This window comes from Paraburkholderia franconis, assembly GCF_009362735.1.
GTDB classification, from domain to species: domain Bacteria; phylum Pseudomonadota; class Gammaproteobacteria; order Burkholderiales; family Burkholderiaceae; genus Paraburkholderia; species Paraburkholderia franconis.
In genome coordinates this window covers 57,672-172,015 of record NZ_WHNP01000001.1, presented here as the reverse complement: position 1 = coordinate 172,015, position 114,344 = coordinate 57,672, and the positions used below count along the sequence as shown (strand labels likewise).

Here is a 114,344-nt window from a genome sequence, read left to right as displayed (position 1 = left end):
GCGGTGTTCCCGAAGCCACTCACGACCTTTCCCGAGCCGGCTCACCCGTCTCCCCGAACCCCATCACTGCACGATCCCGCGAAATCTCACCACCCCTCCTGTAAAGCTTCACCCAATCGCGCGCAGCGCCTTATCCTATAAGGCTTTCGTCGAGCGTTAACGTCTTTAACTAAGGTTCAAAGGTGTTTACTTTTATTACTCTCAACGCGTGCCCCGCGAGTTCTTGAACAGAACGCAACACCCGCTACCACCCACGCGCTCCGTGAAACAGTGCCAAAACGTCGGGCAATCGACTAAAATGCCGTCCTAACAATGACTTACCGACTACTCTTCGATTTGTTTCACGAAGAGGCTCGCCGAATCCGGTTCGCTACGACGAATTTCGAAGATATGGAGCCTCCGTTGCAGGAAAAACGCACGCCGAGCGAAATTCGTAACAAACACTACGTAAATTGTTATGATTTGTCGACTTCTGCGACCTTGAGGCAGCCATGAATCTGGACGAAGAACGCCAGGCCATCCGAAAAGAACTCGACACGCTTCGCGCGAATGGTGCGCGTCGTCAGGAATTGTCGCTTCACGCGTGCAAGCGGCTGTTTTTCGACCTCGGCATCCGCCCATCGATGGCCGCCGTGCGCGAGCTTACGCAAACGGGCAGCGCTAGCGACATACCAAAGGACATCGATAGCTTCTGGGAACGCATCCGCTCAGCATCGCGCGTACGAATCGGCGGCGGCGCCATTCCAAAGGCGCTCGAGGAGCGCGCGGGCGAGCTGCTTGGCGCGTTATTCGAAGACGCATTGGCGCATGCAAGGGCCTCGCTCGATGAAGAACGTCAGGAACTGAGAACGTTACTCGCGACCGCCGAGCGAGACTCGCATGAAGGCAAGATCCGACGCGAAGTTTCCCAAGAAGCCATTCAGCGCAGCGAAGCCCGTGCCGACGCTGCGTGGGAACGCGTACGCGTGCTTGAGAGTCAACTCGCCGCAGCCAATACCAACGGATCAGCTTATCAAGAAGGGCTGAAAGCGTCCGTTCGCCGGCTCGAAGCCGAAAACGAGTCGTTACACCGACGCCTGGACGTCGAGCAATCGGCGAATGCAGGATTGCGCGACCGTCTCGACACCCTGCAGGCAGAAATGCGCCAAAACACCGAGCACTATGCGCAACAGATCAAGGACGCGGTGGCGGAAGCCGAACGCCGCGTCAAGCCGATGCTTGTCGAACTCGACTCGTTGCGCACGATGGCCGCGACCTATCAGGCGGGTGTGCGCGATGCGAGCCGAAAGGAATTCGACTTCATTCAGCAACTCGCGGCCGCGAAAGCTCGGGGCGATCGGCTTGACGCTCAGTTGCGCGAACAGTCTGAGGAACTCGACCTCTTGACGCGCCAGATGGCTGCGTTGCGAGCTCAGCAGGGCATCAGCCCCGCCATTGCGGAATTGCTGTGTCAGCTGGCGGGCGCGGGAAGGTTGAGTGCCCGTGAACTCGAGTCGATCGGCACTGCCATCGACGGGCACGTCACAATCCCGCACCGTTGTCCGAAATGCGCTGAAGCTGAACCCGAACTGTCTCAGGTCGACGGTCGTTATGAGCTGCTTTGTCCCGAATGCGAGCATTCATCGGGGACGGGTAGCTCGCGGCTGACGGCCGTGACGCGCTTCATGTCGCCGGCACAAAGCGCTTCCTTGACCTGATCGGCTCGCTTTCAGCGCTCCCAAGGCGATCAAGGTGAGTTTTTGCGGGGCCGTCAAGGTGAAGGTTTACGGGATACGTCTAACCGCCGTCCCGCATGTCGTCGGCATTCGCAGGAGCTACGGCGGACGCTGCGAGCTGTCTTTCTTCGTCGAATTTCTGCTGTTCAGCCCAGTTTTTCCACGCGCGATGCAGCCGATTCGCGGATACGGCTTGGGCGAATCCTAGCCATTGCCCGACGACCTCTACTTCCACCCCACTTTCGAACAGGTCCGCTGCGAATGAGTTTCGCAGCGTGTGCGGGCTTGCGCGAGCCTCCCGCGAATGGCCGATTCCCGAAGCTTCCGTCAACGCGTCGACGGCTCGTAGCATGGTCGCCTTGTGCATCGGTCGCCCGGATGGCGATGCCGGGAAAACCAGATCGCCCGGCAATTCCGCCTGCTTACGTTCTTCGAGCCACGTGTTGAGGATCGACACGGCGAACGGCGCCAGGCGCGTCCGGCGCGTAAAAAGCGGGTTCGCCGCTTCGATCACGATCCACTGTGAGCCGGCCGTCACACAACCAAGCGGAAGTGTCCGCGCTTCGCCTGTCTTGATTCCGCCGCCGAGAAATACGGCGATCAGCGCGCGATCCCGACGCTCGCGCCAGCGTTGCGCCGGTGAAAGATGCGCGACGGGCGAAGAAAGATGCGCGATCAATGCCGACCGTTCCGCGCTCGTGAGAAATCCGGTCGGCTCGTTGTCGCGCGCGTTGCGCCATTCCGCTTCGCCATCCTGTGCAATGAAGCGCGCCGGGTTCGTGGATGCGAGCTCGATTTCGCGCACATGATCGAGCACACGTTCGATCAACCGCAAATAGCGGGCGCGCTGTGGTTTGCGTATAGAGAGTCCCGCAACGAATTCGGCAATCGAGCGCATGTCGACCGTCACAAGGTTTTTGTGCCGAGCCTGCAGCCATTCGAGGAAAAGTCCCCACTGCGCACGATAGACCTCCGCCGACGAATGGCGGAAATTCTGACTAGCGAGCCAGGCATCGAATGCGGTGCGCGGGTCGACGAGCCAGTCTCGACGTTGCTGATCGAACAGGTCCGTTGCCTCGGGCGATGGGCCGACGGAGCCAACGGGATCGGTTGAGGTCATAGTCTGTGCTTCCGTTAGTTGCGTGAAGCGATTGTAGTCGGTGACTTTACGCGCATAAACTCCCGGCACGGCCCCTCCTGACGTCGCAAAGTCGAAGCCGAATGCCCTTCACCCTCCCCAAGGCCGCCGGACACTTCCACTCGCCGCTCGCTGCGTCAGCATCTCGCCCTTCGACTTCTGCGCTTCGTCGTATGCCGCAACGGCAAACGCAAACACAGCCGGCAGCGCATTCGACTGCCCAAAGTCGACGGGATCATCCGTCTCTGGGAATTGAAAATCGGTTGGCCGTTGGAACAGCGCGAGCATGAACGGATCGTGCCGGCTGGCAAAACCGAGATCGGCGAGCGCTTCCGCTTCGACGGCATGCAGAAGACGCCAGGTAAGCGGCACCTGCTGCACGATGTAACGCCCAGCGATATGCCGGACGATATGCTCGAGGTCGCGCGCGGCCGTCTTGAAGCGCAGCGCCGCCAGATCCTGTTCTTGGTTGATGTTCATTTCTTCGGCTCCGTCAGTCGCGTATACTGTACAAACATACAGTATCGACCGCAACCGGCGTATTGCCGAAGAACGGGTCGTGCAGGTTTAACCGTGGATCACGACCAGCAAAGCCTTCGCCTCGCCCTTACCGGCGTTGCGAATCGCGTGCGGTTCGTCGGCGACGTAGCGCGCCGTATCTGCGGCCTTCAGACGTTTTGTCGTTCCCGCCGCGTCGATATCGATGACGCCGTGCAAAACCGTAAGATGTTCGCGCGTACCGGGCTCGTGAGCGCTCGACACCAATGCGCCGCCCGCCTGGAGCGTCAATTCATACCATTCGAACTTGCCCGCCAGCTCGATCGGCCCCCACACGCGCAACTGATATCTGGCGTCGTGGCCGCTCAGCGTCGGAATGTCATGCGGACCGGATACCGCGATCGGCTCCGGCGCTTTTTGCGGCGCGAATAGCGAATCCAGACTGACGCCGAGTGCATTCGTCAGCCGCCACGCGACGGCGATCGTCGGATTCGCCTTGTCGCGTTCGATTTCCGACAACATCGATTTCGACACGCCCGCTGCGCGCGACAGATCGTCGAGCGTCATCTTGCGTTCGCTGCGCAATCGTTGAATCTGCTCGCCGACGCGCGGCGGTGCCGCAGCCGTTTGCGCCGCGTTGACGGCTGTACCCGACGCCCCCCGGCGCATTCCCGAACTTGCCATTTCCAGACCTATCGTTTAGAGTTGTTCGACATATCGAACTTTAGTTCGGAAAAACGAAAATTTCCGATAAAAACCGATTGCCGACTATAACAGGCCGCCGCGTTGCCGCACATCGTGCGTTGGCGTAGCGTTGAAAAGCCGGCCATTCAAGGAGCCGTTTCATGCGTGACCCTTTCCTCGCGCATCTGCGCAAGACGCTCGACCAGATCCGCGCCGATGGTTTTCATAAGACCGAACGCGTGATTGCGAGCCCGCAATCGTCGGGCATTCGTCTCGACAACGGCGCCGATGTGCTGAACTTCTGCGCGAACAATTATCTTGGCCTCGCGAACGATGCGCGCCTGATCGCTGCCGCGAAAGAAGGGCTCGACGAGGACGGCTTCGGCATGGCGTCGGTGCGTTTCATTTGCGGCACGCAGACGGTTCACAAGGAACTCGAACGTGCGTTGTCCGCGTTCCTGAAGACGGACGACTGCATCCTCTACTCAAGCTGCTTCGATGCAAACGGCGGCCTGTTCGAAACGCTGCTCGACGACAACGACGCAATCATCAGCGACGAACTGAATCACGCGAGCATCATCGATGGCGTGCGGCTTTCGAAAGCGAAGCGCTACCGCTACAAGAACAACGATCTCATGGATCTCGAAGCGAGGCTGCGCGAAGCCGACGCGGCGGGCGCGCGCTTCAAGCTGATCGCGACAGACGGCGTCTTTTCGATGGACGGCATCATCGCCGACCTCGCAGGCATTTGCGATCTCGCGGACCGCTACGGCGCGCTCGTGATGGTCGACGATTCGCACGCCGTCGGCTTTATCGGAGAACACGGACGCGGCACGCCCGAGCATTGCGGCGTGATCGATCGCATCGACATCATCACGGGCACGCTGGGCAAAGCGTTGGGCGGCGCATCGGGTGGCTACGTCGCGGCGCGTCAGGAAATCGTCGATCTGCTGCGGCAGCGTTCGCGTCCGTATCTGTTTTCGAACACGCTCACGCCGAGCATCGCGGCCGCATCGCTGAAAGTGCTCGAACTGCTCGCGAGCGACGAAGGCAGGCAGTTGCGAGAACGCGTCCGTGAAAACGGCGCGCATTTTCGTCAGGCGATGAGCGCGCACGGCTTTACGCTCGTGCCGGGCGAACACCCGATCATTCCCGTGATGCTCGGCGACGCGCAACTCGCATCGAACATGGCCGATGCGCTGCTGAAAGAAGGCGTGTACGTGATCGGCTTTTCGTATCCCGTTGTGCCGAAAGGCCGCGCGCGCATTCGCACGCAGATGAGTGCCGCGCACACGGCGGAACAGATCGATCGTACCGTCGACGCGTTTGCGCGCGTAGGCCGTTCGCTTGGCGTGATCTGAAACGGGACATCAATAGCAATGAAAGCACTCGCAAAACTCGAACGCGCTCCGGGCCTCACATTGACCCGCGTGAAGAAGCCTGAAGTGGGTCACAACGATGTGATGATCCGCATCACCCGCACCGCGATTTGCGGCACCGACATCCACATCTGGAAGTGGGACGACTGGGCACAGAAAACGATTCCTGTGCCGATGCATGTCGGTCACGAGTACGTCGGCGAAATCGTCGAAATGGGCCAGGAAGTGCGCGGCTTTTCGATCGGCGATCGCGTCTCGGGCGAAGGACATATCACATGCGGCTTCTGTCGCAACTGTCGCGCGGGGCGCCGGCATCTGTGCCGCAACACGGTCGGCGTCGGTGTGAATCGCGAGGGCGCGTTTGCCGAATATCTCGTGATTCCCGCGTTCAACGCATTCAAGATTCCGCCTGAAATCTCCGACGATCTCGCCGCGATCTTCGATCCGTTCGGCAACGCGACACATACGGCGCTCTCGTTCAATCTCGTCGGCGAAGACGTGCTGATCACGGGCGCGGGACCGATCGGCATCATGGCCGTGGCGATCGCGAAGCATGTCGGCGCGCGCAACGTCGTGATCACCGACATCAACGATTACCGGCTCGACCTCGCGCGCAAGATGGGCGCGACGCGCGCAGTGAACGTGTCGCGCGAATCGCTGCGCGACGTGATGAGTGATCTGCGCATGACGGAAGGCTTTGACGTCGGCCTTGAAATGTCGGGCGTGCCGAGCGCGTTCACGTCGATGCTCGAAGCGATGAACCATGGCGGCAAGATTGCACTGCTCGGCATTCCGCCTGCGCAAACGGCGATCGACTGGACACAGGTCATCTTTAAAGGCCTCGAAATCAAGGGCATTTATGGCCGCGAGATGTTCGAGACCTGGTACAAGATGGTCGCGATGCTGCAAAGCGGACTCGATCTCTCGCCGATTCTCACGCATCGCTTTGCCGTCGACGATTACGAAGAAGCCTTCGCGACGATGCTGTCCGGCGAAAGCGGAAAAGTCATCCTCGACTGGACGGCATGATGAGCGCGCGCGCTCAGCTTGCGGGCGGACGCGCAGCCTCCGTCTGAATGACGACGTGAATATCATCGCCCACGGCGGGATACCACGTCGTCAGACCAAACTTCGAACGGCTGAACCGGCCGTCCGCCGAAAAGCCGAGCGTATCGGCTTTCGTCAGCGGATCGCGTCCGTAGCCGTTGAATGTCACATCGAGCGTGACCGGCTGCGTCACGCCGCGTATCGTCAGATCGCCCGTCAGCTTGCCGCGCGCATCGCCCGTGCGTTCGAAACGCGTGCTGACAAAACGGATCTGCGGATTGCGCTCGACATCGAGCATGTCCGGACCCTTCACCATCTTGTCCAGTAGCGCGACGTGCGTATCGATGCTCGCCGCTTCGATCGTCACCGTCACCTGGCTCTTGTCGAGCCCGCCTTCCTTCCAGTCGAGCTGACCCGCCACGCGATCGAACCGCATCGTGAAGCGCGTGTATTTGAGGTGGTCGACATCGAACGTGATGCTCGTGTGATGTGGATCGAGGTTGTACTGGCCGACGGGCACGCGCGCTTCCGTCGCCGTGACGGTATGCGTGACGACCTGCAGCGGCGTACACGCGCCCAACGTCGCGGCAAAGATAGCGGAAAACGCAGCGGCACAGAGAGGGCCACGCAAGGCCGCAAGCGCAGGACGGCGAAAAACGATGCTCATGACACTCATCCTTTTGAACGATTACCCGACACGATAATGCAAGCCGCGCGAACGCGCCGATAGCGGGCTGGACAACGCGCAGCGCACAAAAACTTGACGAGGGAGAATGATCGTTCTACCCTTCACGCATGACTACCTCCGATGACATCACCGCGAGCGCGCGCGAACGGCTGCTCGACGCAACGGAAGCCCTGATCTACGCGGGCGGCATTCACGCAACGGGTGTCGATGCGATCGTCCGGCAGTCGGGCACCGCGCGCAAAAGCTTCTACACGCACTTCGAATCGAAAGATGCGCTGGTGGCGGCTGCGCTCGAAAGGCGCGACGAACGCTGGATGACGTGGTTCAGCGAAAGCACGCTGCGCCGTGGCAAGTATCCGCGTGCGCGTCTGCTCGCGATGTTCGACGTATTGCGCGAATGGTTTGCGTCGGAATCGTTTCATGGCTGCGCGTTTCTCAATGCGTCGGGCGAGATCGCATCGCCTGACGATCCGATTCGCGTCGTCGCACGCGAGCACAAGGAGCGTCTGCTCGAATTCGTGCGCACGCAATGCGATGAATACGTTGCGTCGACAGGCGGCGACGGCCGGCGCGCGGCGCGACTGTCGCGTCAATGGCTGATCCTGATCGACGGCGCGATTGGCGTCGCGCTCGTGAGCGGCGACCCCGATGCGGCACTCGATGCGCGCGCGGCCGCCATGCATCTGCTCGATGCCGCAAGTGAAAGCACCCGTTCGCCGAACGGGCGAAGGTCCACCTGACGCAGTTCAACGAGGAAACATCATGGCCGAAATCGAAAGACGTCCGCCCGTTCCGCCGTTCACGCGCGAGACGGCCATCCAGAAAGTACGCGCCGCAGAAGACGCATGGAATACGCGCGAGCCGGAACGCGTGTCGCTCGCTTACACGCTGCAAAGCAAATGGCGCAACCGCTCGGAGTTCCCGACAGGGCGTGCCGAGATCGTTACGTTCTTGCAGCGCAAGTGGGCGAGGGAGCTCGACTACCGGCTGATCAAGGAACTGTGGGCGTTCACCGATAACCGCATCGCCGTGCGCTTCGCCTATGAGTGGCACGACGATTCGGGCAACTGGTTCCGTTCATATGGCAACGAGAACTGGGAGTTCGACGAGAACGGACTGATGGCTTATCGGCACGCGAGCATCAACGACAAGCCGATCCGCGAAGAAGAACGGCTGTATCGCTGGCCGCTCGGCCGTCGTCCGGACGATCATCCGGGGCTGTCGGATCTCGGCCTTTAAACCTTACGCATGTTGTCCGGGTGATTGCGCGTTCAACGCATTCACCTGGCTGTCATCGTTCTTTCGCTATCGTTGCCGTCTGCGGGCGCGTTGTCGTTCCGAGTGCGCACTCCACATCGAGATCATGGTCGTGGGGTACAGTGCGCGACTGGAAAGCAATTCGACACTCATTGCGACCTCGATGACGCCGGCGCACGTCCGGTTGCGGAGAACACATGTCGTTTGGAAAGATCAAGAACAAGATACGGCGTGCATGCGTGGCGGGTGTGATAGCAGGCATCGGTTTGATGGGGACATCGGGCGCGCGTGCAGCCGACTGGTGCAGCGGAGGCCTGTGGGTCGATGCGATGCTCGCCTCGTATCACATCAACCCGGACCCGGGCACGCACTTCGAACAGTTCAATCCAGGACTCGGCGTCGAATGCTGGCTCAACGGGCAATGGGCGCTGACGGGGGGCGGGTTTCGCAATTCGTTGAGCCGTCCGTCATGGTACGGCGGCGCCGTCTGGGCACCTGAGTTCGTGCACTGGGGCGTTATCCGCCTGGCTGCGATCGGCGGCGTCATCTCCGGCTACAACTATGGCAGCTGGGGCCTCGGCCACGATCACACGATCGGTCCTGTCATTGCGCCCATCGTGATGGTCGAATACAAACGCGTCGGCGCGAACTTCATCGTCGTTCCGCCGATTCCTTCCGACCGCCTCCCGTTCACGATCGGCTTTCAGGTGAAGATGAAGTTCTGAGCGTGCTTCTCTGAACGCGCGACTTGCGCGTTCGCGCGACTGAGGTGAGGCTTTACGGGACCAGCGCAGATGGTGATCGACAGACGCAACACGCGATTCACCTCAAGCGCAAAAACAACGCTAAAACAAGGGGTAAACCGTTCGGCACGCGTGCGCGAGCACACACAAAAAAAGTTGCGCATCGCTCCAAAGGTGAGCTTTTGCGGGGATCGAATCGCAAGGCGCCATACTCCCGAAAGCTCTCACCTTTGCGACACAACCGTGCGCGATCCACACACGCGACGATCACCGCAAGCGTGCCATCGCCCGTCATAATCGCAGGCAACGTGACCGATCGCATTAGCGAAGAGCGTCTATGAACGATTCGAAACTCGACTGGAGCGACGTGAGAATCTTCCTCGCGGTCGCTCGTTGCGGCACGCTGGGCGCGGCTGCGCGCCAACTCGGACAGACGCAGCCGACGATGGGCCGCCGCTTGCGCGCGCTCGAAGAAGCCGTCGGCCACACGCTCTTTCAACGCACGGCCGATGGCTTCGTGCTCACCGACGAAGGCCACGCCGTGCTCGTCTACGCCGAGCGCATGGAACAAGAAGCGCACGCGTTCATGCGATCGCTCGCGGGCAGCGAGCAGCAACTGTCGGGCGGACTGCGCGTCTCGTCATCGGACTGGTACGGCATTCATGTGCTCACGCCTGTGTTCGCGGCGTTTCTTGCGCGCCATCCGCAGATGTCGATCGAACTGATCACCGATTCGCGCCGCTACAACCTCGCGCGCCGCGAAGCCGATCTGGTGTTTCGCATCACGCCGTTCGACGAACCCGACATCATCCAGCGCAAGCTGATGCATATGGATTACGCGCTCTACGGACGCATGGATCTCGTCGCGCCCGTGCGCGGCGACGGCAAGGGCCAGTCGCTGATCACAATGGATACCGCGTTCGGCGAATTGCCCGACGTCGCGTGGATCAGGCAGATGCTGCCGAACGCGCACGTCGCCTACGCGAGCAACAACCGCGGCGCGCAGGCGCGCATGTGTGCCGAAGGGGGCGGCTTCGCAGTGCTGCCGTGTCCGCTCGGCGGCAACACGCCGGGCCTGCGCCGCATCGATCTCGGCGAAGCGCCGCCGGGCCGCGATGTATGGCTCGGCTATCATCGCGACCTGAAGCGTCTTGCACGTCTGCGTGCGCTGCTCGATCTCGTGATCGAACGGCTCGCGAACGTGTGAGCCGTCAGCGGCCCATCAATCCAACCATCAATCGATTTCGACGACAATCTTGCCACGCGCGGTGCGCTGCGTGATCGCATCGTATGCACGTTCGGCGGAGGCAAGATCGAAGCGGCGCGGATCAAGACGCGACGTGAGCTTGCCTTGCCCGGCAAGGCGCGACGCTTGCGCGAGCATCTCGCCATGATGCGCGCGATGCTTGCCCGTGAGCAGCGGATAAAGCGTGAACACGCCCGAGTACGTCGCCTCGCGAAACGACAGCGGCGCGAGCGCATGCGAGCCCCAGCCGAGCGCGCTCACCACATGGCCGAAATGCCTGACGGCTGCAAACGATGCATCGAGCGCCGCACCGCCGACGGTATCGACGACGAGATCGAATCCTTCGCCGTTCGTCAGTTCGTCGACGTACTGTTCGACGCTGCGCGCCGCGTAGTCGATCGGCGTCGCGCCGAATCGCGCGACGACATCGTGATCGCGCGCGCTTGCCGTCGCAAAGACGCGAGCGCCGAGCGCATGCGCAAGCTGCACCGACACATGCCCGACGCCGCCCGCTCCGCCTTGCACGAGCACGGTCTGACCCGCCCGCAGATGCGCGCGGTCGACGATGCCCGAGTACGACGTGATGAACGCGAGCGGCAACGCGGCGGCTTCGCGCATCGACAGACTGGATGGCTTGTGGGCGAGCAGTTGCGCATCGACGGCTGCGTATTGCGCGAGCGAACCCTGGATGCCGCCGACGCCGCCCGTCATTCCGTACACCTCGTCGCCCGTCTTGAACGCAGTCACGTCCGCGCCGACCGCGACGACCACGCCCGCGAGATCGATGCCGAGCACGAGCGGCAACGGATGGCACGCATGCGCTGCATTGCCCGCGCGGATCTTCGTATCGAGCGGATTCAGACCGCTTGCGTTGATCCGCACCAGCACCTGGCCGCGCGCGGGCTCGGGGATGGGCAGCGTCACTCGTTCGAGCGGACCGTTGTACTGGTTGAGCACGAGGGCTTGCATGGACATGATGGGCTCCTGCCGTTAGATGAATGTTGCTGACGCGAGACATCATCGGCCAACCCGGAACCCTGGTAAATCAACGATTTAGCACGACGGCCAAACGGAAATGCACGACGTCGAAAGACTGCGCGCGTTGCATCGGCACTCGCCGGCTCCTTACCTGGGTCTGCGAATGGAACGCAAGTCCGATGAAGCGCATGCCGTTAAGGTGAGAAGATTCGGGAGTGAGCCGAAAGCGCTTCGAGCACGCACCGATGCCAATCCCAACCCCTTGTTCCATAAGGCTTTGCGGACAGCATCACGAGCGCGTTGAAGCGCGCCGAGCGGCGATAGGTGAGAGTTTGCGGGACTAACGAAAAGTGACGCCGGCAAACTCACGCCGGCTCACCTTCGCTTCATTGCGCATTACATCAGACAAGACCGCTGACGTTTCTACCGTCGCGATGCGACAGCACATCGGCGAGCCGTTCCATCGACACAGGCTTTGTCAGGTGATAGTCGAAGCCTGCCGCGAGCGCGCGCGACTTGTCCGACTCCGACGAGTAGCCCGTCAGTGCGATCAGGAACATATGCGCGAGCTCCCGGTTCGAGCGGATCGTGCGCGCCACTTCGAAGCCGTCCATCTCCGGCATGCCGATATCGATGATGCCGACTTCCGGCATCTCTTTCGCCGCGACCCGCACCGCTTCGCGTCCGCCGCGCGCGACGATCACGTCGTGGCCTTCGAGTTCGAGCAGCAGGTGCAGCGCGTCGAGCGCATCGGCATTGTCGTCGACGAGCAGAATGCGGCTCGGCGCGGTGCTCGTCACAATCGGCAGATCCGGTGCGAGTCCGGGCTCGCGATCGAGAATCGGCAGACGCAGCGACACGATCGTCCCGCGCCCGACGCCCAGGCTGTCGAGAGCAATCGTGCCGTCGTGCAGTTCGACGAGCCGCTTCGCGACCGCGAGCCCGATGCCGAGGCCGCCTTCGGAGCGGCGCATGCTCAACGGCGATTGCGCGAACAGTTCGAACACATGCGCGAGCGCGTCGGCACTCATGCCGACGCCGTTGTCCTCGATGACGATCGACACGATGCCGCCGCGTTCGGGATCGATGACCGGGCTATCCGTATCGACCTGCACGCGCAGCCGCAGCGTGCCGCCCGCAGGCGTGTACTTCGCGGCGTTCGACAGCAGATTGCCGACCACCTGGCTGAGCCGCACATGATCGGCGCGCACATAAACGGGCTCGTCGAGTCCTTCGATCACGAGTCGATGCTTGCGCGCGTCGATGTGATGCTTGAGCGCCGTCACCGCGTCATACACGATCTCGTTCAGCGACGTGCGGCTGTACTTGATCGCGAGCTTGCCGTGGCGCAGCCGCGCGGCATCGAGCAGATCGTCGACGAGCGTGCGCAGCTGACGCATCTGCCGCTGCGCGATTGCGAGCACTTCGTTAGCGGGCTTCTCGCCCGCGCACAGCACCTTGAGCGCGGCGATCGAGCTGTCGATGGGCGCCATCGGATTGCGCAGCTCGTGGCCGAGCATCGCGATGAATTCGTCGCGCCGGCTCGCTGCATCTTCGAGCGCGCGTCGCGCCTGTTGCGCGGCGGCCGCTTCCGCTTCGGCCGCCTGTTGCGCATCGAGCAGCGTCAGGGCCGCGCCCGCGAGCACGGCGAGATTGCCGAGCAGACGCACGTCCTCGCGATCGAACCGATGGTCGTCGTGCGAGGCAACCCAGATCGCGCCCAGCTGTTTCGAGTCGGCGCTGCGTGCGGGAATCGGCGTAATGATGCCTTCCGTCATCGTCGCGCCGGCTTCGCCCAGGCTCGTGAAGTACCGCTGCGGATCGACGAAGAGCTGCGGCGCGCCGAGTTGCAGCGTCATGCCGCAAGGGCATTCGGCCCACGCCGTCGTCTGGCCTTCGAGGCCCGCGCAAGCCCCCGCGACCGCACGCCAGCGGAATACGGCATCGCCTTCGCTCGTCGTTTCGAGCAGGCTGATGCCGGCGCTGCCCGCGCGGCACGATGCGAGCGCGGCATCGGCGATGGCTTGCAGCAGCGTGTCGCGGCGTCCCGTCTGCGCGCCTGCAACCGTGACCAGCGTTCGTACTTCTGCGGCATGGTCGGGCGCGCGCGCGGGGCGTTCGCTGAGGTCGCCGGTACGCAGTACGCCCGCGCGGCGGGCGCTTTCGATGCCGTCGCTCATGGTGCTGGAAGAGTAATGGTTAGCGACGGTCAGATCCACTCGTCGGGGTCCGTAGCCGGCGTCGATACGCTCGTGTGAAGTGGCCGGCGAGCCGGCAAAACGCCGGCCCGACCGTTACCGAAGTATAGGCGTTGCGCCCACACAGGTGCCCGGATTTCGTGGGGTTGGCAACGTTTGACGCCGACTGGCTCCATGCAGGAGGATGAGGCTTCACCTGATGGAGGACACGATGAGTCACGAGTCCCAGCAGCAAATCCATGAAGGCGGTTGCGCATGCGGCGCAGTGCGGTTTCGCGCTGTGGGCGCGCCGATACGGGTCGGGATGTGTCATTGCATGACATGTCGGCGCGTACACGGATCGGCGTTCGGTTCGTATGCGATTTTCCGCCGTGACGCCGTCGCATTTACGGGCAGCACGCGCGAATGGCGAAGCTCCGAGCAGGGGCGGCGTCACTTCTGCCCGGCGTGCGGATCGGTCGCGTTCATGATGTACGCGGATCGCGACGAAATTGACGTGCCGCTTGGCGCGTTCGACGAGACGGGCCTGTTCGAGCCGGCCTACGAACTTTGGTGCATTCGCAAGGAGCCGTGGCTGCCGCGCGGCGTGCGTCCGGAGTACGACGCGGAGCGTACGCGGTAGCGCTCGCGTTTCGCGTTTCGCGTAAGAGATAAGAAAGCTGGAAGGCGCTGGAAAGAGTGCTGGAAAGAAAAAAGCGCCGCCGGCTGGGCTCGCTCGCCGAAGCCGTCGGCGCGTCGCGCGGGCCGATCGCTCCGCCCGCGTCTCGAGCAAACGATGCGAGCCTACTTCTCGCTCTTCTTCGGAATCTTCGCGCCGGACTTGCGCGCCTGATTCAGCGCAATCGCGACGGACTGCTTCTGCGATTTGCCCGCCTTCTTTTCCGTCTTGATGTTGTGCGAGACGGTTTCCTTCGATGTGCCTCTCTTCAGTGGCATGGCGTTCTCCTTTCGGTCGATGCGGCAAACGCGCAGCCGTTTCGCTGCGACTTCACACGTATTCGAGCATGCATCGTTCCCGGCAGGCGCGTGCGCCGCTCGCGCTGGCGATCGCGCATTACATATGAACGTGCATGGGAATCTGCGCATCCGGTGCCGCCGCAAGCGCAGCCGCAAAGCCAGTCGCAAGCGCCGTCGAGACGCACCGCCGACAAAGCGGAACGTGGATTGCTGAACGTTTCCGGACAGGTTAGACGAAGGAGCATGTCGTGAACACGGTTTCCATTGCAGGTGGCGCGGCGGCGGCAATCTTTGCCGGTGCGCCCGTCGCCGCGCCGGTGGTCGCGCCCGTCGCCGCGCCGGTGGTCGAGTACGCGCAGACAGACTCGCATCCCGCGACGCAGAGCGACAAATCGATGTCGACGCCAGGCGTCACTTCCGGCGAACTGAAGACGCCGCAGCCCCAGCAGTCGTCGACGCCCGGCATGACGGGTGCGGCCGCATCCGATACGGGCGTTCCCAATCCGGGCCGCGCCCGCGGCGATCAGCGCTTGCCGGGCATCGGCAAGCCGGGCGGCGGCGCCAATGTGCATTGATGCCGACAGCGCATCGACGCCGCGAGCAGCAGTACAGCATGAACCGACCCGCAATGTGCGCGCCCCGCACTTGTCACGCGAGGTCACGCGAGACATTGCGCCATTTCAACCGATATGCCGGCAACAACCCGAGACCGGCATTCAACCTGGAGTTGCAAGATGACAAGGCCACGGATGATTTTCCCGAAAGCACGCGATACTGTGGCCTCGAAACCCGAGTCGCCGGACGATTATCAGATCTACGCCACCTACCGCCGCACGACGGAAGGGTCGTACATGGGGCAGTTGAAGGTCGTGCGCAAAACCGACGGGCGGCTGCTGTTCCCTTTTGCGGGCGCGCCCGATATCGGGCCGTTCATCGACGGCGATCAGGCGCGCGAGGCCGCGCAGCGCCACGGCGAAACGGTCGTGAGGTCGGACCTCGACAACCCCGAGCCTTGACGCCATTCGTGCTGGCGAGCGGGCGCTTCGACATCTCGCCGATCAGAAAAACGGCCGCTGCCGCGCGTGTCGTTTCGCCGGCAGCCGTTCGCGTTCGGTGCCTATAATCGCGCGACGATTTCAATGCGTCGTGCTGCACGGCGCGCGGACAACGGAGAGACGCGATGAAGCGGAATAGCGCAATGGTGATCGGCGTGGGCGCCGAACTCGGTCTGGGCGCGGCGCTGTGCAGGAAGATCGCGGCGAACGGATACCACGTGATCGTCGCGGGCCGCACGCAGGCGAAGCTCGATGCCGTGACGAAACACATCGCGAGCCGCGGCGAATCGGCGGAATCGTTCATGATGGACGGCGCATCGGAAGCCGACGTCATGCGTCTGTTCGACAAGGCCATGTCGCCGCCCGACGATATCGACGTGCCTTCGCTCATCGTCTACAACGTCGGCAATAACCGCTACGTGCCGTTTCGCGACCTGACGCAACAGCAGATGGAGGACTTTCTTCGCTCGGGTCCCGTCGGCGGCTTTCTGGTTGGACGCGAGGCAGCGCGGCGGCTCGCGCCGCTCGGACGCGGCACGGTGATCTTCACGGGCGCATCGGCAAGTCTGCGCGGCAAGCCCGGTTTCGCACACTTCGCGGCGGCAAAAGCAGGGCTGCGGATGGTCGCGCAAAGCATGGCGCGCGAGTTCGGACCGCTCGGGCTGCATGTCGCGCATGTGGTGATCGACGGCGGCATCGACGGCGAGCGTCTGCGCAGCGCACGTCCGCAGGTGGCGAACGAGCGCGGCGAGAACGGGCTGCTGAATGTCGATGCGATCGCCGAGGCGTACTGGCAGATCCATCTTCAGCACCCGTCCGCGTGGACGCACGAGATCGATCTGCGGCCGTTCAAGGAGCCGTTCTAAGCGTTTGAACGCATGCGCTGAGCTTGACGCTAACCTGCACCCATGCGGCTTTGGTCGACGAACGTTTCCGTCGCGTCGTCGATCTTGCGGCCCTTGCGTCCCGTCGGGCCGTGCACGTAAAGCACCTTGACGTTGCTTTGTTCGGGCGTCTGCGCGGGCGGCGGCGTCATCTCGTAGCGCACTTCGCGCGCATGGTCGCGCAGTTGCAGATTCGGATTGAACACCGAGTTGAAGCGCCACAGCATCCGCACGAAATTCGTTTGTCCGCGTATCAGCAGCGAAGCCGCTTCACCCGCGGCACGATAGAGCGCGCCCCAGCCGAGATGCTTGCGATTGAGCACCTGCTGCGTGCGCACCAGTTCGCCGTAGAACTCGGGTAGCGGCAGCTTTGTCGGCAGCACGGCGTGCTGGATGTCGTAGAGCCGGTAATCGAGGCTCGTCAGACGGCGCTGTTCGCGCAGCCAGATTTCCGTGCCCGGATACGGCGTGTTCACGCTGATGTTCACGATCTCCGGAATCTCCAGACACCATTGCCGGATCGTCTCGAACCGCTCGTGGTCCCAGTCGGGATCGGCGATCAGATTGACCGCGACCGTGATGCCGAGCGAGCGCGCAAACCGGAGCGCTTCAAAATTCCTGTCGACGTCGATGCGCTTGCGAAACGCCTTGAGCCCTTCGGCATCGACCGCTTCGAGGCCGATGAACATGTATTGCAGACCGAGCCCGCGCCAACGCTCGAAGACTTCCTTGTTGCGCAAGAGCACGTCGCCGCGCGTCTCCAGATAGTATTTCTTGCGGATGCCGCGCCGTTCCACTTCGCGCGCGATCGCCATGCCGTGATCCGCATGCACGAACGCAACATCGTCGACGATGAACACACCCGGCTCGCGGATCGACGCCAGTTCGTCGGCCACGACTTCCGGGCTGCGCGAACGATAGCTGCGGCCATAGAACGTCCACGCGCTGCAGAACGTGCAATCCCACGGACAGCCGCGCGCAAACTCGATCGATGCGCACGGGTCGAGCACGCCGATGAAATACTTGCGCCGGTGCCGCAGCAGATCGCGCGCCGGGCGAATGTGATCGAGGCTTTCCGTGAAGCCGGGCGGCGGTCCTTCGCCTTCGCGCGTGACGACGCCCGGAATCCGCAAGAGATCGTCCTTGCGCGCAACGGCATCGAGCAGCTCGACGACCTTCGCTTCGCCTTCGCCCTTCAGCACGCAATCGATCGCGCCGTCCGCGTGCCTGAGCATGTCCTTCGCCGTGAACGACGCGCTATGCCCGCCGACGAACACGAAGCACGCCGGCTGCTGCGCCTTGACGGCTTTCGACAGATCGACGATCTCGGGAATGTTGGCGAGATAGTTGGCGGAAAAGCAGACCACGTCGGGACGCCACGTGCGCATCAGCTTGTACAGATCGCGATGCGTTTCGACCTGCAGGTCGATCAGGCGGATATCGTGTCCGGCTTCGCGTATCACGGCTGCGACGGTTTCGAGTCCGAGCGGTTCGAGCCGCAGATACACGCGCGTGTACATCAGGCCACTTGGGTGAACAGCGAGCACCTTCATGAGATCTCCCTGGCGAAGGCGCGCCGCGAGCTATCGCGTGACGTGCCGTGCTGTCGTGCTGGTATCCCTGGCATGGGTCGACTGCCGAGCCTGTGCGTCCTGCCGGACCTCACCGCGAAGGCTCCATCCGATTCTACTGTTCATCGCTTCAGGCTGCTCGCAAGCGGGCGCGTTGGCTTGAAGGTGAGGGTTTTCGGGAGCGCGTGACACATGTTGCATCGCTGGCGCGTCGGCGATGCAGCACGCGCATCGCCGGGTCGTGTGCTCATTGCGCCGGATGCCGCCAGTCGTCCCACACGTCGCGCGCGCGTTGCGCGATACGCTTCCACGGTGGATCGGCGAACAGGATGAGCGCGCCGAGCGCGAGGCATCCGCAGACGAGGAACGTTCCGCGATAGCCAAGGCCCGCGACGAGCACACCCGACAGCACGCCCGACAGAATCGAGCCGACCCGCGACGCGTTGAAGAACAACGCCGTGGCCGCGCCCGGCGAGCGCGGCATCAAATCCTGCATGTACGTCATGCCGAGACACGACGTGACGGCCACGACGAACGCATTGAACGCCTGCATCGGAATCAGCACGTTGACCGTGCCCGCTGCCGCGACGGCAATGAAATACACGACATGCACGGCCGCGCAGGCCGCGAGCCAGTTCAGCTTGTTGAGCGTGGAGCCGCGCGCGCCGAGCGCGAGCATCATCGGAATTTCGAGGAACGCGCCGAGGCCGAGCATGATCGACACGTCGAGCCGCGTGCCCTTCAAGCCGTGCACGACATAAAGCGGCAGCACGATCATCGTCGCGTTGGCGGCGAGACCGATCAAGGTCAGCGCGACGATGGAGCGCCAGATTTGCCGCCGCGTGCCGGGCGCGTGGGGCGGCGAGGGCGGAGGCGCTTCGGCGGGCTCGGGCGTCGTCACTTCGAGCGACGAGGCGGGGTCGCCCGCGTAGTGGGTCGGCGCGCTGTGCGGATCGCCTGCGGGCGATTCGCGCATGCGCCATACGATCGCGCCGCATGCGGCGAAGGACGCGGCGGCGAACAGAAAGAGCCCATAGAAGCCCGCGCCCGCGAGCACGAGCGCGCCCACGGACGGACCGAACACCCACGCCATCGACAGCACCGTGCGCAGCGTCGCCAGCGCAAACGCGCGCTCCGCTTCGTCGCGCACGGGCAGCGCGGCGCGTGCGAACGAGAACACCAGCGACATCGACGAGCCGCCCGCGCCGAGAAACGCGACGCCGATAGCGAGCAGCGCTGCATAGTTGCGCACGAAACAAAGCAGCAGAAAGCCGAGCGATGCGGCGATCAACGCCGCGAGCAGCAACCCGCGATGATGTCCATGCCTGTCGGACCACTTGCCGGCCCACGCGCTTGCGATGACGCCGCTCGCTGCGATCAGCGTCATGAACAGACCCAGCTTCAACGGCGTCATGCCCGCCTGCTCGACGCCGAACAGCGACAGATACGGCGCGGTGAACGACATCGCGATGCCCAGCATCAGCGTCGCGCTGGCAAGCGGCATGAAGGAATGGATGCGCGTGAGTCGGCCGAAGCGGGAGTTCATCGAGGGCGCGTGTTCGAACTGTGGGATGCGCGCGCGAGCGGGAACGCGGCAAGGAAGAGGCATTGTCGAACGCGAGCGCTTCACGTGCAACGCCCGTTTCGTCATGTTGTGTCATGTTGTGCAAAGAATGCGCGTGGCATTCGAGAGGAGGCGAGAGTCCGTGTTGGCGTCAAGGGCAAGCGAGGCGCAATGACACGATGGCCTTAGACTGACCGGCTCGTTTTTACCGACATGGTTTGACCGATGCCTAATCTCAAAGACGCAATCGAATCGTACGTATACGCGAAGGACGGCAATCGCCCGCACCTTCTGACGGATGCGTTCGCACACGATGCATCGCTTGCGATGACCGTGAAGACAGCGGCCATCGCGTTTCCGCAGCAGGCGCAGGGACGCGATGCGATTGCATCGGTGCTGGTCATCGATTTCGCGCAGAAGTACGAGAACGTTTATACGTTCTGCGTCGGCGCGATGCCCGTCGAGGGGCACCGCGAGTTTTCATGCGACTGGCTCGTCTGCATGACGGAAAAGGGAACGGGCGCGGCGCGCATCGGTTACGGCCGCTACGACTGGACGGGCGATTCGCAAGCGCGATGTTTGACACGGCTGCACATCACGATCGAAGAGATGGCGACGTTGCCAAAAGCATCCGCCGATAGCCTGTTGCGCTGGGCGAGCCGCTTGCCGTATCCGTGGTGCGCGCGCGAGTCGCTGAAAGCAGACGCGCCCGACATCGACATCGTCCAGCGCGTTCTCATGCAACTGGCCCGCTAGCGAACCAGCTGATCGCCTTCGAGCACAGCGTGCGCGCCATACGTCCATGCATGATTGCGTGAGCCGTGGCCGAACGGAAAGCCCGCGTAGATGGGCACGTCATACGGCTTGAGCAGATCGACGAGCATGTCGTGCAACGTGAAGTCCGCATTGTCGGGCAGCGGGCAGCGGATGAAATCGCCGAGCACGAACGCGCGCGCGCCATCGAACACGCCCGCTTCGCGCAACTGCATCATGCTTCGGTCGATGCGATAGGCGAACTCGGTCACGTCTTCGAGCAGCACGATCGCGCCGTCGCAGCGCGCCTGCCATTGCGTCCCCGCAAGACTGGCGAGCACGGTGATGTTGCCGCCCGCAAGAAGGCCTTCGACGCGCGGCGTGCCCGAACCGTGCAGACGTTGCAGCGGAACAGGCGCGGCGCGTTCCTCGCGCAGCTCGGCGAGCATGCTGTCGCGCGACGCGTCGTCGTGTTTCGTCGCGAGCCCGTTCAAGGTCGGACCGTGGATGACGCGCACATTGGGCATCCCATGCAGCGCGCCGAACAGCGCGGTCGCGTCCGAAAAGCCCACGACCGTCTTCGCGCAGGGCACTTCCGGCGGCAACGCGTGCAGGCAATAGACGCTGCCATAACCGCCGCGCGCGATCCACACGATATCGACGGATGGATCGGTCAACGCGCCGTGCAGATCGGCGGCGCGGTCTTCGTGCTTGCCTGCGTGATAGCGATAGCGGTCCCGCACATGCGCGCCGACCTGCACGCGCAGGCCCCAGCTTTCGAGCAGCGCGATGCTGTGCTCGACGTGCTCCATGTCGGGCACGCCCGCAGGCGCGACGACGGCGACGGTCTTGCCGGCGAGCTTCATGCGCCCGCCTTCTTCGCGAGCAGCGCGGCCGTGTCGGGCGCGCCCATGCGGCTCGCGGCGTCGGCGGGCGAGACGCCGTTCGCGTTGCGCGCGTTCGGATCGGCGCCATGCGCGAGCAGCAGTTCGACCATCTCAGTGCGATTGAACATCGCGGCGATCATCAGCGCCGTGCGCCCATCCGGCGACGCGCCTTCGACGTCCGCGCCATGCGCGAGCAAGGTCTCGACGACATCCTTGAAACCCTTGAACGCCGCGCCCGCGATGGGCGTCTGTCCGTTGTCGTTGCGCAGGTCCGGGTCAGCGCCGCGTTCGAGCAGCACGCGCACGGCATCGGCGTGACCGTGATAGGCGGCGAGCATCACGAGGCTGTCGCCTTTCTCGTTGCGCAGATTCGGCGGCGCGCCTTTCTCGATGACGGCGGCCAGCGTGTTCGCTTCGCCGCGGCGCGCGCAGTCGAATATTTCGCGCGCTACTTCGAGCAGATCGGGATCGATGTTTTCGGGGCTGCGTTTGTCGTCTGTCATGAAGCCTCTCCACTGTCGATGGGAGTTGGCGCTTTAGCACTCACTCCCTTCCCATGCAGTTTCTCTGCGGTCGACGGGAGTTGGCGCTTTAGCGTTTCCTCCTGTCTCATGCAGTTTTTCCGCGGTCGACGGGAGTTGGCTTCTTTAGCGCTTGCTCCCGTTCCATACAAGACGGTTGCAGTGATGGTGCGGCCACTCGCGCGGCGCGTCGGTAACAGCAGAGGATACAGGCAATGTGCGCTTGCCGCTGTCGATGCGCTCCGACCCCAACGGTGAGAAGGTTCGGGAGCAGGGAGCCGTCGTCGTCAGGCCTGCTTGCGCAGCGTCGGCTCGGCGCCGCCGTTCGCGATGATGCGGTCGAGGCGGGCGCTCGCATCCGTGAGCGCGCTGAGCGGTGCGCGCTGCAATTGCGCGTCGTAAGTGCTGACGATGTGCGCGAGCAGCTCGATGTGCGCTTCGTCGAGACGCCATTCGTCCGTCGCGCGGCCGTGGTCGAACGTGGCCGCCATCGCCTGATCGGCGGTTCGCAGCTGGTCGTACGTCATCGCGCCGTAGCCGAGATCACACAGAAAGCCGGTGAGCAGCATCGTCTGCGTGAGTGTCTGCGCGGCGCTCATGCTGCCCGCGCCGCGCCGCAGCGCGTCGAGCGCGATGTGGACGGGCAGGATCAGCTCGGCGGCCATGCCGCGCGGGATCGGCAGCAGCAATGCCTTCGCCTGCCGCGCGCGCGCCGCCTGGTTGCCGCCGGGAAACGGAATCGTCTTGGCCATGTCGCCTGCGAGTAGTGGGAATGCTCTCGCGATAACGGCGCGCGGCGGAAAAGATTAAGGGCTGTGCTCGCAAATTCGCAAACGTTTGTCGAAGATCGACTTCCCGCTGCGGCCGCGTCGCGCTAAAGGTGCTTGTAATAAAAGGTCGTTCCGCAGAAAGATCCATCCGGCATCAACGCGTATTTCGGCACCTCGCCGACCCGCTGCCAGCCCGCGCGCGCATACAGGCGCTCGGCGTCGCCGCCCGTCACCGTGTCGAGCACGAGCACGGTCTTGCTTTCGTCGCGGGCCACGGCGTCGGCGGCCGCCATCAGCTGCTGCGCGACGCCGCGCCGGCGCGCGCGGTGCACGAGCATCTTCGCGACGTCGGCGCGATGCGGCTGGTTGTCCGGCTGCGCGAGCACCAGTTGCACCGTGCCGACGATGCGTCCGTCGCTGTCCTCTGCGATGAGCAGCGCGCGCTCGCCGCGCTCGACATCGCCTGCGATCATTTGCCAGAACGCGACGGCCCGCTCGCGCGTCAAAGGCTGCATGAAGCTGACGGATGCGCCGCCGTCGACGCAATCGATCAGCACATCGGCCAGATCGTCGATGCATTGCGCCGCCTCATGCGCGGCCACGCGCCGCACGCGGATTGCTTGCGTCATGCACTTCTCCTCACAGGTGGACGAGGCGCCATCGACAGCGCCACAAGATAGCGCGCCGGCTTGCGCGTCGGATTGCGGAACACGGTCGGGCAATCGAGGCGCATCGCCACGCAGTCGCCCGCTTCGAGCCGCCAGTGCTCGTCGCCGGCCGCGATCTCCATCGCGCCTTCGATCAGCCAGATCTGCTGGTGAATCTCGGTGTCGCGCGCGCCCGTCTCGTAGGCGACGCGCTGGCCGGCGGGGAAGTGAACCTCCACTAACTGGATCGGCGAAGGCAGGGCCGGCGACAGCGTGCGGCGCGTGTAGCCGGATGCGGGATCGGTCCACACGGTCTGCGTGGCCGCGCGCGCGAGCGGCGACGGCGGCTCGGCGGGCGTCACGCGGGCCTCGAAAAGCGACGCCAGCGTGACGCCGAGCGCGGTCGTGAGCTTGTCGAGCACGGCGGCCGTCGGGCTGCTCTGTGCGCGCTCGATCAGCGATATGTTCGAGCGGCTCACGCCGCTTGCTTCCGCGAGCGCTTCGAGCGACAGGCCGTGCGCATCGCGCAGTTCACGCACTCGACGCGCAATCAGAGTGTTGATATCCATGCTATCCAGCATACTGGATCAAAAATCCAGCATGCTGGAGAGCGCGCGCTTTCGTCATGGCCGTATGGGAAAGTGCAAACGGCTTCGTGCACAATGCCCGGACGCCTCGATTCCTGAACCCAGCGAATTCCAAACGATCAGCCAGCAATGAGCCGTCGCCGCGCCGTCACAAGCCAGTTCTCGGGAAAATCAATCGGTCGGACCGTCGGGGTCGCCGCGCTCGCGCTGGCGGGCCTCGTCGTCGCGCTGCTGTGCGCGGCGCTGCTCGGCGGCTGGCTGCTGCTGCGCGGCAGTCTCGCGCAACTGGATGGAACGCAGCGCGCGCCGTTGCTGTCGGCGAATGTGACGGTCGAGCGCGACGCGCTCGGCGTGCCGACGATACACGGCGTGTCGCGCGCCGATGTCGCGTATGCAACCGGCTTCCTGCACGCGCAGGACCGCTTCTTTCAGATGGACCTGCTCAGGCGCGTCGCGGCGGGCGAGCTGTCCGCGCTGATCGGCCCGGATGCGCTCGATCTCGACAGGCGCAACCGCGTGCATCGTTTTCGGGCCCGCGCGCACGCGATCGTCGAGGCGCTGCCCGCCGACCAGCGGCACATCGTCGAGCGCTATACGGCGGGCGTCAATGCCGGGCTCGCCGCGCTGTCGTCGCGGCCGTTCGAGTACTGGATGCTGCGCACGCAGCCCGAAGCGTGGCGGCCCGAAGATTCGCTGCTGGTCGTCTACGCGATGTACTTCGATCTGCAATCGTTCGAGACGCGGCGCATTCTCGCGCGCGCCGTGTTGCGCGAGCGAGTGCCCTCCGATCTGTACGCGTTCCTGCTGCCCTCTGCGAGCCATTGGGACGCGCCGCTCGATAGCGCGTCGACGCCGCCCGTCGAGCCCACGCGTATTCCCGCGACGCGCCCGGACTGGCTATCCGCGACGAAGCCCGTGAGCGCCGCCAGAGACACGAGAGACACGAGAGACACGAGAGACACGAGAGACACGAGAGACACGAGAGACACGAGAGACACGAGAGACACGAGAGACACGAGAGACACGACCGACGGGCGCGACGACGGGCGCGACGACGCGGGCGCGAACGAGTCGGCTGTGGGCAGCAACGGCTGGGTCGTCGACGGCGCGCACAGCGCGCATGGCGGTGCGATCCTTGCGAGCGACATGCATCTCGGACTGTCGCTGCCGAACATCTGGTATCGCGTGTCGCTGACGTGGCCCGCGGAGGACGGCCAGCCGATGCATGCGCTGACGGGCGTGAGCCTGCCGGGCACGCCGCTCGTGATCGCGGGCAGCAGCGGCAAGATCGCGTGGGGCTTCACGAACAGCTACGGGCGCTACATCGATCTGATCGAGCTGCATCGCAATCCCGCCGACCCGCTGCAGTACCGCGCGCCCGATGGCGCATGGGCGCGTGCGGACGTCCATCACGAGATCATCCGCGTGAAGGGCGGCGCGAGCGTCGACTTGCCCGTGATCGAGACGCGCTGGGGGCCGCAGGTCGACGTCGGCGCACGCGCGTATGCGCTGCGCTGGGTCGCGCATGACCGGGAGGCCGTGAACCTGAATCTGCAACGGCTCGAAGACGCAAAGACGATCGACGAAGCGTTGCACGTCGCGCAAACGAGCGGCATCCCGACACAAAACATCATGGTTGCCGACTCGCGCGGCAACATCGGCTGGACGCTCGCGGGTCCGCTGCCGCAACGCGACGCGAGCGACGCGCAAAGCGGTCCCGACAGCGACACGCCATACGATTCGGCGACGTACAACGGCTGGCAGCATTATCTGCCGCCCGCGTCGTATCCGAAGCGGATCGATCCGCCGCTCGGCCGCTTGTGGACGGCGAACAATCGCGTGCTGATGTCGGGCGAAGCGGCGCTGATCGGCGATGCGGGCGCGGACCTGGGCGCGCGCGCGTCGCAGATACGCGACGATCTGCTCGCGGCGCCGAGTCCCGACGAGCGCGCGATGCTGTCGATCCAGACCGACGACCGCGCGCAATGGATCGACGTGTGGCGGCGCGTCGCGCTCGAAGCGCTCGACGCCAGCGCGCTCGCGGGCCATCCGCAGCGTCTCGCGTTCCGGCAGCAACTGCTCGCGTGGAATGGCCGCGCGGATGCCGATGCCGTCGGCTACCGGCTCACGCGTGGCTTCTTCTTTTCGCTGTACGACGCATGGTTCGGCAGGCTCGACGCCGATCTCGCAGGGGCGATGCCGGGCGGTGGCGGCGGCAATGCGCCGCTCGGATTGCGCGTCGCGAGTTCGCGCTACGAAGCCGTGATGGAGACGCTCGCCGAGCATCACGCATGGGTGCCCGATGGTTTTATCGACTGGCGCACGTTCATGCTCGACCGGATCGATCATGCGATCGCGCAGTTGCCCGCGGATGTCGCGATCGACGATGCGCGCTGGGGCGAACGCAACCGCGCCGCGATCGAGCACCCGTTCGCGCGTATCGTGCCCGCGTGGCTGCCGTGGGTGCGCGGCTGGCTCGGCGCGCCGCATGATCCGCTGCCCGGCGACATCAACATGCCGCGCGTGCAGACCCCGAAATTCGGTGCATCGGAGCGGATGATCGTGTCGCCGGGGCGCGAGCAGACCGGCATCTTCGAGATGCCGGGCGGACAGTCGGGCAATCCGCTGTCGCCCTACTTCCTCGCGGGTCACGAGGCGTGGGTGCGCGGCGCGAAGACATCGTTTCTGCCGGGGCCGCCCGTGCATCGGCTGACGCTCGGCCGTGCCGGACAATGATCGCTATATTGATGCTTTTCGTGGAGTGACCGTATGGAGAAGGAACGCAGCAGCGATCTCGTCGCGGTGCGCGATCTGTTGCGTCAGTTCGTCGGCGAGCGCGACTGGTCGCGCTTTCATTCGCCGAAGAATCTGGCGACGGCGTTGAGCGTCGAAGCGAGTGAATTGCTGGAGCCGTTTCAATGGCTGGAGTCGGGCGAAAGGAGCGAACTCGCTGACGACAAGCTCACCTCGATCCGTCACGAGATGGCCGATGTGCTCGCGTACCTCGTGATGCTCGCCGATCGTCTCGATGTCGATCTGTATGCGGCCGTGCTGGAGAAGATCGAGCTGAATCGCGCGAAGTATCCAGCGCACAAGGTGCGTGGCGATTCGCGCAAGTACTCCGAGTACGACTAGCTTCCGCTCGACGTCTTCCGCGAAGAAAAGGGGCAAAGCCGCTTGAGGTGAGGAAATACGGGAGCCTCTGACAATTGCCGCAACGGTGAGCCTGCTCGATGCCGATGCGCTCACGAATGCGCTTGTGGTGAGGCTATTCGGGAGCCGCGCGATGGTGAGTTGCGCTGCAATCCGCACGGCACTGTCGCTAAAGGTGAGGCTTTTCGGGACGTGGGCGCGCAGTGCGGAACGGCTAGCCGGTGATGATCAGCAGCGCGCCCGTGACGGTCAGCGCGCCGCACCAGAGCCAGTCGAAATTGATCCAGCCACGCCGCAGCATGCCGAGCCCCAGGTACTGATAGGCCGCGAGCGCAATCGCGCCCGCCGTCGCGAGCGTGACGACGGTGTGCACGGCCGTGACCTGGCCGACCGATTCGAGCGAGCTGCCGACAGGCATCCCTGCACCGCATAACGGCAACAGCGCGGGCAGCAGCATCAGGCCCGCGCCGTGCATCGTCGCCATGGCCGCCGACCACAGCGCCAGCCCGACGAAGCCCGCCGTCATGCCGATGCGCACGCGCTGCCGGTGTCCGTAGAAATGGTGATACGCGGCCCACGCGATCAGCAGCGCGCCCATGAAGATGCGCAAGTGTTCGGTGTGCGTGAAGAACCCGAGCGCGACGGCCGACGTGGTCACGAACATCACGGAAGCCGCATGCCCGAGCGCGAGTGGCGGCAACGCCATCAGCAGCGCCTTGCGGCTGCCGTGCTGAAGCCCGAGCGCGGCGGCGAAGAGCCACCCCATCGCGGGATTCACGCCATGGAAAATCCCGCTGCCGATCACGGTTGCCCATACGCCGTTCATCGCGCCCGCCTTTCGCTGCCGCCTGCGCTCACGGATAGCAATACGAATCCGACGACGCATCGCCGCCTTCGAGCCGTATCTGATGCGGACGATGCGACTTCGGCCAGTCGACGAAGAAGTCGTCCGCGACCGTGAGTCCGCCATTCTTGTCCGCATTCAGCCTCACCATCCAGCCGTCGATGCCTTCCGTGTAGAACTGCTCGTCGATCGCGCCGTACAGCGAGTTCGTGAAGTACACGCGGCTGCCGTCGCGGCTCACTTCGACCATCTGCGGACCGCCGTTCAGCGGACGTCCGTCCGCGCCCGGATGCGTCGCGCGCGCGGCAATGCCGCCGATGCGCACCGTGCCCGTCAGTTCGGGCCTCATCGGATCGGAGACGTCGTATTGCTTCAGGTCGCCCGTGCCCCAGCACGACACGTACAGGAAGCGGTCGTCGAGCGACAGCGCAATATCGGTGACGAGCGGCGGCACCGCGCCGAAGCCTTTGAGCAGCGGCGGAAGCTGCGAAGCATCGGCGGGTTCGGCGGGTATCTCGATGACCTTGCGCGCGGCCCATTGATCGCCGTCGCGATACCACGTCCAGATCGACGCCGACAGGTCCTTCAGGCTGATTACCGAATTGACGAAGCCATAGGCCTTGGTTGGATCGTGCGCGGGGCGCAGTTCGAACACCAACTGGTTCTCCGCGCCGAAGTCGACGACCTGCTTGTGCTTGCGCGTATTCATGTCCCAGAAGTGCAGGCGATGCCCGTACTGGCCGCCGAGCAGCACTTCCGGCACGAGGCCGTTTTCGAAGGTCGCGGGCAGGCCCCATTCGCTCGTCACGACGGTGTCGTAGCCGAGATGCCACCAGCCGTCGTACGAGAGCCGCTGCGGGCCGCGATCGATTTCCCATTGACCGCGAATGTCGAACGTTTCGTGGTCCATCAGAAAGATGCCGCCGGGCGCTTCGCCCTGCGCGTTCGCGAGCGCAACCACGTAGATGCCGGCCGGCCCGCAGTGCACTGTATGAGGCCGCGTATAGCCCGCTTTTTCCGCGACTTCGGCGGGTTCGAGCACGCGCACGATCTGCGGATTCCGCTTGTCGGGCTTCGTGTCGAGGATGTGGATGCGCGACGAGCGCAGCCCAGGCACGACGAGATAGCGGCGCTCCGTATGCGGATGCGGTGCGTTCGGGCACAGGCACGAACTGCACGCGTTCCAGCCGAAGTGATGCAGCTCGTCGCCCGTGTTCGGCATCGGCACGCTGCTGACGATGCGGCCGTAGTCCGCCGAGTCGGGATCGACATCGACGACGGCGAGCTCGTCGGGCGTTTCGCGCGACGGATCGAAGCTTGCCACATACGCGACGGTTTCCTTCGGCGCGCTGCCCGCCAGGCGTGCGGAAGGATAGAAGGTCGGATCGGGTTTCCAGGTCGCCATATCTCAGTCTCCGAAGGATGTTGCGATGCGGCACGCGGTGCACGCGCGCCAGCTATCCGGCTACGAAAGCGGCGCGCATGTATGAGGTTTTCACTGTAGGCAATTTAAAGGCAGAGCGTAGGCTCATTCGCCTTCGGAACGGTTTATGTGCGTGCGTCGGTAGCACGACGACCGCGATTGCAGCGGATCGGACGCGATTGCGGCGTTCACGCATGCGTACGCCCCGCGCAGATTAAAATAATGCGATTACTCCGTCTTTTCTCGCCGCATCCAGTAGCAATCGATCATGCGTTCATGGCGCCTCGACCGTCCCGTTTCGCAAGGGCAGCTGGATCTCAGCCGCGCGACGGGGCTCGTGTCGTCGATCGGCAGCGACGACTCGAATGCGCTTGCCGCCGAGGTGCTGAAGCTGCTCGGCGATATCGCGGCGATTTCGCAGTGCACGATCTTCGCGTACGAGTTCGGCAACCGGCCGCGCACGGTGTCGGTGGCCGATCATCGCGGCGGGCGCTTTCTGCGCGATGTTGCCGATACTTACGCGCGCCATTTCTACGCGCTCGACGGCAACCAGAAGATCGTCTCGTCGGCGCGCAACGACAGGCCCGGCTCGACGCTCGTGCTGCATCAGCAGACGAGCGACGACATTCTCAACGAAGCCTACCGGGCCGCCTGCTATCAGCAGCCGAACGTGTCGGACCGCGTGTCGCTGCTCGTGCAGCCGACACCCGATATCTGGCTGTCGGTGAACCTGTATCGCGACCGCCGCTTCGGCAATTACCATGCGCGCGAGATCGCGTTGATCGAAGCGATGGCGCCGCTGATCGCGCACGCGGCGAAGCATCACTACGCGATCTGCGGGCAGCGCGACATGGCGATCTCGCACCTGATGCTGGCGCGCGTACGCGGCCTCTGTCCCGAGCTGTCGAAGCGCGAGCTCGACGTGCTGACGGGCGTGCTCGAAGGGCGCACCGCGCAGGAAATCGGCGACACGATGGGCATCAAGGCGACGAGCGTCGTCACGTATCAGAAGCGCGCGTTCCGGCGGCTCGGCATTTCGAGCCAGCGGCAGCTCTTCGCGCTGTGCGTCGGGCCGGGCAAGGTCTGACGTTTTCCGCTCGCGTTTCCACCGGCTTGTTTTCGATTCGTCGCGGATTGTCGGGGAATCGGCGGTTCGACCCGGAGCGGACTTTCGTATTCCTCGTTTGCGGGCATTCGGGTCATCAATAGCGTATCCGACGCGTTCCAGTTGATCGCGGTAAAAAGGCCGCCTAGTGCGCTGTGCACTTGCGGTCCTGCCGGTCATCGGAAAAGAGGCAACCGGGGGCGGAAATACTGGCTGCATCGTTGCTCACAGGTCGTCCTGTACCAGCGAATCACGATGGCCTACGCTTAACAGACGAACCTGCGAGGCGATCAGGTTCGACCCGCTGACGTACACGGGAGAACGAGATATGAAGAGGCAACGCTGGCTGGCGCATGCAGCAGTTCTTGTGTGCGGCATGGGTGCTGCGGCGGGCCATGCCGCCGATGCCGTCAACATTCCCTTGCGAGCATCCGCGCAGAATGCAGGTCAGACGGGAAGTGTCTCGCTCGCGTCGCAGGGAAGCGAGACGTCTCTGCTATTCATCATCAGTGGTGTGTCGCGGACGACGACGCGTCCTCTGCGCGTCTACACATTTATCTATGAAGGATCGTGTGCAAGCCACGCGGACAAGCCCGCCTACTCGATGAACCAAACCCTCAGACCCGTCAACGATACGCCGGCCGGCCCGTGGCGTTTTTCGAGGAGCGCTCCCATTGCGTACGACAGGCTTGTCGGGGGGAACTATGCGTTTGTGGTTCGAGCGGGCCCTTGGGATGGAGGGATGGATCTTTTCTGTGGTGAGATCGGGACATCAAGTCACGCACTCGGAATGTGAATCGTGGGATGTGCACGTGACGGATGACTTTTCGTCGATCTACGCCTACGGCGCACGTCCGTTCCTGGCCGACCGCGCCCCAACTGCTGCGCGCCCTCAAAAATCCGCGAAAGACCCTATTTCCGCTGACCTATCCGCGTTTTCCCCAGGCCCGCGCGGGGCGTGAGATGTACCCAAATTGAGGACAGGCGGCGCAACGCCGCGCTCCATACTGCGACGCATCGCCACGTGTCGCCAATCGTCGAATAGCGGTCCGTTGAAGCGATTGCATCGGGCCGTTGGTGTCCGAGATAGCGTGACCATCGGAGACATCAGTATGGAATCCACCTCGCGAGCCGGTGCATTGGATGCAACGCCGGCAACCCACGCGCAGCAAGCGCAGCCACAGTCTGTGATTGCCAAGGTATCGCGGCATCTGCTGTGGTTCCTGTTCGTGCTGTTCTTCTTCTCGTTCCTCGACCGCATCAACATCGGCTTCGCCGGCCTGACGATGATGAAGGACCTGGGGCTCACCAGCACGCAGTTCGGCCTCGCGACGACGCTCTTCTATGTCGCGTATATCGCGTGCGGCATTCCGAGCAACGTCGTGCTTGCGCGCGTCGGCGCGCGTCGATGGATCGGCACGATCATGATCGCGTGGGGACTCGCATCGACGGCGACAATGTTCGCGACGAGCCCCGGCACGCTGTACGTGTTGCGCGTGCTGGTCGGCGTGACGGAAGCGGGCTTCCTGCCGGGCATTCTGCTGTATCTGACCTACTGGTTTCCCGCCGCGTATCGTGCGCGCGCCAACGCGCTCTTCATGATCGCGATGCCCGTGACGGCCGCCGTCGGCTCGGCGCTGTCGGGCTTCATCCTCGGACTGGACGGCACGTTCGGACTGAAAGGCTGGCAGTGGCTCTTTCTCGTCGAAGGCCAGCCGTCGGCGATTCTCGGTCTCGTGGTCTACGCGTATCTGCACGACAGCCCGCAAGACGCGCGCTGGCTCGACGCGGAAGAAAAGCGCACGCTCGCAGCGACGCTCGCCGCCGAGCACCAGAACGACCCGACCGTGCCCGCGCAATCGGGTCACGAGAAAAGCATCGTCAGTGAACTGCTGTCGCCGGCCGTCGTGAAGTTTGCGATTGCCTACTTCTGCCTCGTGAATACGCTCGCGATGGTCGCCGTGTGGACGCCGCTCATCGTGAAGAGCTTCAGCGCCGATGCGAGCAATCGCACGATCGGCCTGCTCGCGGCGATTCCGCAGGTGTGCACGATCATCGCGATGATCTGGTGGGGCCGCCGTTCGGACCGCAAGCAGGAACGCAAGTGGCACCTGATGCTGCCGATGCTGTTCTCCGCCGCCGGCTGGCTGTGCACGGCCTGGTCGCCGAATCCGGCGCTGCGCATGCTCGGCGTGTGCCTCGCGTCGGCGGGTTCGTATACGGCGATGTCGATCTTCTGGACGACGCCCGACCATGCACTGAGCTTCCGCGCGCGGGCCATCGGCATTGCCGTCATCAACGCGACGGGCAACATCAGCTCGGCGTTGAATCCGCTCGTGGTCGGCTGGCTGAAGGATGCGACGCGCAGCTTCTCGGCGGGGCTGCTGTATTCGGCGGTGCTGCTCGTGATCGGTGCGATCGTCGTGATGCTGTTGCCGATGGACAAACGTGAAGCGCCGCGCACGCGTGCCGCATGAAGGTATTGAATCTGGAGCATCAAATGAACAAGGAATTCAAACCCTATCCGTTCACCGCGAAGCAATACAAGGCGCGTGTGCCCGAACTGAAGCAGGGCGTGGACGCGAAGCGTCATGCCGTGACGATCGTCGGCGGCGGGCCCGTTGGCCTCGCCGTCGCGCTGGGTCTTGCGAACCATGGTGTGCCATCGGTGCTGATCGAAGCGGACGATTCCGTCTGCTACGGCAGCCGCGCGATCTGCATTTCGCGTCGCAGCCTGGAGATCATCGAGCGGCTCGGCGCCGTCGAAGGCTTTCTGAAGACGGGCTTGCCGTGGACGGGCGGACGCAGCTTCTACCGCGACACGGAAGTGCTGCACTTCACGATGCCGCAGGACGAAAACCAGAAGCTGCCGCCGATGGTCAACCTCGCGCAATATCACATCGAACAGTTCCTGCTCGACGCCGCGGAAAAGCGTGCCGATCTGATCGACATCCGCTGGCAGACGCGCGTGAAGGCAATCGATGCGCGCGACGACGGCGCCACGCTGCAACTCACGACCGCCGATGGCGATTACGCGCTCGACACCGATTGGGTCGTCGCGTGCGACGGCGGGCGCAGCACGATCCGCGAAGCACTCGGACTGCAATTGCAGGGCACGAGCTACGAAGGGCGCTATGTGATCGTCGATATCGAACTCGACAGCGAGCGTCCGACGGAACGCCTCGCTTACTTCGATCCGTCGTCGAATCCGGGTTCGACCGTGCTCGTGCACAAGCAGCCCGACAACGTGTGGCGCATCGACTATCAGTTGCGCGACGGCGAGGACGCCGAGCAGGCCGTGAAGCCTGAAAACGTGATGCCGCGCGTGCAAAGCCTGCTCGACATGATGGGCGAGAAGGGCGCATGGGCGCCGATCTGGATCACGATCTACAAGGCCAATGCGTTGACGCTCGAACGTTACCGGCACAACCGCGTGATGTTCGCGGGCGATGCCGCGCATCTCGTGCCGATCTTCGGCGTGCGCGGCGCGAACTCGGGTATCGACGATGCCGACAACATCGCGTGGAAGCTCGCATTCGTCGTGAAGGGACTCGCATCGCCGGCGTTGCTCGACAGCTATTCCGACGAACGCGTCGCCGCGACGCACGAAAATCTCAGCTACGGCACGAAGAGCACTGAGTTCATGGCGCCGCCTTCGTTCGCGTTCGATCTGATGCGCAGGGCCGTGCTGAGTCTTGCCGTCAGGCATCCGGCCGTGCGGTCGCTGATCAATCCGCGGCAGACGTCGGCGATTACGTATGCTCAGTCGCCGCTGAATGTCGCCGATGCCGATGCGTTCGTCGCGGGCCCGGTGCCGGGCGCGGTGCTGTCCGAGTATCCCGTGACGATCGCGGAAGGCGGCCAGGCGCGCGAGGCGCATCTGACCGATCTCGTCAGCCCGCGTTTCACTGCGCTGTGCTTTAGCGACGAAGGCGATGTGCCTGCCGGATTAACCGAGCTTGCCGAAACGATGCGCGAACGCGGTGTGCCGTTCAGGATCGTGCCGTTGAGCGCGCGCCTGCATCCCGAGACGAACGGCGTGCACGCGTGGGACCACACGGGCCGTCTGTTCGAGCGTTACGACGCGAAGCCGGGCACCGTGTATCTGGTGCGTCCCGACGGCCACGTGCTGGGCCGCTGGCGCAATGCGCGCGCCGCCGAAATCGAAGCGGCGATCACGCGCGCGCTGTCCTGATCAACTGACTGAAAAATGGAGAACGCGATGACCGATGCAGAACTCGATATCGTCTATACGCGGCTGTGCAAGACGATGACGCAACTGGGCGAGGCGCATGCGCCGCTGTTTCTCGCGCGTTTTGCGCTGCTGGCGATCCAGAAGGTCGACGATCCGGATGTGTCGCTGAGCCTGATCGATGCGGCGAGCGAAGGGATGGGAGATTAACGGCCGGCCCCGTTTTTGAGATCTTGAGCGGGGCCTCTTCAATACAATCGTGCCCGGATGTTTCCCCCAGTTCGGGGGCCATCCAGATCATTGGCAGTCCGGAAACACCAGGAGCACGATTGAATGAAAGAAGTAGAAGCAACCGCGATTCAACGAGCGCAAGCCGCGCACGGCAATAACGAATAGCATGGCCAGGGGAATACTGGCTGCGGCTTTTATCTGGGTGATCGGCGTGGAGATCGTGGCCTGGTGGTGCATCGACGTGAGCGCGCTCGGTGGCGAGGCGTTCTGGCCGGACGTCGTTTGGGGCGTAACGCCTGTTTCGATTCTTGCAGGCATATTGGTCGGCCGCACGGGAAGTCGTGGGCGGCTGGACAGGCGCACGGATAACTGAATCGTGTCGGCGAAGCGTTACGCTGCGGCATCGAATGCCGGCCGCACGCCTCCTACTCCGGCTCGCCTTCCTCGCCTTTCGCCAGTTCGCTGATCAGCGCATCGACGGCCACGTACAGATCGTCGACGATCTGCGCACCGACCTGCCTTTCCAACGCGCGATATTCGGCCTCCAGAAGCGGCGCCATCCGTTCGACGATCTCCGCGCTCTGCGCCGTCAGCGACACGCGCACGCGCCGCTGATCGTCTTCGAAACGCTCTTTCGTCACGTGTCCGAGGTCTTCCATGCGCGCCAGCACGCCGGCGAGACTCGGGCTCGAAATCGTGCAGAGCGCGCACAGCTGACGTGGCTCCAGCGGGCCGTTTTCGTGCAGCGCGCGAATGATGCGCCACTGCTGCTCGGTGAGCCCCTGCGCCGTCAGCAGCGGACGAAAGCGCGCCATCATGAGTTCGCGCGCGCGCAACAGCAGCATCGGCAGATTGCGATGCATCGGGCGCGGCGTGGGAGTGCGGGACCGGGTCATGAGTGTCGACGTCGAAGCGAGAAAAAGCGATTCGCTAGGATATAAGTAAAACGGCACGCACGGCAGTGGCACAAACCGGCTTTGAGATCTCCAACGCTTTTTTGACGCTGGCTACAATCGTTGGGCCGGATGTCTCGCGACGTCGACGGAAGTCGGGCTGTGCGATGCGAAAGCGCCAAACCGCAAGCGGCCCAGGAAATACCCTTGGATATCTATCCCCGACCATTCGGTCGGTTTATTCTACGAAACTTCGCTGTTTATCCCGGATAGTGGGGGCATTGTGTTCGTCCATCACCAGTTCTTCGACGATGCCGATCAGCACGCGGCCGCGCTGCGGGGCTGGGATCAGCGTTACGACCAGATCGGCCCGGGCGCGTTTCGCAGCGCCGTGAAGCAGATCGAGCTGAACGGCGTGCACCTCTTTCACGAGTCCGCCAATTTGCGCGTCGTGCAGCGCGGATACTTGCCGCCTGATCAGATGACCTTTGGCGTTCCGCTCACGGGCGCGGGCTCGTTCACGTTCGGCGGCGCGCGCATCGATCGCGGCGCATTCGTGATGGCGCCGGGCGGCGAGCCATTCGAGTTTCATTCGCCCGATGAGATGTCGCTGGTCGGCGTTGTGATCGGCTCGGACATGCTGCAAGGCATCGCCGACTGCGCGGGTGTCGATCTGACCGATGCTCTCTTTCGACGCACCGTCGTCGATATTCCAAACGCGGCCTGCGCACGCGCGGGCTTGCAGATCGCGGCGCTGCTCGAAAGCGTGCTCGCGCAGCCCGACGCATTCGCCGACGACGCGCGCGCACAGCACGCGCTGCGCAGCCGCGTCGGCGAGGTGCTCGTCGATCTGCTCGCGTATCACGTACCTGCATCGACGAACCGGCTCACGCACGCGTGCCAGTCCGATATCGTGCGGCGCATTCACGACTTCGTGATCGAGCATCCCGAAGAGCCCTTCGACATTCAAAGCCTCTGCACGCAGTTGCGCGTGAGCCGGCGCACGGTGCAGAACAGCTTCCAGGCCGTCGTGCAGACCAATCCGTTGACGTATGTGCGTTCGCTGCGTCTGTCGCAGGTGCGGCGTCTGCTGCTCGATACGCGGCAGGCCGACCTGTCCGTCAGCGATGCAGCTGCGCAATGGGGGTTCGTGCACCTCGGGCATTTCGCCAATGCGTACAAGGCGCAGTTCGGCGAATTGCCTTCGCAGACGGCGCGGCGATCGTCGCGCGTACTCGTTGCGCGATGACGTTGGACCGTTCCTGTTCGGGCCTGCCGTCGTTGCCGTCGCTGGACCCGCTGGAAGAGAAGATTCTGGAACTGGTCGCGCGCGCGGGTCAGAGCAAGGAGCGCCTGTCCGTGCGCGACATGATGGCGAGGAGCGAACTGGGCTCGCACGCGACGCTGCATGCGCGGCTCAAGGCGATGCGCGACAAGGGCTGGATCATGCTCACGGATACGGAAGACTCGCGTCGCAAGCAGATCGGACACAGGCGGCGCTCAAGCATTTCGACAAGCTGTCGGAGTGTCTCGTGAAGGCGGCGAAGAGCCGTTAGCTAGCCGCTAAACTCGTCGACAGCCATTGACGCGAAGTGGTCGCGCGAAACGCGATGCGTCGTACGAAAAAAGGAATCCGCGCTCGCACGAACGCGGATTCAAACGCACGCTTGAGCGGAGACTGCAAGCGGCTTGATCGTCAACAGACCTTGACGAGGAGAGAGCGGTCTTTCGCGCTTACGATGCCCGCCCGCGCTTACCCGTGGTTATGCGCCGGATTGCGGCACGCGCCGACCTGTACGTTCGAGTCGTTCCACGCCGAGCCCAGGATGATGCTGCAGAAGTTCAGGCGCTTGTATTCCGGGTCCTTCAGCGCGAGCACATCGGCTTTCACGTTGCCGAACGTCGTCAGCGGCTTGTGCTTCGTGCCGTTCGCGAACGCTTCGATGATGTTCTCCTTGAAGCTCTCGCCGCGCGGATGTGCGGCCACGACCAGCTTGCGGTCCTCGGACGAGAACTCGTCATACGCGAGACCCAGCACGTCCATCTCGACGCCCGCTGTCACCAGCGCGACCACGGGCTTCTTGTACTGCGGAATGCCTGGCGTCGTATGCAGCGCAATCGCGTCCCACACCATGTCGATGTCGTTTTCGTCGATGCCATAGCCTTGCAGGAAATTGCGCGCGGTGTTCGCGCCGTCGACTTCGAAGCGATCGTGCTTGCTGCTGTACTTCTCCGTCAGGCCCATGTCATGAAACATCGCGCCGATGTACAGCAGCTCCGGGTCGTACTTCAGTTGCTTGCGCTCGCCCGTCAGCGCGCCGAACAGGAACACGCGACGCGAATGGTGGTAGAGCAGATCGGTTTCGGTGTCGCGCACGAGCTGCGTCGCTTCGCGCGCCAGCTTGCTGTCGGGGATCTTGATGCCTGCGATGATTTCGCTCATTTCGGGTTCTCCTGAACGTGTTCGGCGGTGGCCGTTCGCTTTGCCGATGCGAGCGAGCGGCGTGTGACCCAAGTGTAGGGAGAGCCCTTGCGCGCGGCAAAAGCATTGATACGCGCGATGCTGCCAACCGCGCGCGGTTTTCTGCCAACGTCCGCCAATGGCGCTTCAGGTGAGGATTTTCGGGAGCTTCGCAGCGCTTTCGAAGCGGATCACGCGTGCCTGTTTCGCGCGCGCACGGTGCGCGTGTAAGACGCGATCATCGTCGCGAGTTCCTGCGCGGCGGGCGTGAGCGGCGCGGCGGCGCGTTGCAGCACGCACACCTGCTGCTCGCCTGCGCGCTCGCGCACGTCGATCGTCGTCAGCACGCGCGCAAACGGCCCGCGCTTCGTGACCACCGATGCCTCCGGCGACAGGCAATCCGTTTCGCTCACGAGATGCAGCGACTCGAACAGCCCTTCGACCGTCGCGACGATTTTCGGCGGCTTCAGCCGATGGTTCCTGAACAGATCGTTGAGCCGATGTGATTGCGGATCGTCGGTGAGATTGGGCGAGCGCGTCGCAATCCATGCGCAGTCCGCAAGTTCGGCAAGCGACTTCCCGTGCGCCTTCGGATGACCGCGCCGGCACACGACGACAGGACCGCACGCGTGCAGCTTCGTGACGGAGAGATCGGTCGTGCCGGTGTGCTTCGACACCAGCGCGATCGCGAAATCGAGCGTGCCCTCGCGCATCCACGAGATCATCATGCGCGACGTCCCCGTTCGCATGTGACGTCGACGCGCGGGAAGCGTTCGCGGAACTCCGTCAGTACAGGCGCGCCCGCGTCGATCAGCGGCTCGGTCGTCATGCCGAACGTCACCTGTCCCGTGTACTCGCCGCGAAGTTGCTGCGCTTCGTGTTCGGCGCGCGCGCATTCGCCGAGGATCGTTGTCGAGCGTTGCAGCGAAACGCACAGCCTGCTGTGGTGGCACTTGCAGCAGCAGATGCCCGCAGGCAAGCCTGTGCCGACAGGCACGGTCGCGGTGACGATCGAATGCCGGGGGCAGCGCGACGTGTCATACGAAGTCGCGCAACGGGACGCGGATGCCCTCGTCGACTATCTGACGTATCGCAAGGCCATCGAGGGCAACGCGAAGCCGCTGCCCCAACTGCCAATGCCCGCGACACCGCTGGCGGGCAGCGAGCAGTTCTATGCGCCCGTGAGCGGCATCCTCGTGCATCGGGCGAATATCGGCGACATGATGCGCGTCGGCGATCCGCTGTTCGACATCGTCGATCCGTTGACGGACGAGACCACGACCCTCACCAGCCACACGGAGGGCGTGTTCTACATGCGCCGGGCGATCCGTTTCGTGACGGCGGGCGCGCCGCTTGGCCGCGTGATGGGCACGCGGCCTTTCCGGACGGGCGTGCTGCTCGGCGCATGAAGTTGCCGGGCGAAGTTGCCGGGTGAAGTTGCCGAATCCTCGGGCGCGAGTTTAGGCGCATAAACTCGCCGTGCGAGGCACGAGGCACGCGGCACGCGGCACGAGGCACGAGGCGCACGAGGCACGAGGCACGAGGCACGAGGCATGCGGCACGAGCCTCTAACCGCGCCGCATGCCGCAGCACTGCATCAAGCCACGTTGAACCGCGCAGCCGGCGCGCTACGCGACAGGTTCGGCCCGAGTGCCGCGCGGGCCGATTCGAACGCCTGCCAGTCGGCGTAATCGGGCAGCGACGGAATCGTCGCCAGCTCGCCGCGATCGAAGCCGACGAGCGACGCATCCACCATCTGTTCCGCCGACATCACGATGCCTTGCTCTTCGAGCATCCCGATGGGCACGCCCGCGACATCGAAGAACTCGGTGCGCGTCGCGCCCGGCATCACGGCCTGCACTTTGATGCCCTTGCTCGCCAGTTCGTGATGCAGCGACTGCGTGAACGCGAGCACGAACGCCTTCGTGCCGCCATAGACGCCGTTCAGGATTTCCGGCGCAATCGCCACGATCGACGCGATGTTGATGATGTTGCCGCCGCCGCGCGCGACGAACGCGGGCGCGATCGCGTAGGTGAGCCGCGTCAGCGCGACGACGTTCAGCTTGATCATCGATTCCATCGTATCGACGTCCGCATCCAGCAGCGGCGCGGCCGCGCCAAAGCCCGCGTTGTTCACCAGCGTCGTGATGCTTGCGTCTGTGCGCAGCAGGTTCTCGACGCGACGGATGTCGGCGTCGTCGTTGAGGTCGGCGGTGACGATTTCGACCGAGCGGCCCGTTTCGTTCGTGATGCGCTTGGCCAGCTGTTCGAGACGCGTGCGGTTGCGGGCGACGACGATCAGATCGTAGCCGCGGCGCGCGAGGCGATCCGCGTACACGGCGCCGATGCCCGACGAGGCGCCCGTGACGACGGCCGTGCCGAGGCTTGGGTTCAAAGAATTCGGGTTCGAAGAATTCGACATAACAATGCTCCTGAGGATGGGGAAGCAGATTCGACGTCGCGTCGGCTGCATGTCCGCAAGATTAGGTGCATACTCACATGGCCTCAATGTCATAGATGCCACTTTTTAGGACATCGCTGGAGTCAAGCCATGCTGCGCGTCGGAATCGTTCTGTTCCCCGGTTTTCAGGTGATGAATCTGGGCATGACGACGGTGTTCGAGTTCACCAACCGCGAGATGAGCGAGCCGTTGTACGAGTTCGTGCTGCTCTCCGAGCGCGGCGGGCCGGTGCGCTGCTCGTCGGGCTTTACGGTGACGACCGAGCCTTTCGACGACAGCCGCTTCGACACGATTCTGATCGTCGGCGACAACGACCTGCTGCCATCAACGCCGTCGCTGATCGAGTTCCTGAAGCGCGCGGCGCCGTCCGCGCGGCGCGTCGCGGCGGCGTGCACGGGCGCGTTCCATCTCGCCGAAGCCGGGCTGCTCGATGGACGGCGCGCCACGACGCACTGGTTTTACGCGGACGACCTGCGCAAGCGTTACCCCGCGGTGAAAGTCGAAGAGGACCGCATCTTCATCATCGACAACGACGTGTGGACGTCGGCGGGCATGACGGCGTGCTTCGACCTCGCGCTCGCGTTCGTCGAAAAGGACGCAGGCGTGGAGCTCGCGCGCCATGTCGCGCGCAAGCTGGTGCTGTATCACCGGCGCGCGGGCGGGCAATCGCAGTTCTCCGCGCTGCTCGAACTGGAGCCGAAGTCCGATCGCATCCAGACGGCGCTCTCGTACGCGCGGCGCAATCTGCACACGCCGCTTTCCGTCGAGCAGCTCGCGGATGCCGCGCATCTGAGCCCGCGCCAGTTCACGCGCGCATTCAGGGAGGAGACGGGGCAGACGCCGGCGAAAGCGGTCGAGCGCTTGCGCGTCGAGGCGGCGCGCCTGATGCTCGAGACGGGACGGCACGGCGTCGATGTGGTCGCGCGCGACACGGGCTTCGGCGACCGCGAGCGCATGCGCCGGGCGTTCTTGCGTGCGTACGGCCAGCCGCCGCAGGCGATTCAACGGATGACGCGGGGGATCGAGTGATGTCCCGCCACCACTTCATCGACACTCACGCGCGCCGCTGCGCAACAACAGCCCGCGGCGCGCGCGTTCCAGCCGTTCAGATCATCAGCTTCGAGACCTTGGTGCCCGCGAGCGACACGTCGGCCATCAGCCCCGAGTTCGTCATCACGATGGCTTCGACGGGCGCGGTCGCCGTCGATGTATCGATTGCGCCGTTCGCGCCCACCTTGATCAGCGCCACCGATGCGTCCGCGCCCGCAGACCAGCCCTTCGAGTTCTGGAACTTGTCCAGCGCGTCCTGCGTCATGAACAGGAAGATGATCGCCTTCGACTGCGCGCCCGCCGTGAGGCCGAACGATCCGGAGACCGTGCTGTAGTAGCCCGCCGTGCTGCCGCCGACACGCAGCGCACCCTCGCCATACTGCCCGCCGACGACGAACCCGACCTGAAGCACGGAAGGAAACACGAGCACGCCGCGCGCCTTCGCCACCAGTTCGCGCGAGCCCTGCACGCTGGTATAGAGCTTCGCCATCGTGCCGTCGACGCTCGCATCGATCGACTGGCGCTTGGACATGTCCGTAGCGGCCGATTCCCCGCTACTCGTGGTGGTGCTGCAACCCGACAGCAACAGACCGCCGTACGCGAGGGCAGCAACACTTGCTGTTACGAAGTGTCTTCTTTGCATTGTCGTTCTCCGTGTATGAAGCGTTGAGGGAAATGCACATCTGCGCGCGCGATTTCATGCAACACGCGACACGCGACACGTCGCGCATCGCGGCATGCGTTCGCGATCACGCGCGGTCCTCCCGATCTCAAGCGCTCGACCCTCGTAGCATTGGCATGACGATCGGGAACAGTAGATCGAAGTGGTCCTTCAGCGAAGGATGTTCGGGTGCGTAGACGTACAGAAACCCGACAGCCGCGCTGCTTCAACCAATATCAGAAATGCGCGGAAGTTGCGAAAAACAGTCGCCTGAATAGCACCAAAGAGACCCGTGACACTGGGCGATTCTTCATGAGGTAACGCCAGTGTGTCGCGAGGCGAAACGCCATGCGTGATCGTTTCCTTGGGCGAGCCATCGGAAACAAAAATTGCCGCGTGACAGCGGCGATTTTCGATTCGGACCTATGCAGCGAAGGGGCGCTTGCGGCTATTGCGGCGACGCGGCTACGCCCGATGCCGGCGACGCTGCAATCGAGGGTGTGCTGTCGAGTGCCGTCGTTTCGTGCGTGGGCATCATCGGGACGGTGGGGACGAGGGGTGTCGGCGGGGCGATGGGAGCCGCAACCGGCGCTGCGGGTGTTGCAGGTATTGTCGGCGTTGCCGGTGTTGCCGACGTTGCGGGTGCCGCCGCTGGCGCTTGCGCCGCAGGCATGATGACAGGCGCCGCGTTGCCGCCCAGCGTCGCGGGCATCGGCGTGACGACGAGCGCGGGCGGAGCGGGGGGCATCGGCAGCGGCGTGGCGCTGATGGTATCGCCGGGCACGGGCGAACTGCGCACTACGTTGGCAAGATAGTGGCCGACGAGATCGAAGAAGCCGTTATAGAACTTGCCCGACTGGATCGTCTCGCTGGAGATTTTCACCATCGCGTCGCTGTTCGAGCGGATAGGCAGCGACAGCGAGCCGAGCACGCTCAGCCCGACGCTCGCCGACGTATCGCTCTTCTTCAGCGCATAGCCGTTCTGCACTGCGTTCGCATAGACGATGCTGCTGTTCGTCGCATCGTCGCCAGCCGTGCAGACGATGTGAAATTCGACGGTGAAATGCGAGTCGCTGGCGGGCTGGAAATTTTTGGTCGCGTCGACGGTATCGGGGCGCGCGAGCGTCGTCATGTAGCCCTGGCTCAGCAGCGCGCGGCGCGCGCCTTCGCAGGCTTCCGTGCTTCCCACCTCGAACGTGCGTGTATAGGGGCTTGCGCTGCTGTTGACGAAATCTTCCTGAAGCTTCGCTTTGGGCGGCGTCGAACACGCGGCGAGCAAGGCAAGCGCGGGCAGGGTCAGAGCGAGAGCGACTCGGGACAGGCGGCTGAACATATGGCGAAAAAAGCGGACTACGAGACATCGGACGGCAAGCATTGTAGTGCGGTTTCAGCCACGCCGTTATTACGGACAGCGATGGTCGTACGAGACGCAACACATGCCGCCGCATGTGCCGACTGACGCCGCAACGCATGTAAAACGCGGCGCGGACGCCCGCCCGCGCTGCACAAGGCCGCAAGCGAGGCCGTAAGCGAGGCCGTAAGCGAGGCCGTAAGCGAGGCCACAAGCGAGGCCGCAAGCAAGGCCGCAAGCAAGGCCGCAAGCCGTTCGCCGGTGCATGACCAAACATTTCGAAAGCCGCGCAGCGCGCGCGGGCACGATGCGCTCGCGCAGCGTTCAACGCACCCAGCTTTGCGCGACGCGCGGCAGGTTCAGCGAAAACACCGTGCCGATGAATTCATCCGACTTGCCCGTCACCTTGTCCGCCATGCATGTGCACGATCTTGTGGACGATGTGCAGCCCGATCCCAAGCCCCTCGCGCGACCGTTCGCCAGCGCCGTTCGAGCCGAATGCCTCGAACAGATGCGGCAGCACGCCGGCGGAAATCACGCCGCGATTGCTGATCGTCAGCTTGATCCAGTTCGGCGCTTCGCCGTCGACGTCGACGACAATCGCGCTGTCCTGCTCGCCGTGATGCAACGCGTTGCTGATCAGATTCGAAATGGCCTGCCACAGCAGATCGGTGTCCCAGCTTCCCGTCGAATTGCCGCGCGCGTTCAGCGTGATCTGGGCGGCGCGCTCGTGCGTCGCGAACTCCTCGATCACGCCCCGGCACAGCGCCGTCAGGTCGGCCGTGCGGGGCTGAAGCTGCATGCGTCCGCCTTGCAGGCGCGCGAGATTGAGCAGCTGATGCACCATCCGCGACATCCGCATCGAGCTGGTCTTGATGCGGCCCGCGACCGTGGCGGACTGCTCGTCGGGCGCATTGCGCACCAGATATTCCGCCGACGCGAGCACCGTGCCCAGTGGCGTGCGCAGATCGTGGCCGAGCACGGCCATCAGCATTTCGTTGGCTTCGGGCAACTGGCGCGTAGTCAGCAGCTGATCGGCGAGCTGCCGCTTGTGCTGCTCCAGCTGCACGAATACGTCGACCTTCGATTGCAGGATGCGAGGATCGAATGGCTTGTGCAGGAAATCGACGGCGCCCGCTTCATAGCCGCGGAACGTGCGCGATGCGTCTTCGGCCGTGGCCGTCAGGAAGATGATGGGCACGTGCGACGTGCGCGGGCTGCCGCGCATCAGCGATGCCAGTTCGAAGCCGTTCATGCCGGGCAAGCCGACGTCGAGCAGCACGGCCGTGGGCTGCATGTCGCGCACCAGCGCGAGGCCCGTCGTCCCGTCGGCGGCGTGCACGAAATCGAAGTCGAGCTCGTGCGTGAGGTCGCGCAGGATTTCCGCGAACGCAATGTCGTCTTCGATCACGAGTATCAGGCGGTTTTCGTGGCGGCGGTTCGCGCGGTCGTCGGCGATCGTCTGCGGCGCGTTGTTAATCGACGCGTTGATGGGCGTGTTGATCGGCGCCGGTGGCTCCACGCGCTGATGCACGGGCCTCGCGACGGGCGAGGGCGGAAGTCTCACGCAGAGAAATACGAGAGAAATACGAGAGAAATACGAGAGAAATACGAGAGAAATACGTGCCGGAGTTGAACACGGCAACGAAGAGAGATGGCGATGCGATTCGCGACGGCGTTGCACCGCGCGCGCAATCGCGAGGCCGCACGCGCAAAGCATCGCGCGCGGCTCTGTGAACTGAATGACGATTACTGGCTTGCGCCTTGCCCGATGCCCGCCTTTTTTTGCGCGTTTTGCAAATCCTGCGGGTAATTCGGATCGTTATGGGACGGCTTATAACCCGCGTCCTCGAGCTTCTTCAGTTCTGCGTTGCGCTTCGCGCGCGCTTCCTTGCTCGCCTGTTTGCGCTGCGCCTTGGTCGGCTTCGCGGCTGACGCTGCTGCGCCTGCCGTGTCCGTGCTGCCCGAGGCGTCCGTGTTTTGGGCGAACGCAGGCGCGGCCGCGCCGACTCCCAGCGAGGCCGAGGCGAAGAGGACAATCAGTTTTCTCGCGATGTGCATTGCTTTCTCCTGTGCCATGGAAGGTGGTTGCTGTTCTCACGTCGGACGACACGCCGATCCGGCCGGTCCAATGTATCCGACACGCAGGGATCGCGCCTGGAAGGGGGCCGCGATCGTCCCGGTAGAATCGGGCGGATCTGTTGCTGTTTGTGCGGACACCATCCAAAACGAAAGGAGACCCGATGTCCATTGCTGCCACCGTCTATCGCGGCGCCATCGTCGAGAACACGCATGCCGCGCATGTTGCCGTCGTCGATACGGCGGGACGGCTGCTGGCTTCGTGCGGCGACCCGTCGCGCGTCACGCTGGTGAGGTCGGCGGCCAAGCCGGCTCAGGCGCTGGCCGTCGTCGAAACGGGCGCGCTCGAACGCTTCGGCTTCGACGAAGCGGACCTCGCGCTGATGTGCGGCTCGCATAACAGCGAAGAGCGGCACATCGAACGTGCGCGCGGCATGCTCGCGAAGGCGCAGGCCACCGAGGCCGATCTGCGTTGCGGCGGCCACCCGCCCATTTCGGATGACGTCTACCGCGAATGGATCAGGCGCGACTTCGTGCCGGGCCCCGTGTGCAGCAACTGCTCGGGCAAGCACGCGGGCATGCTGGCGGGCGCGCGGGCGATCGGCGCGGCGCTCGCCGACTACCACCTCGCCGGACATCCGTTGCAGCAGCGCGTAAAGCGCACGGTCGCGCAAGCGTGCGATTTGCCCGACGACGGCGTGCAATGGGCCATCGACGGCTGCAATCTGCCGACGCCCGCCTTCGCGCTCGACCGCCTCGCGCGTCTCTACATGAAGCTCGCGCGTGCGGCCGACGCGCAGACGCAGTCGGGTTCACGCGAAGACGAGGCGCTCGCCCGCATCTATCGCGCGATGACGTCGCATCCGGAGATGGTCGCGGGCGAGGGGCGGTTCTGCACGGCGCTGATGCGCGCGTACAAGGGCGCACTGGTCGGCAAGTTCGGCGCCGACGCGAGCTATGCGATCGGCGTGAGGGCTTCGGCGCAGACGGTGAAACTCGGCGCGAAGGGCGCGCTGGGCATCGCCGTGAAGGTGGAGGACGGCAACTCGACGATTCTCTATGCGATCGTCGCGCAACTGCTGATGCAACTGGGTATCGGCGATGAAGCGCAGCATCGCGCGCTCGATCCGTTTCGCCTGCGAACCATGCGCAATACGGTCGGCCTCGAAACGGGCCGCGTCGAAGTGGCGCTGCCGCTCAGCACGGCCCGCTAGAACCGGCTCGACCCAGCTAAGACCCGTCAGAGCCCGCCTGATTCGAGGGCGAGTCGTTATCGTCGGGGGCGTCGAACATCGCCTGGCACTGCGGCGACAGCTTGGCGTAGTGGGCCTTCATGCACGCTTCGATCTTCTGCTTGTTCGGGATGTGGATCGCGCAGAACTTGATCGCGTCGTGCTTGCAGGCCCTGGTCTGTTCGTCGCGCGTGGCGGCCATCCCGACGTTCGCCGCCGCCACGCATGCAACAAGGAAGACTTGTGATTTCAGCTTCATTGCCGTGGTCCGTGTCGAGGTGAATGCGCGTGTTGCTTCTGTGGTCACGCCTCTTGTCGTTCGGTTTGAGGGTGGCCGTTGGCGCTGCTCCCGTTCGATTCGAGTAATGCAGCGCTGCTCGCGTTCGATTCGAGTAAAGCAGCCGTCCCGATGACGTTCAAGCAAAAAATGAACCCAACCCCCATTGGTAATACGCGTAACGATATGAGCCGATCGACATGACGCGTGCCGCGCAGACATCGTTGAAGCAGAGGGTGGCGCGTGTCCCCCATGCTATGCTTGCATGGCCCATACGGAGCGATCGCGCGAGCCCGGTCGATGGCGCGCCGCAACGGGATCGATCCGGCTATCCGCATACGCACGGTCAAAACAAATAGATCATGGACTACCGGCATCTTCAGAAACGCAAAAGCCTGCATGCGCGGATCGTGCAGGAGCTCGGCATCGAGATCGTCAGCGGCCGGCTGCTGCCGGGCGAACGGTTGCCCGCCGAGGCGACGCTCTGCGAAAAATACGGCGTGAGCCGTCCCGTGCTGCGCGAAGCGACGCGCGTGCTCGTGGCAAAGGGCCTCGTGATTTCGAAGCCGCGCGTGGGCAGCGTCGTGCGGCCGCGCGAAGAGTGGCACATGCTCGACCCCGACGTGCTCTACTGGACGCTCAACAGCATCCCCGAAGGTGAGTTCTTTCTGTCGCTGATGACGGTGCGCCGCATCATCGAACCGGCGGCGGCCGCGCTCGCCGCAACGGCGGCAACCGACGAAGACCTCGCGCGCATCGGCTGCGCATATGAGCGCATGGAACGCGCGCAAACCGCCGGCGATCTGCTCGAGCCGGACCTCGAGTTTCATCGCGCGATCATGGCTGCGACGCACAACGACATGCTCGGCTATATCGGCAACATGATGTCGCTGGCGTTGTCCGAGTCGATCAAGCTGACGAGCCGCCACCCCGACACATACGCGCTGTCGCTGCCGCGCCATAAAGCGATTCTCACCGCGATCCAGAATCGCGATCCGCTCGCCGCGCGTCAGGCAAGTCTCGTGCAGCTCGAAAACGCGCGCGCCGACGCCGATACGATTCTCGGCATCGACACGCAGACATCGGCGCGTACTGCGTGACGTGAGCCGCGCAGCCGCGCCATGTCGTTTGTTGCGTCGAGCTCAGTGCGAATGCGCGGGCACGTCAGCGCCGCGGCAACCCACCAGAAAGTCGAAATCGCAGCCCTGATCGGCTTGCAGCACGTGCTCGACGTAGAGGTTGCGATAGCCGCTTGCATCGGCGGGATTGCGTTGCTGCGCTGCCTTCCAGTTCGATAGACGCTCGCCCAGTTCCTTCTCGTCGATATCGACATGCAGGCGGCCCGCGTCGCAGTCCAGATCGATCCAGTCGCCATCGCGCACGACGGCAAGCGGCCCGCCCGCGCGCGCTTCGGGCGCCACGTGCAGCACCACGGTGCCGTATGCGGTGCCGCTCATGCGCGCATCTGATACGCGCACCATGTCCGTCACGCCTTGTGCGAGCAGCTTCGGCGGCAGTCCCATGTTGCCGACTTCAGCCATCCCCGGATAGCCTTTCGGACCGCAGTTCTTCATCACCAGCACCGAGTCGGGCGTCACGTCGAGTTCGGGATCGGCGATGCGCTTCTTGTAGTCGTCGAAATTCTCGAACACGACGGCGCGGCCGCGATGCCTGAGCAGCGCAGGCGTCGCCGCCGACGGCTTGAGCACTGCGCCATTCGGTGCGAGATTACCGCGCAGCACGCACAGGCCGCCGTCTTCGCGCAGCGGCTTGTTCAAAGGCCGGATCACTTCGTCGTTGTAGATCGGCGCGTCGACGCAGTTTTCCCATAGCGTCTTGCCGTTGGCCGTGAGCGCGTCCGGATGCGGCAGCAGGCCCGCTTCGCCCAGACGCCGCAGCACGGCGGGCAGGCCGCCTGCGTAATAGAACTCCTCCATCAGAAAGCGGCCAGACGGCTGCAGATCGACGAGCGTCGGCGTGCCGCGTCCGATGCGCGTCCAGTCGTCGAGTTCGAGGTTCACACCGATGCGCCCCGCGATCGCCTTCAGATGAATCGCCGCATTCGTCGAGCCGCCAATCGCCGCGTTCACGCGGATCGCGTTTTCGAAGGCCTCGCGCGTCAGCAGCTTCGAGAGCCGCAGGTCCTGCAACGCCATCTCGACGATGCGCGTGCCCGACAGATGCGCAAGCACATAGCGGCGTGAATCGACGGCGGGAATGGCCGCGTTGTGCGGCAGCGTGACGCCCAGCGCCTCGGCCATGCAGGCCATCGTCGATGCCGTGCCCATCGTGTTGCAGGTGCCCGCCGATCGCGACATGCCCGCTTCCGCCGACATGAACTCGTGGATCGAGATCTTGCCCGCCTTCACCTGTTCGCTCAGTTGCCACACGACCGTGCCCGAGCCGATGTCGCGCCCTTCATGCTTGCCGTTGAGCATCGGACCGCCGCTCACGACGATCGCGGGCACGTCGCAACTTGCGGCGCCCATCAGCACCGCGGGCGTGGTCTTGTCGCAACCGGCGAGCAGCACGACGGCATCGATCGGATTGCCGCGTATCGCTTCCTCGACGTCCATGCTCGCGAGATTGCGCGTGAACATCGCGGTGGGCCGCAGGTTCGACTCGCCGTTGGAGAACACGGGGAATTCAACGGGAAAGCCGCCCGCTTCATAGACGCCGCGCTTCACGTGCCCGGCGAGCTTGCGGAAATGTGCGTTGCACGGCGTCAGTTCGGACCACGTATTGCAGATGCCGATGATCGGCTTGCCGGCGAATTCGTGATCGGGGATGCCCTGGTTCTTCATCCAGCTTCGGTACATGAAGCCGTTCTTGTCGGCGGTGCCGAACCAGGCAGCGGAGCGCAGTTTGCGGGGTTGGTCGGTCATGATGTCTCGTCCAATCGTTCTTATATAGTAAGGTTATATGGCTTGTTTGGGACGGCGTCCAATCGTGAATGCAAGCTGATTTTCGAAAAGCACCGATCACGACCGGATGCTGCGATGCATATAGCCTGGCTGATTCGGGGGCGGGCACGCGCGCTGCGACTTCGTGCGCGAAACGAATGGGCTTGCGTTACGCTGGGTCCGCTGACAACACACGGACAATCCGCTACTCCCTCGAAGCTCCATCGCCCACACTATGAACACCCAACTTTCCATCGGCATCGTCGGCGTCGGCAAGATTGCGCGCGACCAGCATCTGCCCGCTATCGCCGCGCTCGACGGCTTCGAGCTCGTTGCGTGTGCGAGCCGAAATGCGCAGGTCGACGGCGTGCGCAACTACAAGACCATCGACGAGATGCTCGCCAACGAGCCGCAACTCGATGCCGTGTCGCTGTGCGCGACGCCGCAGGTGCGCTTCGATCAGGCGCGCGCCGCGCTGGCCGCGGGCAAGCACGTGATGCTCGAAAAGCCGCCGGGCGCGAGCGTGCATGAAGTGGAGGTGTTGCGTTCGATGGCGCGCGCCGCGGGCCGCACGCTGTTCGCGACATGGCACTCGCGCTACGCGCCCGCCGTGGAGGCGGCGCGCGAATGGCTCGCGGCGCGCACGCTGCAATCGGTGCAGGTGCGCTGGAAGGAAGACGTGCGCCGCTGGCATCCGGGCCAGGCCTGGATCTGGACGCCGGGCGGACTCGGTGTGTTCGATCCGGGCATCAACGCGCTGTCGATCATCACGCACATGCTGCCGCGCGAAGTCGTGTTGCGCGCCGCGACGCTATCGGTGCCCGCAAACGTGCAGACGCCGATTGCCGCCGAACTCGATTGCATCGACGAGACAGGCGTACCCGTGCGCGCCGAATTCGACTGGCGTCATGGCCCCGTCGAGCAATGGGAAATCGAAGTGACGACGACGGACGGCGTGCTGCATCTGAGCGAAGGCGGCAAGAAGCTCGCGATTGCGGGCAAGCCGATGGACGTCGGAGCGGAGCGCGAATATCCGTCGCTGTATGAGCGGTTCCATTGGCTCATCACGCACAGCGAACACGATGTCGACGTGCGTCCGCTGCGGCTCGTGGCCGATGCATTCCTGCTTGGCCGTCGTCAGGAGGTCGAGGCGTTTTACGACTAGCGTCGGCGAAAGGCGCGTTTGCGCTGGCCTGATTTCAGCACTGATTTCAGCACCGATTTCAGCACTGATATCAGCGCAACATGAACGACATCGCCGACAGACAGTTCAGCGTGCGCACCGCGTGCTCGACGGATGGCGTCGGAAAGCGCAGTGTGACGCCGTCCACGCGTTCCAGCGACGGCATCTGACCGAACAGGTCTGCGAGCGCAGTGGATTGCACGCGCAGTTCGATATCGACGGGCCGGGGCGTTGCGCGTTGCAAGGCGTCGCGGCCTGCGTGGCTCGTGGCGACGTCCGTCGCTGCTTGCCTGATCGCGGCGCATGCACGTTCCGGCGTCAGCGTCGAGCCGCTTGCGTAACCCGTCGCGTGCTTCGTGATCACGAACGTCGCTTCGGGAAACAACGGCTTCGTTTCTTCTGCGAACACATCGTCGCCGGAAAGCAGCACGACGCGTGCGCCGTACTCGCTTGCCAGCGCGCCATAAAGTCCCGCTTCGCCCACATCGCGTCCGTTCATCTTCACGTGCGTGAATGCAAAGCTGTTGATCGTGTGCGCGAGCATGCCGCGGCTTTGCGCCATCGCGTGATAGCCGATCATGAACACAAGCTGCGGATCGTATTCGAGGCCCGCCATCATGCCGAGCGTGCGCGGCTTGCCGAGTATCACGTTCGCGCGCGCATCCAGCATGTCGGGCAGCAGATTGCGAAAGCCGCCGTGCGAATCGTTGACCCACACGTGCGTGGCGCCGCCCGCGAACGCGCCTTCGATCGCCGCGTTGGCTTCGAGCGTCATCCAGCGGCGGGCGCGCTCGTATTCGCTGTTGCCCGCGCGCGTCTGCTCGGGATTGACGACGCCTGCGACGCCTTCTATATCGACGGAGATCAGGACTTTCATGCGCTGCGTTGTTCGAGGCGTTGTTCGAGATCGGGCACTGCATCACGCAGCGACAGACGTGTGTGGCCGTCGCGACCCGTGACCGACGTGGCGGACCATAGCGCATCGACGATCGCCTGCTCGACGCTATCCGCGCACGCATGGAACAGCGGATCGAGGCGCGCATCGTTGAGCAGCGGCGGCGTCGAGACGAAATCGCCGTCATGCGCAACGGTCCAGGCCGTCGAGAACGCGAGCGCGATGTCGCCGCTGCCGTGTCCATAGGCCGAGCCCGTGCGCGCGAGACCGGCGGCGGCGCGCATCGAAAGACGCTTGAGCTGGCGCGCGTCGAGTGGCGCATCGGTGGCGGCGATCATGATGATCGAGCCTTGCTCGGGTTTCGAAACGGCTGCATGTGCTGCCTGCGTGCGCTGTGCGGGCGCGAGTTCGCGGCCAATAGGCACGCCGTCGACGGTCAACATCGGCAGACGGCCGAAGTTCGCGAGCACCAACGCGCCGACGGTGAAACCGCGGCCCGCCACGCTGACCACGCGCGACGAAGAACCGATCCCGCCTTTGAGATCGAAGCACGACATGCCGCGCCCCGCGCCGACCGAGCCTCGATCGAACGAAGCGGCCGCTCTATCGAGCGCCTGCGCGTAGTGCGTCTCTTGGATCGCGAGCGCCTGAAGGTCGTTGAGATACCCGTCGTTGCATTCGAACACGAGCGGATTGACGGTCGGCCATTCGCGCCCGATCTGCGGATTGCTTGCGATGGCGGCGCGAATCTGCGCCTGCGCGACGGCGGCGACACCGAACGTGTTGGTCAGCGCAATCGGCGTTTCGAGCACGCCGAGTTCTTCGATCTGCACGAGACCGATGCTCTTGCCGAAGCCATTGATCACGCTTGCGGCAGCGGGCACCTTCTGACGATACGGATCGTCGCGATGCGCGCGGATCACGGTCACGCCCGTCTGTATCGGACCTTGATCGAGCGTGCAATGACCGACGGTCACACCGGATACATCGGCGATCGTTCCGAGCGCACCCGAAGGCAACACGCCGATATGAGGCATGTGCGGCATCTGCGGCGCGCTCATGGCCGGTCCAGCTTCGGATCGAGCGCGTCGCGCAAGCCATCGCCGAGCAGGTTGAACGCGAGCACCGTCAGGAAGATCGCGAGACTCGGAAAGAGCGCGATATGCGGCGCAGTGACCATGTCGGCGCGCGCTTCGTTCAGCATCGCGCCCCACTCGGGCGTCGGCGGCTGCGCGCCGAGTCCGAGAAACGACAGGCTCGCGGCCGTGATGATCGACGTGCCGATGCGCATCGTCAGATACACGATCACGGACGAGATCGTGCCCGGCAGAATGTGCCGCATGATGATCGTCCAGTCCGACGCGCCGATGCTGCGCGCCGCTTCGACATAGGTCAGGTGCTTGAGCATCAGCGTATTGCCGCGCACGAGCCGCGCGAACGCGGGAATGCTGAACACGGCCACCGCGCAGATCACGTTGATCATCCCGTTGCCGAGAATCGCGACGATGCCGATCGCGAGCAGGATGCCGGGGAACGCGAACAGCACATCGGCGACGCGCATCGTGATGCGGTCCCACCAACCTTCGTAATAGCCCGCGAGCAGTCCGAAGAGCGTGCCGACGATCGCGCCGATCGCCACCGAAACAAAACCCGCTGCCAGCGAGATGCGCGTGCCCGCGACGATGCGGCTGAAGATATCGCGGCCCAGCGAGTCGACGCCGAACCAGTGCGCAGCGGATGGTCCTGCGTTCAGCGCGTCATAGTCGAAATAGTTTTCGGGGTCGTACGGCACGATGTGCGGCCCCGCAATCGAAACGGCGACGAGCAGCAGCACGAACACGCCCGCCGCGAGGGCGACATGCTGCTTGCGGAACTTGCGCCAGAACTCGCTCCACGGCGTGCGGATCGCGCCTTCGCCGTGAGGGGACGAGACGGCGCGGGTGTTGTCGGCGGTCGTGCTCATGCGTGCCTCACTTGAAACGGATGGTCGGATTGATGACGGCATACAGTACGTCCACGACCAGATTGATGACGATGAATTCCAGCGAGAACAGCAGCACTTCGGCCTGAATCACGGGGTAGTCGCGCATCGCGACGGCGTCCACCAGGAGGCGCCCCATGCCCGGCCAGTTGAACACCACTTCGACGACGATCGAGCCGCCGAGCAGAAAGCCGAACTGCAAGCCCATCATCGTGACGACGGGAATCATCGCGTTGCGCAGGCAGTGCCTGATGACGACCCATTGCTCCGCGACGCCTTTCGCGCGTGCCGTCCGCACGTAGTCTTCGTTCAGCACCTCGACGAACGACGCGCGCGTGAAGCGCGCCATCACGGCGGCGACGGCCGCGCCGAGCGTGATGGACGGCAGCACGTAGCTGCGCCACGACCCGTCGCCGACGATGGGCAGCCAGCCGAGCTGCACCGAGAACACTTCCATCAACAGCATGCCGAACGCGAACGCGGGGAACGAAATCCCCGACACGGCGAGCGTCATGCCGAGCCTGTCGGGCCACTTGTTGCGCCACACGGCCGATACGATGCCGATCGCCATGCCGAAGATCACGGCCCACACCATGCTGACGAGCGTGAGCATCAGCGTCGGCATGAAGCGCTCGCCGATCTCCGCGGCAACGGGGCGCTTGCTGCGCGTCGACGTGCCGAAGTCGCCATGCGCGATGCGCACGAAGAAGTTCACGAACTGCTGCGGCATCGGCTTGTCGAGGCCGAGATCGGCGCGCACGAGCGCGACGGTCGCATCGTCGGCTTCGGGGCCGGCCGCGAGCCGCGCGGGGTCGCCGGGCAGCAGGTGCACGAACAGGAACACGAGGCCGGCGACGATCACGAGCGTCGGCAGCAGGCCCAGCAGGCGTTTGACGAGAAAATTCAGCATGAGAGCGATCCGCTATCGAAGAGCATGCGCGGCGTGAAGCGAACATGCCCGTCCCGAAATGCGCGCTTCGGAACGGGCGTTGCGCGCGTTTACTTCACTGCGATTTCGTCGAAGTTGAACGAGCCGTCCGGCGCGACATACGCGCCCGCCAGGCGCTTGCTGCGCGCGTAGACGATCTTCTCCTTGACGAGGAAGATCCACGGCGCGTCGGCCCAGATGCGCTTTTGCGCATCGCCGTAGAGCGCGGCCTTCTGCGTGCGGTCCGTTGTTTCGAGTGCCTTCGACAGATCGCTGTCGACGGTATCGTTCTTGTAGTAAGCCGTGTTCACGAGCTTCGGCGGGAATGACGACGACGCGAGCAGCGGCGTGATGCCCCAATCCGCTTCGCCCGTCGACGACGACCAGCCGATGTAGTACATGCGCACGGGCGCCGTCGCCGGGTCTTGCGCGCTTTCCACCTTGGCGACGCGCTGGCCTGCTTCAAGCGCCTCGACGCTCGCCTTCACGCCGACTTGCGCGAGTTGTTGCTGCACGAACTGGATCGTCTTCTGCGACGTCGAGTTGTTGTACGCCGACCAGAGCGTCGTTTCGAAGCCGTTCGGATAGCCTGCTTCTTTCAGCAGCGCGCGTGCTTTCGCCGGGTCATAGGGCCAGGGGCCGAGCTTCGTCGCGTAGTCGACACCTTCTGGAATCACGCCGTCGGCGGGCACCGCATAGCCGGAGAACGCGACCTTCGCGAGCGCTTCCTTGTTGATCGCGTAGTTGAGCGCTTCACGCACCTTCGGGTTGTCGAACGGCTTTTTCGTCGTGTTCAGACTGACGTAGCGGTTGATGATCGACGGCGTTGCGATGATGTCGACCTTCGGGCTCGATTGCAGCGTCGCTGCCTGTTCGAACGGAATGCGGAACGCGAAGTCCGCTTCACCCGTGCGCACGAGCGCCGCGCGCGTGTTGTTGTCGACGACGGGCTTCCAGTCGATTTCGTCGATCTTCGGATAGCCCTTCTTCCAGTAGCCCGCGAATTTCTTCACGGTCAGATCGCCGGCGGGATCCCACTTCACCAGCTCGAACGGGCCCGTGCCGACAGGATGGAACGCGATGTCCTTGCCGTACTTCTTGATTGCATCGGGAGACATCATCACGGCCGACGGATGCGCGAGCACGTTGACGAACGCCGAGAACGGCGCCTTCAGCGTAATCTTCACCGTGTACGGATCGACCACTTCCGTCTTTTCAATGCGGCTGAACATGTTGTAGCGCTTCAGCTTGTTCGCCGGTTCGGTGATGCGGTCGAACGTGGCCTTTACGGCGGCCGCGTTGAAGTCGGTGCCGTCCTGGAACTTCACGCCCTGGCGCAGCTTGAACGTGTAGACGCGCGCATCGGGGCTCGCTTCGTAGCTCGTCGCGAGCACGTTGACGAGCTTCATGTCCTTGTCGAAGCCGAACAGGCCCTGGTAGAAGGACTTCGAAACGGCTTGCGAGAGGGTGTCGTTCGCGTCGTACGGATCGAGCGTCGTGAACGTCGAGTCGACGGCCATCACGGCCGTCTGCGCCGCATGGGCGGCACCGGACGCGAGCATCGCAAAGACCAGCGCGCCGCTCGTCACGAGCGAACGCAGGCGCAACGGTTGAAACATCAAGGGCGTAGTCATCGGTTCTGAACTCCACTGAGCAAAGGAACTGCTTGTTGTCATGCCGCTGGTCCGCGCGGCTTCTGTGTGCTGCCGGTAATGCGTGATCGGCCTTGCCTGCGCGATCAATAAGCTAGTAAGCGCCGCCGATCCGATGCGCGGCCACGAAGTGATCCGGCCCGACAGCAACGAGCGGCGCGACGACGGGTTCGTCGTCGAGCGTGCGAATCGGGCTCGGCAGCTCGTCGGCGGCGAGCATGCGCTTCGCGTGGCGGCGCGCCGGATCGGCGACGGGCACCGCGCCCATCAGCTTCTTCGTGTACGGATGCTGCGGCGATTCGAACACCGCGCGGCGCGGGCCGATCTCGACGATCTGCCCGAGATACATCACCGCGACGCGATGACTGACGCGCTCGACAACGGCCATGTCGTGCGAGATGAACAGATACGCCACACCCAATTCGCGTTGCAGATCCAGCATCAGATTGACGATCTGCGCCTGCACGGAAACATCGAGCGCCGACACCGATTCATCGGCGATCACGACTTTCGGATTGAGCGCGAGGGCGCGCGCAATCGCAATGCGCTGACGCTGGCCGCCGGAGAATTCGTGTGGATAACGGCGTGCGGCATCGGCGGGCAGGCCGACCTTGTCGAGCAGCCACGCGACGCGCTCCTGTGCCGCCTTGCCGCTCGCGACGTTGTGCACGAGCAGCGGCTCCATGATCGAGAAGCCGACCGTTAGACGCGGATTGAGCGACGCGAACGGGTCCTGGAAAATGAACTGGATATCGCGCCGCAATGCCTGCAACGAAGGGCCGCTGAGCGAGCTGATGTCCTTGCCGTCGAATTCGATGCTGCCGCTCTGGCTTTCGACGAGACGTAGCAGCGAGCGCCCTGTCGTCGATTTGCCGCAACCCGATTCGCCGACGAGCGCAAGCGTTTCGCCCGCATGCAGATCGAAGCTGACGCGCTCGACGGCATGCACGCGGCCCGTCAGCTTGCCGAACAGGCCGCTGCGCACGGGAAAGCGCGTGACGAGATCGTGCACGCGGAGAATCGGCTGCGCGGTTTGCGTCTGTGTGGTTTCAACGTGCGCGGCGCGTGCTTCGTTCGACGGCTGCGCGTGCTCGCCATCGAGCGTGAGCAACGGAAACTTCGCGGGCGCATTCGTGCCTTGCATCGCGCCGAGCTTCGGCACGGCGGCGAGCAGCGCCCTCGTATAAGGATGCGCGGGCGCGGCGAACAGCGCGCCCGATTCGCCTTCTTCCACTTTCTCGCCGCGATACATCACAAGCACGCGGTCCGCGACTTCGGCGACGACGCCCATGTCGTGCGTGATGAAGATCACGCCCATGTTCATCTCGTCCTGCAGGCCGCGTATCAACTGGAGGATTTGCGCCTGGATCGTCACGTCGAGCGCGGTGGTCGGCTCGTCGGCGATCAGCAGCGACGGCTTGCACGACAACGCCATTGCAATCATCACGCGCTGCCGCATGCCGCCCGACAGTTGATGCGGATAACGCGCGGCCACGCGGCGCGCTTCGGGAATCCGCACGAGATCGAGCAGACGCAATGTCTCCGCGCGCGCATCGCTGCGGCTCATGTTCTGATGCAGCGCGATCGCTTCGCCGATCTGGTCGCCTACCGCGAACACGGGATTGAGCGACGTCATCGGCTCCTGGAAGATCATCGCGATGTCCGCGCCGCGAACGCCGCGCATCGTCGCTTGCGACGCCTGCGCGAGATCGAGCACGCTGCCGTTGCGGCGGCGGAACGCGATGCTGCCGTTCGCGATGCGTCCGCCGCCGTGTTCGACGAGGCGCATCAGCGCGAGCGACGTCACCGATTTGCCCGAACCCGATTCGCCGACGATCGCGAGCGTCTCGCCGCGATCGACGGTGAGCGACAGGTCGCGCACTGCGTCGAACGTGCTTTCGCCGCGACGGAACGAGACCGTCAGGCGGTCAATATCGACGACACGTTGCGGCGGCAGGCTATCGAGCGGACGCGGCTGGTTCGACATGTTCGTCACGATGATTTCTCCCGGCGTCTGTTGCAATGAAGGACATGCGGCGATGTTGCGTCTAGCGGTAGATCGCCGTGACGGGCGCTTCGCCGACGCGCGCATAGCCGCGATACATGCCTTCCGTGTTGAACGGCAATACGACGTTGCCCTGCGCGTCGACGGCGATCAGGCCGCCGCGTCCGTCGATGCGCGGCAGGCGGTTCATCACGACATCGTTCGCCGCTTCTTCCAGCGAGACGCCGCGATACGCCATCTGCGCGGCGACGTCGTAGGCGGCGACCATGCGCATGAACATTTCACCCGAGCCCGTGGTCGACACGGCGCAGGTGGCGTCGTCGGCATAGCAGCCCGCGCCGATCAGCGGCGCATCGCCGACGCGGCCCAACTGCTTGTTCGTGATGCCACCCGTCGATGTGGCAGCCGCGACGTGGCCGTACAGATCGACGGCGACCGCGCCGACCGTGCCGAACTTCCGGTTCGGGTCGATGGGCTCATGGGGCAGCGCATCGTCTCTGGCTTGCGCCGCTGGCGTTTGCGCGGCGAGCGTCGCGCCGTCGTGGTCGAGCATCGCGCGCTGCTGCTCGCGCGCGAGTTGCCACTGACGATAGCGCGCGTCGGTGTGGAAGTACGACGGGTCGACGAACTCGAGGCCCTGGGCTTGCGCGAATGCTTCCGCGCCGTCGGCCGTGAACATCACGTGCTCGCTGTATTCGAGCACGTGGCGCGCGGCGACGATGGGATTGCGCACGCGCTTCACACACGACACGGCGCCCGCTTGCAACGTGCGGCCGTCCATGATCGACGCGTCGAGTTCATGCGTGCCCGCCGACGTGAACACGGCGCCGTGTCCGGCGTTGAAGAGCGGGCAGTCTTCGAGCAGCCGCACGGCTTGCGTGACGGCGTCGAGTGCGCTGCCGCCGTCGGCGAGCACGCGCTGCGCGGCAGCGAGCACGGCGCGCAATTCGGCGTGATAGCGGGCTTCCGCATCGGGGGCCATCGACGCGCGCACGATCGTGCCCGCGCCGCCATGAATCGCGATTACCGCTTTGGACGTCATTGCTTTTTCTTCGCTCGGTTAGAGGTTGGTCGCGGGGTCGGCCGCGTGGCCGTCTTCGGAGTGGCATGCATCGCGGACGTTTCGGTGAGCCAGGGCAGCACGAACTCCGTCATGTCTGCGGCGGCCTGGGCCGAACGCTTCGCGCGATACGCGACGGCGTCGCACAGCGCTTCGATCACCGCGAGCACGGTTGCTTCGGACGTCGCGGCAAGACGCCGCTCCGCGCGGATGAAGAGCGAGCGCGTGGCCAGCGCCGCGAGCGGCGACGCCGGGCCGTCCGTCAACGCGAGCACGTTGGCGCCGAGGCTGGCGGCGCGGCGCGCAAGCTCGATCGTGTCGTCGACATAGCGCGGGAACGCGATCGCGATCACCAGATCGCCGCTGCGCGCGTTGAAGAGGCGGCGCGCAGCGTGTGTCGGCCCGCCGATCAGCGCGAGTGACTGCACGTTGTCGTGATACGGCAGCAGGTTGTGCTCCATCAGGCTCGCGAGAAAGGCGCTCGCGCCCGAACCGACGATGAACACGCGCCGCGCGCCGATGATCGCTTCGACGGCGGCTTCGGCGGCTGCGCTGTCGATCGCGTTGCGTGTCGTGCCGAGATTCGTGGCGGCCTGTTCGAGCGATGCGCTGAACAGTTCGTCGCCATTGGTCTGCGACTCCTGCGCCGAGCGCAAGCGTTCGACGGGCGCGAGCGTGGCTTCGAAGCCGCGCACCAGCGCTTCGCGAAACGCCGGATAGCCGTCGAAACCGAGCGCGCGCGAAAAGCGGTTCGCCGTCGCGACGGATGCGCCGACGGCCGTTGCCAGTTCGTCGATACGCATGGTCGCCGCGCGAAACTGATTGGCCAGCACGAACTCGCCCATGCGCCGGTGAACGGGCGTGAGGATCGGCATCGCGGCCGTGATGCGGGCGGCGATGGCCGGCTCGGAGGCGGCGGAGGGCGTCGGGTGACGGGGCATCGGGTGGTGCGGGTTGTGTGCGTGGTCGGCAATGTAAGTAAATTTACATCGAATGTATACGGAGAAAATAAATTTTCACAGGGGAGTAGGGGTTTTCACGAGGGAAGCGCGCGGGTCACTCGCGCGTTTGTGGGCGGAGAGGCAGGGCTATCGGCCTATGAGGCGCTTCTGGAAGCCGCACTGCGGCGAGGCTGGAAGCAGGCGCGGGACGCGCGGCTGCTGCGAATGGGAGAGCGCCGCCGGACGGACGCACGCGGCTGAAAATGCTGAACCGTGAGATTGACCGATACTGAGCTTCTCGCTTGCGTATCGCGGTCCAAATGCTTTGAGGTGAGGATATTCGGGAGCGAGTTTTCCGGGGCGCTTCTCACGCGGCTCAAGCAGGATAGCCGCTACGAAGAATGCATGAAAAAGCCCGCATTTCCCGGCAATTTCGCGCTTTTCAGAAAAGCGGCGGGTCCGTAATGAGGCCGTTCATGAAGTCCCTGATCAGGTTGCCTCACGCAAAGGTGAGGCTTTTCGGGGCTTCACTCCGGTGCAACGCAACTGCGTTTACTGCGGCAACTCCCGCACATCCGCAGTTGCCACTGCACCGAACGTATCGCTCAGCGCATAGCTGATCAGCTTGGCCGCCGAGTCTTCCGGCGTCGACAGTTTGCCGCTGCGCTTCAGTTCCTCGAACTTCTCGCGCATCGGGAACTTGTCCAGCCCCGTGCTGCGAATCTCCGCCTGCATGTTCGTATCGACGACGCCCGGCGCGACGCTGCAAATGCGCAGTGCCCGGTTCTCGTCGAGCGCGACGGAGCGCGCGTGATGATCGAGCGCGGACTTCGCCGCACAGTAGATGCTCCAGCCCGAGTACGGATGACGCGCAGCGCCGCTGGAAATGTGGACGATCCGGCGGTCGCCGGCATCGGGACTTGCGGCGGCGAATGCGCTCGCCAGCATCAACGGCGCGGACACGTTCAGCGTGACGGCTTGCGCGATCGCGGCGACGTCCTGCCCTTCGATGGGACCGATCGGTTGCACCATGCCTGCATTGTTGAACAGCAGCGCAGTTTGCGCGCCTTTCAGGAAGTTGCGCAACGTGGCGCCGGAGAGGAATTGCGCGAGGCGTTCCGCATTCGACAGATCGACTTCGACCTGTTCGAAACCTTGCCGCCCGATGAGCGCGTCATTGCGCGAACGCGAAATGCCGAGCACGGCGATGCCTTGCGCGAGCAGCTGTTCGGCGAGCGCCGCGCCGAGGCCGCGCGTATGACCGGTGACGATGGCGCGAACGGAAGTGGTAGCGTTCATGTCGAGGTTCTAAAGAGCCGTTGATGTGCGGGACATTTTCTCACGCAGCACTTACTCTTGCCGGAAGCGCTCGCGGTATTGCTTCGGTGTCGCGCCAATACGCTTCGTGAACACGATGCGCATGCGGTCGGCCGTGCCGAAGCCGCAATCGTAGGCAATCGTCTTGAGCGCCGCGCCGCTGCTTTCCAGCAGCTTGCGCGCCGTGTCCATCCGCGCGCGCTCGACGAACTCATGCGGCGTCACGCCCGTATCCTGCACGAAGATCCGCGCGAAATTGCGCGCGCTCATCCCCGCGACGTCGGCCAGTTGCTTGACCGTGAAGTTCTCGCGGATGTTCGCCATCACGTGCGCCTGTACCTTTGCGACGGGCGAGGTTTCGTCGGCGGGCGCGGTGAGGTAAGGGCTGAACTGCGATTGCCCGCCCTGCCGCTGCGAGAACACCACAAGGCGCTTCGCCACTTTCAGCGCGGTCTGCGGGCCGTGGTCCTCGGCGACGAGCGCAAGCGCGAGATCGATGCCCGCCGTGACGCCCGCCGATGTCACGAGCCGGTCGTCGCGCAGATAGATGCGATCGAAGTCGACGCGCGCTTTCGGGAATTGCGTCGCGAGTTGTTGCGCGTGCTGCCAGTGCGTCGTGACGTTGCGCTCGTCAAGCAGGCCCGCGTGACCCAACGCGAACGCGCCCGTGCAGATCGAGCCATAGCGCCTGCATTGCGATGCGACGTTCGCGAGCCAGTCCGTCAGGCGCGGATCGGGCGCGCGCTCCGGCAACGCAGGGCCGCCCGCGATCAGCGCGAGATCGAAGGACGAGCGCTTCTGGTCGAACGTTTTGTCGGCGATGAACGTGATGCCGTTCGATGCGCGCAGCGGCTTGCTGTCGGCGGCGAGCAGCGTCACTTCATAGCGGTCGTTGCCGTCGACGAAACCGTTCGCTTCGGAGAAGACATCGACGGGGCCGGCGACATCCAGCGCCTGGACGCCCGGAAAGATCGCTATGGCGACGCTCGGCATTCGATGACCTCGCAGGCAACGCGTTGAAGAGAGCGCACAGGATAGCAAATCCGCTTTTCGGGCCGACGCATAGGCGCCCACGCCACGCATCGCATCGCATTGCATCGCATTGCATCGCGAATAGCGGATATGTACCCACCGAAAGCATTCGAAGCGGCGTCGCGGCACAATATGACGCGTTGCAGTCTCGACACTGCGCGTCATCGTATTCGCCATGACCCTGAAGAACCTCCACCGCCGCCTCGACCTCACGACCTTGCAACTCTTCATCGCCGTCTATGAGGAAGGCACGCTGACGCGCGCCGCGGAACGCGAGGCCATCGCCGTATCCGCAGCGAGCAAGCGTCTGCTCGAACTCGAGCAGGCGGTCGGCGCGACGCTCTTTCAGCGCAACGCGCGCGGCATGACGCTCACGCCCGCGGGCGAAACGCTGCTGCATCACGCGCGCCGCGTGATGCGCGGCATCGAGAACATCGGCATCGAACTCGCGGGACACGCGAGCGGCGTGCGCGGCTATGTGCGGATGATGGCGAACCTCTCCGCGATTGTCGAATTCTTGCCTGAAGATTTGCGCGCGTTTCTCGCCGTCAACGACCGCGTGAAGATCGATCTCGAAGAGCGGCCGAGCGGCGGCGTGGTCGAAGCCGTCGCGGACAGTCTCGCCGATCTCGGAATCTGTTCCGGTGAAGCCGACGCGCGCGGCCTCGAAGCGACGCACTATCGGCACGACGCGCTATGCGTCGTGATGCGCGACGATCATCCGCTCGCGGAACGCACGAGCGTCGCGTTCGCGGAAACGCTCGACAGCGATCACGTCGGCCTGCATTCGGCCAGTTCGATCAACGCGCGCACGCATATGGCCGCGCGCCAGGCGGGCAAGCCGCTCAGGCTGCGCATCCACGTGCCCGGCTTCGACGCCGTGTGCCGGATGATCCAGGCGGGCATGGGCGTCGGCGTGCTGCCGATCAACGTCTACCGCATCATGGGGCGGCCTCTGGGCCTCGTCAGCGTCGCGCTCGAAGACGACTGGGCCGAACGCGATCTCATCATCGTCACGCGCGACGCGGCGCGTCTTTCGCCCGTCGCAAAGCTCTTATTCGACCATCTGCGTTCCGTCGAAGCCTTGTCCAGCAAGGCTTAGCGCGGAGCGTTCGCGAACCGCGAACGGTCGTTGGCGAAATGCGGTTGGACGCTCTGGCAGCCGCGCTTCTAACCTTGTCTCCAACATGAATTCAGATTGGAGACAGCATCATGAGTGGTCCGTTGCAGGGTATCCGCGTCGTCGAAATCGGCACGCTGATCGCGGCGCCGTTCGCCGCGCGGCTGCTCGCCGAGTTCGGCGCGGAAGTCATCAAGATCGAAGCACCCGAAACGGGCGACCCGCTGCGCAAATGGCGCAAGCTGCATGAGGGCACGTCACTCTGGTGGTATCTGCAATCGCGCAACAAGAAGTCGATCTGCGTGAATCTTAAGTCGGCGGAAGGCGCCGACGTCGTCAAGCGTCTCGCCGCCGACGCCGACATCGTCATCGAAAACCTGCGTCCTGGCGCGCTCGAAAAGCTCGGCCTCGGCTGGGACGTGCTGCACGCGATCAACCCGAAGCTCACGATGGTCCGCATTTCCGGCTATGGCCAGACGGGCCCGTATCGCGATCGTCCGGGCTTTGGCGCGATCGGCGAAGCGATGGGCGGCATCCGCTATACGACGGGCGATGTCGATGGCGCGCCGGCGCGTGTCGGCGTGAGCCTCGGCGATTCGCTCGCGTCGCTGCATGGCGTGATCGGCGCGTTGATGTCGGTGCTGCGCGTGAAGACGGGGCAGGGCGACGGACAGGTGGTGGACGTGTCGCTCCTCGAGAGCGTGTTCAACCTGATGGAAAGCCTCGTGCCCGAATTCGATCTGCTCGGCCATGTGCGCGAACGCAGCGGCGGCGCGCTGCCGGGCATTGCGCCATCGAACACGTATCGCACGGAAGACGGCGGCTTCGTCGTGATCGCGGGCAATAGCGATCCGATCTTCAAGCGGCTAATGCATGTGATCGGCCGCCCCGATCTCGCCGATGATCCCGCGCTCGCGCGCAACGATGGCCGCGTCGCGCAGACCGCGATGCTCGATGCCGCGATCACCGCGTGGACCTCGCATCATTCGATCGACGACGTGCTGGCCGCGCTCGAAAGCGCGGAAGTGCCGTCGGGCCGCATCTATTCCGTGGCCGACATCGTCGCCGATCCGCACTACCAGGCGCGCGAGATGTTGCTGAACGCCGACTTGCCGGGCGGCGCGTCGGTGAAGATGCCGGGCATCGTGCCGAAGCTGTCGGAGACGCCGGGCGAAGTGCGCTGGCAAGGCCCCACGCTCGGCGAGCATACGTCGAGCGTGCTGGCCGGGCTCGGCTATGAACAAAGCGAAATCGAGCGGCTGCGCCGCGAAGGAGCCGTGCAATGAACTTCGACCGCGACGATATCCGGTTCGACAAGCTGACCGTGCAGGAAGTCGCGCCGCGCGACGGCTTGCAGATCGAGCCGACGTGGGTCGAAACGGCCGACAAGATCGCGCTGATCGACCAGCTGTCGACGGCAGGCTTTACGCGCATCGAGGCGGGTTCGTTCGTTTCGCCGAAAGCGATTCCCGCGCTGCGCGACGGCGAAGCGGTCTTCACGCAGATCCAGCGACGCGAAGGCGTGATCTTCGTTGCGCTCGTACCCAACGTGAAGGGCGCCGAGCGCGCGCTCGCTGCGCGCGCCGACGAGCTGAACCTCGTGATGTCCGCGAGCCAGACGCATAACCGCGCGAACATGCGGATGAGCTGCGAAGCGTCGCTCGATGCGTTCGGCGATATCGTGCGGCTCGCGCGGCACTTTACGGTGTCGTTGAACGCGACGGTCGCGACCGCATTCGGCTGCCCGTTCGAAGGCGCGATCGACGAAGACCGCATGGTGTCGATCGTCGACGCGTACCGTGAAATGGGCATCAACGGCATCACGCTCGCGGATACGACAGGCATGGCGAACCCGCGCCAGGTCGCGCGGCTCGTCAAGCGCGTGCTGCAACGCGTGCCTGCCGACGCGCTCACGCTGCACTTTCACAACACGCGCGGCCTCGGTCTCGCGAACGTGCTGGCCGCGTATGAAGCGGGCGCGCGCCGTTTCGACGCGGCGCTCGGCGGCCTCGGCGGATGCCCGTTCGCGCCGGGCGCGTCGGGCAACATCTGCACGGAAGACCTCGTCAACATGTGCGACGAAATGGGCATTCCGACGGGCATCGACTTGCAGAAGCTGATCGCGTTGTCGCGCACGCTGCCGGCACTGCTCGGTCACGACGTGCCGGGGCAGCTGATGAAGGCAGGCCGCAATTGCGACGTGCATCCCGTGCCCGATTACGTGGGCGCCATCTGAGTTTCATTCACTTCGACAACAACACTGACGACCGGACGGCATCGCCGAATCCGGCGTGGAGACAAGCATGAGCACACCAGGCGCAGTGGCGGCGGACAGCCGCGACGACAAGCTATCGGCGACAGCCGACATCATCAAAAAGGTAGCGTGGCGGTTGATGCCGCTCATCATGATCTGCTACCTGTTCGCATTCTTCGATCGCATCAACATCAGCTTCGCGAAGTTCCAGCTGCAAAGCGACCTCGGCTTTTCCGATACCGCGTACGGTCTCGGCGCGAGTCTCTTCGTGATCGGCTACGTGCTCTTTGAAGTGCCGAGCAACATGCTGCTGTACAAGGTCGGCGCGCGCAAATGGATCGCGCGGATCATGATTTCATGGGGTCTCGCGACGGCGGCAATGGTCTTCGTCACGAACGAATGGCAGTTCTATGGACTGCGCTTCGTGATCGGCGCGATGGAAGCGGGCTTTGCGCCGGGCGTGCTCTACTATCTGACGCTGTGGTTTCCGGCGAGCTATCGCGGACGTATCACGTCGCTGCTGTTTCTTGCATCGGCGTTTTCGGGTCTGGTCGGCGCACCGATTTCAGGCCTCGTGCTCGGTCAGATGGACGGCGTGTTCGGCATTCGCGGCTGGCATTGGCTCTTCATGCTGGGCGGCTTGCCGTGCGTCGTGCTCGGCATTCTTGTGCTGAAGGTGCTGAAGGATCGCATCGACGATGCAGGCTGGCTGTCGCCCGCCGAGAAAACGTATCTGTCGGCTCAGGTCGCGCAGCAGGCGCAGCCGACGGCGCACGGTCACTCGCTGCTCGGCGCGATTCGCACGCCTGGTTTTCTCACGCTGGGCCTCATCTATTTCCTCATTCAGATCGCGTCTTACGGCCTCAATTTCTGGGCGCCGCATCTGATCCGCAGCGCCGGCACGCAAAGCCCGACGATCATCGGTCTGCTGACGGCCGTGCCGTATATCTGCGGTGCTATCTGCATGGTGGTGGTCGGGCGGATGTCGGACGCGTCGGGCGAGCGCCGCAAGTTCGTGAGCGCGCTGCTGGTGATGGCGGCTGTCGGGTTCTTTGCCGCGGGCTTCTTCGACAAGCAGACTGTGATGCTCGTGGTCGCGCTCGCCGTGCTCGGCGCCGGCGTGATCGCTTCGATTCCCGCGTTCTGGGCGCTGCCGCCGAAGCTCGTGACGGGCGCGGGTGCCGCGGGCGGTATCGCGCTGATCAATACGCTGGGACAGTTGGGCGGAATCGTGAGCCCGGTGATGGTCGGGCGCGTGCGCGACGTGACGGGAAGCACGACGCCTGCGTTGTATGTGATCGGCGCGTTGAGCCTGATCTGCGCGTTGATCGTTCTTTATGGTTTGCCGCAGTCGTTGCGGCAGAAGGATCATACGGGGCAGGCGAACGGGTGATGGGTTCGTGATCCCATGATAAAAAACGCACGGCAATTCGCCGTGCGTTCTTCATTTCAAGCCTTTAAATCAAGCCTTCAACTTCCCCGCCGCCGCATCCTCCCGCGACTGTATCTGCAACACGGCATCGCGCTTATCCAGCAGATGCTGCCGCAAGATCGTGCTAAGACGCTTGCCGTCGCGCGCTTCCAGCGCCTTCAGCATTTCATCGTGATCGTGAATCGCGCGATCCCACTTCGGGGTCTGAAAGTTCGAGCGAAAGCGCAGCGCCTGCAATCTGCGATTCACTGCGACATACGTCTGACGCAGCGCCGAATTGCGCGCGGCCTCGTTGATCTTGTCGTGAATCGCCTGATTGCGGCTGTAGTAGCCGGCCAGATCGTTCTGCGTGCGGCACGCGAGCATCGCATAGTGCAGCGCCTTGATCTCCGTCAGCTCGGCAGCCGTCATGCGCTCGGCGGCCAGTTCGCCTGAAAACGCCTCGAGCCCGCTCATCAGCTCGAACGTCTCGCGTATCTCCGCTTCCGACATCTTCGACACCGACGCGCCGCGATTCGGCTCGATATCGATCAGCCCTTCCGCCGCGAGCACCTTCAGCGCCTCGCGCAGCGGCGTGCGCGAAATGCCGAGCGTCTCGCACAACTCGCGTTCGTTCAGCTTCTTGCCCGGCTCCAGCACGCCTTCGACGATGAAGCGCCGGATGTGTTCGACCACCGTGTCGTGCAGACGCTGGCGTTCGACTTTCGGCATCAGGGGAGGCGGTGTCATGCCTGCGTCAATGTCCGAATTTTGCATACAAAAATCCTCAAGCGATATGCGCCGATTTTAAAGCATGCAAGTCTCTCCAAGGGAATACGCGGGTAAACACTGCCTTGGGCCGATCGCGATCCGTTGTTATAGTTTTTTGCATGCAAAATTCAATCGAGGAGATCGACCGATGCTGAACCTGGACTTTCATCCCGCAGGCCGCCACTTTTTGCAGATTCCGGGTCCGAGCCCGGTGCCCGACCGCATCCTGCGGGCGATGAGCTATCCGACCATCGACCATCGCGGTCCGGAGTTCGGCGCGCTGGGCCTGAAAGTGCTCGAAGGCATCAAGAAGATCTTCAAGACGCAGCAGCCCGTCGTGATCTATCCGGCGTCGGGCACGGGCGCCTGGGAGGCCGCGCTGTCGAACACGCTGAGCCCCGGCGATCACGTGTTGATGTACGAGACGGGCCACTTCGCGACGCTGTGGAAGAAGATGGCCGACAACCTCGGCCTGAAGGCGGAGTTTCTGGGCCTGCCCGGCATCGAAGGCTGGCGGCGCGGCGTGCAGCCGCAGATGATCGAAGCGCGTCTGCGCGAAGACACGCAGCATGCGATCAAGGCCGTGTGCGTCGTGCACAACGAAACGTCGACGGGCGTTACCTCCGACATCGCGGCCGTGCGCCGCGCGATCGATGCGGCGGGCCATCCGGCGCTGCTGCTCGTCGATACGATCTCGGGCCTCGCATGCGCCGACTATCGCCACGACGAATGGGGCGTGGACGTGACCGTGTCCGGCTCGCAGAAGGGCTTGATGCTGCCGCCCGGCATCAGCTTCAACGCGGTATCGCAGAAGGCGATCGAGGCAGGCAAACACGCGAAGCTGCCGCGCGCGTTCTGGGACTGGGCCGAAATCATCGAAATGAACAAGAGCGGCTACTGGCCGTACACGCCGAACACGAACCTGCTGTACGGGCTCTCGGAAGCGCTCGACATGATTCTCGGTGAAGGGCTCGACAACGTGTTCGCGCGTCACGGCCGCCTCGCCGAAGCGTGCCGCCGCGCAGTGCGCGCGTGGGGCCTTGAGATTCAATGCGTCGATCCTTCCGTCTACAGCCCCGTGCTGACGGGTGTGATGATGCCGGATGGCATCGATGCCGATGCGGTGCGCAAGGTTATCTACGAACGCTTCGACATGTCGCTCGGCACGGGCCTCGGCAAGATGAAGGGGCGCATGTTCCGCATCGGCCACTTGGGCGACTGCAACGACCTCACGCTGATGGCCACGCTCGCGGGCGTCGAAATGGGCCTGCAACTCGCGGGCGTGCCCATCGCCGCGAGCGGACTGCCCGCCGCGATGGAGTTCCTGATGTCACAGCCGAACGCGCCGAAGCTCAAGGCGGCCGCGTGATCCGCCGATAAACATCAGCGATGAAGGAAGCGAATCACACTGCTTCCTTCATTCGAAGACGATGACGATGGCGTAGTAACCCCACGCGCCTCGTCAGCGCGACGCACAACAACAAGAAAGAAGCACGCAAGCGAACAGCACCACAGACGCGATCAACGCAAACGGCAGACCACGCAGACAGCGGCTCGCGCGGCATCACGGCTGAACAGCCTGCGCGAACGCGCCGTCGCAAGCAACGGAGACAGACGATGAAGCGGTTTCGTGTGACCAGTGCGACCAGTATCGTTCTACTGATGCTATGCATCATGTACTTCATCACCTACCTTGACCGCGTCAATGTCAGCACGGCGGCTGCGGGCTTCGGCAAGGAGTTTCATCTTTCGCATACGGAAGTCGGCCTCGTCTTCTCGGCCTTCGCGTATCCGTATCTCGTGTTCCAGATCATCGGCGGCTGGGTGAGCGATCGCTTCGGCGCGAAGCGCACGCTGCTCGCGTGCGGCGCGATCTGGGCCGTCGCGACGCTGTTGACGGGCTTCGCGGGCGGCCTGATCTCGCTGCTCGTCGCGCGCGTGCTGCTCGGCTTCGGCGAAGGCGCGACGTTTCCTGCCGCGACGGCTGCAATGTCGCGCTGGGTCGCGAAAGAGAAGCGCGGATTCGCGCAGGGCATCACGCACGCGGCGGCGCGCATCGGCAATGCCGTTGCGCCCGGCGTGATCGTGCTCGTGATGACGACGTGGGGCTGGCGCGAATCGTTCTATATCTGCGGCGCGTTCAGCTTGCTGTGGGTCGTCGTATGGGCGCTGACGTTCACCGAGCATCCGAAAGAGCATCGTCGCATCACGCAGGCGGAACTCGACATGCTGCCCGCGCCGAAAGTCAAAACTGCAAACGTGCCGTGGAAAGCGCTCTTCAAGCGCATGGCACCTGTGACCGTCGTGTACTTCTGCTATGGCTGGACGTTGTGGCTTTTCCTCAGCTGGATTCCGCAGTACTTCCTGCATAGCTATCACCTCGATCTGAAGAAGTCGGCTGTGTTCGCTTCGGCGGTGTTTTTCGCGGGCGTGATCGGCGATACGCTGGGCGGCATCGTCACCGACAAGCTCTTCGAGCGCACGGGCAGCCTCAAGCGCGCACGCAGCTGGATGGTGTCGATCTGCATGCTGCTCACGCTCGCATCGCTGGTGCCGTTGATGCTCACGCACAACCTGTATGTGTCGATGGTGTGTCTGTCGTCGGGCTTCTTCTTTGCCGAGATGACGATCGGGCCGATGTGGGCGATTCCGATGGACATCGCGCCGGAATACTCGGGCACCGCGAGCGGCATGATGAATACGGGCTCGGCGCTCGCGGCGATCATTTCGCCTGTGCTGTCGGGCTATCTGATCGATTCATTCGGCAACTGGGAACTGCCTTTCGTGGGCAGCATGCTGCTGATGGCGATCGGCGTCGTGCTCGCGTTCCGCATGCAACCGGAAAGCCGTTTCGCTGTCGGCGCAGAGCCGAGCGCACAACCTGCCACGCGCTTCAACGCGTGAACCTTGCTAACGTCTGAATGAACATGCTGAGCCGACAACTCGCCGACGCGCGCGCCGATCACACGACGCTCGCGTCGCTCCCGACCGAACTGATTCCCGCCGACGCAAGCGCTGCTTACGCGATCCAGCACGAACTGCTGGCATCGCGCGGCGCGCGCATCGGTGGCTGGAAAATCGGCGCGAAATCCGCCGAGGGCGCGATTCAGGGCGCGCCGCTGCCGTCGAGCGATCTGCATGTCGACGGCGCGCGTCTGCCGCGCGCTCACTACAAGCCGCTCGGCCTCGAACTGGAAATCGCGTTCCGCTTCAACCGGCGTTTCGAGCCCGCGACGAAGGCCTATCATGAAGTGGAAGTGCTTGACGCAATCGACTCGATGGCGGCTACCATCGAAATCGTTGCGAGCCGCTTCGAGCAGTGGCCCAACGTCGACAAGCTCGCGCAACTCGCGGACTTGCAGAATCACGGCGTGTTGATCGCCGGTGAGTTCACGAAGTACCGGCGCGATTTTTCGTTCGTCGCGCCGACGCTCACCTTCACGTTCGAAGAGCGCGACGTCGTGAAGGCGGCGCCTTCGAATCCGTGCGGCGACCCGCGGCGTCTGCTGACATGGCTCGTCAATCACTGCACGCAGCATCGCGGCATTGCCGTGACGCCCGACATGATCGTCACGACGGGTTCCTATACGGGCATGTTCTTCCCACAGGGGGCGGGCACCGCGCGCGGACACATCGAAGGGCTCGCGCCCGTCAGCGTCACGCTCGAATAGTCCCGCTTTTCAGGGCTCGCCTATCGCCTATAAGCGTCGCCTTCCAGGCATTCTCACAGGCCGAAGCACATGTCGAACGCAAACTCCACTCTGCTCGTCAAACCGATTCATCTCGTGCCTTCGTCGGCGCGCACGGGGACGCCGCTCGCCAACCGGCTGCGCAAGGAACTGCGCGGCGACGTGCTGTTCGATGCCGCAAGCCGTGGCCGTTATTCGACGGATGCATCGATCTATCAGATCACGCCGATCGGCGTCGTCGTGCCGCGCGACCAGGACGATCTGCGCGTCGCGCTGGACATCGCGCGCTGCGAGCATGTGCCGCTGCTCGCGCGCGGCGCGGGTTCGAGCCAGTGCGGACAGACGGTGGGCGAGGCGCTCGTCGTCGATACGAGCAAATGGCTCAATCAGGTCATCGACTTCGACAAGGACAAGCGCACGGTGACGGTCGAGCCCGGCATCGTGCTCGATCATCTGAATGCGTGGCTGAAGCCGCATGGCCTGTGGTTTCCCGTCGATGTGTCGACGGCGGCGCAATGCACGATCGGCGGGATGGCGGGCAACAACTCGTGCGGTTCGCGCTCGATCGAATACGGCAACATGGTCCACAACGTCGAAGCGATTGACGCGATTCTCGCGGACGGCACGCAAGCGCATTTCGCTTCGCTGCGCAACGCGCCGCAGGGTGCGCGCTTGCAGCAGATCCTCGAAGGCGTGAAGGCAATTGCGCTGCGCGAGCGCGATGAGATCGTCGCGCGGGTGCCGAAGGTGCTGCGGCGCGTCGCGGGCTACAACATCGATCTGTTCGACTGCCAGAATCCGCGTGCTCATACCGACGATGGCTTTGCAAATCTCGCGCATCTGCTTGTCGGCTCGGAGGGCACGCTCGCGTTCAGCCGCCAGTTGACGCTGAAGCTCACGCCATTGCCCGCGCACAAGACACTGGGCGTGGTGAACTTCCCGACGTTCTGGCAGGCGATGGACTTGACGCAGCACATCGTGAAGCTCGAGCCCGTTGCCGTCGAACTGGTCGATCGCACGATGATCGAGCTCGCGATGAGCAACCCTTCGTTCAGGCCGGTGATCGAAAAGGCGCTGGTCGGCAGGCCGGAAGCGATTCTGCTCGTCGAGTTCGCCGGCGAGGATCGCGATGTGCAGCTCGCGTTGCTCAAGCAGTTGACGGAGCTGATGGCCGATCTCGGTTTGCCCGATTCGGTTGTGCAGATGCCCGACGCCGCCGAACAAAAAGCGTTGTGGGAAGTGCGCAAGGCGGGCCTCAATATCATGATGAGCATGAAGGGCGATGGCAAGCCCGTGTCGTTCATCGAAGATTGCGCGGTGCCGCTCGAACACCTCGCCGAATACACGAGCCGGCTCACGGACGTGTTTCATCGCAACGGCACGGAAGGGACGTGGTACGCGCATGCGAGCGTCGGCACGCTGCACGTGCGGCCCATTCTCGACATGCGCCGCGACGGCGCGAAGAAGATGCGCGCCATCGCGGAAGAAGCGGCCGCGCTCGTGCGCGAATACAAGGGCGCGTATTCGGGCGAGCATGGCGATGGCCTGTGCCGCGGCGAATGGGTTGCGTGGCAGTACGGTCCGCGCATCAATCAGGCGTTCAGCGAGATCAAGGCGCTTTTCGATCCCGACAACCGGATGAATCCGGACAAGATCGTGCGTCCGCCGAAGATGGACGACACGCGCAACTTCCGTTTTGCGCCCGGATACAAGGTGCGTCCGTTGATGCCCGCGCTCGACTGGTCGTCGTGGAATGTCGAGCGCGATCCGCTGACGGGCGTGGAAACGGCACCCGGAACGGGCAGCGATCTGGCGGGCGGCCTCGCGAAAGCCGTCGAGATGTGCAACAACAACGGACATTGCCGCAAGTTCGATGCGGGCACGATGTGTCCGAGCTATCGCGTGACGAAAGACGAGCAGCATGTGACGCGCGGGCGCGCGAATACGTTGCGGCTCGCGCTGTCGGGGCAGCTCGGCGCGGAAGGGCTCGCGAGCGAGGACGTGAAGGATACGCTCGATCTGTGCGTGTCGTGCAAGGGCTGCAAGCGCGATTGCCCGACGGGCGTCGACATGGCGAAGTTCAAGATCGAGGCGCGCGCAGCGTGGGCGCAAAAGCACGGTCTGCGCTTGCGCGAGAAGATGATCGCGTTCATGCCGCGTTATGCGGCGATGGCGGCCCGCATGCCCAGCGTGTTCGCATTCGCTGCGAACCTGTCGCCGGTGAAGCGCGCGTTGGGCTTTGCGCCGCAGCGTTCGTTGCCGCGCTTCGTCAAGCCGTTTCTGAGCGACGCCAATGTGAAGGCTGCATCTTCGAAGGCGCCGAAAGAAACGCAGAAAGAAGTGCTGCTATTCGTCGATACGTTCAACAACAGCATCGAACCGGAGAACGCGCGCGCTGCGCAACAGGTGCTCGAAGCAGCGGGTTATACCGTGCACTTCAATACGCGCGCAGGGGAGCGTCCTCTGTGCTGCGGACGCACGTTCCTCGCAGCGGGTCTCGTCGACGAAGCGAAGCGCGAGGCGCGCAGAGTGCTCGATGCGTTCAGGCCGTTCGTCGAGCGCGGCGTATCCGTGGTCGGGCTGGAACCGTCGTGTCTGCTGTCGTTGCGTGACGAGTTTCTGCAATACGGCTTCGGTGAAGAGGCGGAGCGTTTGTCGAAGCGCGCGATGCTGTTCGAGGAATTTCTCGTCAGCGAACAGAAGGCTGGCCGCCTGAAGCTCGAATTGAAACCGCTAGACGGTGGCGTGAATCAGGCGCTCGTGCACGGTCACTGTCATCAGAAGGCGTTCGATGCGTTTTCGCCCGTGCAAACCGTGCTGAAGTGGATTCCTGAGCTGAAGGTGTCGACGGTCGAATCGTCGTGCTGTGGGATGGCGGGCAGCTTCGGGTATGAAGCCGAGCATTACGACGCATCGATGGCGATGGCCGAGTTGTCGTTACTACCCGCCGTGCGCAAGATCGACGCGAATACCGTGATGGTCGCCGACGGGACGAGCTGCCGTCATCAGATTCACGACGGCGCGGGTGTCGATGCGTTGCATGTTGCGCGGGTGTTGGCGCGGGCGTTGAAGTAGGGGTAACGCGGAAGCCTTCGCTTCGAACACGAACACGAACACGACGAACACGGAGCGAAGTCTTCCACACAACGAGTCTCAACGCGCGATATCCCGCAAAAACTCAGACACCTTCGCAAGCCCCGCAAGCAGCACATCGCGATTGTTCGCATAGCCGATGCGCACATAACCTTCCACATCGAGCGCGCTGCCCGGCGTGAACATCACGCCCGTTTTTTCAATCAGCGCGACGCAGAAATCGCGCGACGGCATATCGACATCGACACGCACCAGCGCCGTCGTGCCCGACTTCGGCTTCACCCAGGACAGCAGCGGCTCTTTCGCGATCCACGCATCGAGCAGCGCGAGATTCGTGCGCAGAATGCCGTGATTGCGTTCGAGAATCGCCGTGCGGTTTTCGAGCGCGATCGACGCGAGCAGATCATTGAGCATGCCGACGCTGATCGTGTTGTAGTCGCGATGAATCCGCACGCGCTCGACGATCTCAACAGGCGCGGCGATCCAGCCCACGCGCAGGCCTGCGAGCGACCATGTCTTCGACATGCTGCCGGTGCTGATGCCTTTCTCGTAGATATCCGCGATCGATGCCGTGAAGCCGTTGCCGTCCTGATCGGTGCCGCGATATACCTCGTCGCAGAGCACGTAGGCGCCGCATGAACGCGCGATTTGCGCGATCTGTTCGAGGAACACGCGGTCCATCAGCGAACCCGTCGGGTTGTTCGGATTGTTGATCGCGATGACGCGCGTTGTCGGCGTCACCATGCGCTTCAGTTCATCGAGATCGGGCAGGAACGCGTTTTCCTCGCGCAAACGCAGAACGTCGACGTTCGCGCCGTAGCTCTCCGGAATCGAATAGTGCTGCTGATACGTGGGCAACACGGAGATCACATGATCGCCGGGTTCGACGAGCGTTTCGTAGACCAGTGCGTTCGCGCTGATCGCGCCATGCGTGATCAGCACGTTCGGCACACGCTGCTTCTCATACAGCGACGCGACGTTGCTACGCAGCCGCTCAGTGCCGTCGATCGCGCCATACGTCAGCTTCATCGGCAGAATCTCGCCGGGCAGCGCATCTTCCTTGCCCGCGATCCTCAGCAATTCGCCGACCGTCAGTGATTCCACGCACGTTTCCGCCAGATTCAGCTCGCAATGGTTCTCGTAGAGATCCATCCAGCGTTCGACTCCGAATTCCCTGATTTGCATGAGTTCTGTCCTCGAGTGAAAGCAGTGGCATAGGGCGCGGCAAATGCGCGGCGCGGCTCGTGTTTGACTATAGACTATTTGTCTAAAATGGACAAATTGAGTCGACCGATCTCGTGAGAGGCGGCCTCGACGGATGAGCGCGCGTCAGAAGACGTCGCGCTTGACGCACTCAACGAAGAAAGCCAAGGGAAAAGAGTACGCCGCGAAAGCGGCGCGAGGCGTGAAGCTTCAGCCCGCGCGCAGCGCTTGTCGATAGACGGCGGGCGACACGCCGGTGCCTTGACGGAACCGGTGGCTGAAGTGGCTCGCGTTCGCGTAGCCGCATTGCGTCGCGATTTCGGCGAGCGGCATTGCCGTCGTGCGCAGCAGCGTGCGCGCGCGTTCAAGCCTTTGCCGCGCGATCCACGCGTGCGGCGGCAGACCGAACGACGTGCGGAACATCCGCGCGAGATGAAATTCGGAGAGGTTCGCGACGGCGGCCAGTTCGCCGAGCGTGAGCGGCTGCGTCAGATTCGTGTCGATGTAATCGCGCAGACGGCGGCGCGTCGCGACGGCGAGACCGCCTTTGAGCACGGCGTCCGTGCGGTTCACACCCTGCGAGCGCAACAGCAGGCTCAACACTTCGTGCGACGTTTCGTTTGCACGCAAGCGGCCGTCGGCGTCGTCCCAAGTGTCGCTCGCGAGCGACTGGCACAGGCTCGCAATGCGCTCGTCCTCGAAGTACGTCCGATCGGCCAGCGTCAGTTCGCGCGGCTCGCGGTCGAGTTCGCGGATCGCGCGCTGCGTGAAGTGCTCGGGCAGGAAATACAGATGCATGAAGTGCATATGGCCGCGCACCCACCAGCGCGATTCGTGATCGCCGGGCAGCGCGCACAAACGGCTCGGCGCGCCGTAGCGCCCCGGCAGCTTTTGGCGCTCGGTGCGATAGCCGCCGTCGAGATAGCACGACAGCGTGTGATGGCCGGGCTGATCGTAGACCGTCTCGGCCTCTTTGGTCTCGCGCGTCCAGATCGCGATGGCCAGCTTGTCGCCGAGCCACGCGAAACGCTCGAGCGTCGCATTCGACTCGCTGAGCGTCTGGCAGACCGAATGCAGGCCGAACGGCGGATCGGCGGGGTCGGTCGTGGCAATGGACGAAATGTTCACGTGAATGAGAGGCTGAAACGGATGAGGCGTCGTTCGACAAGTATACGGCCTGGTGCGTTGCGCCTTCGCCGGCTGCTCGAAAGTGCGCAATTCTGGACAATCGGACGGACCCGCGCGGGCGCATAGTCGGGCGGACCGAAGACCGTATTGTGTGGCCCACTGGCGATGAATCTCTTCCTCTATATCGTGACCGTGCTGATCTGGGGTACCACCTGGATCGCGATCAAGTGGCAGCTCGGCGTCGTGCCGGCGCCCGTGTCGATTGCCTGCCGATTCTGGCTCGCGGCAATCGTGCTGTTCGCGCTGCTCAAATTGATGCGCCGTCCCGTGTGGCCGCCGCGAGCCGCGTGGCGCTTTCTCGCGGCACAGGGCCTCGCGCTCTTTTGCGTGAACTTCCTTTGCTTCTACTACGCGGAAGGCGTCGTGCCGAGCGGTCTCGTTGCCGTCGTGTTTTCGACGGCACCCCTGCTGAACTCGCTCAACGGTCGACTTTTCATGGGCCGCCCGTTGCAGCCGACGGCGATCGTCGGCGCGGTGCTTGGGCTTGCGGGCATCGTGTGCCTGTCGCTGCAACAGATGGCGGGGCACCTCGGCGATCACGCGGCATGGCTCGGTCTTGCCGTCGCGTTCGCGGGGACGATGTGCTTCTCGGCGGGCAATCTGCTGTCGAGCCGCATGCAGTCGATGGGCCTGCATCCCATCGTCACAAACAGCTGGGCGATGCTGATCGGCGCGGGCGTGCTGACGCTCGGCAGTCTCGCCGCCGGTTTGCCTTTTGCGCTCGAAGCGGACGCGCGTTATCTCGGCGCGCTTGTCTATCTCGCCGTGCCCGGCTCGGTGATCGGCTTCACCGCATATCTGATGCTCGTCGGCCGCATCGGGCCCGAGCGCGCCGCGTATTGCACGGTGCTGTTTCCGTTCGTCGCGCTTGCGGTATCGACGGTGTTCGAAGGCTATCGATGGTCGGTGCTTGCCGTCATCGGGCTCGTGCTCGTCGTGGCGGGCAATCTCGTTGCGTTCGGCATGACGCGGCGGCTCTTCGTGCGGCGTGCACGTGCCGCGTGAGGTTTCATGGGGGCCCTAGAGCGAAGCGATCGCCGACGGCCATGTCGCTAACATCCCGGCGTTCTCGCCGGACGCCATAAGCGATGAGCGCGGAGTGAACCGGCGTTGATCGCAGTCAGTCGAACGGATACCCGCCGATGCATGCCGTCTGTGCGAATGGACGGCTGTGCGCGATGGGTATATAACGACAGTACCGATTCCTTCACGATGTCAGAACAGGAGCGACGATTCATCATGACGCGCGATGATCCGGACAAGCAGAAAACTGGCGAACAGCCGGACCTCGAACACCTCGATGCAGCCGTGACGCATGTGGATCAAATGGTGTCGTCGGGCAACATTGCCGTGAGCGCGGCGCGCGGCATCCTCTACAGCCTGATTGAGACACTGGGCGCGCTGGTCGGCGATCCGGACCTGCCGGAACACGCGCGTTCCGGCTACGAAGGTCTGCTCGAAACGGCCCGCGAATTGCGGGTCAAGCTCGATCGCTGACGGTTGGCTTCCCTTGCATGCATGTGGCGCTTCATTGGCGCCGCATGCATCGCCTGCAACATCTGGTCACAGGATTTCGGCATCGTCGTCTGCCTGTGATACAAAGGGCGCTCGTTTCGAATCGCCCATCTTCTCCTGATGCTTTCCTCGCTGGTTTCCCTTCGCGATGCAGTGATGCTCGCGCTCGGCATCGTCGTCGTGCTGATCACACCTGGCCCCACGAATACGCTGCTGGCCGCAGCCGGATTGCGCCAGGGCGCGCGCCCCTCGCTGCCGCTGATCGGCGCGGAACTGGCTGGCTATCTCGTGTCGATTTCCGCATGGGGCTGCTTTCTCGCACGCGCATCGCATACGCTGCCGTGGCTGCCTTCGGTGCTGCGCATCGCGAGCGGTCTTTACATCGCGTATCTCGCGATCGACATGTGGCGCGCGGCGGTCGCGTTGCCTGATTCGATGGCGCCGGCGAACGGACCGCGCGCGCTCTTCGTCGCGACGCTGCTCAATCCGAAGGCCTTGTTGTTCGCGGGCACGATCTTTCCGCCGATCGCCTTCGAAAGCCTCGCGGGCTATGGGTTCGCGATGGCCTTGTTCGCGTGCCTGCTCTTGCCGATCGCGCTCGCGTGGATCGCGTTTGGCGCGGCGCTCGGCAGCGGCAGGCTCAGGTGGCTCGATCCGGTGAAGATGCAGCGCGCCGCTTCCGTCGTGCTCGGGATGTTTTCGTTGTCGCTCGCGTGGGCCGCATTGCACTGAGCCTGTGAAGGTGCGCGCTCAATCGGCGTCGGCGGCGGCGAGCGCTTGAGCGAGGCCGTCAGGCCCCGACGTGATCTGCAGTTGCGGCGTGCCGTGCCAGTCCGCGCAACGTTGCAGCGCGCGCCGCAAGTCCGACGTGAGCCGGCCGCTCACGCGCACGCCCGGCTCCAGGTGCAGCGACTTCACTTCGAACACGCCGCTCGCGCGATGCGCCTTCGCATCGGCGCGCCCAATCAGCTTGCCGCGATTCAGGATCGGCAGCACGTAGTAGCCGTATTTGCGCTTCGCAGCGGGCACGTAGCACTCGATCACGTAGTCGAAATCGAACAGCGCGGCGACGCGCTTGCGGTCCCAGACGACGGGATCGAACGGCGAGAGCAGCGTCGTCACCGTCGATGCGAGCTTGCCGTTCGAAGCGTCGTCGACGAGGGGCGCGAAGTCGCGATGCACGAACGTGTCCTGTTTCCAGCCGTCGACGCGCACGGGCGTCAGTTCGCCCTCGTCAGCCAGCCGGTTGAGCGCGTCGACGTACGGGCGGCGCGGCATCCGGTAATAGTCGGCGACGCAGTCCGCGCGCACGACACCGAGCGCGCGGCAACTGCGCCGCAGCAGTTCTTGCGCGACGGCATCGGCGGATTGCAGATCGCGCGCATCGTTCCAGTGCGGCAGCACGCGCGCCGTTACATCGTAGACGCGCTGGAAATTGCGCCGCTCCGCGACCATCAATTCGCCGATCGCGAACAGCACTTCGAGATGCCGCTTCTCCGGCTTCCAGTCCCACCAGCCATTGCCTTTGCCCGCCTCGCGCGCGAAATCCGCCGAGCGCACCGGCCCCGTCGCGCGGATATGCGCGAGCAACCTGTCGATGTCTACGCGGTATTGCGCGTGCCAGTCGGCGGCGTATTTCCAGCCCATATCGGACGGATCGAGCATCCGGTGACGCATCAGGCCGTAGTCCTCGATGGGCAGAAAACATGCCTCGTGCGACCAGTATTCGAAGAGCCGGCCTTCCGAGAGATGTTCGTCGAGCCATTGCGGCTGATAAGGCCCGAGCCGGCTGAACAGCACCAGATACGGACTTCGCGCGACGACGTGAATCGTGTCGATCTGCAGTTGCGCCATCTGCCGGATCGCGTCGAGCACATCGGCCTTGGTCGCCTTGCGGCGCGGCGGCGTGAGCAGGCCTTGTGCGGCCAGATGCAGCGTGCGGGCGGCGGAAAGAGGAAGAGTGATCACGCTTTTGTGTCGTAGCGGGCCGAGCGGCGACATGGACTCGCGCCATGCCGGACTTTCGCTACTGTAGCGTGATCGGTGAAAACGGACGGGCGGTTTGCCTCTTCAGCCCGTATGCCCGTCCGCCGACGTCACCAGCGTCCGTGACCGTGATGCCTTTCCCAGCCGCGATGATGCCCGTGCCCGTACCAGCGCGGGCCGCGCCAGTAGTCGCCTCGATAGCCGCCGTAGTAGACGGGCGGCGGTGGCGCGTAGACCACGGGCGGCGGCGCGTAGTAGACGGGCGGCGGCCCGTAGACGGGAGCAGGCGGGCCCAGATAGACGCCGACACCGACATGGGCCGCAGCCGCGGTCGATGCGCAAGCCGCCGCGAGACCGACGGCTGCCGATACGATCGCACGTTTGCTCATACTGTCCTCCTGTGTCGACCAGAGTTGGCGCTTTAGCGCCTACTCTGGTCCCATGCAAAGCTCGACCAGAGTTGGCGCTTCAGCTGTCGGCTGAAGTTAGTGCTTCAGCACTTACTCCAGCCCCATGCAGAGCACTTGCTCTGGTCCCATGTAGCGCGGTCGAGCCGAGTTGGCGCTCATAGCGCCTTGCTCTGGTCTCATGCAAAGCTCGATCGGAGTTGGCGCTCATAGCGCCTTGCTCCGGTCCCATGCAGCGCGGCCGAGCCGAGTCGGCGCTTAAAGCGCCTTGCGCCGGCCGCATGCGGCGCGCTGTCGACGAGAATTGGCGCCTCAGCGCCCCACTCGCGTCGCATGCAACGCTCGCAAAAACCCGTCGACGGCGCCCGAAGCGGTCGCATATTTCTGACGGGACGCTGACTAAATCTTACGAAGAAGAAAGCATCACAGGTGCAAGCAGACGGTCGCGAATGTAACGACCGGTAAGCGGGCGGGCGCGATGCACGCCGCGAAAGGCGCGACCGGCCGGCGCGGTGACACGCGCCAGCCGGTGCAGGACAGAAGAGGGGAAAGAATCAGGCGCCGAGCGCGACCGTTTCGCCCGCGCGCTCCGCGAGCATCTGATGGATTTGCGCGACGACCTGCGCGCCTTCGCCGACGGCAGCCGCGACGCGCTTCGTCGATCCCGCGCGCACATCGCCGATCGCATAGACGCCTTCGACGGATGTGGTCAGATCGCACGCCGAATTTGCGCCCGTGATCACGAAGCCCTTCGCGTCCAGTTCGACGCCGCACGTGCGCAGCCAGTCCGTGTTCGGATCGGCGCCCGTGAAGAGGAACAGGTGCCGCGAATCGAAACGGTCGCGGCCGTCCGCGCAAGGACGCTTCAAGCCGATCTGCGCGAGCCCGGCTTCGTTGCCTTCGAGCCAGCCGATCTCCGTGCCCGGATAGACGGTGACATTGGGCAGCGACGCGATCCGGTCGATCAGATAGCGCGACATCGTCGCTTCGAAGCCGCTGCGCCGAATCAGCACGTGAATGTGCTTCGCGTGCGAAGCCAGATACACGATGCCCTGGCCCGCCGAGTTGCCGCCGCCGACGAGCACGATCTCTTCGCGCTTGCAGAGCTTCGCCTCGACGGGCGACGCCCAGTAGTAGATGCCGCGTCCGTCGAAGTGGTCGATGCCTTCGATCTCCGGGCGCCGGTACACCGCGCCGCTCGCGATGACGATCGAGTGCGCGCGGATGCTGCCCTGGCATGCGAGTTCGAGCCGGTACGGACGCTCGTCGCAATGCAGCGACTTGACCCTGACGGGAATGGCGACGTGTGCGCCGAACTTCTGCGCCTGCACGAATGCGCGGCCCGCGAGCGCCTGTCCGGAGATGCCCGTCGGAAAACCGAGATAGTTCTCGATGCGCGAACTCGCGCCTGCCTGCCCGCCGGGCGCGCGACCGTCGAGCACGATCACCGAGAGGCCCTCCGACGCCGCATACACGGCCGTCGCCAGCCCGGCCGGACCCGCGCCGACGATGGCCACGTCGTACACGAATTCCGAATCGAGATCGGGGATCAGGCCGAGGCATGTCGCCAGTTCGGGGTCACTTGGATGGCGCAGCACGGAACCGTCCGGGCAGATCACGAGTGGCATGTCGTTCGGGCCCGCCGCGAACTGCTCGATGATGCGCAGTCCGTCCTCGTCGCGCTCGTCGAGCACCGTGTGCGGATGGCCGTTGCGCGACAGGAAGCCTTGCAGCGACACGAGCCGCCGGTCGTTGCTCTTGCCGACGATGATCGGCCCGCCCGCGCCTTTCTCGATCAGCCCGACGCGGCGCAGGATCAGCGCGCGCATGATGCGCTCGCCCAGTTCGGCTTCCGCGACGATCAGCGCGCGCAGGCGCTCCGGCGCAATCAGCAGGGCTTCGCCGGCTTCGAGCGCCATGCCGTCGACGAGCGCTGGCTTGCCCGACAACTGGCCGACTTCGGCGAGAAACGAGCCCTTGTGATGCTCGTTGATCAGGTGTTCGCGCCCGAGACCGTCGCGCTGATAAATCTTGACCGCGCCCGACAGCAAAACGACCATGCCCGGCCCCCGCTCGCCCGTGCGGAACAGCATCTCGCCCGGTTCGAAGTGGCGCCGTTCGCCGAACTTGCACAGCCGCTTGATTTCGTCCGGCTGGAGTTCGGGAAACATCTGGTGACGCCGCGTCGAAAGCATCGAGAACGGTGCGTCATTGATGACAACATGCTGCGAGTCTTCGCCCTCTCGCGTGACACCCATCGGATTCGCTCCTTGCAGGGCTGCGCGCCGGGTCGGGTCGCAGCCGATGCCAATGTCGGTTCAGACTGTTTTCGGCGTGATGCCGACGGCGACCGTCGGCTCCGGTTCTTCCGCGAGCGGCTCGAGCTGCCGGCCCGCGTCGCGCCATGCATCGAGGCCGCCGCGCAACGGCAGGACGTCGCTGAAGCCGGCCTCCGTCAACTGCTTCGCCATCCATGCCGCCGACACTTCGTTCGGGCACGAGCAATAGATCACGAGCTTCTGGTCGTGCGGATACTTCGTGACGATTTCGTTGAGCTGGCGTTCGTCGGCGAACACCGAGCCGGGGATCACGAACGGATCGAGCTTGCGCTTTTCCTGCGAGCGGATATCGAACAGGACGGGCGAACGCTTGTCGAGCATCAGCTTGTACAGCTCGTCGACATCCATGCGCGCGGTCGCGAGCTTCCTGATCAGCTGACGGCGCCGATACCAGCGATACGCGCAATAAATGGCCAGCAGCACCACGACGACGACGGCCGTCATCTTTCCGAGGCGGCTCGCGCCGGCGAACAGCATGTCGATCTGCTGCGCGAACACGACGCCGAGCACGAGGCCAAGGCCCGACCAGAGCGTTGCGCCGATGCTGTCGTACGCGAGGAACATGCGGTACGGCGTGCCCATCGCGCCCGCCATCGGAATGGAGACGATCGACAGCCCCGGCACGAATTTGGCGACGGCCAGCACGCGCACGCCCCAGCGGCCGAAGAAACGCTCGGTCTTCTTCACGCAGGTATCGCGCGACAGCGACAGCTTGCACAGCGTTTTCAGCGTGTTGCCGCCGTAGATGCGGCCGGCCGCGAACCAGGCGCTGTCGCCGATCAGCGTGGCGAACACGGCGAGCACGAGCACGGGCAGCACCTGCACGCCAATCGAGCCAGGATGCATGGCGGCCATCGCGCCGAACAGCACGAGAGAAGGCATCGCGGGCACGGGCAGCCCGATCGACGCGGCGAGCACATTGGCGAATACGATGGCAGGCCCGTACTGCTCGACGAGATCATGTAGCATCGGCTTACTTTCGCGGCCGCTCGGGCCGGAAAACGACGTGGATGGGACTCAACGATTATGGACGCATTTTCACCGCGTGCAAGAGAGGTGCGGTCTGCGCCCAGGATACTGCGGGAAAGCGGAAAACTCGTGTCGCCGCGCGCTTCGAAAGGAAGCGTCCGGCGCGCCCGCCGAGCGCCATGCAGCGTGATGCGACGTTCGACAGAACATTGGATATAAGGGCGACCGCGCGAAAAACAAGAGGCGCGGCGCTCGTGGTACGGACGCCGCGCGCTCTTTGTGAAGCGACTGTTGACTGCTGGAATTATTGCCGGTGATTGTGCTGCTCGCCCGGTAGTTCGGCGCCATGCGCACGGATGGCCGCGATCAGTTCCGCCGGCGTGATTTCATAACGCACTTCGCGGTGGATGCCCGGCTTGCGTTCATCGACCTCGATCAGAAGAATGCCTTTCCCGTCTTCTGTCGATTCGAGGCGCAGCGAGCGTAGTTCGCGACCGGTTGCGTCGTCGTGCTCGGTGAGCAGGGCCATTGCCCCGGAAGACCCGGTGGTGCGCATCGAAAATTCCCTCTTGCGTGATTGAACGACGTTGCTGAACAGGCATTGTAAGGGGTAGCGCCGCGCGCCGTCTGTCGCGTGGCGCTCACACTCCCGCGATTATGCGGGTGAGTCGTGCGCAACGCATCAAAGGGACTAAGCGCTGCGCGCAGAGACAAGGCTGGTGCGGCTTTCGGCGGGATGCGGCGATTTTCGCACGGGCGGCGCGCTCGCGTGCGGCGCGTTTCAAACGTGCGTCACGCGCGTTCTCCGCGCCTATTTGCGGTGCGCTTTCGCGCGCTGTCATGGCAGTGACGTTTGAGTGTATTAGCGCAAGTTTCAGGAGGCGGCGTCTCGGCGTGCTGCGCTAAAGTCGGTACTGTTGGAAGGCAGCTTCGGCAACCTCGGAACGCAGCCTCGGAGCGCAGCCTCGGAGCGCAACATCGGAGCGCAACATCGCGGCGAATCGCGGAACTTCGATCCCCGATCGATGCCTCGCTTCAAGCGCCGCTTAAGTGATCTTGCGGGAGGGTCTCATGAAGCAATGCATGTCGATGCCGAGTCCGCTCGGCGATATTCTGCTGCGCGCGGAAGACGATGCGCTGACGGGCGTGTTCTTCGTCGGCCAGAAATATTTTCCGGCCGCGGACGCGGCGCTCACGACGCTCGCGCCTTCGCGCGTACTGCATCAGGCGCGCGAGCAGCTCGGCGAATACTTCGTGGGCGAGCGACAGCAGTTCACGCTGCGGCTGCGCATGCTGGGCAGCGCGTTTCAGCGCGACGTGTGGGAACAGCTCGTAGCGATTCCGTACGGCGAGACGGCCAGCTACGGCAGCATCGCGCGGCGGCTGGGCTTGCCGCTGTCGGCATCGCGCGCGGTCGGCGCCGCGAACGGGCGCAACCCGATTTCGATCGTCGTGCCGTGCCATCGCGTGATTTCGAGCGCAGGCGATCTGACCGGCTATGCGGGCGGACTGCACCGGAAAGAAGCGCTGCTGACGCTCGAACGCCCGATGTCGAAAGCGCCTCAGCAGCTCGAATTACTCGCCGCGGATTGAGTGAGACGCACCGGCGGACATCAAACGCAAAGGAGCGGATAAAAAAATAGCCCGTCCACAAAAGGGGCGGGCTACATAAACGCCGTTGTTACTCGGGTCAGCTGGCCCGCATACAATCCTGGGCGCTGACGGTCGTATCTTCATCGGACAATAGTGCGCTGTCGAGATGGGAGTAACGATGATCCATCAGACCAAAGCGTCTTCCTCGGACCCGGCGCGAACCGTGTGATCGGATGTCGCCGGGCTGCGCAGCGGCGCGGCCCCGCGAGTGGGCGCCTTGCGCGGGGCGCGCGACGTGGGCGCGCCCGCAACCGTGAAGAGCCGCACGGCCTCGTCGAGCACATCGGCCTGTTCCGCGAGACGCTGCGCCGTCGCGGCGGCCTGCTCGACCAGCGCGGCGTTCTGCTGCGTTGCGCTGTCCAGATGCGAGACGGCCTGGTTGATCTGGCTGATGCCGTCGGCCTGTTCGCTGCTGGCATTCGCCACTTCGACGATCAGCGATGACACGCGCGCCACGGCCTCGTCGATCGCGGCCATCTGCGCCGTCGTGCGCGCGACCAGTTCGGTGCCTTGCGAGACCTCGTTCACCGTCGTGTCGACCACCTGCTTGATTTCCTTCGACGACGCCGCGCAGCGCTGCGCGAGCATGCGCACTTCGCTCGCGACGACCGCGAACGAACGGCCTGCCTCGCCTGCGCGCGCCGCCTCGACGGCGGCGTTGAGCGCGAGGATGTTGGTCTGGAACGCGATGCCGTCGATTACGCCTGTGATGTCGGCGATGCGTTTCGATGCTTCCGTGATGCCCGCCATCGTCTGCTCGACCTGCCGCGCAACCTGCCCGCCGAGCGCGGCCGCAGCCTGCGCGTCGCGCGCGAGATCGAGCGCGCGCACGGTCGTGTCGGCGTTCGCCTGAACGGTCGTGGTCAACTGCTCCATCGTCGCGGCCGTTTCTTCGAGCGACGCCGCCTGCATTTCCGTGCGGCGCGCGAGATCGACGTTGCCCGTCGAAATCTCGTGCGCGGCGTCGAGCATGCCGCCGATCTGCGAGCGCACGTCGAACACGATCGCGGCGAGATTGGCCTTCAGCTGATTGAGCGCCTGCAGCACGTCGCCGAGGTCGTCGTGGCGGGCGATCGTCAGGTCCTGGGTCAGATCGCCGGCAGCCATGCGCGTCGCGAACGACGACATCGCGTCGACGGGCTGGGCCAGGTGGCGCGACAGCAGATACGCGGCAGCGGCGCTCGTCGCGGCCGTCACGCCGAACGCGATCCAGAACGGCAGCGGCGGCAGCCCGCCCCACGCCGCGAGGCCCGCCGCGAGCAGCGCGACGGGCGCGACCGTATAGCCGATCGTCGCGCGCGTCGCGACGGGCAAACGCATCAGCGCCTGCAGCCGGCCAGCGAGACCCGTGCGCACGACCACGCCCCGCTGCAGCCGGTAGCCGCGCGCTTCGCCCGCGCGCATCTTCGCGTACAGCGCCTGCGCGTTGCGCACCTCTTCGCGGCCGGGCTTCACGCGCGCGCTCAGATAGCCGACGGGCGTGCCGTTCTCGATGACGGGCGTGACGCTCGCGCGCACCCAGTAGTGATCACCGTTCTTGCGCCGGTTCTTGACGAGCGCCGACCACGGATGGCCCGCGCGGATCGTCGTCCACATGTCGGCGAAGGCTTCGGCGGGCATGTCGGGATGGCGGATCAGGTTGTGCGGCTTGCCGATCAGCTCGTCGCGCGAATAGCCCGACACGGCGATGAAGGCGGGATTGCAGTACTGGATCTTGCCTTTGAGGTCGGTCGCGGACACGAGCATCTGCGACGAGGGGTAGTCGTACTCGTTCTGGGTAACCGGTTGATTATTGCGCATTACGTTGTTTGCCCTGGACTGCCGGATGCCTGCGCATCCGATTGAATCTCCATGGTTTAACGGCATCGACCCCTGAGGCTTGAGGTATTCCTGGTATTCGAGTCGGGTAAGCGTGCAACGCGGCATTAGCGCGGCCTTTGAATTCCGGCAAGCGTCGGCCGTCGCACGGAAACAACGCCTTTGAGCGTGCATTGGGCGTACGCTTTCGGAAAAAGCCCGTTTTGCCGAAGCCTCGCCGGGTTCCATCGACAGGCGTTCGGACAGGCGGTGCGCGGCGAAATGTTTTCGCTTTACTTCTGATCCACGCGACCTCGATAATTGGCTTTCTGTACGTGTTTTGTAAGTTACATTACGGCGCGCTGGGTGTTGCTATGCAACACAATTGATGCGCGCCACTTGTGCATATGGCTGTCGTTCCTATAAAAAGTCGCCTTCGAATTCGAATCGACTCAACCTTGGGAAGCCGAGCATGTCCGCGAACAAGATCAACAAGACAGCCGTAGCGGCAGCCGCAGCCGCCGTACTACTCTCGTTCAGCACAGGCGCGCACGCGCAGAGCAGCGTCACGCTGTATGGCGAACTGGACACGGGGCTCGCCTATATCAACAACGTCGGCGGCCACTCGCAGTGGAAATCGACTTCGGGCCTCATCGACGGCAGCTACTGGGGCTTGCAGGGCATCGAGGATCTGGGCGGCGGCAACCGCGCGATCTTCCGGCTCGAGCGCGGCTATTCGGTGACGACGGGCGAGATGTTCAACGATCACCCGTACTACGTCGGCCTCGGCAACGAGAAGCTCGGCACGGTGACATTCGGCCACCAGTACGACCTGATCCATGACTACTTCGCGCCGTTCACGCTGACGGGCGGCACGGGCGGCACCGCGTTCGCCCATCCGTTCGACAACGACAACGCCAACAACTCGTACCTCGCCGCGAACTCGGTCAAGTACGCGAGCCCGTCGTTCGGCGGCCTCACGTTGGGCGGCATGTACGCGTTCTCGAATGCCGCCGGGCAGTTCGCGAACAACCGCGCGTACAGCTTCGGCGCGAGCTACCAGAACGGCGCGCTCAATGCGGGCGCCGCGTATCTGCATGCGAACGGGCGCGGCAACACGGCGGCGGGCGCGTACACCCCGGTTGTGCTGCCCAGCGCGACGGATGTGTTCGATGCCGGCGTGCAGACGCAGAACACGTATGGCGTCGGCGTGAGCTACGCGATCGGCGACTTCACGATGGCCGCGGCCTGGTCGCGCTCGACGTACGCCGGCGTCGTGGTGATCGATACGGGCGAGGCGGCGCCGTCCATCGGCTTTTCCAACTACGAAGTCAACGGCATCTATCAGCTGACGCCGACTATTTCCCTCGCCGGCTCGTACACGTACACGAAGGGCTCGGGCGCGCACTGGCATAACGGCGGCGTGCAGGCGGACTACCAGTTCTCGAAGCGCACGGACACCTATCTGGAAGCGATCTATCAGCACGCGTCGTCGGGCGCGCCTGCCGTCATCAACACAGCCGATCCGTCATCGAATCACAATCAGGTGCTGATCGGCGCGGGTCTGCGGCATCGCTTCTGACGCACGCACGAGCGCGGCGCGCCGTCGGTCGTCACGCCGTCAGGCGCGCTGCTTCATCAGGCCTTCGGGCGCCTGCGGCTCGCTGAGCAGGAAGCCCTGCACGTAGTCGCAATTCACGCGGCGCAGGATGGCGAGCTGCGCCGCGTTTTCGACGCCTTCCGCGATCACCTTGATACCGAGCTCGTGCGCAAGCCCGACGATGCCTTCGACGATCGTCTGCGTCGCCGGATCGTGCTCGATCTTCGACGTGAAATGCCGGTCGATCTTTACCGTGTGCGGCGCGAAATCGGCGAGATACATCAGGCTCGAATAGCCCGTGCCGAAGTCGTCGATTGCGATGCGTACGCCCAGGCGTTTCAGCTCGACGATCGACTTTTGCGCCTGCTGCGGATTCTTCATCAGCGCCGTCTCGGTCAGCTCGATTTCGAGCTTGCCGGGCGGAATGCCGTGCTGCATGAGCGCGCAGCCGACGTCGCGCACGATCTGCTCGCTGCCCAATTGCCGCGCCGACACGTTCACCGAGATGCCCAGATTCATCGCGCCCGCCTGACGCCACGCGGCCAGCTGGCGCAACGCATGATCGAGCACCCACACGCCGACGCCCGACACGAAGCCGGTCTCTTCGAGCAGCGGAATGAAATCGCTCGGCGCAATCAGGCCGCGCGCGGGATGCTGCCAGCGGATCAGCGCTTCTGCGCTGTGCACCGCGAGCGAGTGCGGCTCGTGAATGGTCTGGAAATGCAGGAAGAACTGGTTCGTCGCGAGCGCCTCGGGCACGTCGCGTTCGAGTTCGAAATCGCCGATCGTGCGCGCGGCTTCCTCGCCCGCGAACTGATAGCCGTTGCGGCCCGTTTTCTTCGCGGTGTACATCGCGACATCGGCGCTGGACAGCAGCGCATCGTGGCCGCTGCCGTGCTCCGGATAGACCGAGATGCCGATCGACGCCGTGATGAACGCGCCCGCCCCGCCTTGCAGGCGATTCGCCGAAAGGTTGTCGAGCAGCGCCTGCGCGAGCGCTTCGAGCCCCGCCTTGTCGACGACGCTGCCGATCAGCACCGCGAACTCGTCGCCGCCCAGCCGCGCGACATACGCATCGTCGGGCAGCGAACGGCGGATAACGCCGCCGACGTCGCGCAGCAGATGATCGGCGACGAGATGGCCGAGCGTATCGTTGAGCACCTTGAAGCGGTCGAGGTCGACGAACATCAGGCCGAACGGTTTGCGCGCCGCGCACCGGCTTTCGATTTCGCGCAGCAGCGCAGCGCGGTTCGCGAGGCCCGTCAGCGAATCGGTGTACGCGAGCCGGTCCAGTTCGGCGATGCGTTCCTGTTCGGCCGTCACGTCTTCCGTGATGCCGACGATCCGCAGCACGTTGCCGTTGTCGTCGTGGACCGGGTAGCCGGTGCTGCGCAGCCAGTGCACGGTGCCGTCGGCTTTTCTGATCCGGTACTGCGCGCGTCCTTCCGTCGATTCGGCCATCACGCGGCGCATTTCCGCCTGCAACGCTACGCGGTCTTCAGGTATCACGAGGTCGAGCCAGCCGTTCGGGTGGCGCAGCAACTCCTCGCGATCGATGCCGAACACGTTCGACGAGCCTGCCGTGATGTAATGGAAGTACTCGAAATTCGCGCTGTACGAGAAGAACACGAGCTGCACGTGCGCTTCCATCTCCGACATCAGTTCGCTTTTCGTGCGCAGCTCCGCAAGCAGCCGCGTCTGGTTCGAAATGTCGAGCGATGCGCACACCACGGCGATCACCGTGCCGCTGTGGTCCTTGACGGGGATGAGTTGCGAGTCCCACCACTTCGGCTGACCCGCCGTCGTCGTGCAGCTGCCGCGAAACGACGCGGCCGTGCCGCCGAGCGCGCTTTTGAACGCGGCCATCGCCGCGTCGTGGTCGTCGCCTTTCCAGAAGCCGAGCCAGTCGGCGCCTTCGAGCTCGACGGGCGACGACGCTTCCATCAGCGCGGCGCCGTAATCGTTGATGCGCAGCATGTGCCCTTGCAGATCGAGCAGCTTGACGCAATCGCGGCTCGCGTCGAGGAACGAACTGGCGAGCGCCATTGCCGCCGCCTGCCGCGCCTTTTGCGCGGCGAAGCGCTGACGCGTCGCGATCATCGCGAGTACGCCCGCTGTCGCGCCGATTCCGACCTGCACGCCGAGCGGCAGGGCCGGCCAGCGCAAGGCCATTTGCAGCGCGACGCCGGCCGTGCCCGCGCCGATCCCCGTCGCAACGCTAATCGCGAGACTCACAGGCCCGACCGCGCGCCGGCTCGACCACGCGTCGAGCACGAGCGATAGAAAGTGCTGATCCTGCCGCGACTCTTTCGCCGCATTGCGGCGCCATTTCAACGGAAGGCTCGTCGTCATTGCGGACTTGCCTTCAGGAGAGCACGCGAAACATCGCGCGGGATCGCCGCCCGCGCGGCGCGCCAATCGATGCAGCATGCGCCGCGCGCGTGAGCGAAGCCGCGCGCGGCGGATGCTGCATAGATCGATTCGGGAAAGGAAATGCCTGTCATGGAGCCGGCCACTTTGGCGGTAATTATTGCTGGGCGTGCGAGGCGGCGCTGATTTAATTGTTTACGGCGCGCCGGGGTTTTTGTTTAGCCTGTCGAATTGTGCCTGTTTTTACAGGGTCAAACCATAACATCGTCTGTCGTTGCACATGCAACGAAGCGTGATGAAGAACGTTTGCTTACCTAATCTTTTCGTACTCGCGTCAAAAAATCCGCTGTGAAACGAATCGTTTGTGCATGACTGCGTGCTGCTGAACGGTCGCGCTGTCGGCGGCGATATATGCTGACGATCCCGCGCCGGCTTGCTAAATTGCGTGTTCAGGCACCGCAAAAGCCGCGACGGCGGGCGGTTGCGCCGCGATCGCCGCAACTGCGCAACACCCGCATTTCTGCGGCCGCAACGGCGTCGTACGGAAGAAGACCCAGCAAGGAGACCCCATGCGCGCCGTATTCCAGTACCCGTTCCCCGTCACCGAGCGCAACGTCGCGCGCAACAAGGTGGTCAGCGCACGCGCCGCCGTCGAACTGATCCGGCGCGGCGACACCGTCGCGACGGGTGGTTTCGTCGGCGTCGGCTTTGCCGAGGAAGTGGCGATCGCGCTCGAAGAACGCTTCTTCGATGCGAACGCGGCGACATCGGGCGGACCGGGCGCATTGGGCACGCCGGACGCGTCGAACGCGCATCTCGACCTGACGCTCGTGTACGCGGCGGGCCAGGGCGACGGCAAGGCGAAAGGGCTGAATCATCTCGCGCACGAAGGGCTCGTGCGCCGTGTGATCGGCGGGCATTGGGGACTGGTGCCGAAGCTGCAGCAGCTTGCGATCGACGGGCACATCGAGGCGTACAACCTGCCGCAAGGCGTCATTTCGCATCTGTTCCGCGATATCGCCGCGGGCAAGCCCGGGCATCTGTCGACGATCGGCCTCGGCACGTTCGTCGATCCGCGTCATGGCGGCGGCAAGCTGAACACGCGAACGACGGAAGACCTCGTCGAACTGATCCATATCGGCGGCGACGAGCATCTGTTCTACAAGACCTTCCCGATCGACGTCGCGATCATTCGCGGCACCACGGCCGACGCGAGCGGCAACGTCACGATGGAGCGCGAGGCGCTCACGCTCGAAGCGCTCGCGATTGCGATGGCGGCGCGCAATTCGGGCGGCATCGTGATCGTGCAGGTCGAGCGGCTCGCCGATACGAACACGCTCAATCCACGCCAGGTGAAGATACCGGGCATCATGGTCGATTGCGTCGTGGTCGCGCGGCCCGAGCATCACTGGCAGACGTTTGCCGAACCGTACTCGCCCGCGTTCGCGAGCGAGCTGCGCGTGCCCGCGAATTCGGTGCCCGCGATGGAGCTCACCGAGCGCAAGGTCATCGCGCGCCGCGCCGCGATGGAACTGATGGCGAACAGCGTCGTGAATCTGGGCATCGGCATGCCGGAGGGCATTGCGAACGTCGCAAACGAGGAGGGCGTGATCGACCTCTTCACGATGACGACGGAGCCCGGCGTGATCGGCGGCATTCCGGCGGGCGGGCTGAATTTCGGCGCGGCGACGAATACGCAGGCGATCATCGATCAGCCGTATCAGTTCGACTTCTATGACGGCGGCGGTCTCGACGTCGCCTTTCTCGGGCTTGCGCAGGCCGATCGCCAGGGCAATCTGAACGTCAGCAAGTTCGGGCCGAAGCTCGCGGGCGCGGGCGGCTTCATTAACATCAGCCAGAGCGCGAAGCGCGTCGTGTTCGTCGGCACGTTCAACGCGGGAAATCTCGATGTGACGATCGCAGACGGACGCCTGCGGATCAATCGCGAGGGCACGTGCCAGAAGTTCGTCGACGAAGTCGAACACCGCACGTTCAGCGGCGAATATGCGGCAAAGCGCGGGCAGCCGGTGCTGTACATCACCGAACGCTGCGTGTTCGCGCTGACGCCGCGCGGACTCGAACTGACGGAAGTCGCGCCCGGCATCGACGTGCAGAACGACATCGTTGCGCAGATGGGATTTACGCCGATCATCGAGCGGCCGCCGCGTCAGATGGACGAGCGCATCTTTCGCGCCGGGCCGATGGGCCTGCGCACGATGCTCTTGTGCCTGCCGCTCGAAGAGCGCTTCAATTACGACGCCGAGAAGAATATGTTCTTCGTGAACTTCGAGGGCTTGCAGGTGACGTCGGCGGAGCAGGTCGACGCTATCCGGCAGCAGGTCGAATCGCGCCTGTCGGGCGTGCGGATCAAGCCGCAGGCGATCATCAACTACGACAACTTTTCGATCAATCCCGAGCTGATCGGCAGCTATTCGGTGATGGTGACGAAGCTCGTCAACACGTTCTATTCGGGCGTGACGCGCTACACGACGAGCAGCTTCCTGCGCATGAAGCTCGGCGACGCGCTAGAGGAGCGCAACGTCGCGCCGTATATCAACGAACGTCCGGGCGACGCGCCGACTCATCGATAAACGCGCGTGCGGTGCCGACATGATTCGCTCATGATGAGCGTGCGAAAATAGCGCTTTCTGCACGACAGTTCACGCATTCAAGAAGTCATCATGAGCGGTTTCATTCCCAGTGTCCCCGGCAAGAACGAGAGCGATTTCGAAGTCAGCGCGGGCTCGAAGCTTGCTGGCTACCGGCGCTTTTTCGGCGTGCTGCGCGTCGTGCGCAAGACGGACGGACGCCTGCTGTTTCCCTTCGACGGCGCACCCGACCTCGGCCCTTTTCCAACCAAAGACGAAGCGCTCGCGGCGGCTCAGGTGTACGGCGAGCATATCGTCGAAGGCGATCTCGCGCGGCCCGAAATGTGAGCGCGCGGGCGCTCGCGAAATTCTGTTCGGGCCCCGCGCAATGCGCTTGAAGCGCGCGCATCGCCCGACTATCGTTTGATTGGATCTTGCCGGAGACGATCATGCGCGCTGATGCCATCGATGTGCATTTCGACAGTGCACACCTGTTTCTCGACCTGGCCGACGGCCGTGCCGTCGAATTTCCCCTCAACTGGTTTCCGACACTCGCCGCGGCCACCGACACGGAGCGTGAGCACTTCGCCATTTCGCTCGACAAGCAGCAGCTTTTCTGGCCCGAGCTCGACGAAGACATGGACGTGACCGCGTTGTTGTTGTCGTTGCCGGAGTCGATGCGCCATTAGCGGCGGTGGGTTCTAAGTCTTGCGCGAATGTGCGGCTGTGTGACGAATGCGAGGACGCGCCGCGTGCGGCAGCGCCCCGGAAGCGGCTGATTGTTCGCGGCGCTGAACGCAAAGCCTCTATTGACCGCAAAAAACAAAGGCGACCCAATGGGTCGCCTCGATCACAACAGGAAGGGCGCACGAGCCACGCGCCCTGACGTCGTCAATCCTTAGACCAGCCCCGTCGCGTAGTAAAGCGCGATCACGAAGAACACAGCGAGCGTCTTGATCACCGTGACGGCGAAGATATCGCGGTACGACTCGCGATGCGTGAGCCCCGTGACGGCCAGCAGCGTGATCACGGCGCCGTTGTGCGGCAGCGTGTCCATGCCGCCGCTCGCCATCGCGACTACGCGATGCAGCACTTCCATCGGAATATGCGCGGCCTCCGCGCCCTTGATGAACAGATCCGACATCGCCGCGAGCGCGATGCTCATGCCGCCCGACGCCGATCCCGTGATACCCGCCAGCGAGCTCACCGACACCGCCGCATTCACCAGCGGATTCGGAATGCTCTTGAGCGCATCGCTGACGACGAGGAAGCCGGGCAGCGCCGCGATCACGCCGCCGAAACCGTACTCCGATGCGGTGTTCAGCGAAGCCAGCAACGCGCCGCCGACAGCCGCTTTCGTGCCCGATGCGAAACGCTCCTGCACGCGGCCAAACGCGGTGATGACGACGAGCAGAATGCCGAGCAGCAGCGCGCCTTCCACCGACCAGATCGCGACGACCGTCTTGATCGTCGCCGTCACGGCCGTGCCGTGGTTGCCCGGCAGCACGTCGGGCGCAACGGTGTAGCTCGCGCCGTACCAGTCGGGAATCATGCGCGTGAGCATGAAGTTCGCGACGCCGACGAGAATCAGCGGCGCAATCGCCAGCAGCGGATTCGGCAGCCTTTCGGTTTCGACGCGCTCCGGTTCGTTGACGAGCGACGTGCCGTAGCCTTCGCCCTTCGCCATCGCCGAGCGGCGGCGCCATTCGAGGAACGTCAGGCCGACGACGATGATGAACAGCGACCCGGCGATGCCGAGTACGGGCGCGGCCCACGCGGTCGTCTTGAAGAACGTCGACGGAATGATGTTCTGGATCTGCGGCGTGCCCGGCAGCGAATCCATCGTGAACGAGAACGCGCCCAGCGCGATCGCGCCCGGCATCAGGCGCTTCGGAATATTGCTCTGGCGATACAGCTCGGCCGCGAACGGATACACCGCGAACACGACGACGAAGAGCGACACGCCGCCGTAAGTCAGCAGCGCGCAGACCGCAACGATCACCGCGTTCGCGCGCGAGCGGCCGATATAGCGGATCGCCGAATGCACGATCGACGCGGCGAAGCCCGACAGTTCGATCACCTTGCCGAACACGGCGCCGAGCAGGAACACGGGGAAGTACAGCTTCACGAAGACGACCATCTTCTCCATGAAGATGCCCGTGAACACGGGCGCGACGGCAGCGGGATCGACGAACAGCACTGCGCCGAGCGCGGCGATGGGCGCGACGAGAATCACGCTGTAGCCGCGATACGCGGCCAACATCAGGAACGCCAGGGCGGCGAGGACGATGACAAAAGCCAATTGAGTCTCCAAAGCTTGGTTGTTCTACGTGGACGCGCGCGAAGTTCGGCGCGACGGGCCGGCGCCCGCTGATGCAGGTTCCGTGCCATGCCCGTCAGACGCGGCTCGACGGCATGACGGGCTATTAACAGGCGCACCACCGGCTGCATTTTCAACGTGGCAGTTCGAACGAGTGTACAGAAGCGTCTCAAAAGCGAGACGAGATTTCTGTCCGTCGGATTCGATGCGGCGAAGCATAACCTATTCAGTGGGGTTCTTGCAGGTCTCGATCGTGAGATAATCCGTCCACAAATTGAGACAATTACAAAAAAGACTACACGGAGACAGCGTCAACATGATGAACGACTGGTCGGGCTTGCCCGCGACCTACAGCGACGTCTTGCGCCGCGCGATGGACTCGCTTTTCCGCACTTTCGAAAACTTCAGCGAAGGCACGTTCATCGTCGATGCCGATGCGCGCGTCGTGTGGATCAACAAGCGCTACGCGGCGCGTTTCGGTTTTTCCGATCCGCAGCAGGCGATCGGCCGCGACTGCGAAGCGGTGATACCGAACAGCCTGATGCGTGAAGTCGTGATGACGGGCAAGCCCATCCTGCTCGACATTCTTGAAACGGATCGCGAGCCGCTCGTTGTCACGCGCCTGCCGTTGAAAGACGACGTGGGCAAGACGGTCGGCGCTGTCGGCTTCGCGCTCTTCGACGAAATGAAAGCGCTTACGCCGCTTTTCTCGCACTACTCGCGTGTGCAGCAGGAACTGATCGCGACGCGCCAGTCGCTTGCGCAAGCGCGACGCGCGAAGTACACGTTCGCGAGTTTCGTCGGCACGAGCGCGGCGAGTCTCGAAGTGAAGCGCCAGGCGCGGCGCGCGTCGCAAGTCGATTCGCCCGTGCTGCTGCTCGGCGAAACGGGCACCGGCAAGGAACTGCTCGCGCACGCGATACACGGCGCGTCCGCGCGCTCGACGAAGCCGCTCGTCACCGTCAACGTCGCGGCCATTCCCGATGCGCTGCTCGAAGTCGAATTCTTCGGCGCGGCGGCGGGCGCCTATACGGGCGCGGATCGCAAGGGCCGCGTGGGCAAGTTCGAGCTTGCCGACGGCGGCACGCTCTTTCTCGACGAGATCGGCGATATGCCGTTGCCGCTGCAAGGCAAGCTCTTGCGCGTCTTGCAGGACCGCGAGTTCGAGCCGCTCGGCTCGAACCGCATCGTGCGCGCGGACGTGCGGATCATCGCGGCGACATCGGCCGATCTGCCCGCGCTCGTCACCGAGGGCCGTTTCCGCCCGGACCTGTTCTATCGCCTCAACGTGCTGACCATCCACGCGCCGCCGTTGCGCGAGCGGCAAACGGATATCGAAGCGCTCGCCTATACGATCCTCGAAGATCTGTCGACGCAGGTGCGCGGCGGTCACTTCGAACTGCAGGACGACGCGTTGCGCCTTCTTTGCGCGTATGGCTGGCCCGGCAACGTGCGCGAGCTGCGCAATACGCTGGAACGTGCGGTGATGCTGTCGGACAGCGAGCGCATCGATGCGCGCGCGCTCGCGCCGTTCATCGGGCCGCTGCGTGGACAGGCTGCGTTCGAGCCGCCCGCATCGGTTTCGGCAGAAGCATCGGCCGCGACGGCGGCATCGAACGATACGCCGCCGCAGCAGTGGGCCGACGCGATGGCCGCGTTCGAAAAGCGCTTTATCTGCGATGCGGTGCGCGCCTGCAACGGACGCGTGACGGAAGCGGCCTCGCGCATCGGCATGGGGCGCGCGACGCTGTACAAGAAGATCGCGGCATACGGCATCGACGTGTGAGGCTCGCCGCGAGCGGCGCTGCGCAGTACGATCGTCATTCGACGAAAAGCACAACGCAAGGAGACGCTGCCATGACACGCCGGGGCGCAGGCATCAGTGCGGGCATCATGCTGTTCATCGCGAGCGCGGTTTTTGACGTGCTGTATGCGCAACAGGCGCCGATGGCTGCTTCGGGGGCTTCGGCTGCTGCATCGACGGAACGGCGCAACTGGTACAACGATCCGTTCTTCGCGCTCTCGCATGCAATCGCCGATTGCCCCGTGCCGCTTGGCCCGATGATGACGCGCGCGCAAATGGAGGACGACGCGCACTATCGCGCGGAACGCGGCACGACCTGCTGGCTCGCGCACAAGTGCACGAAGCCGAACTCCTACATGTACGACCCGGAAATCGCCGACGCCATTCACGCGCGCTTTACGAATCCGCATGCGTTCGACGGCACGAGCCTGTGGATCACGGTGCAGCGCCGCTTTGTCTATGCGGAAGGATGCGCGCCCGCATCGTTCGACAGGCATGCGTTGCAACAGCAACTGGAGGCGATCCCCGATGTCGAACAGGTTTTCGTGCGTATCGCGACGGGCACGCATGGGGCGATGCCCTACAAGACGCTTGCACAGCCCGACAGACAGCCCGACGCGCAGCCGCAATAGCCGGATGACGCAACGCAGGGCGGCCGTGGCACAATCGCGTTCGTCGAAAAACAAGTAGCCAACGGGGTCTTCCATGAAACGCAGTCAAACATCCGCGGCGCGCCCGGCGCATTGGGTCCGCGGCGCGTCGTTTGCCGCCGCGCTGGCGATGACCGGCGCGCTAGCCGCGTGCAGCAGCGCGCCGCCGCTCTTCTCGCCGGACGGCCGGCCGACTACGCTCGTTCAGTGCCCCGCCGGCTCCGACAACTGCGAGCAGCAGGCGCAGGCGATGTGCGGCGGCGCGTTCGATGCGATGCGCACGACGACCAACAACGGTGTACGCAGCCTGTTGTACGCATGCCGCGGGAAGTGAGCGGCGCGTTTTTCTTGTCCGCTTTTCCCGAACCGTAGCCGGTTTCATCCGCGACGCCGGGCTGCGCGCGCAGCCTGTCATCTCCTCGTAGCACACCTCCCCGAAACGTTGCACTCGCACGCCGCGCGAGGCATTTCCGTGCGGCGCCCAACTGAACGCAACGATCTCCTCGTATAGATTGCCTGGTAAAGAACGCAACGAAGTTCCGCGGCGCTGGACACCAGACACGCGGCTCATCCGATTTCCGGAAAGCGTGCAGCAGCACAACGACATAGAGACCAGGTCGCACGAGATTTCCACGGCATATTTCGTGCTGTCCAATAACGCCTTGCGAGGGACCACGGGGAAGGCAATGAATCACGAACAGATCGAAAAGGATATCGAGCACCTCGAACACGTGATATCGCGCATTTCGGCTGCCGACGGCATTCCGCTGTCATACTGGCGCGGCCGGATCGATTCGGTGTCGCTGACGGCGCTGGTGCCGTCGCAGGTCAGACGTGTTCAAAAGCTCAGCGACGCACTGCACGCACTCGAAGTTCGTTACAAGCGATGAGCGCGCCGCGCGATCTGCGTTATCGCGCGATGCGCGCCTCGCCAATTGTCCACGAGGACCGTCGATGCACAGAGCAGGATTCTCGGCCGCGCGTCTTGCCCGGTTGACCGATACGATGCAGGGTTATGTCGATCGCGGCGAAGTGGTGGGCGTCGTCACGCTCGCGTGGCGAAACGACGAGACCGGCCTCTTCGACGCGCGCGGCTGGCGCGACGAAGCCGGGCGTCTGCCGATGCAGCGCGACACGCTGTTTCGCATCGCGTCGATGACCAAGCCGGTGACGAGCGCCGCGATCATGATGCTCGTCGAAGAAGACCGCCTTACGCTCGATGCGCCCGTCGCGCAGTGGCTGCCGGAACTGTCCGCGCCGCGCGTGCTGCGCGATCCCGCCGGCGCGCTCGATCAGACCGAGCCGGCGCGCGCGCCGATCACGGTGCTCGATCTGCTCACGCATCGCGCGGGTTTCGCGTATCACTTCACGTCGACGGGGCCGCTCGCCGATGCGTACGCTTCCGCGTTCAACGGATTCGATTCGGGCCACGGGCCGGATGCGTGGCTCGCGCGCATCGCGACGCTGCCTCTAATGTTTCATCCCGGTTCGCGCTGGCACTACGGCATCGCAACGGATGTGCTCGGCGTGTTGATCCACCGGATCAGCGGCCTGTCGCTCGGCGACTTCTTCCGCACGCGCATCTTCGAGCCGCTCGGCATGCGCGACACGGCGTTCTGCGTGCCGGACGCGCAGCTCTCCCGTCTTGCCACCGCTTATGCGATCGATCCCGACTCGCGCCGGCGCGTCGTCGAAGACCGCCCGCAAGCGAGCCGCTGGGCCAACCCGCGGCGCTTCCAGAGCGGCGGCGGCGGGCTCGTGTCGACGGCGGAAGACTATCTGCAGTTCGCGCGCCTGCTGCTCGGACGCGGCCGCGTCGGCGACGTGCGTCTGCTGTCGCATCGTTCCGTCGATCTGATGCGCACGAACTTTCTCGCGCGCGACCAGCGCCGGATGCCGTCGATCGGACACGTGCAGTGGTCGGGGCAGGGCTTCGGCCTCGGACTTTCGATCGTCGACGATCCGGCGCAGCAGTTGCCGCTCGGCTATCGGTCGACGGGATCGTTCGGATGGCCAGGCGCATTCGGCACCAGCTGGTTCGCCGATCCCGTCGAGAACATGATCGGCCAGATGTTGATCCAGCGACGTTCCGTTGAACCGTTCGACATGGTCGTCGAGTTCGAGCGTCGTCTGTACGATGCGATCGACGACTAAATTCGTCATGTTTTGACAACGCGCACTACCGATGCCTTTCTGACGGCACTACACTCCTACCCGGCACTTTTTACGTCCGATACGGTCACAGTTGCCGTACGGACATGCATGGAGACCTTGCCAGATGGCCACATACAAACAGCTGACCGCGCAACTCGAAAAGCTCCAGAAGGAGATGGAACAGGCGCGCGAGCAGGAAGTCACGCAGACGATCGCCGAGATCAAGCAGAAGATCGCCGAGTACGGCATCACCGCCGAAGAGCTCGGGTTCTCGACGAAGGCGCGCGCGCCGCGCAAGCCTGCGCTGCCGCCGAAGTATCGCAATCCGAAGACGGGCGAAACATGGAGCGGCCGTGGCCGCGCGCCGGCCTGGCTGGCGGGTAAGAATCGCGAGAAGTTTCTGATCGGCGAATGAGTTGCGCCTGACTATTCGCCGATGCATGACGCGCGCGAATAGGCGCGTCGAGGTCTTTCCTCCCATTTCTTCTTGTCCCGCAGCGGCATCGTTCGTTGTCTGAGCCAGCCGTGCAGTGAGCCGATGCATAGGTGCCGCCCGCACCGTTGCGGGCGTCCCGAAAATCCTCACCTTTGTCCGATTTGATTCGTGTCGGGGCGCACGTGGTCGGCGTTCGGGCGGCGTGCGACTGACCTGTCGAAGCGGCCACGCACACTCTCCAGCCAATCCGTTCGACCGTCCGAAAAGCCTTATACGACAAGCGGTTGCGCGTGCCGTCGAGAGCGCGGCCGCGCGCTTCCTCTTCCGGATTCGTTGATCTGGACAGCGCTCGTCGATCACGCGTCGGCTTCACGCCAGGCCACATTGGTCACCGCTTTTCGCCTCTCCCGAAAACGCTCACCTCAACCCTTTCCTTCGCCGATAACCCTCGCTCGGTGGAAACCCGGAGTTGAGCCCGCCTCATACCCCGGATCAAAAAACATCGATTCATCGTCGCGCGTTCCGGACAGCACAATCGGCGCACTCACCAAACCTGATGGAACGGAAACCATGAGCGCTACCACTGAAAAGCAACTGTTTATCGGCGAAGGATTCGAAGGTCCGGGCGTGAACCTCGCGCACATCAACGTGATCGTCGGCCCACGCAACGGCCCCGCTGGCCAGGCATTCGCCACGGCGCTGTCGACCCCGTCCGCGGGCCACGCGCCGTTCGTCGTGATCGCGCGTCCGGGCGTGCCGACCAAGCCGCTGACGCTGTACGTCAACAAGGCGCAGATCGAAGGCGACTTCCACGGCAACGCGACGTGGGGCGCATCGCAGGCGGGCATCGCGAAGGCGGTGGCCGAATCGCTGGAGAACGGCACGCTGCCGCCCGAAGCGGAGAACGACTGGGTCGTCGTGTCGGCGAACTGGGTCAACCCGGAGACCGACGATCTCGACGCCGTCTTCGAGAACAACTACCGCGCGTGCAAGAACGCGATCCTCGCCGCGATGAAGGGTTTGCCGCACAAGGAAGATGTGTTCGCCGCCGCGCGCGACGTGTCGAACCCGTTCTATACGCCGAAGCAGCGCTAAGCCGGCCGACAGCACAAAGGAGACAACGCAATGGAATACGTACGCCTTGGCCAGTCGGGCCTGAAGGTTTCGCGTCTGTGCCTCGGCACGATGAACATGGGCACGCCGCAATGGAAGCCGTGGATTTTCGATGAAGCGCAAAGCGAGCCGATCGTGCGTCACGCGCTCGAAGCCGGCGTCAACTTCATCGACCTCGCGGACTTCTATTCGACGGGCGTCGGCGAAGAAGTGGTCGGCCGCATTCTGAAGCGCCTCGCGCGCCGCGAGGAAATCGTCGTGACGACCAAGGTCGGCTACGACATGGGCGCGTATCAGAACGCCGGCGGCCACTCGCGCAAGCACATCATGGACGGCATCGACGGATCGCTCGCGCGTCTGGGCATGGACTACGTCGACGTCTACATGCTGCATTTCTTCGACGTGAACACGCCCGTCGAAGAAACGATGGGCGCGCTGAACGACATCGTGCGCGCGGGCAAGGCGCGCTACATCGGCGTGTCGACGATGTACACGTGGCAGTTCGCGAAGATCATGCAGGTCTGCGAGCGCAATGGCTGGCACAAGCCGATCAACATGCAGTTGCAACTGAACCTCGCGTATCGCGAGGAAGAGCGCGAGATGATTCCGTACTGCCAGGATCAGGGCGTCGGCGTTTCGGTGTTCAGCCCGCTCGCGCGCGGACTGCTGACGAGCGATCTGCAATCGACGCGCAATCAGACCGATTTATTCACCGCGCAGATGTACGGCGACACGGCATCGCGCGAGATCGCGGCGTCCGTCGCGCGCGTCGCGGCGAAGCGCGGCGTATCGGCGGCGCGGATCGCGCAGGCGTGGGTGCTGCAGCGCGAAGGCGTCGCGAGCATGCTGGTCGGCGCGGACTCGCCGGCGCAGTTCGACAGCGCGCTGGCCGCGTTGAACACGAAGCTCGATGCCGACGAGCTGCACGAGCTGGAGCGCAACTACACGCCTTGCGATCTGATCAACGACTACACGGCCGGCAGGCGCATCGCGCGCGAAGCGCGTCCCGCGCAAGGCGTGTTCGCCGATACGGTGGCCGATCTGGGTCAAGCAGCGAATCAGGCAGTGGGTAAAGCAGCATGAGCGAATTTCTCCGCACCGGCCACTACATCAACGGCGAGTGGTACGAAAGCGCGAACACGTACGCGGTTCGCAATCCGGCGACGGGCGAGGTCATCGCGAACGTCGCGAAGGGCGGCGCGCAGGAAACGGCGCAAGCGATCGACGCCGCCGAGCGCGCCTTTCCCGCTTGGCGCGCGCTGACCGCGAAGGAACGCGGCGCACGCGTGAAGCGCTGGGGCGAGTTGATGCTCGAACATCGCGACGCGCTCGCCGAGCTTTTGACGCGCGAGCAGGGCAAGCCGCTCGCCGAGGCCAAGGGCGAAGTCGGCTATGCGGCAAGCTTCTTCGAATGGTTCGCGGAAGAAGCGAAGCGCAGTTACGGCGACCTGATTCCAAGCCCGAAGCCCAACTCGAAGATCATCGTGACGCGCGAGCCCGTCGGCGTGGTCGCCGCGATCACGCCGTGGAATTTCCCGCTCGCGATGATCACGCGCAAGGCGGGCCCCGCGATCGCGGCCGGTTGCACGATGGTGTTGAAGCCTTCGGAAGAAACGCCGCTGTCGGCGTTCGCGCTCGCCGTGCTCGCTGGGCGCGCGGGCATTCCGGCGGGCGTGTTCAACATCGTGTCGGGCGATGCCGTCGCGATCGGCGGCGCGCTGACGGCGTCGCCCGTCGTGCGCAAGCTGTCGTTTACGGGCTCGACGCGCGTCGGCAAGCTGCTCGCGAAGCAGTCGGCGGATACGTTGAAGAAGCTCTCGCTGGAACTGGGCGGCAACGCGCCGTTCATCGTATTCGACGATGCCGACATCGACGCCGCCGTGCAAGGCGCGATCGCGTCGAAGTTCCGCAATACGGGGCAGACCTGCGTGTGCGTCAACCGCTTCTATGTGCAGGACGGCATCTACGACGCGTTCACGCAGGCGCTGACGGACGCCGTGAAGAAGATGCGCATCGGCGATGCGCTAAAGGGCGACGTCGAGCAAGGACCGCTGATCAACGAGGCCGCGCTCGCGAAAGTCGAGGCGCACGTGGCCGACGCACTGGAGCATGGCGCGAAGTCACTGACGGGCGGCAAGCGTCACGCGCTGGGCGGCACGTTCTACGAGCCGACGGTACTCGTCGACGCGACGCAGTCGATGCGGATCGCCGAAGAAGAAACCTTCGGCCCCGTCGCCGCGTGCTTCCGCTTCAAGACGGAAGACGAAGCGATCGAGGCCGCGAACGATACGCCGTTCGGTCTCTCCGCGTACTTCTATACGCGCGACCTCGGGCGCGCGTGGCGGGTCGCGGAAGCGCTGGAAAGCGGCATGGTCGGCATCAACGAAGGAATCATCTCGACGGAAGTCGCGCCGTTCGGCGGTGTCAAGCAATCGGGGCTCGGCCGCGAAGGCTCGAAGTACGGCATGGATGAGTACGTCGAACTGAAGTACATGATGATGGGCGGCCTCGCGCGCTAGCCGTCGAAGCTGTGTCCGCCACGCGCGGCGGAGAGCAAGGGAGTACGCGTCCCGGCGCGAACTGCGGGGCGCACGACTACGCGATTACGCGATCAAGCGATAACAAAGGAGACATCTTGACCGACCAGGACCTGCTTGCGCGGCCGTCCGGCCTCGCTTCCGATTCGGCGCGCGCAGCCGCGCGCGCCCATTCCAACCATTTCCACCATCCGCATGCGAGCGGCGATGCGATCCCGCTCGACGACGTGCCGCTCAACGCGTTCCACGTGAAGATCGCCGGGCTGACATTTGGCGCACACTTCACGGAAGGCTACGCGCTCGGCACGATCGGCTATGCGCTCGCGACGCTCAACAGGCAGATGCCGCTCGACGCGTTCTGGCAAGGCATGATCGGCAGTTCCGCGCTGATGGGCATCTTCGTCGGCAGTCTCGTGTTCGGCTGGCTGTCGGACCGCATGGGCCGGCAGCGCATCTTCCTGTTGAGCTTTCTGATCATCACGCTCGCTGCGTTCGCGCAGTTCTACGTCACGTCGCCGGGGATGCTGTGCGCGCTGCGCGTTCTGATCGGCTTTGGCATGGGCGGCGATTTCGCCGTCGGCCACGCGATCCTCGCGGAGTTTTCGCCGCGCAAGCATCGCGGCACGCTGCTCGGCTCGTTCAGCGTGATCTGGACGATCGGTTATGTGGTCGCGAACGTGCTCGGCATGTACTACGCGGATGCGTCGCCCGATGCGTGGCGCTGGCTGCTGGCCTCGGCGGGCGTGCCGGCGCTGGCCGTGCTCGTCATGCGCATCGGCACGCCGGAATCGCCGCGCTGGCTGCATGGCAAGGGGCGCATCGCGGAGGCGCAGGCCATCGTGCTGAAATACTTCGGCCCGAACGTGACGCTCGACGGCGCGCACGACGATCATGCGCATGCAAGCGGCGGCTTCGCGCGGCTGTTCAAGGCCGACCTGATCCGTCGCACGGTTTTCAACTGCGCGTTTTTCGTGTGCCTCGTGATTCCGTACTTCGCGATCTACACGTTCCTGCCGTCGATCCTCAAGGCGATTCATCTCGACAACGGCTCGGGCGCGGATTTCCTGCTCAACGGCTTTCTCGTGCTCGGCGCGCTGCTCGGCATCTGGCTGACGATCGCGCTGTCGCGCCGCCGCTTCCTGATCGGCTCGTTCGCGGTGACATGCGTGTCGCTGATCGCGTTGAGCATGCTGCCCGAGTCGGCAGCGCTCTGGATGATCGTCGCGTTCGCTGTGTTTACGCTGACGATGTCGGCGTTCTCGAATCTCGTCGGCGTGTTTCCGCCCGAGTGCTTCCCGACGGAAGTGCGCGCGTGCGGCGTCGGTCTCGCGATCGCGTGCAGCCGGCTCGGTTCGGCCGTCGGCACGTTCCTGCTGCCGCTCGGCATCGCGCGGCTCGGCTTTCATTCGACGATGCTCGCGCTGGCCGCGGTGCTGCTCGTCGGCATGATTGTGTCGATTGCGTGGGCGCCCGAGACCAAGCATCTGACGTTGAACCAGGCGAGCGGCGCGTAGCGGTCCACGCGTACCGAGTCATTTCTTCGGCATGAGCCCGAAGCCCCGTCGCGGGGCTTCGGGCTTTTTGTTTTTTGCTGCCTGTCGAGATTTTTCGAACTTTTTCTAATGCTTCTCAGGCTCAGGATTTTTAGAATTTCGTTCGTGCCAGACATCGTCGAAACGGTCAATCAGACGGCGGTTGTCGGCCAGCGGGTCAATTGGACGGCACGAAGGTTCCGCTCGTTGTTCATTCAGATTCTCATGAGCGTTCAACTGAAAACTCCTCATTTCCGCATCGGATCATCTCGATATTTAGGACTCGCCTTAGAGATTCGTGGTGCCGAAGTTTTTAGGATTTCGTCCGTGCCGGGCGTCGTCGAAATGTGCAGGCGGGCGACGCTGGTCGGCGAGCGGTTCGACGTGACGGCGCAAAGATTCCGCTGAGTTTCATAAACCTCGTTCTACTTCTTCATTCGGATATCAAGGAGCATTTCAATGCAAAAACGCATCATTTCCGCAGCGGTCGTCGTTGCCACGGGCATCGTCAGCCTGACGTCGCTCACGGCGCACGCCGCTGACGGCACGATCACGATCAACGGCGCGGTGTCGGACACGACCTGTTCGATCAACGGCGTGGCGAGCGGCTCGCCCGCCAACGTGACGACGACGTTGCCGACGGTCCCGACGGGTTCTCTGGCGAGCACCGGCGCTGTCGCCGGCACGTCGAACCTCGGCGACATCAAGCTGGCGCTCAGCGGTTGCTCGGGCTCCGCGACGAAGGCGGTTGCGCACTTCGAGAACGGCCCGACGGTCGATCAGAACAGCGGCTATCTGGTGAACCAGGCTTCGGCATCGCCGGCGCAGAACGTGGAAGTCCGTCTTTTGAACGCGCAGATGCAGCCGATCAACATCCTGACGACCGCCAACAACGACCTTGCCGCCAACGGCGCAACGATCTCCGGCGGTGCGGCCGTGCTGAACTACTTCGCGCAGTACTACGCGACGGGCAAGGCGCAAGCAGGCAGCGTCAATACGACTGTGCAGTACACGATGCAGTACCAGTAAAGCGCAGTACAAGGCGCTTGCGTCGGCAAGCGCCTTGATGACGGACGAATGTCGGAACCGGATCAAAGGTCAAGGCGATGAAAGCGATGTATCGATGGGTGGCGGCTCTGGGCTCGATGAGCGCGCTGTTGATGGGCGTGGCCCATGCGAGCGTGACGGTCGGCGGCACGCGTGTCGTGTATCCGCTCGATCAGCGCGAAGTGACCGTCAAGCTGAACAACGACAGCAGCACGCCGTCGCTCGTTCAGGTCTGGATGGACGACGGCAACGCCGAAGCGAAGCCCGGTGCCGGCAACGCGCCCTTCGTGATCACGCCGCCGATTTTCCGCATGGACGCGAGCAAATCGCAGACGCTGCGTGTCATGTACAGCGGCGCGGCACTGCCGCAGGATCGCGAGTCGGTGTACTGGCTCAACGTGCTCGACATTCCGCCAAAAGCCGACGCGACGCCGGACGCGAACACGCTGCAGCTCGCCTACCGCACGCGGATCAAGGTGTTCGTACGTCCGCCGAAATTGCCTGGCACGCCGGAAGATGCGCCGCGCCTGCTCGACTGGAAGGTCGTGCCGGCGCCGCAAGGCAAGGGCCAGGCGCTTGCCGTGTCCAATCCGACTGCGTGGCACGTGTCGTTCAGCGAGATCGACGTCACGTCCAACGGACGCACATTCAAGAACGAGAGCGGCGGCATGGTCGCGCCGCACGGCAAGGAGATCATCCCCGTGCCGCAGATGGCCGGTGTGCAGTCGGCAAAAGTGCACTACGTCGCCATCAATGACTTCGGCGGCGCAATCGAAGGCGACGCGACGCTCACGCCGTAGCGCGGAATCCGTGCTTTCCCGAGGCGCCCGCATCCCGGACGCCTGGTGCTTTCTTTCATTTCGTAAATGCCGGTGCGCATCACATCGCGATGCGCGCTGCGCCTTTGCGCGCGCGATTCCATCGAAAGACCTCCGTTTCACAGCAATCGAAGTCGGCACGTCATGAAGCATTCGCATTCCAGACAATCGCAAGCTGCTACCAGGCAACCGGCGGGTTCGTTCGTGCTGAATCCCGTCACGTCAGTTGTGCTTTCCGTATTCGCGGTGATCGGCTGCGCGGGTTCGGCGCATGCCGATGCGGCCGAGCCGGCGGAATCGAACGGCGCCGTTGCATTCGACACGACGTTCCTGCAAGTCGATCCAGGCGAGCGCGTCGACGTCGCGCGTTTTGCGCATGGCAACGTGGTGTCGCCAGGCGTCTATACGGTCGACATCTGGGTCAACGACAACCGCGTGGCGCACGATAGCGTGCGCTTCGTCGCCGCGCACGAGGGCGATAGCGCGCGTGCGTGCCTGTCGCGCAAGATGCTGGAAGGACTGGGTATCGACTTCGCGAAGATCGAGGCGGACCGGCAGCAGGGCGCAGCGCAGCCAACAACTGACGAATGCGTTGATTTGAGCGCGGTCGTTTCAGGCGCAACCGTCGATTTCGATTTCACCGAACAGAAGCTGGCGCTTTCGGTCCCGCAGAAATACATGCGCAATGCGGCACGCGGCTACGTGCCGCCGGAGCTGTGGGACAACGGCGTGAACGCGGGCTTTCTCAGCTACAACGCGAACGCCTACCAGTCCAATAGCGGCGGCGCGCATTCGACGCAGGGATATCTCGGCCTGAACGCGGGCGTGAACATCGGCGCGTGGCATTTTCGGCATCAGTCGTCGGTGACGGCATCGACGGGGCAGCCGACGCAATTCGACAACATCGCCACCTACGTGCAGCACGACGTCACGAGGCTGCGCTCGCAAGTGACGCTAGGCGACGCGCAGACCACGGGCGACGTGTTCGACAGCGTGTCGTTTCGCGGCGCGCAGATCGCCACCGACGATCGCATGCTGCCCGAATCGCTGCGCGGCTATGCGCCCGTCGTGCGCGGCACGGCCGAATCGAATGCGCGCGTGTCGGTGCGCCAGAACGGACAGGTGATCTACGAAACGAACGTGTCGCCGGGACCGTTCGAAATCCGCGATCTGTATGCGACCGGCTACGGCGGCAATCTCGACGTAACGGTGACGGAAGCAGATGGACGCACGAAGAGCTTCACGGTGCCTTATGCGTCTGTGGCGCAGTCGCTGCGCCCGGGCACGACGCGCTTCGCTATCACGGCGGGCCAATTGCGCGACAGCTCGCTGCAAACGAAGCCCGGCTTCACGCAATTCACGCTGCAGCGCGGGCTCACGAATCTCGTGACGCTGTACGGCGGCGCGATCGCATCGAACGGCTATCTGGCGGCGAATGTGGGCGCGGCGTTCAACACGAAGCTGGGCGCGTTCGCCGCCGACATCACCTCGGCGCGCACAGAGGTGCCGGGCTATGCGACACAGCAAGGCCAGAGTCTGCACATCGGCTACAGCAAGTTCATCGATCCGACCGACACGAACATCGCGGTCGCTGCCTATCGCTACTCGGATGCGGGCTATCTCAACTTGGCCGACGCCGCCAGAACGCGCGACTACGCGATGCGCGGCGGCGACAGCAACGCGACCTATCGCGAGCGCGGCCGCCTGCAACTGACGGTCAACCAGAATCTGAAGGACCACGGCTCCGTGTTCGTCACGGTGTCGTCGCAGCATTACTGGAATCGCCCGGGGCGCGACCTGTTCTATCAGGCCGGCTATTCGAACAGCTTCAGGTACGGCACGTACAGCGTGACGGCGAGCCGTACACGCAATTCGGATGGCGCGTTGTCGAACGAGATCATGGTCAGCACGACGATCCCGATTGGTCATACGCAGCACGCGCCGATGCTGTCGACGAACCTGAACGTGGGCAGCGGCACGTCGAGCATGCAGGCGAGCATCGGCGGCGCGGCGGGCGAAAACAACCAGTACTCGTATAACGCGTACGGCACGGTCAGCCAGAGTTCGAGGCAGGCTGTCAACGCCAGTGCAGGCATGAGCGGCGTGTACCGCGCGCCGTATGCACAGGTGACGGCGTCGGCGAGCGGCGGCGCGCGTTCGTCGCAGATGTCAGCGGGTGTGAGCGGCTCGATCGTCGCGCATCCGGGCGGCGTCACGTTCTCGCAGACGGTCGGCGACACGTTCGGCGTCGTCGAGGCGAAGGGCGCGGAAGGCGCGATGGTGTCGAGCGCGACGGGCGTGAAGGTCGATTCGCATGGCTATGCGGTCGTGCCCTACCTGATGCCTTACGGCATGAACACAGTGGATCTCGATCCGAAGGGAACGTCGACGGACGTCGAATTCGAATCGACGTCGGAGCGCGCGGTGCCGCGTCTCGGCTCCGTCGTGATGCTGAAGTACAAGACGGTGACGGGCCGCGCGGCGCTGATCCGCGCGCCGCGGCTGGGCGGTGAAACGCTGCCGTTTGGCGCCGATGTGGTCGATGCCGGAGGTCGCAACGTGGGCGTCGTCGCGCAGGACAGCCGGATTTTTGCGCGCGGTCTCGAGGACAACGGCACGTTGACCGTGAAGTGGGGGGGTGAGCCGGGTCAGCAGTGCAGCGTGAAGTATTCGTTGCCGGTTAAAGGCGGCAACAGCGAAACGGCTTATACGTCGGTGGAGTCGCATTGCGCGGGTACTGCACCCACTTTGGCTGCACGCAACTGATCAATCAGATCTGCGAATTTCACCTTGATCACGGATAACGTCATGAACATCGATGACATGCTGCGCCGGCTGGTGCGCGCATTCGCAATGCTGGCGCTGGTAGTTGGCTTCGCCAGCCACGCCCATGCTGACTGCCCGACGTCGACCGGCTTGCCGGCGACATTCACCTATGGCTCTGTGGCAGTGTCGGATAGCCTGGCCGTCGGAGGTGTTATTCCGGGCACCGTGCGAACGTTCACGATCATCGGAAAGTGCTCCTTGAATTCGCTTTACAACATGCCGATTGTCGCGTGTCCGCCCAGTGGTACCGCCGTGCCCGGTATGACGGGCGTCTATCCGACGAATGTCGCGGGTATCGGTATGAGAATGCGCGACGCCAATGGAAATCCGATGGTTGGTACGGGATCGTGTTCGATGAGTTCGTCGTTGGGGTACACAGGTGCGGATGGCAGCTTCAATGTTTCCGGCTCATTCGAACTGGTCAAGACAGGAACGGTAAGTAGTGGCTCGATCACGGGCGCCTGGTACAACACGGGCGTCTTGAACACCGGGTACACGTTGAACAACGGTTCTAGCACGATGTCCGTCGCCAATGGCACGCAAGTGCGTGTCGTGACGTGTTCGGTGACGGCGGCCACAGCAAACCAGACCATCCCGCTCGCGACGGTCAGCCCTTCGATGTTTACGACGGCCGGGTCCGTCGCCGCGCGAACAGGTTTTTCGCTTGGTTTGAATTGTCAGTCCGGTGTGAAGGTCGCCATTACGTTCAGTTCAACATCGGGCAATTCAGGGGTTGCCTCGGTTCTCGGAAATCTGGGTACGGCGCGGGGAGTGGGAGTGCAATTGCTCGATTCCACACAGGCTCCGATTACACTCGATTCGCCTCTGACGTTGACATCAAGCACGACGGGCAATATGTCGTTTCCCTTTTATGCACAGTACTTTCGTGTGGGTACGCCGGCTGTCATCGCGGGCAGTGTTCGTGCGACAGCTGTCTTTACGATGAGCTATCAATAGGCCGGTCGAATGACCGCATCGGTTGCCGATCCGCGGTCTCGAGGACAACGGCACGCTGACCGTGAAGTTGGGGGATGAGCCGGGTCAGCAGTGCAGCGTGAAGTATTCGTTGCCGGTGAAGAGCAAGAGCGATAAGGCCGATGTGGCGTATACGGCCGTCGAGTCTCACTGTTTCGGCGTGGTGCCGGCTGAAGCGGCGCGAAACTGAACAATACGGCCATCGGTGGCGGCCGGGTTGAGGCGCCGCCAGCGCATTCAACGGGTGGATTTGAAAATATGTGCAACGTCCCAATTCACGGAGTCGAATTGAAATCGAGCGCCTCTCATGCAGCACGTTGCGTGAAGGCGCTTGCATATCGAGCGATGGTAGGCCTCGTAGCAATGCTCACGTTAGTGGCGCCGGCCACTCGCGCGGTGGCGGGCACGATCACGTTCCCGCTCTACGGGATGCCGAGCTTGGTGTTTCCCGCTTCAATTGCCGTTTCGCGCGATGCGCCCGTCGGCACGGTGTTATCGAGTCAGTCCTACAACGCTGGTGCGTCCGCGAACAGCGTGACTTGCAACGTTCAGCAAGACGCCACAGTCAATGGCACTCCCCTTCCCGGCGATCCATTCACGTTTCAGACTAACGTGCCTGGCATAGGTGTGCGCTTTTACATTACCAACGGCTGGAACGGCGGATGGATTCAGGTTCCCGTTTCGCAGACCTTTCCCGCCCCTAGCGGATCGACCGGGCACTACACGAGAGCGGATCTCGTCGTCACCGGGCCCGTGAGCACGGGTTCGATAACGACACTACCGAGCATGACAGTCAAATTTTCGGGAAGCTGCATTACGACTGTGACCGCAACACAATCGTTGACGCCCGGTACGGCCATAACGAGCAACACGTGCAGTGTCACGACGCCAGCGCTTGCTTTCGCTCTTCCAAAGGGGCTTTCGAACAAACTGACAACCGCGGGATCTACGACGGGGGACACGACCGTCCCGCTCGGTCTGAATTGCGCGGCGGGGGTCAAGGTTGCAGTGACAATCACCGATGCGACGAATCCACAGAACGTGACGACCACTTTGTCGTTGGCCGCGGGATCGTCGGCTTCGGGAGTAGGCCTGCAAATAC

104 protein-coding genes and 4 pseudogenes (1 of these 108 only partly in view) are annotated in these 114,344 nt (G+C 64.0%); 60 read left to right on the top strand and 48 right to left on the bottom strand.

Annotated elements, in window-relative coordinates; genetic code table 11:
- Nucleotides 1–455: 455 nt before the first annotated feature.
- Nucleotides 456–581 carry a hypothetical protein gene (locus GCT13_RS50790; RefSeq protein ID WP_321574124.1) on the bottom strand — a complete coding sequence of 42 codons (126 nt, stop codon included), beginning with the start codon at nt 579–581 and terminating at the stop codon, nt 456–458.
- 42 nt (nt 582–623) lie between these two features.
- Between GCT13_RS50790 and GCT13_RS00770 the strand changes: the two genes are divergently transcribed.
- The gene (locus GCT13_RS00770) at nt 624–1,697 is read left to right on the top strand and encodes a DNA-binding protein (protein WP_321574123.1); all 1,074 of its coding nucleotides are present in this window, start codon (nt 624–626) and stop codon (nt 1,695–1,697) included.
- A 79-nt stretch (nt 1,698–1,776) separates the two neighbouring features.
- Here GCT13_RS00770 and GCT13_RS00765 read toward each other — a convergent pair whose 3' ends face one another.
- From GCT13_RS00765 to GCT13_RS00755, 3 genes are all read right to left on the bottom strand, one after another.
- Nucleotides 1,777–2,835, bottom strand: coding sequence for a tyrosine-type recombinase/integrase (locus GCT13_RS00765; protein ID WP_152754873.1), 1,059 nt, complete (start codon nt 2,833–2,835; stop codon nt 1,777–1,779).
- 108 nt (nt 2,836–2,943) lie between these two features.
- Entirely contained in the window at nt 2,944–3,333 is a 390-nt protein-coding gene (locus GCT13_RS00760; protein WP_152754872.1) for a DUF2471 family protein, read from the bottom strand.
- 87 nt (nt 3,334–3,420) lie between these two features.
- Nucleotides 3,421–4,035, bottom strand: coding sequence for a helix-turn-helix domain-containing protein (locus GCT13_RS00755; RefSeq protein WP_152754871.1), 615 nt, complete (start codon nt 4,033–4,035; stop codon nt 3,421–3,423).
- 161 nt (nt 4,036–4,196) lie between these two features.
- Here GCT13_RS00755 and GCT13_RS00750 point away from each other — a divergent pair, with 161 nt between their 5' ends.
- Nucleotides 4,197–5,396, top strand: coding sequence for a glycine C-acetyltransferase (locus GCT13_RS00750; protein WP_152754870.1), 1,200 nt, complete (start codon nt 4,197–4,199; stop codon nt 5,394–5,396).
- 18 nt (nt 5,397–5,414) lie between these two features.
- Complete coding sequence (gene tdh, locus GCT13_RS00745; RefSeq protein ID WP_090863727.1) at nt 5,415–6,443, top strand: L-threonine 3-dehydrogenase; 1,029 nt, start codon at nt 5,415–5,417, stop codon at nt 6,441–6,443.
- Between the two features lie 13 nt (nt 6,444–6,456).
- Here tdh and GCT13_RS00740 read toward each other — a convergent pair whose 3' ends face one another.
- Nucleotides 6,457–7,128 (bottom strand): YceI family protein, encoded by a 672-nt coding sequence (locus tag GCT13_RS00740; protein WP_227746684.1) that lies wholly within the window; start codon nt 7,126–7,128, stop codon nt 6,457–6,459.
- 128 nt (nt 7,129–7,256) lie between these two features.
- On the opposite strand from GCT13_RS00740, the gene GCT13_RS00735 reads away from it, so the two are divergent.
- From GCT13_RS00735 to GCT13_RS00720, 4 genes are all read left to right on the top strand, one after another.
- Nucleotides 7,257–7,889: a TetR/AcrR family transcriptional regulator gene (locus GCT13_RS00735; RefSeq protein ID WP_152754869.1), complete on the top strand. Its 633-nt coding sequence runs from the start codon at nt 7,257–7,259 to the stop codon at nt 7,887–7,889.
- 22 nt (nt 7,890–7,911) lie between these two features.
- Nucleotides 7,912–8,388 carry a nuclear transport factor 2 family protein gene (locus tag GCT13_RS00730; protein WP_152754868.1) on the top strand — a complete coding sequence of 159 codons (477 nt, stop codon included), beginning with the start codon at nt 7,912–7,914 and terminating at the stop codon, nt 8,386–8,388.
- 215 nt (nt 8,389–8,603) lie between these two features.
- Nucleotides 8,604–9,131, top strand: coding sequence for a hypothetical protein (locus tag GCT13_RS00725; protein ID WP_152754867.1), 528 nt, complete (start codon nt 8,604–8,606; stop codon nt 9,129–9,131).
- Between the two features lie 355 nt (nt 9,132–9,486).
- Nucleotides 9,487–10,356, top strand: a complete 870-nt coding sequence (locus GCT13_RS00720; RefSeq protein ID WP_152754866.1) for a LysR family transcriptional regulator — start codon at nt 9,487–9,489, stop codon at nt 10,354–10,356.
- A 27-nt stretch (nt 10,357–10,383) separates the two neighbouring features.
- Here GCT13_RS00720 and GCT13_RS00715 read toward each other — a convergent pair whose 3' ends face one another.
- Both GCT13_RS00715 and GCT13_RS00710 read right to left on the bottom strand, forming a co-directional pair.
- Nucleotides 10,384–11,370, bottom strand: coding sequence for a zinc-dependent alcohol dehydrogenase family protein (locus GCT13_RS00715; RefSeq protein ID WP_152754865.1), 987 nt, complete (start codon nt 11,368–11,370; stop codon nt 10,384–10,386).
- 404 nt (nt 11,371–11,774) lie between these two features.
- Complete coding sequence (locus GCT13_RS00710) at nt 11,775–13,553, bottom strand: hybrid sensor histidine kinase/response regulator (protein WP_152755054.1); 1,779 nt, start codon at nt 13,551–13,553, stop codon at nt 11,775–11,777.
- 229 nt (nt 13,554–13,782) lie between these two features.
- Here GCT13_RS00710 and GCT13_RS00705 point away from each other — a divergent pair, with 229 nt between their 5' ends.
- A complete protein-coding gene (locus GCT13_RS00705) occupies nt 13,783–14,193 on the top strand; it encodes a GFA family protein (RefSeq protein ID WP_152754864.1) in 411 nt (136 codons plus the stop codon).
- Between the two features lie 161 nt (nt 14,194–14,354).
- Here GCT13_RS00705 and GCT13_RS48110 read toward each other — a convergent pair whose 3' ends face one another.
- Entirely contained in the window at nt 14,355–14,507 is a 153-nt protein-coding gene (locus GCT13_RS48110; RefSeq protein WP_177200307.1) for a DUF6496 domain-containing protein, read from the bottom strand.
- Nucleotides 14,508–14,776: 269 nt separating this feature from the next.
- Between GCT13_RS48110 and GCT13_RS00700 the strand changes: the two genes are divergently transcribed.
- The 3 genes from GCT13_RS00700 to GCT13_RS00690 all read left to right on the top strand — a co-directional run bounded on the left by GCT13_RS00700 (nt 14,777) and on the right by GCT13_RS00690 (nt 16,449).
- The gene (locus GCT13_RS00700; protein ID WP_152754863.1) at nt 14,777–15,103 is read left to right on the top strand and encodes a hypothetical protein; all 327 of its coding nucleotides are present in this window, start codon (nt 14,777–14,779) and stop codon (nt 15,101–15,103) included.
- A gap of 159 nt (nt 15,104–15,262) precedes the next feature.
- Nucleotides 15,263–15,544: a DUF6723 family protein gene (locus tag GCT13_RS00695; RefSeq protein ID WP_090863711.1), complete on the top strand. Its 282-nt coding sequence runs from the start codon at nt 15,263–15,265 to the stop codon at nt 15,542–15,544.
- A gap of 164 nt (nt 15,545–15,708) precedes the next feature.
- Entirely contained in the window at nt 15,709–16,449 is a 741-nt protein-coding gene (locus GCT13_RS00690; protein ID WP_152754862.1) for an SDR family NAD(P)-dependent oxidoreductase, read from the top strand.
- A gap of 29 nt (nt 16,450–16,478) precedes the next feature.
- Here the strand turns inward: GCT13_RS00690 and hpnR are convergent, their stop codons facing one another.
- Both hpnR and GCT13_RS00680 read right to left on the bottom strand, forming a co-directional pair.
- Nucleotides 16,479–18,020, bottom strand: a complete 1,542-nt coding sequence (gene hpnR, locus GCT13_RS00685) for a hopanoid C-3 methylase HpnR (protein ID WP_152754861.1) — start codon at nt 18,018–18,020, stop codon at nt 16,479–16,481.
- A 265-nt stretch (nt 18,021–18,285) separates the two neighbouring features.
- A complete protein-coding gene (locus GCT13_RS00680) occupies nt 18,286–19,584 on the bottom strand; it encodes a sugar efflux transporter (RefSeq protein WP_152754860.1) in 1,299 nt (432 codons plus the stop codon).
- 243 nt (nt 19,585–19,827) lie between these two features.
- On the opposite strand from GCT13_RS00680, the gene GCT13_RS00675 reads away from it, so the two are divergent.
- Nucleotides 19,828–20,358, top strand: a complete 531-nt coding sequence (locus tag GCT13_RS00675) for a hypothetical protein (protein ID WP_152754859.1) — start codon at nt 19,828–19,830, stop codon at nt 20,356–20,358.
- Here the strand turns inward: GCT13_RS00675 and GCT13_RS00670 are convergent.
- The 5 genes from GCT13_RS00670 to GCT13_RS00650 all read right to left on the bottom strand — a co-directional run bounded on the left by GCT13_RS00670 (nt 20,355) and on the right by GCT13_RS00650 (nt 23,749).
- Entirely contained in the window at nt 20,355–21,221 is an 867-nt protein-coding gene (locus GCT13_RS00670) for a S66 peptidase family protein (RefSeq protein WP_152754858.1), read from the bottom strand. The genes GCT13_RS00675 and GCT13_RS00670 overlap by 4 nt on opposite strands.
- Nucleotides 21,218–21,745, bottom strand: coding sequence for an ankyrin repeat domain-containing protein (locus GCT13_RS00665; protein ID WP_152754857.1), 528 nt, complete (start codon nt 21,743–21,745; stop codon nt 21,218–21,220). Before GCT13_RS00665 ends, GCT13_RS00670 begins: the two co-directional genes overlap by 4 nt.
- 305 nt (nt 21,746–22,050) lie before the next feature.
- A complete protein-coding gene (locus GCT13_RS00660) occupies nt 22,051–22,515 on the bottom strand; it encodes a hypothetical protein (protein ID WP_152754856.1) in 465 nt (154 codons plus the stop codon).
- Between the two features lie 122 nt (nt 22,516–22,637).
- The gene (locus tag GCT13_RS00655) at nt 22,638–23,162 is read right to left on the bottom strand and encodes a GNAT family N-acetyltransferase (RefSeq protein WP_152754855.1); all 525 of its coding nucleotides are present in this window, start codon (nt 23,160–23,162) and stop codon (nt 22,638–22,640) included.
- Complete coding sequence (locus GCT13_RS00650; RefSeq protein WP_152754854.1) at nt 23,159–23,749, bottom strand: helix-turn-helix domain-containing protein; 591 nt, start codon at nt 23,747–23,749, stop codon at nt 23,159–23,161. The genes GCT13_RS00655 and GCT13_RS00650 overlap by 4 nt, the downstream gene beginning before the upstream one ends.
- A gap of 147 nt (nt 23,750–23,896) precedes the next feature.
- Between GCT13_RS00650 and GCT13_RS00645 the strand changes: the two genes are divergently transcribed.
- Both GCT13_RS00645 and GCT13_RS00640 read left to right on the top strand, forming a co-directional pair.
- Nucleotides 23,897–26,503 carry a penicillin acylase family protein gene (locus GCT13_RS00645; RefSeq protein ID WP_152754853.1) on the top strand — a complete coding sequence of 869 codons (2,607 nt, stop codon included), beginning with the start codon at nt 23,897–23,899 and terminating at the stop codon, nt 26,501–26,503.
- A 33-nt stretch (nt 26,504–26,536) separates the two neighbouring features.
- Entirely contained in the window at nt 26,537–26,902 is a 366-nt protein-coding gene (locus GCT13_RS00640) for a nucleotide pyrophosphohydrolase (RefSeq protein ID WP_152754852.1), read from the top strand.
- Between the two features lie 232 nt (nt 26,903–27,134).
- Here the strand turns inward: GCT13_RS00640 and GCT13_RS00635 are convergent, their stop codons facing one another.
- Together GCT13_RS00635 and GCT13_RS00630 are read right to left on the bottom strand one after the other, a co-directional pair.
- Complete coding sequence (locus GCT13_RS00635; protein WP_152754851.1) at nt 27,135–27,746, bottom strand: hypothetical protein; 612 nt, start codon at nt 27,744–27,746, stop codon at nt 27,135–27,137.
- 28 nt (nt 27,747–27,774) lie between these two features.
- Nucleotides 27,775–29,169: a selenium-binding family protein gene (locus tag GCT13_RS00630; RefSeq protein WP_152754850.1), complete on the bottom strand. Its 1,395-nt coding sequence runs from the start codon at nt 29,167–29,169 to the stop codon at nt 27,775–27,777.
- Between the two features lie 286 nt (nt 29,170–29,455).
- On the opposite strand from GCT13_RS00630, the gene GCT13_RS00625 reads away from it, so the two are divergent.
- From GCT13_RS00625 to GCT13_RS00600, 6 genes are all read left to right on the top strand, one after another.
- Entirely contained in the window at nt 29,456–30,274 is an 819-nt protein-coding gene (locus GCT13_RS00625) for a helix-turn-helix transcriptional regulator (protein WP_152754849.1), read from the top strand.
- 346 nt (nt 30,275–30,620) lie between these two features.
- Entirely contained in the window at nt 30,621–31,088 is a 468-nt protein-coding gene (locus tag GCT13_RS00620) for a hypothetical protein (RefSeq protein WP_152754848.1), read from the top strand.
- Nucleotides 31,089–31,404: 316 nt separating this feature from the next.
- Nucleotides 31,405–32,769 (top strand): MFS transporter, encoded by a 1,365-nt coding sequence (locus tag GCT13_RS00615; protein WP_152754847.1) that lies wholly within the window; start codon nt 31,405–31,407, stop codon nt 32,767–32,769.
- 23 nt (nt 32,770–32,792) lie between these two features.
- A complete protein-coding gene (locus GCT13_RS00610) occupies nt 32,793–34,487 on the top strand; it encodes an FAD-dependent oxidoreductase (protein ID WP_152754846.1) in 1,695 nt (564 codons plus the stop codon).
- 27 nt (nt 34,488–34,514) lie between these two features.
- Entirely contained in the window at nt 34,515–34,694 is a 180-nt protein-coding gene (locus tag GCT13_RS00605) for a hypothetical protein (RefSeq protein ID WP_152754845.1), read from the top strand.
- 187 nt (nt 34,695–34,881) lie between these two features.
- Entirely contained in the window at nt 34,882–35,088 is a 207-nt protein-coding gene (locus GCT13_RS00600; RefSeq protein WP_152754844.1) for a hypothetical protein, read from the top strand.
- A gap of 52 nt (nt 35,089–35,140) precedes the next feature.
- Here the strand turns inward: GCT13_RS00600 and hpaR are convergent, their stop codons facing one another.
- Nucleotides 35,141–35,611 (bottom strand): homoprotocatechuate degradation operon regulator HpaR, encoded by a 471-nt coding sequence (gene hpaR / locus GCT13_RS00595; RefSeq protein ID WP_227746683.1) that lies wholly within the window; start codon nt 35,609–35,611, stop codon nt 35,141–35,143.
- Between the two features lie 280 nt (nt 35,612–35,891).
- On the opposite strand from hpaR, the gene GCT13_RS00590 reads away from it, so the two are divergent.
- Together GCT13_RS00590 and GCT13_RS00585 are read left to right on the top strand one after the other, a co-directional pair.
- Nucleotides 35,892–36,857: a helix-turn-helix domain-containing protein gene (locus tag GCT13_RS00590; protein ID WP_321574122.1), complete on the top strand. Its 966-nt coding sequence runs from the start codon at nt 35,892–35,894 to the stop codon at nt 36,855–36,857.
- Nucleotides 36,854–37,164: pseudogene (locus GCT13_RS00585) on the top strand (winged helix-turn-helix domain-containing protein). The gene GCT13_RS00590 and the pseudogene GCT13_RS00585 overlap by 4 nt, the downstream one beginning before the upstream one ends.
- 197 nt (nt 37,165–37,361) lie before the next feature.
- On the opposite strand, the gene GCT13_RS00580 reads toward GCT13_RS00585, so the two are convergent.
- Nucleotides 37,362–38,051: an HD domain-containing protein gene (locus GCT13_RS00580; protein WP_152754842.1), complete on the bottom strand. Its 690-nt coding sequence runs from the start codon at nt 38,049–38,051 to the stop codon at nt 37,362–37,364.
- A gap of 209 nt (nt 38,052–38,260) precedes the next feature.
- Nucleotides 38,261–38,994: pseudogene (locus GCT13_RS00575) on the bottom strand (LysR substrate-binding domain-containing protein); the annotation flags it as partial.
- A 1-nt stretch (nt 38,995) separates the two neighbouring features.
- Between GCT13_RS00575 and GCT13_RS00570 the strand changes: the two are divergent.
- Nucleotides 38,996–39,478: pseudogene (locus tag GCT13_RS00570) on the top strand (succinylglutamate desuccinylase/aspartoacylase family protein); the annotation flags it as partial.
- Nucleotides 39,479–39,666: 188 nt separating this feature from the next.
- Here GCT13_RS00570 and GCT13_RS00565 read toward each other — a convergent pair.
- On the bottom strand, nt 39,667–40,491 hold the full coding sequence (locus tag GCT13_RS00565; protein WP_152754841.1) for an SDR family NAD(P)-dependent oxidoreductase: 825 nt from the start codon (nt 40,489–40,491) through the stop codon (nt 39,667–39,669).
- 129 nt (nt 40,492–40,620) lie between these two features.
- Between GCT13_RS00565 and GCT13_RS00560 the strand changes: the two genes are divergently transcribed.
- The gene (locus GCT13_RS00560; protein WP_152754840.1) at nt 40,621–41,559 is read left to right on the top strand and encodes a GlxA family transcriptional regulator; all 939 of its coding nucleotides are present in this window, start codon (nt 40,621–40,623) and stop codon (nt 41,557–41,559) included.
- A 76-nt stretch (nt 41,560–41,635) separates the two neighbouring features.
- Here GCT13_RS00560 and GCT13_RS00555 read toward each other — a convergent pair whose 3' ends face one another.
- The 4 genes and pseudogenes from GCT13_RS00555 to GCT13_RS00535 all read right to left on the bottom strand — a co-directional run bounded on the left by GCT13_RS00555 (nt 41,636) and on the right by GCT13_RS00535 (nt 45,653).
- Nucleotides 41,636–42,223 carry a BPSL1445 family SYLF domain-containing lipoprotein gene (locus GCT13_RS00555; RefSeq protein ID WP_152754839.1) on the bottom strand — a complete coding sequence of 196 codons (588 nt, stop codon included), beginning with the start codon at nt 42,221–42,223 and terminating at the stop codon, nt 41,636–41,638.
- A 466-nt stretch (nt 42,224–42,689) separates the two neighbouring features.
- Nucleotides 42,690–43,574 carry a DUF2242 domain-containing protein gene (locus GCT13_RS00550; protein WP_152755052.1) on the bottom strand — a complete coding sequence of 295 codons (885 nt, stop codon included), beginning with the start codon at nt 43,572–43,574 and terminating at the stop codon, nt 42,690–42,692.
- Nucleotides 43,575–43,916: 342 nt separating this feature from the next.
- Nucleotides 43,917–44,988: pseudogene (locus GCT13_RS00540) on the bottom strand (hybrid sensor histidine kinase/response regulator).
- Between the two features lie 353 nt (nt 44,989–45,341).
- A complete protein-coding gene (locus GCT13_RS00535; RefSeq protein ID WP_152754838.1) occupies nt 45,342–45,653 on the bottom strand; it encodes a DUF4148 domain-containing protein in 312 nt (103 codons plus the stop codon).
- Nucleotides 45,654–45,835: 182 nt separating this feature from the next.
- On the opposite strand from GCT13_RS00535, the gene GCT13_RS00530 reads away from it, so the two are divergent.
- The gene (locus GCT13_RS00530) at nt 45,836–46,885 is read left to right on the top strand and encodes an asparaginase (RefSeq protein WP_152754837.1); all 1,050 of its coding nucleotides are present in this window, start codon (nt 45,836–45,838) and stop codon (nt 46,883–46,885) included.
- A 16-nt stretch (nt 46,886–46,901) separates the two neighbouring features.
- Here GCT13_RS00530 and GCT13_RS00525 read toward each other — a convergent pair whose 3' ends face one another.
- Nucleotides 46,902–47,162: a hypothetical protein gene (locus tag GCT13_RS00525; protein WP_152754836.1), complete on the bottom strand. Its 261-nt coding sequence runs from the start codon at nt 47,160–47,162 to the stop codon at nt 46,902–46,904.
- Nucleotides 47,163–47,542: 380 nt separating this feature from the next.
- Between GCT13_RS00525 and GCT13_RS00520 the strand changes: the two genes are divergently transcribed.
- Nucleotides 47,543–48,280, top strand: a complete 738-nt coding sequence (locus GCT13_RS00520; RefSeq protein WP_152754835.1) for a FadR/GntR family transcriptional regulator — start codon at nt 47,543–47,545, stop codon at nt 48,278–48,280.
- A 42-nt stretch (nt 48,281–48,322) separates the two neighbouring features.
- Here GCT13_RS00520 and GCT13_RS00515 read toward each other — a convergent pair whose 3' ends face one another.
- Nucleotides 48,323–50,065 carry an IlvD/Edd family dehydratase gene (locus GCT13_RS00515; protein WP_152754834.1) on the bottom strand — a complete coding sequence of 581 codons (1,743 nt, stop codon included), beginning with the start codon at nt 50,063–50,065 and terminating at the stop codon, nt 48,323–48,325.
- 253 nt (nt 50,066–50,318) lie between these two features.
- Between GCT13_RS00515 and GCT13_RS00510 the strand changes: the two genes are divergently transcribed.
- Nucleotides 50,319–51,248, top strand: a complete 930-nt coding sequence (locus GCT13_RS00510) for a Gfo/Idh/MocA family protein (protein WP_152754833.1) — start codon at nt 50,319–50,321, stop codon at nt 51,246–51,248.
- Nucleotides 51,249–51,318: 70 nt separating this feature from the next.
- Here the strand turns inward: GCT13_RS00510 and GCT13_RS00505 are convergent, their stop codons facing one another.
- The 10 genes from GCT13_RS00505 to GCT13_RS00460 all read right to left on the bottom strand — a co-directional run bounded on the left by GCT13_RS00505 (nt 51,319) and on the right by GCT13_RS00460 (nt 63,038).
- The gene (locus GCT13_RS00505; protein ID WP_152754832.1) at nt 51,319–52,143 is read right to left on the bottom strand and encodes a M55 family metallopeptidase; all 825 of its coding nucleotides are present in this window, start codon (nt 52,141–52,143) and stop codon (nt 51,319–51,321) included.
- The gene (locus GCT13_RS00500; RefSeq protein WP_152754831.1) at nt 52,140–53,222 is read right to left on the bottom strand and encodes a DmpA family aminopeptidase; all 1,083 of its coding nucleotides are present in this window, start codon (nt 53,220–53,222) and stop codon (nt 52,140–52,142) included. The genes GCT13_RS00505 and GCT13_RS00500 overlap by 4 nt, the downstream gene beginning before the upstream one ends.
- Entirely contained in the window at nt 53,219–54,124 is a 906-nt protein-coding gene (gene gsiD / locus GCT13_RS00495) for a glutathione ABC transporter permease GsiD (protein ID WP_152754830.1), read from the bottom strand. The genes GCT13_RS00500 and gsiD overlap by 4 nt, the downstream gene beginning before the upstream one ends.
- A 7-nt stretch (nt 54,125–54,131) precedes the next feature.
- The gene (gene gsiC / locus GCT13_RS00490; protein ID WP_152754829.1) at nt 54,132–55,052 is read right to left on the bottom strand and encodes a glutathione ABC transporter permease GsiC; all 921 of its coding nucleotides are present in this window, start codon (nt 55,050–55,052) and stop codon (nt 54,132–54,134) included.
- An 89-nt stretch (nt 55,053–55,141) separates the two neighbouring features.
- Nucleotides 55,142–56,704, bottom strand: coding sequence for a glutathione ABC transporter substrate-binding protein GsiB (gsiB, locus tag GCT13_RS00485; RefSeq protein ID WP_152754828.1), 1,563 nt, complete (start codon nt 56,702–56,704; stop codon nt 55,142–55,144).
- Nucleotides 56,705–56,816: 112 nt separating this feature from the next.
- On the bottom strand, nt 56,817–58,709 hold the full coding sequence (locus GCT13_RS00480) for a dipeptide ABC transporter ATP-binding protein (protein ID WP_152755051.1): 1,893 nt from the start codon (nt 58,707–58,709) through the stop codon (nt 56,817–56,819).
- 61 nt (nt 58,710–58,770) lie between these two features.
- Nucleotides 58,771–59,769 carry an isoaspartyl peptidase/L-asparaginase family protein gene (locus tag GCT13_RS00475; RefSeq protein WP_152754827.1) on the bottom strand — a complete coding sequence of 333 codons (999 nt, stop codon included), beginning with the start codon at nt 59,767–59,769 and terminating at the stop codon, nt 58,771–58,773.
- The gene (locus GCT13_RS00470) at nt 59,766–60,728 is read right to left on the bottom strand and encodes a MurR/RpiR family transcriptional regulator (RefSeq protein WP_152754826.1); all 963 of its coding nucleotides are present in this window, start codon (nt 60,726–60,728) and stop codon (nt 59,766–59,768) included. The genes GCT13_RS00475 and GCT13_RS00470 overlap by 4 nt, the downstream gene beginning before the upstream one ends.
- A 552-nt stretch (nt 60,729–61,280) precedes the next feature.
- Nucleotides 61,281–62,027: an SDR family oxidoreductase gene (locus GCT13_RS00465; RefSeq protein ID WP_152754825.1), complete on the bottom strand. Its 747-nt coding sequence runs from the start codon at nt 62,025–62,027 to the stop codon at nt 61,281–61,283.
- A 51-nt stretch (nt 62,028–62,078) separates the two neighbouring features.
- The gene (locus GCT13_RS00460; protein WP_152754824.1) at nt 62,079–63,038 is read right to left on the bottom strand and encodes a GlxA family transcriptional regulator; all 960 of its coding nucleotides are present in this window, start codon (nt 63,036–63,038) and stop codon (nt 62,079–62,081) included.
- 214 nt (nt 63,039–63,252) lie between these two features.
- Here GCT13_RS00460 and GCT13_RS00455 point away from each other — a divergent pair, with 214 nt between their 5' ends.
- The 4 genes from GCT13_RS00455 (at nt 63,253) to GCT13_RS00440 (ending at nt 67,844) form a co-directional block, all read left to right on the top strand.
- Nucleotides 63,253–64,179: a LysR family transcriptional regulator gene (locus GCT13_RS00455; protein ID WP_152754823.1), complete on the top strand. Its 927-nt coding sequence runs from the start codon at nt 63,253–63,255 to the stop codon at nt 64,177–64,179.
- Between the two features lie 110 nt (nt 64,180–64,289).
- Complete coding sequence (locus GCT13_RS00450; protein WP_152754822.1) at nt 64,290–65,483, top strand: CaiB/BaiF CoA transferase family protein; 1,194 nt, start codon at nt 64,290–64,292, stop codon at nt 65,481–65,483.
- Nucleotides 65,480–66,433: a hydroxymethylglutaryl-CoA lyase gene (locus GCT13_RS00445; RefSeq protein ID WP_152754821.1), complete on the top strand. Its 954-nt coding sequence runs from the start codon at nt 65,480–65,482 to the stop codon at nt 66,431–66,433. Before GCT13_RS00450 ends, GCT13_RS00445 begins: the two co-directional genes overlap by 4 nt.
- 67 nt (nt 66,434–66,500) lie before the next feature.
- Nucleotides 66,501–67,844, top strand: coding sequence for an MFS transporter (locus GCT13_RS00440; protein ID WP_152754820.1), 1,344 nt, complete (start codon nt 66,501–66,503; stop codon nt 67,842–67,844).
- A gap of 69 nt (nt 67,845–67,913) precedes the next feature.
- On the opposite strand, the gene GCT13_RS00435 is transcribed toward GCT13_RS00440, so the two are convergent.
- Nucleotides 67,914–68,639 carry a GntR family transcriptional regulator gene (locus GCT13_RS00435; protein WP_152754819.1) on the bottom strand — a complete coding sequence of 242 codons (726 nt, stop codon included), beginning with the start codon at nt 68,637–68,639 and terminating at the stop codon, nt 67,914–67,916.
- Between the two features lie 142 nt (nt 68,640–68,781).
- On the opposite strand from GCT13_RS00435, the gene GCT13_RS00430 reads away from it, so the two are divergent.
- The 4 genes from GCT13_RS00430 to GCT13_RS00415 all read left to right on the top strand — a co-directional run bounded on the left by GCT13_RS00430 (nt 68,782) and on the right by GCT13_RS00415 (nt 75,397).
- Nucleotides 68,782–70,002 (top strand): pyridoxal-phosphate-dependent aminotransferase family protein, encoded by a 1,221-nt coding sequence (locus GCT13_RS00430; protein WP_152754818.1) that lies wholly within the window; start codon nt 68,782–68,784, stop codon nt 70,000–70,002.
- Nucleotides 70,003–70,250: 248 nt separating this feature from the next.
- Nucleotides 70,251–71,537, top strand: a complete 1,287-nt coding sequence (locus tag GCT13_RS00425; protein WP_152754817.1) for an MFS transporter — start codon at nt 70,251–70,253, stop codon at nt 71,535–71,537.
- A gap of 17 nt (nt 71,538–71,554) precedes the next feature.
- A complete protein-coding gene (locus tag GCT13_RS00420; RefSeq protein WP_152754816.1) occupies nt 71,555–72,304 on the top strand; it encodes a 2-keto-4-pentenoate hydratase in 750 nt (249 codons plus the stop codon).
- Nucleotides 72,305–72,373: 69 nt separating this feature from the next.
- Complete coding sequence (locus tag GCT13_RS00415; RefSeq protein ID WP_152754815.1) at nt 72,374–75,397, top strand: FAD-binding and (Fe-S)-binding domain-containing protein; 3,024 nt, start codon at nt 72,374–72,376, stop codon at nt 75,395–75,397.
- Between the two features lie 78 nt (nt 75,398–75,475).
- On the opposite strand, the gene GCT13_RS00410 is transcribed toward GCT13_RS00415, so the two are convergent.
- Both GCT13_RS00410 and GCT13_RS00405 read right to left on the bottom strand, forming a co-directional pair.
- A complete protein-coding gene (locus GCT13_RS00410; RefSeq protein ID WP_152754814.1) occupies nt 75,476–76,600 on the bottom strand; it encodes an aminotransferase in 1,125 nt (374 codons plus the stop codon).
- Nucleotides 76,601–76,828: 228 nt separating this feature from the next.
- Nucleotides 76,829–77,752 carry a helix-turn-helix domain-containing protein gene (locus tag GCT13_RS00405; protein ID WP_407670724.1) on the bottom strand — a complete coding sequence of 308 codons (924 nt, stop codon included), beginning with the start codon at nt 77,750–77,752 and terminating at the stop codon, nt 76,829–76,831.
- 159 nt (nt 77,753–77,911) lie between these two features.
- Between GCT13_RS00405 and GCT13_RS00400 the strand changes: the two genes are divergently transcribed.
- From GCT13_RS00400 to GCT13_RS00390, 3 genes are all read left to right on the top strand, one after another.
- Complete coding sequence (locus GCT13_RS00400) at nt 77,912–78,811, top strand: DMT family transporter (protein ID WP_152754813.1); 900 nt, start codon at nt 77,912–77,914, stop codon at nt 78,809–78,811.
- A 234-nt stretch (nt 78,812–79,045) separates the two neighbouring features.
- Nucleotides 79,046–79,303, top strand: a complete 258-nt coding sequence (locus GCT13_RS00395; RefSeq protein ID WP_090869862.1) for a hypothetical protein — start codon at nt 79,046–79,048, stop codon at nt 79,301–79,303.
- Between the two features lie 138 nt (nt 79,304–79,441).
- A complete protein-coding gene (locus GCT13_RS00390) occupies nt 79,442–80,053 on the top strand; it encodes a LysE family translocator (protein WP_193727552.1) in 612 nt (203 codons plus the stop codon).
- 18 nt (nt 80,054–80,071) lie between these two features.
- Here the strand turns inward: GCT13_RS00390 and GCT13_RS00385 are convergent, their stop codons facing one another.
- From GCT13_RS00385 to GCT13_RS00365, 5 genes are all read right to left on the bottom strand, one after another.
- Nucleotides 80,072–81,289, bottom strand: a complete 1,218-nt coding sequence (locus GCT13_RS00385) for a winged helix-turn-helix domain-containing protein (RefSeq protein ID WP_321574120.1) — start codon at nt 81,287–81,289, stop codon at nt 80,072–80,074.
- Nucleotides 81,290–81,417: 128 nt separating this feature from the next.
- Nucleotides 81,418–81,696: a hypothetical protein gene (locus GCT13_RS00380; protein ID WP_152754811.1), complete on the bottom strand. Its 279-nt coding sequence runs from the start codon at nt 81,694–81,696 to the stop codon at nt 81,418–81,420.
- A gap of 572 nt (nt 81,697–82,268) precedes the next feature.
- Nucleotides 82,269–83,972 carry an FAD-dependent oxidoreductase gene (locus GCT13_RS00375; RefSeq protein ID WP_152754810.1) on the bottom strand — a complete coding sequence of 568 codons (1,704 nt, stop codon included), beginning with the start codon at nt 83,970–83,972 and terminating at the stop codon, nt 82,269–82,271.
- Nucleotides 83,973–84,032: 60 nt separating this feature from the next.
- Complete coding sequence (locus tag GCT13_RS00370) at nt 84,033–85,022, bottom strand: DedA family protein/thiosulfate sulfurtransferase GlpE (RefSeq protein ID WP_152754809.1); 990 nt, start codon at nt 85,020–85,022, stop codon at nt 84,033–84,035.
- A gap of 304 nt (nt 85,023–85,326) precedes the next feature.
- Nucleotides 85,327–85,578: a hypothetical protein gene (locus GCT13_RS00365; protein WP_012403560.1), complete on the bottom strand. Its 252-nt coding sequence runs from the start codon at nt 85,576–85,578 to the stop codon at nt 85,327–85,329.
- Nucleotides 85,579–86,093: 515 nt separating this feature from the next.
- Between GCT13_RS00365 and GCT13_RS00360 the strand changes: the two genes are divergently transcribed.
- Nucleotides 86,094–86,615 carry a methylated-DNA--[protein]-cysteine S-methyltransferase gene (locus GCT13_RS00360; RefSeq protein ID WP_152754808.1) on the top strand — a complete coding sequence of 174 codons (522 nt, stop codon included), beginning with the start codon at nt 86,094–86,096 and terminating at the stop codon, nt 86,613–86,615.
- Nucleotides 86,616–86,801: 186 nt separating this feature from the next.
- Here GCT13_RS00360 and GCT13_RS00355 read toward each other — a convergent pair whose 3' ends face one another.
- Nucleotides 86,802–88,475, bottom strand: coding sequence for a methyl-accepting chemotaxis protein (locus GCT13_RS00355; RefSeq protein WP_152754807.1), 1,674 nt, complete (start codon nt 88,473–88,475; stop codon nt 86,802–86,804).
- Between the two features lie 469 nt (nt 88,476–88,944).
- On the opposite strand from GCT13_RS00355, the gene GCT13_RS00350 reads away from it, so the two are divergent.
- Nucleotides 88,945–90,054 (top strand): porin, encoded by a 1,110-nt coding sequence (locus tag GCT13_RS00350; protein ID WP_152754806.1) that lies wholly within the window; start codon nt 88,945–88,947, stop codon nt 90,052–90,054.
- Nucleotides 90,055–90,093: 39 nt separating this feature from the next.
- On the opposite strand, the gene GCT13_RS00345 is transcribed toward GCT13_RS00350, so the two are convergent.
- Nucleotides 90,094–92,424, bottom strand: coding sequence for a putative bifunctional diguanylate cyclase/phosphodiesterase (locus GCT13_RS00345; protein ID WP_152754805.1), 2,331 nt, complete (start codon nt 92,422–92,424; stop codon nt 90,094–90,096).
- Between the two features lie 587 nt (nt 92,425–93,011).
- Here GCT13_RS00345 and GCT13_RS00340 point away from each other — a divergent pair.
- From GCT13_RS00340 to GCT13_RS00330, 3 genes are all read left to right on the top strand, one after another.
- Nucleotides 93,012–95,033, top strand: coding sequence for an acyl CoA:acetate/3-ketoacid CoA transferase (locus GCT13_RS00340; protein WP_152754804.1), 2,022 nt, complete (start codon nt 93,012–93,014; stop codon nt 95,031–95,033).
- A gap of 90 nt (nt 95,034–95,123) precedes the next feature.
- Nucleotides 95,124–95,378, top strand: coding sequence for a DUF6723 family protein (locus GCT13_RS00335; protein WP_152754803.1), 255 nt, complete (start codon nt 95,124–95,126; stop codon nt 95,376–95,378).
- A 101-nt stretch (nt 95,379–95,479) separates the two neighbouring features.
- Complete coding sequence (locus GCT13_RS00330; protein ID WP_152754802.1) at nt 95,480–95,719, top strand: DUF2442 domain-containing protein; 240 nt, start codon at nt 95,480–95,482, stop codon at nt 95,717–95,719.
- 209 nt (nt 95,720–95,928) lie between these two features.
- On the opposite strand, the gene GCT13_RS00325 is transcribed toward GCT13_RS00330, so the two are convergent.
- Nucleotides 95,929–97,332: a GntP family permease gene (locus GCT13_RS00325; RefSeq protein WP_152754801.1), complete on the bottom strand. Its 1,404-nt coding sequence runs from the start codon at nt 97,330–97,332 to the stop codon at nt 95,929–95,931.
- A gap of 334 nt (nt 97,333–97,666) precedes the next feature.
- On the opposite strand from GCT13_RS00325, the gene GCT13_RS00320 reads away from it, so the two are divergent.
- The 17 genes from GCT13_RS00320 to GCT13_RS51115 all read left to right on the top strand — a co-directional run.
- On the top strand, nt 97,667–99,136 hold the full coding sequence (locus GCT13_RS00320) for a sigma-54 interaction domain-containing protein (protein ID WP_152754800.1): 1,470 nt from the start codon (nt 97,667–97,669) through the stop codon (nt 99,134–99,136).
- A 71-nt stretch (nt 99,137–99,207) separates the two neighbouring features.
- On the top strand, nt 99,208–99,786 hold the full coding sequence (locus GCT13_RS00315) for a BON domain-containing protein (protein WP_152754799.1): 579 nt from the start codon (nt 99,208–99,210) through the stop codon (nt 99,784–99,786).
- A gap of 73 nt (nt 99,787–99,859) precedes the next feature.
- Nucleotides 99,860–100,138, top strand: a complete 279-nt coding sequence (locus GCT13_RS00310) for a hypothetical protein (RefSeq protein WP_152754798.1) — start codon at nt 99,860–99,862, stop codon at nt 100,136–100,138.
- 352 nt (nt 100,139–100,490) lie between these two features.
- Nucleotides 100,491–100,694 carry a hypothetical protein gene (locus GCT13_RS00305; RefSeq protein WP_152754797.1) on the top strand — a complete coding sequence of 68 codons (204 nt, stop codon included), beginning with the start codon at nt 100,491–100,493 and terminating at the stop codon, nt 100,692–100,694.
- A gap of 64 nt (nt 100,695–100,758) precedes the next feature.
- Nucleotides 100,759–101,958 carry a serine hydrolase domain-containing protein gene (locus GCT13_RS00300; protein WP_152754796.1) on the top strand — a complete coding sequence of 400 codons (1,200 nt, stop codon included), beginning with the start codon at nt 100,759–100,761 and terminating at the stop codon, nt 101,956–101,958.
- 124 nt (nt 101,959–102,082) lie between these two features.
- Nucleotides 102,083–102,373 carry an H-NS histone family protein gene (locus tag GCT13_RS00295; protein ID WP_152754795.1) on the top strand — a complete coding sequence of 97 codons (291 nt, stop codon included), beginning with the start codon at nt 102,083–102,085 and terminating at the stop codon, nt 102,371–102,373.
- 591 nt (nt 102,374–102,964) lie between these two features.
- Entirely contained in the window at nt 102,965–103,489 is a 525-nt protein-coding gene (gene fae / locus GCT13_RS00290; protein WP_152754794.1) for a formaldehyde-activating enzyme, read from the top strand.
- Between the two features lie 30 nt (nt 103,490–103,519).
- The gene (locus GCT13_RS00285; RefSeq protein ID WP_152754793.1) at nt 103,520–104,590 is read left to right on the top strand and encodes an aldo/keto reductase; all 1,071 of its coding nucleotides are present in this window, start codon (nt 103,520–103,522) and stop codon (nt 104,588–104,590) included.
- Nucleotides 104,587–106,026 carry an NAD-dependent succinate-semialdehyde dehydrogenase gene (locus GCT13_RS00280; protein ID WP_152754792.1) on the top strand — a complete coding sequence of 480 codons (1,440 nt, stop codon included), beginning with the start codon at nt 104,587–104,589 and terminating at the stop codon, nt 106,024–106,026. The genes GCT13_RS00285 and GCT13_RS00280 overlap by 4 nt, the downstream gene beginning before the upstream one ends.
- A 116-nt stretch (nt 106,027–106,142) precedes the next feature.
- Entirely contained in the window at nt 106,143–107,558 is a 1,416-nt protein-coding gene (locus tag GCT13_RS00275) for an MFS transporter (protein WP_152754791.1), read from the top strand.
- Nucleotides 107,559–107,702: 144 nt separating this feature from the next.
- Complete coding sequence (locus GCT13_RS00270; protein WP_152754790.1) at nt 107,703–107,984, top strand: hypothetical protein; 282 nt, start codon at nt 107,703–107,705, stop codon at nt 107,982–107,984.
- Between the two features lie 51 nt (nt 107,985–108,035).
- A complete protein-coding gene (locus tag GCT13_RS00265) occupies nt 108,036–108,605 on the top strand; it encodes a fimbrial protein (protein ID WP_152754789.1) in 570 nt (189 codons plus the stop codon).
- Nucleotides 108,606–108,682: 77 nt separating this feature from the next.
- Nucleotides 108,683–109,423, top strand: coding sequence for a fimbria/pilus periplasmic chaperone (locus tag GCT13_RS00260; protein WP_152754788.1), 741 nt, complete (start codon nt 108,683–108,685; stop codon nt 109,421–109,423).
- A 162-nt stretch (nt 109,424–109,585) separates the two neighbouring features.
- Nucleotides 109,586–112,207 (top strand): fimbria/pilus outer membrane usher protein, encoded by a 2,622-nt coding sequence (locus GCT13_RS00255; protein WP_152754787.1) that lies wholly within the window; start codon nt 109,586–109,588, stop codon nt 112,205–112,207.
- Nucleotides 112,208–112,249: 42 nt separating this feature from the next.
- Nucleotides 112,250–113,224, top strand: coding sequence for a fimbrial protein (locus tag GCT13_RS00250; RefSeq protein ID WP_152754786.1), 975 nt, complete (start codon nt 112,250–112,252; stop codon nt 113,222–113,224).
- Nucleotides 113,225–113,246: 22 nt separating this feature from the next.
- Entirely contained in the window at nt 113,247–113,432 is a 186-nt protein-coding gene (locus GCT13_RS00245; protein WP_152754785.1) for a FimD/PapC C-terminal domain-containing protein, read from the top strand.
- Between the two features lie 68 nt (nt 113,433–113,500).
- On the top strand, nt 113,501–114,344 hold the 5' portion of the coding sequence (locus tag GCT13_RS51115; protein WP_407670718.1) for a fimbrial protein. Its footprint extends 191 nt past the window's final position; only the first 844 of its 1,035 coding nucleotides appear in the window; the start codon lies at nt 113,501–113,503; its stop codon lies beyond the right edge, outside the window.

Coding starts and splice junctions, on each gene's coding strand:
- GCT13_RS00770 (WP_321574123.1), top strand. CDS start 624: ATGGCCGCCGTGCGCGAGCTTACGCAAACGGGCAGCGCTAGCGACATA.
- GCT13_RS00765 (WP_152754873.1), bottom strand. CDS start 2,835: ATGACCTCAACCGATCCCGTTGGCTCCGTCGGCCCATCGCCCGAGGCA.
- GCT13_RS00760 (WP_152754872.1), bottom strand. CDS start 3,333: ATGAACATCAACCAAGAACAGGATCTGGCGGCGCTGCGCTTCAAGACG.
- GCT13_RS00755 (WP_152754871.1), bottom strand. CDS start 4,035: ATGGCAAGTTCGGGAATGCGCCGGGGGGCGTCGGGTACAGCCGTCAAC.
- GCT13_RS00750 (WP_152754870.1), top strand. CDS start 4,197: ATGCGTGACCCTTTCCTCGCGCATCTGCGCAAGACGCTCGACCAGATC.
- tdh (WP_090863727.1), top strand. CDS start 5,415: ATGAAAGCACTCGCAAAACTCGAACGCGCTCCGGGCCTCACATTGACC.
- GCT13_RS00740 (WP_227746684.1), bottom strand. CDS start 7,128: ATGAGCATCGTTTTTCGCCGTCCTGCGCTTGCGGCCTTGCGTGGCCCT.
- GCT13_RS00735 (WP_152754869.1), top strand. CDS start 7,257: ATGACTACCTCCGATGACATCACCGCGAGCGCGCGCGAACGGCTGCTC.
- GCT13_RS00730 (WP_152754868.1), top strand. CDS start 7,912: ATGGCCGAAATCGAAAGACGTCCGCCCGTTCCGCCGTTCACGCGCGAG.
- GCT13_RS00725 (WP_152754867.1), top strand. CDS start 8,604: ATGTCGTTTGGAAAGATCAAGAACAAGATACGGCGTGCATGCGTGGCG.
- GCT13_RS00720 (WP_152754866.1), top strand. CDS start 9,487: ATGAACGATTCGAAACTCGACTGGAGCGACGTGAGAATCTTCCTCGCG.
- GCT13_RS00715 (WP_152754865.1), bottom strand. CDS start 11,370: ATGTCCATGCAAGCCCTCGTGCTCAACCAGTACAACGGTCCGCTCGAA.
- GCT13_RS00710 (WP_152755054.1), bottom strand. CDS start 13,553: ATGAGCGACGGCATCGAAAGCGCCCGCCGCGCGGGCGTACTGCGTACC.
- GCT13_RS00705 (WP_152754864.1), top strand. CDS start 13,783: ATGAGTCACGAGTCCCAGCAGCAAATCCATGAAGGCGGTTGCGCATGC.
- GCT13_RS48110 (WP_177200307.1), bottom strand. CDS start 14,507: ATGCCACTGAAGAGAGGCACATCGAAGGAAACCGTCTCGCACAACATC.
- GCT13_RS00695 (WP_090863711.1), top strand. CDS start 15,263: ATGACAAGGCCACGGATGATTTTCCCGAAAGCACGCGATACTGTGGCC.
- GCT13_RS00690 (WP_152754862.1), top strand. CDS start 15,709: ATGAAGCGGAATAGCGCAATGGTGATCGGCGTGGGCGCCGAACTCGGT.
- hpnR (WP_152754861.1), bottom strand. CDS start 18,020: ATGAAGGTGCTCGCTGTTCACCCAAGTGGCCTGATGTACACGCGCGTG.
- GCT13_RS00680 (WP_152754860.1), bottom strand. CDS start 19,584: ATGAACTCCCGCTTCGGCCGACTCACGCGCATCCATTCCTTCATGCCG.
- GCT13_RS00675 (WP_152754859.1), top strand. CDS start 19,828: ATGCCTAATCTCAAAGACGCAATCGAATCGTACGTATACGCGAAGGAC.
- GCT13_RS00670 (WP_152754858.1), bottom strand. CDS start 21,221: ATGAAGCTCGCCGGCAAGACCGTCGCCGTCGTCGCGCCTGCGGGCGTG.
- GCT13_RS00665 (WP_152754857.1), bottom strand. CDS start 21,745: ATGACAGACGACAAACGCAGCCCCGAAAACATCGATCCCGATCTGCTC.
- GCT13_RS00660 (WP_152754856.1), bottom strand. CDS start 22,515: ATGGCCAAGACGATTCCGTTTCCCGGCGGCAACCAGGCGGCGCGCGCG.
- GCT13_RS00655 (WP_152754855.1), bottom strand. CDS start 23,162: ATGACGCAAGCAATCCGCGTGCGGCGCGTGGCCGCGCATGAGGCGGCG.
- GCT13_RS00650 (WP_152754854.1), bottom strand. CDS start 23,749: ATGGATATCAACACTCTGATTGCGCGTCGAGTGCGTGAACTGCGCGAT.
- GCT13_RS00645 (WP_152754853.1), top strand. CDS start 23,897: ATGAGCCGTCGCCGCGCCGTCACAAGCCAGTTCTCGGGAAAATCAATC.
- GCT13_RS00640 (WP_152754852.1), top strand. CDS start 26,537: ATGGAGAAGGAACGCAGCAGCGATCTCGTCGCGGTGCGCGATCTGTTG.
- GCT13_RS00635 (WP_152754851.1), bottom strand. CDS start 27,746: ATGAACGGCGTATGGGCAACCGTGATCGGCAGCGGGATTTTCCATGGC.
- GCT13_RS00630 (WP_152754850.1), bottom strand. CDS start 29,169: ATGGCGACCTGGAAACCCGATCCGACCTTCTATCCTTCCGCACGCCTG.
- GCT13_RS00625 (WP_152754849.1), top strand. CDS start 29,456: ATGCGTTCATGGCGCCTCGACCGTCCCGTTTCGCAAGGGCAGCTGGAT.
- GCT13_RS00620 (WP_152754848.1), top strand. CDS start 30,621: ATGAAGAGGCAACGCTGGCTGGCGCATGCAGCAGTTCTTGTGTGCGGC.
- GCT13_RS00615 (WP_152754847.1), top strand. CDS start 31,405: ATGGAATCCACCTCGCGAGCCGGTGCATTGGATGCAACGCCGGCAACC.
- GCT13_RS00610 (WP_152754846.1), top strand. CDS start 32,793: ATGAACAAGGAATTCAAACCCTATCCGTTCACCGCGAAGCAATACAAG.
- GCT13_RS00605 (WP_152754845.1), top strand. CDS start 34,515: ATGACCGATGCAGAACTCGATATCGTCTATACGCGGCTGTGCAAGACG.
- GCT13_RS00600 (WP_152754844.1), top strand. CDS start 34,882: ATGGCCAGGGGAATACTGGCTGCGGCTTTTATCTGGGTGATCGGCGTG.
- hpaR (WP_227746683.1), bottom strand. CDS start 35,611: ATGACCCGGTCCCGCACTCCCACGCCGCGCCCGATGCATCGCAATCTG.
- GCT13_RS00580 (WP_152754842.1), bottom strand. CDS start 38,051: ATGAGCGAAATCATCGCAGGCATCAAGATCCCCGACAGCAAGCTGGCG.
- GCT13_RS00565 (WP_152754841.1), bottom strand. CDS start 40,491: ATGTCGAATTCTTCGAACCCGAATTCTTTGAACCCAAGCCTCGGCACG.
- GCT13_RS00560 (WP_152754840.1), top strand. CDS start 40,621: ATGCTGCGCGTCGGAATCGTTCTGTTCCCCGGTTTTCAGGTGATGAAT.
- GCT13_RS00555 (WP_152754839.1), bottom strand. CDS start 42,223: ATGCAAAGAAGACACTTCGTAACAGCAAGTGTTGCTGCCCTCGCGTAC.
- GCT13_RS00550 (WP_152755052.1), bottom strand. CDS start 43,574: ATGTTCAGCCGCCTGTCCCGAGTCGCTCTCGCTCTGACCCTGCCCGCG.
- GCT13_RS00535 (WP_152754838.1), bottom strand. CDS start 45,653: ATGCACATCGCGAGAAAACTGATTGTCCTCTTCGCCTCGGCCTCGCTG.
- GCT13_RS00530 (WP_152754837.1), top strand. CDS start 45,836: ATGTCCATTGCTGCCACCGTCTATCGCGGCGCCATCGTCGAGAACACG.
- GCT13_RS00525 (WP_152754836.1), bottom strand. CDS start 47,162: ATGAAGCTGAAATCACAAGTCTTCCTTGTTGCATGCGTGGCGGCGGCG.
- GCT13_RS00520 (WP_152754835.1), top strand. CDS start 47,543: ATGGACTACCGGCATCTTCAGAAACGCAAAAGCCTGCATGCGCGGATC.
- GCT13_RS00515 (WP_152754834.1), bottom strand. CDS start 50,065: ATGACCGACCAACCCCGCAAACTGCGCTCCGCTGCCTGGTTCGGCACC.
- GCT13_RS00510 (WP_152754833.1), top strand. CDS start 50,319: ATGAACACCCAACTTTCCATCGGCATCGTCGGCGTCGGCAAGATTGCG.
- GCT13_RS00505 (WP_152754832.1), bottom strand. CDS start 52,143: ATGAAAGTCCTGATCTCCGTCGATATAGAAGGCGTCGCAGGCGTCGTC.
- GCT13_RS00500 (WP_152754831.1), bottom strand. CDS start 53,222: ATGAGCGCGCCGCAGATGCCGCACATGCCTCATATCGGCGTGTTGCCT.
- gsiD (WP_152754830.1), bottom strand. CDS start 54,124: ATGAGCACGACCGCCGACAACACCCGCGCCGTCTCGTCCCCTCACGGC.
- gsiC (WP_152754829.1), bottom strand. CDS start 55,052: ATGCTGAATTTTCTCGTCAAACGCCTGCTGGGCCTGCTGCCGACGCTC.
- gsiB (WP_152754828.1), bottom strand. CDS start 56,704: ATGACTACGCCCTTGATGTTTCAACCGTTGCGCCTGCGTTCGCTCGTG.
- GCT13_RS00480 (WP_152755051.1), bottom strand. CDS start 58,709: ATGTCGAACCAGCCGCGTCCGCTCGATAGCCTGCCGCCGCAACGTGTC.
- GCT13_RS00475 (WP_152754827.1), bottom strand. CDS start 59,769: ATGACGTCCAAAGCGGTAATCGCGATTCATGGCGGCGCGGGCACGATC.
- GCT13_RS00470 (WP_152754826.1), bottom strand. CDS start 60,728: ATGCCCCGTCACCCGACGCCCTCCGCCGCCTCCGAGCCGGCCATCGCC.
- GCT13_RS00465 (WP_152754825.1), bottom strand. CDS start 62,027: ATGAACGCTACCACTTCCGTTCGCGCCATCGTCACCGGTCATACGCGC.
- GCT13_RS00460 (WP_152754824.1), bottom strand. CDS start 63,038: ATGCCGAGCGTCGCCATAGCGATCTTTCCGGGCGTCCAGGCGCTGGAT.
- GCT13_RS00455 (WP_152754823.1), top strand. CDS start 63,253: ATGACCCTGAAGAACCTCCACCGCCGCCTCGACCTCACGACCTTGCAA.
- GCT13_RS00450 (WP_152754822.1), top strand. CDS start 64,290: ATGAGTGGTCCGTTGCAGGGTATCCGCGTCGTCGAAATCGGCACGCTG.
- GCT13_RS00445 (WP_152754821.1), top strand. CDS start 65,480: ATGAACTTCGACCGCGACGATATCCGGTTCGACAAGCTGACCGTGCAG.
- GCT13_RS00440 (WP_152754820.1), top strand. CDS start 66,501: ATGAGCACACCAGGCGCAGTGGCGGCGGACAGCCGCGACGACAAGCTA.
- GCT13_RS00435 (WP_152754819.1), bottom strand. CDS start 68,639: ATGCAAAATTCGGACATTGACGCAGGCATGACACCGCCTCCCCTGATG.
- GCT13_RS00430 (WP_152754818.1), top strand. CDS start 68,782: ATGCTGAACCTGGACTTTCATCCCGCAGGCCGCCACTTTTTGCAGATT.
- GCT13_RS00425 (WP_152754817.1), top strand. CDS start 70,251: ATGAAGCGGTTTCGTGTGACCAGTGCGACCAGTATCGTTCTACTGATG.
- GCT13_RS00420 (WP_152754816.1), top strand. CDS start 71,555: ATGAACATGCTGAGCCGACAACTCGCCGACGCGCGCGCCGATCACACG.
- GCT13_RS00415 (WP_152754815.1), top strand. CDS start 72,374: ATGTCGAACGCAAACTCCACTCTGCTCGTCAAACCGATTCATCTCGTG.
- GCT13_RS00410 (WP_152754814.1), bottom strand. CDS start 76,600: ATGCAAATCAGGGAATTCGGAGTCGAACGCTGGATGGATCTCTACGAG.
- GCT13_RS00400 (WP_152754813.1), top strand. CDS start 77,912: ATGAATCTCTTCCTCTATATCGTGACCGTGCTGATCTGGGGTACCACC.
- GCT13_RS00395 (WP_090869862.1), top strand. CDS start 79,046: ATGACGCGCGATGATCCGGACAAGCAGAAAACTGGCGAACAGCCGGAC.
- GCT13_RS00390 (WP_193727552.1), top strand. CDS start 79,442: ATGCTTTCCTCGCTGGTTTCCCTTCGCGATGCAGTGATGCTCGCGCTC.
- GCT13_RS00380 (WP_152754811.1), bottom strand. CDS start 81,696: ATGAGCAAACGTGCGATCGTATCGGCAGCCGTCGGTCTCGCGGCGGCT.
- GCT13_RS00375 (WP_152754810.1), bottom strand. CDS start 83,972: ATGGGTGTCACGCGAGAGGGCGAAGACTCGCAGCATGTTGTCATCAAT.
- GCT13_RS00370 (WP_152754809.1), bottom strand. CDS start 85,022: ATGCTACATGATCTCGTCGAGCAGTACGGGCCTGCCATCGTATTCGCC.
- GCT13_RS00365 (WP_012403560.1), bottom strand. CDS start 85,578: ATGCGCACCACCGGGTCTTCCGGGGCAATGGCCCTGCTCACCGAGCAC.
- GCT13_RS00360 (WP_152754808.1), top strand. CDS start 86,094: ATGAAGCAATGCATGTCGATGCCGAGTCCGCTCGGCGATATTCTGCTG.
- GCT13_RS00355 (WP_152754807.1), bottom strand. CDS start 88,475: ATGCGCAATAATCAACCGGTTACCCAGAACGAGTACGACTACCCCTCG.
- GCT13_RS00350 (WP_152754806.1), top strand. CDS start 88,945: ATGTCCGCGAACAAGATCAACAAGACAGCCGTAGCGGCAGCCGCAGCC.
- GCT13_RS00345 (WP_152754805.1), bottom strand. CDS start 92,424: ATGACGACGAGCCTTCCGTTGAAATGGCGCCGCAATGCGGCGAAAGAG.
- GCT13_RS00340 (WP_152754804.1), top strand. CDS start 93,012: ATGCGCGCCGTATTCCAGTACCCGTTCCCCGTCACCGAGCGCAACGTC.
- GCT13_RS00335 (WP_152754803.1), top strand. CDS start 95,124: ATGAGCGGTTTCATTCCCAGTGTCCCCGGCAAGAACGAGAGCGATTTC.
- GCT13_RS00330 (WP_152754802.1), top strand. CDS start 95,480: ATGCGCGCTGATGCCATCGATGTGCATTTCGACAGTGCACACCTGTTT.
- GCT13_RS00320 (WP_152754800.1), top strand. CDS start 97,667: ATGATGAACGACTGGTCGGGCTTGCCCGCGACCTACAGCGACGTCTTG.
- GCT13_RS00315 (WP_152754799.1), top strand. CDS start 99,208: ATGACACGCCGGGGCGCAGGCATCAGTGCGGGCATCATGCTGTTCATC.
- GCT13_RS00310 (WP_152754798.1), top strand. CDS start 99,860: ATGAAACGCAGTCAAACATCCGCGGCGCGCCCGGCGCATTGGGTCCGC.
- GCT13_RS00305 (WP_152754797.1), top strand. CDS start 100,491: ATGAATCACGAACAGATCGAAAAGGATATCGAGCACCTCGAACACGTG.
- GCT13_RS00300 (WP_152754796.1), top strand. CDS start 100,759: ATGCACAGAGCAGGATTCTCGGCCGCGCGTCTTGCCCGGTTGACCGAT.
- GCT13_RS00295 (WP_152754795.1), top strand. CDS start 102,083: ATGGCCACATACAAACAGCTGACCGCGCAACTCGAAAAGCTCCAGAAG.
- fae (WP_152754794.1), top strand. CDS start 102,965: ATGAGCGCTACCACTGAAAAGCAACTGTTTATCGGCGAAGGATTCGAA.
- GCT13_RS00285 (WP_152754793.1), top strand. CDS start 103,520: ATGGAATACGTACGCCTTGGCCAGTCGGGCCTGAAGGTTTCGCGTCTG.
- GCT13_RS00280 (WP_152754792.1), top strand. CDS start 104,587: ATGAGCGAATTTCTCCGCACCGGCCACTACATCAACGGCGAGTGGTAC.
- GCT13_RS00265 (WP_152754789.1), top strand. CDS start 108,036: ATGCAAAAACGCATCATTTCCGCAGCGGTCGTCGTTGCCACGGGCATC.
- GCT13_RS00260 (WP_152754788.1), top strand. CDS start 108,683: ATGAAAGCGATGTATCGATGGGTGGCGGCTCTGGGCTCGATGAGCGCG.
- GCT13_RS00255 (WP_152754787.1), top strand. CDS start 109,586: ATGAAGCATTCGCATTCCAGACAATCGCAAGCTGCTACCAGGCAACCG.
- GCT13_RS00250 (WP_152754786.1), top strand. CDS start 112,250: ATGAACATCGATGACATGCTGCGCCGGCTGGTGCGCGCATTCGCAATG.